Annotated in this window: 101 protein-coding genes, 1 tRNA gene, 3 pseudogenes and 1 riboswitch; of the genes and pseudogenes, 54 read left to right on the top strand and 51 right to left on the bottom strand. The window is 61.4% G+C overall.

The genetic code is table 11. The features are described 5' to 3' along the window. The first annotated feature begins 59 nt into the window (after nt 1-59). From IEX16_RS14085 to IEX16_RS14060, 6 genes are all read left to right on the top strand, one after another. Nucleotides 60-2030, top strand: a complete 1971-nt coding sequence (locus tag IEX16_RS14085; protein WP_188709117.1) for a DNA topoisomerase IV subunit B — start codon at nt 60-62, stop codon at nt 2028-2030. A gap of 42 nt (nt 2031-2072) precedes the next feature. Then, a complete protein-coding gene (locus IEX16_RS14080; RefSeq protein ID WP_373288351.1) occupies nt 2073-2951 on the top strand; it encodes a lytic transglycosylase domain-containing protein in 879 nt (292 codons plus the stop codon). A gap of 7 nt (nt 2952-2958) precedes the next feature. After that, nucleotides 2959-4155, top strand: a complete 1197-nt coding sequence (locus IEX16_RS14075; RefSeq protein ID WP_188709116.1) for a diguanylate cyclase domain-containing protein — start codon at nt 2959-2961, stop codon at nt 4153-4155. 69 nt (nt 4156-4224) lie between these two features. Continuing rightward, complete coding sequence (gene parC, locus IEX16_RS14070) at nt 4225-6582, top strand: DNA topoisomerase IV subunit A (protein WP_188709115.1); 2358 nt, start codon at nt 4225-4227, stop codon at nt 6580-6582. 68 nt (nt 6583-6650) lie between these two features. Beyond that, nucleotides 6651-6845 carry a DUF2905 domain-containing protein gene (locus IEX16_RS14065; protein WP_188709114.1) on the top strand — a complete coding sequence of 65 codons (195 nt, stop codon included), beginning with the start codon at nt 6651-6653 and terminating at the stop codon, nt 6843-6845. Nucleotides 6846-6888: 43 nt separating this feature from the next. Beyond that, entirely contained in the window at nt 6889-7869 is a 981-nt protein-coding gene (locus IEX16_RS14060) for an ROK family protein (protein WP_188709113.1), read from the top strand. A gap of 100 nt (nt 7870-7969) precedes the next feature. Here IEX16_RS14060 and IEX16_RS14055 read toward each other — a convergent pair whose 3' ends face one another. The 6 genes from IEX16_RS14055 to egtD form a co-directional block, all read right to left on the bottom strand. Then, the gene (locus tag IEX16_RS14055; protein WP_188709112.1) at nt 7970-8287 is read right to left on the bottom strand and encodes a hypothetical protein; all 318 of its coding nucleotides are present in this window, start codon (nt 8285-8287) and stop codon (nt 7970-7972) included. A gap of 91 nt (nt 8288-8378) precedes the next feature. After that, on the bottom strand, nt 8379-9761 hold the full coding sequence (gene otsA / locus IEX16_RS14050) for an alpha,alpha-trehalose-phosphate synthase (UDP-forming) (RefSeq protein ID WP_188709111.1): 1383 nt from the start codon (nt 9759-9761) through the stop codon (nt 8379-8381). 139 nt (nt 9762-9900) lie between these two features. Then, a complete protein-coding gene (locus IEX16_RS14045) occupies nt 9901-11754 on the bottom strand; it encodes a glycoside hydrolase family 15 protein (protein ID WP_229676351.1) in 1854 nt (617 codons plus the stop codon). Continuing rightward, nucleotides 11751-12518: a trehalose-phosphatase gene (gene otsB / locus IEX16_RS14040; protein WP_188709110.1), complete on the bottom strand. Its 768-nt coding sequence runs from the start codon at nt 12516-12518 to the stop codon at nt 11751-11753. Before otsB ends, IEX16_RS14045 begins: the two co-directional genes overlap by 4 nt. 68 nt (nt 12519-12586) lie before the next feature. Beyond that, nucleotides 12587-13858: a multifunctional CCA addition/repair protein gene (locus IEX16_RS14035; protein WP_188709109.1), complete on the bottom strand. Its 1272-nt coding sequence runs from the start codon at nt 13856-13858 to the stop codon at nt 12587-12589. 45 nt (nt 13859-13903) lie between these two features. Further along, nucleotides 13904-14923, bottom strand: coding sequence for an L-histidine N(alpha)-methyltransferase (gene egtD, locus IEX16_RS14030; protein WP_188709108.1), 1020 nt, complete (start codon nt 14921-14923; stop codon nt 13904-13906). Between the two features lie 167 nt (nt 14924-15090). On the opposite strand from egtD, the gene IEX16_RS14025 reads away from it, so the two are divergent. Continuing rightward, nucleotides 15091-15642, top strand: coding sequence for a TlpA disulfide reductase family protein (locus tag IEX16_RS14025; RefSeq protein ID WP_188709107.1), 552 nt, complete (start codon nt 15091-15093; stop codon nt 15640-15642). On the opposite strand, the gene IEX16_RS14020 is transcribed toward IEX16_RS14025, so the two are convergent. Continuing rightward, nucleotides 15636-16793 carry a TGL-type protein-glutamine gamma-glutamyltransferase gene (locus tag IEX16_RS14020; RefSeq protein ID WP_188709106.1) on the bottom strand — a complete coding sequence of 386 codons (1158 nt, stop codon included), beginning with the start codon at nt 16791-16793 and terminating at the stop codon, nt 15636-15638. The two genes, IEX16_RS14025 and IEX16_RS14020, sit on opposite strands and share 7 nt — an antisense overlap. Nucleotides 16794-17039: 246 nt before the next feature. Between IEX16_RS14020 and IEX16_RS14015 the strand changes: the two genes are divergently transcribed. After that, nucleotides 17040-18155 (top strand): transglutaminase-like domain-containing protein, encoded by a 1116-nt coding sequence (locus tag IEX16_RS14015; protein WP_188709105.1) that lies wholly within the window; start codon nt 17040-17042, stop codon nt 18153-18155. Here IEX16_RS14015 and IEX16_RS14010 read toward each other — a convergent pair. From IEX16_RS14010 to IEX16_RS13990, 5 genes are all read right to left on the bottom strand, one after another. Further along, entirely contained in the window at nt 18152-19063 is a 912-nt protein-coding gene (locus IEX16_RS14010) for an RluA family pseudouridine synthase (RefSeq protein WP_188709104.1), read from the bottom strand. The two genes, IEX16_RS14015 and IEX16_RS14010, sit on opposite strands and share 4 nt — an antisense overlap. 214 nt (nt 19064-19277) lie before the next feature. Then, nucleotides 19278-20027: a tRNA (guanosine(46)-N7)-methyltransferase TrmB gene (gene trmB, locus IEX16_RS14005; RefSeq protein WP_188709103.1), complete on the bottom strand. Its 750-nt coding sequence runs from the start codon at nt 20025-20027 to the stop codon at nt 19278-19280. Nucleotides 20028-20037: 10 nt separating this feature from the next. After that, a complete protein-coding gene (gluQRS, locus tag IEX16_RS14000; RefSeq protein WP_188709102.1) occupies nt 20038-21000 on the bottom strand; it encodes a tRNA glutamyl-Q(34) synthetase GluQRS in 963 nt (320 codons plus the stop codon). A 130-nt stretch (nt 21001-21130) separates the two neighbouring features. Next, complete coding sequence (locus IEX16_RS13995; RefSeq protein ID WP_188709101.1) at nt 21131-22225, bottom strand: NAD(P)/FAD-dependent oxidoreductase; 1095 nt, start codon at nt 22223-22225, stop codon at nt 21131-21133. A 9-nt stretch (nt 22226-22234) separates the two neighbouring features. Further along, nucleotides 22235-23236, bottom strand: a complete 1002-nt coding sequence (locus IEX16_RS13990) for a LysR family transcriptional regulator (protein WP_188709100.1) — start codon at nt 23234-23236, stop codon at nt 22235-22237. A 139-nt stretch (nt 23237-23375) separates the two neighbouring features. Here IEX16_RS13990 and IEX16_RS13985 point away from each other — a divergent pair, with 139 nt between their 5' ends. The 4 genes from IEX16_RS13985 (at nt 23376) to IEX16_RS13970 (ending at nt 25687) form a co-directional block, all read left to right on the top strand. Continuing rightward, on the top strand, nt 23376-24077 hold the full coding sequence (locus IEX16_RS13985; RefSeq protein ID WP_188709099.1) for a pirin family protein: 702 nt from the start codon (nt 23376-23378) through the stop codon (nt 24075-24077). Nucleotides 24078-24188: 111 nt separating this feature from the next. Beyond that, the gene (locus IEX16_RS13980; RefSeq protein ID WP_188709098.1) at nt 24189-24599 is read left to right on the top strand and encodes a DoxX family protein; all 411 of its coding nucleotides are present in this window, start codon (nt 24189-24191) and stop codon (nt 24597-24599) included. A gap of 78 nt (nt 24600-24677) precedes the next feature. Then, on the top strand, nt 24678-25232 hold the full coding sequence (locus tag IEX16_RS13975) for a flavodoxin family protein (RefSeq protein ID WP_188709097.1): 555 nt from the start codon (nt 24678-24680) through the stop codon (nt 25230-25232). A gap of 47 nt (nt 25233-25279) precedes the next feature. Next, nucleotides 25280-25687: an OsmC family protein gene (locus IEX16_RS13970; RefSeq protein ID WP_188709096.1), complete on the top strand. Its 408-nt coding sequence runs from the start codon at nt 25280-25282 to the stop codon at nt 25685-25687. Nucleotides 25688-25834: 147 nt separating this feature from the next. Here IEX16_RS13970 and egtB read toward each other — a convergent pair whose 3' ends face one another. Both egtB and IEX16_RS13960 read right to left on the bottom strand, forming a co-directional pair. After that, complete coding sequence (gene egtB / locus IEX16_RS13965) at nt 25835-27154, bottom strand: ergothioneine biosynthesis protein EgtB (RefSeq protein ID WP_188709095.1); 1320 nt, start codon at nt 27152-27154, stop codon at nt 25835-25837. Nucleotides 27155-27172: 18 nt separating this feature from the next. Then, nucleotides 27173-27964 (bottom strand): sulfurtransferase, encoded by a 792-nt coding sequence (locus IEX16_RS13960; RefSeq protein WP_373288349.1) that lies wholly within the window; start codon nt 27962-27964, stop codon nt 27173-27175. Between the two features lie 85 nt (nt 27965-28049). On the opposite strand from IEX16_RS13960, the gene dnaE reads away from it, so the two are divergent. Then, a complete protein-coding gene (gene dnaE / locus IEX16_RS13955) occupies nt 28050-31556 on the top strand; it encodes a DNA polymerase III subunit alpha (protein WP_188709094.1) in 3507 nt (1168 codons plus the stop codon). Between the two features lie 199 nt (nt 31557-31755). On the opposite strand, the gene tolA is transcribed toward dnaE, so the two are convergent. From tolA to ribD, 10 genes are all read right to left on the bottom strand, one after another. Beyond that, nucleotides 31756-32661, bottom strand: a complete 906-nt coding sequence (tolA, locus tag IEX16_RS13950) for a cell envelope integrity protein TolA (protein ID WP_188709093.1) — start codon at nt 32659-32661, stop codon at nt 31756-31758. Between the two features lie 18 nt (nt 32662-32679). Next, complete coding sequence (locus IEX16_RS13945; protein WP_188709092.1) at nt 32680-33111, bottom strand: ExbD/TolR family protein; 432 nt, start codon at nt 33109-33111, stop codon at nt 32680-32682. A 104-nt stretch (nt 33112-33215) separates the two neighbouring features. After that, the gene (gene tolQ, locus IEX16_RS13940; protein WP_188709091.1) at nt 33216-33908 is read right to left on the bottom strand and encodes a protein TolQ; all 693 of its coding nucleotides are present in this window, start codon (nt 33906-33908) and stop codon (nt 33216-33218) included. Then, nucleotides 33905-34324 carry a tol-pal system-associated acyl-CoA thioesterase gene (ybgC, locus tag IEX16_RS13935; protein WP_188709090.1) on the bottom strand — a complete coding sequence of 140 codons (420 nt, stop codon included), beginning with the start codon at nt 34322-34324 and terminating at the stop codon, nt 33905-33907. The genes tolQ and ybgC overlap by 4 nt, the downstream gene beginning before the upstream one ends. 118 nt (nt 34325-34442) lie before the next feature. After that, entirely contained in the window at nt 34443-35648 is a 1206-nt protein-coding gene (locus IEX16_RS13930; protein ID WP_373288348.1) for a pyridoxal phosphate-dependent aminotransferase, read from the bottom strand. Nucleotides 35649-35656: 8 nt separating this feature from the next. Next, the gene (gene nusB / locus IEX16_RS13925; RefSeq protein ID WP_188709089.1) at nt 35657-36175 is read right to left on the bottom strand and encodes a transcription antitermination factor NusB; all 519 of its coding nucleotides are present in this window, start codon (nt 36173-36175) and stop codon (nt 35657-35659) included. Between the two features lie 29 nt (nt 36176-36204). Then, nucleotides 36205-36669, bottom strand: a complete 465-nt coding sequence (gene ribH, locus IEX16_RS13920; protein ID WP_188709088.1) for a 6,7-dimethyl-8-ribityllumazine synthase — start codon at nt 36667-36669, stop codon at nt 36205-36207. 3 nt (nt 36670-36672) lie between these two features. Next, nucleotides 36673-37785 carry a bifunctional 3,4-dihydroxy-2-butanone-4-phosphate synthase/GTP cyclohydrolase II gene (ribBA, locus tag IEX16_RS13915; RefSeq protein ID WP_188709087.1) on the bottom strand — a complete coding sequence of 371 codons (1113 nt, stop codon included), beginning with the start codon at nt 37783-37785 and terminating at the stop codon, nt 36673-36675. Nucleotides 37786-37789: 4 nt separating this feature from the next. Then, nucleotides 37790-38425: a riboflavin synthase gene (locus IEX16_RS13910; RefSeq protein ID WP_188709086.1), complete on the bottom strand. Its 636-nt coding sequence runs from the start codon at nt 38423-38425 to the stop codon at nt 37790-37792. A 220-nt stretch (nt 38426-38645) separates the two neighbouring features. After that, complete coding sequence (gene ribD, locus IEX16_RS13905) at nt 38646-39776, bottom strand: bifunctional diaminohydroxyphosphoribosylaminopyrimidine deaminase/5-amino-6-(5-phosphoribosylamino)uracil reductase RibD (RefSeq protein WP_188709085.1); 1131 nt, start codon at nt 39774-39776, stop codon at nt 38646-38648. A gap of 192 nt (nt 39777-39968) precedes the next feature. Here ribD and IEX16_RS13900 point away from each other — a divergent pair, with 192 nt between their 5' ends. The 7 genes from IEX16_RS13900 (at nt 39969) to IEX16_RS13870 (ending at nt 48079) form a co-directional block, all read left to right on the top strand. Further along, on the top strand, nt 39969-40436 hold the full coding sequence (locus IEX16_RS13900) for a hypothetical protein (protein WP_188709084.1): 468 nt from the start codon (nt 39969-39971) through the stop codon (nt 40434-40436). Nucleotides 40437-40578: 142 nt separating this feature from the next. After that, on the top strand, nt 40579-41136 hold the full coding sequence (locus IEX16_RS13895; RefSeq protein WP_188709147.1) for a GspH/FimT family pseudopilin: 558 nt from the start codon (nt 40579-40581) through the stop codon (nt 41134-41136). 53 nt (nt 41137-41189) lie between these two features. After that, a complete protein-coding gene (gene pilV / locus IEX16_RS13890) occupies nt 41190-41726 on the top strand; it encodes a type IV pilus modification protein PilV (protein ID WP_188709083.1) in 537 nt (178 codons plus the stop codon). Between the two features lie 14 nt (nt 41727-41740). After that, the gene (locus IEX16_RS13885) at nt 41741-42652 is read left to right on the top strand and encodes a PilW family protein (RefSeq protein ID WP_188709082.1); all 912 of its coding nucleotides are present in this window, start codon (nt 41741-41743) and stop codon (nt 42650-42652) included. A 40-nt stretch (nt 42653-42692) separates the two neighbouring features. Next, the gene (locus tag IEX16_RS13880) at nt 42693-43229 is read left to right on the top strand and encodes a pilus assembly PilX family protein (protein ID WP_188709081.1); all 537 of its coding nucleotides are present in this window, start codon (nt 42693-42695) and stop codon (nt 43227-43229) included. Nucleotides 43230-43241: 12 nt separating this feature from the next. Next, nucleotides 43242-47597, top strand: a complete 4356-nt coding sequence (locus IEX16_RS13875; protein WP_188709080.1) for a pilus assembly protein — start codon at nt 43242-43244, stop codon at nt 47595-47597. 20 nt (nt 47598-47617) lie between these two features. Then, nucleotides 47618-48079: a type IV pilin protein gene (locus IEX16_RS13870; protein WP_308421352.1), complete on the top strand. Its 462-nt coding sequence runs from the start codon at nt 47618-47620 to the stop codon at nt 48077-48079. Nucleotides 48080-48103: 24 nt separating this feature from the next. Here IEX16_RS13870 and nrdR read toward each other — a convergent pair whose 3' ends face one another. From nrdR to IEX16_RS13850, 4 genes are all read right to left on the bottom strand, one after another. After that, nucleotides 48104-48553 carry a transcriptional regulator NrdR gene (nrdR, locus tag IEX16_RS13865; RefSeq protein ID WP_188709079.1) on the bottom strand — a complete coding sequence of 150 codons (450 nt, stop codon included), beginning with the start codon at nt 48551-48553 and terminating at the stop codon, nt 48104-48106. Nucleotides 48554-48650: 97 nt separating this feature from the next. Beyond that, nucleotides 48651-49895: a serine hydroxymethyltransferase gene (gene glyA, locus IEX16_RS13860; protein WP_188709078.1), complete on the bottom strand. Its 1245-nt coding sequence runs from the start codon at nt 49893-49895 to the stop codon at nt 48651-48653. Between the two features lie 49 nt (nt 49896-49944). Beyond that, nucleotides 49945-50074: riboswitch (ZMP/ZTP riboswitch) on the bottom strand. Between the two features lie 50 nt (nt 50075-50124). After that, the gene (locus IEX16_RS13855) at nt 50125-51000 is read right to left on the bottom strand and encodes a lytic transglycosylase domain-containing protein (RefSeq protein ID WP_188709077.1); all 876 of its coding nucleotides are present in this window, start codon (nt 50998-51000) and stop codon (nt 50125-50127) included. A gap of 220 nt (nt 51001-51220) precedes the next feature. Next, complete coding sequence (locus tag IEX16_RS13850) at nt 51221-51421, bottom strand: hypothetical protein (protein WP_188709076.1); 201 nt, start codon at nt 51419-51421, stop codon at nt 51221-51223. Nucleotides 51422-51904: 483 nt separating this feature from the next. On the opposite strand from IEX16_RS13850, the pseudogene IEX16_RS20305 reads away from it, so the two are divergent. From IEX16_RS20305 to IEX16_RS13840, 4 genes and pseudogenes are all read left to right on the top strand, one after another. Then, nucleotides 51905-54490, top strand: a pseudogene (locus IEX16_RS20305) (DUF748 domain-containing protein); the annotation flags it as partial. 22 nt (nt 54491-54512) lie between these two features. Further along, a pseudogene (locus IEX16_RS20300) lies at nt 54513-54917 on the top strand (DUF748 domain-containing protein); the annotation flags it as partial. Between the two features lie 13 nt (nt 54918-54930). After that, entirely contained in the window at nt 54931-55776 is an 846-nt protein-coding gene (locus tag IEX16_RS20295) for a DUF748 domain-containing protein (RefSeq protein ID WP_308421351.1), read from the top strand. A gap of 172 nt (nt 55777-55948) precedes the next feature. Further along, nucleotides 55949-58834 carry a DUF349 domain-containing protein gene (locus IEX16_RS13840; RefSeq protein WP_188709075.1) on the top strand — a complete coding sequence of 962 codons (2886 nt, stop codon included), beginning with the start codon at nt 55949-55951 and terminating at the stop codon, nt 58832-58834. Nucleotides 58835-58964: 130 nt separating this feature from the next. On the opposite strand, the gene mog is transcribed toward IEX16_RS13840, so the two are convergent. Together mog and yjgA are read right to left on the bottom strand one after the other, a co-directional pair. After that, nucleotides 58965-59561: a molybdopterin adenylyltransferase gene (gene mog / locus IEX16_RS13835; protein WP_188709074.1), complete on the bottom strand. Its 597-nt coding sequence runs from the start codon at nt 59559-59561 to the stop codon at nt 58965-58967. Continuing rightward, complete coding sequence (yjgA, locus tag IEX16_RS13830; RefSeq protein WP_229676349.1) at nt 59558-60145, bottom strand: ribosome biogenesis factor YjgA; 588 nt, start codon at nt 60143-60145, stop codon at nt 59558-59560. Before yjgA ends, mog begins: the two co-directional genes overlap by 4 nt. Before the next feature lie 25 nt (nt 60146-60170). On the opposite strand from yjgA, the gene pmbA reads away from it, so the two are divergent. Then, nucleotides 60171-61562 (top strand): metalloprotease PmbA, encoded by a 1392-nt coding sequence (gene pmbA / locus IEX16_RS13825; protein ID WP_188709072.1) that lies wholly within the window; start codon nt 60171-60173, stop codon nt 61560-61562. A 215-nt stretch (nt 61563-61777) separates the two neighbouring features. Here pmbA and IEX16_RS13820 read toward each other — a convergent pair whose 3' ends face one another. From IEX16_RS13820 to nirB, 11 genes are all read right to left on the bottom strand, one after another. Then, nucleotides 61778-62200 (bottom strand): type II toxin-antitoxin system VapC family toxin, encoded by a 423-nt coding sequence (locus tag IEX16_RS13820; RefSeq protein WP_188709071.1) that lies wholly within the window; start codon nt 62198-62200, stop codon nt 61778-61780. Between the two features lie 20 nt (nt 62201-62220). Next, complete coding sequence (locus IEX16_RS13815) at nt 62221-62448, bottom strand: FitA-like ribbon-helix-helix domain-containing protein (protein ID WP_373288353.1); 228 nt, start codon at nt 62446-62448, stop codon at nt 62221-62223. A 74-nt stretch (nt 62449-62522) separates the two neighbouring features. Next, nucleotides 62523-62969 (bottom strand): GatB/YqeY domain-containing protein, encoded by a 447-nt coding sequence (locus IEX16_RS13810; RefSeq protein ID WP_188709069.1) that lies wholly within the window; start codon nt 62967-62969, stop codon nt 62523-62525. Nucleotides 62970-63074: 105 nt separating this feature from the next. Further along, nucleotides 63075-63287: a 30S ribosomal protein S21 gene (rpsU, locus tag IEX16_RS13805; protein WP_007872347.1), complete on the bottom strand. Its 213-nt coding sequence runs from the start codon at nt 63285-63287 to the stop codon at nt 63075-63077. Between the two features lie 299 nt (nt 63288-63586). Then, the gene (locus IEX16_RS13800; protein ID WP_188709068.1) at nt 63587-64858 is read right to left on the bottom strand and encodes a BaiN/RdsA family NAD(P)/FAD-dependent oxidoreductase; all 1272 of its coding nucleotides are present in this window, start codon (nt 64856-64858) and stop codon (nt 63587-63589) included. A 132-nt stretch (nt 64859-64990) separates the two neighbouring features. Continuing rightward, nucleotides 64991-66808: an SEL1-like repeat protein gene (locus tag IEX16_RS13795; protein ID WP_188709067.1), complete on the bottom strand. Its 1818-nt coding sequence runs from the start codon at nt 66806-66808 to the stop codon at nt 64991-64993. A 118-nt stretch (nt 66809-66926) separates the two neighbouring features. Beyond that, entirely contained in the window at nt 66927-67718 is a 792-nt protein-coding gene (cobA, locus tag IEX16_RS13790; protein ID WP_188709066.1) for a uroporphyrinogen-III C-methyltransferase, read from the bottom strand. Then, nucleotides 67715-68620 carry a DNA-binding protein YbiB gene (ybiB, locus tag IEX16_RS13785; protein ID WP_188709065.1) on the bottom strand — a complete coding sequence of 302 codons (906 nt, stop codon included), beginning with the start codon at nt 68618-68620 and terminating at the stop codon, nt 67715-67717. The genes cobA and ybiB overlap by 4 nt, the downstream gene beginning before the upstream one ends. A gap of 55 nt (nt 68621-68675) precedes the next feature. Then, complete coding sequence (locus IEX16_RS13780) at nt 68676-71594, bottom strand: nitrate reductase (protein WP_188709064.1); 2919 nt, start codon at nt 71592-71594, stop codon at nt 68676-68678. Beyond that, the gene (gene nirD, locus IEX16_RS13775) at nt 71594-72022 is read right to left on the bottom strand and encodes a nitrite reductase small subunit NirD (protein WP_188709063.1); all 429 of its coding nucleotides are present in this window, start codon (nt 72020-72022) and stop codon (nt 71594-71596) included. Before nirD ends, IEX16_RS13780 begins: the two co-directional genes overlap by 1 nt. Then, entirely contained in the window at nt 72019-74493 is a 2475-nt protein-coding gene (gene nirB / locus IEX16_RS13770) for a nitrite reductase large subunit NirB (protein ID WP_188709062.1), read from the bottom strand. Before nirB ends, nirD begins: the two co-directional genes overlap by 4 nt. 419 nt (nt 74494-74912) lie before the next feature. Here nirB and IEX16_RS13765 point away from each other — a divergent pair, with 419 nt between their 5' ends. Beyond that, nucleotides 74913-76196: an ANTAR domain-containing protein gene (locus IEX16_RS13765; protein WP_188709061.1), complete on the top strand. Its 1284-nt coding sequence runs from the start codon at nt 74913-74915 to the stop codon at nt 76194-76196. A 64-nt stretch (nt 76197-76260) separates the two neighbouring features. Beyond that, nucleotides 76261-78070: pseudogene (locus tag IEX16_RS13760) on the top strand (bifunctional protein-serine/threonine kinase/phosphatase). A 93-nt stretch (nt 78071-78163) separates the two neighbouring features. Here the strand turns inward: IEX16_RS13760 and IEX16_RS13755 are convergent. The 6 genes from IEX16_RS13755 to IEX16_RS13730 all read right to left on the bottom strand — a co-directional run bounded on the left by IEX16_RS13755 (nt 78164) and on the right by IEX16_RS13730 (nt 85258). Beyond that, complete coding sequence (locus tag IEX16_RS13755) at nt 78164-79273, bottom strand: response regulator (RefSeq protein WP_188709060.1); 1110 nt, start codon at nt 79271-79273, stop codon at nt 78164-78166. A 448-nt stretch (nt 79274-79721) separates the two neighbouring features. Further along, entirely contained in the window at nt 79722-80939 is a 1218-nt protein-coding gene (locus tag IEX16_RS13750; RefSeq protein WP_188709059.1) for an MFS transporter, read from the bottom strand. A gap of 286 nt (nt 80940-81225) precedes the next feature. Continuing rightward, on the bottom strand, nt 81226-82041 hold the full coding sequence (locus IEX16_RS13745) for an ABC transporter ATP-binding protein (protein ID WP_188709058.1): 816 nt from the start codon (nt 82039-82041) through the stop codon (nt 81226-81228). A gap of 24 nt (nt 82042-82065) precedes the next feature. Further along, complete coding sequence (gene ntrB / locus IEX16_RS13740) at nt 82066-83007, bottom strand: nitrate ABC transporter permease (RefSeq protein ID WP_188709057.1); 942 nt, start codon at nt 83005-83007, stop codon at nt 82066-82068. 25 nt (nt 83008-83032) lie between these two features. Beyond that, nucleotides 83033-84277, bottom strand: coding sequence for a CmpA/NrtA family ABC transporter substrate-binding protein (locus tag IEX16_RS13735; protein WP_188709056.1), 1245 nt, complete (start codon nt 84275-84277; stop codon nt 83033-83035). Nucleotides 84278-84625: 348 nt separating this feature from the next. Further along, nucleotides 84626-85258 carry an ANTAR domain-containing response regulator gene (locus tag IEX16_RS13730; RefSeq protein ID WP_188709055.1) on the bottom strand — a complete coding sequence of 211 codons (633 nt, stop codon included), beginning with the start codon at nt 85256-85258 and terminating at the stop codon, nt 84626-84628. Nucleotides 85259-85302: 44 nt separating this feature from the next. Between IEX16_RS13730 and tsaD the strand changes: the two genes are divergently transcribed. Beyond that, complete coding sequence (gene tsaD, locus IEX16_RS13725) at nt 85303-86397, top strand: tRNA (adenosine(37)-N6)-threonylcarbamoyltransferase complex transferase subunit TsaD (protein ID WP_188709054.1); 1095 nt, start codon at nt 85303-85305, stop codon at nt 86395-86397. Here tsaD and IEX16_RS13720 read toward each other — a convergent pair. Together IEX16_RS13720 and IEX16_RS13715 are read right to left on the bottom strand one after the other, a co-directional pair. Beyond that, on the bottom strand, nt 86354-87892 hold the full coding sequence (locus tag IEX16_RS13720; protein WP_188709053.1) for a carboxylesterase/lipase family protein: 1539 nt from the start codon (nt 87890-87892) through the stop codon (nt 86354-86356). The genes tsaD and IEX16_RS13720 overlap by 44 nt on opposite strands. Then, nucleotides 87889-88665 (bottom strand): YbaY family lipoprotein, encoded by a 777-nt coding sequence (locus IEX16_RS13715; RefSeq protein WP_188709052.1) that lies wholly within the window; start codon nt 88663-88665, stop codon nt 87889-87891. The genes IEX16_RS13720 and IEX16_RS13715 overlap by 4 nt, the downstream gene beginning before the upstream one ends. A 306-nt stretch (nt 88666-88971) precedes the next feature. On the opposite strand from IEX16_RS13715, the gene IEX16_RS13710 reads away from it, so the two are divergent. Then, nucleotides 88972-89328: a hypothetical protein gene (locus tag IEX16_RS13710; protein ID WP_188709051.1), complete on the top strand. Its 357-nt coding sequence runs from the start codon at nt 88972-88974 to the stop codon at nt 89326-89328. A 119-nt stretch (nt 89329-89447) separates the two neighbouring features. On the opposite strand, the gene IEX16_RS13705 is transcribed toward IEX16_RS13710, so the two are convergent. Further along, nucleotides 89448-89693 carry a hypothetical protein gene (locus tag IEX16_RS13705; protein WP_188709050.1) on the bottom strand — a complete coding sequence of 82 codons (246 nt, stop codon included), beginning with the start codon at nt 89691-89693 and terminating at the stop codon, nt 89448-89450. A gap of 124 nt (nt 89694-89817) precedes the next feature. After that, nucleotides 89818-90219 carry an Hsp20/alpha crystallin family protein gene (locus IEX16_RS13700; protein ID WP_188709049.1) on the bottom strand — a complete coding sequence of 134 codons (402 nt, stop codon included), beginning with the start codon at nt 90217-90219 and terminating at the stop codon, nt 89818-89820. Nucleotides 90220-90334: 115 nt separating this feature from the next. Here IEX16_RS13700 and IEX16_RS13695 point away from each other — a divergent pair, with 115 nt between their 5' ends. The 25 genes from IEX16_RS13695 (at nt 90335) to IEX16_RS13575 (ending at nt 114736) form a co-directional block, all read left to right on the top strand. Then, complete coding sequence (locus tag IEX16_RS13695) at nt 90335-91627, top strand: branched-chain amino acid ABC transporter substrate-binding protein (RefSeq protein WP_188709048.1); 1293 nt, start codon at nt 90335-90337, stop codon at nt 91625-91627. A gap of 9 nt (nt 91628-91636) precedes the next feature. Beyond that, nucleotides 91637-92818 carry a pyridoxal phosphate-dependent aminotransferase gene (locus IEX16_RS13690; protein WP_188709047.1) on the top strand — a complete coding sequence of 394 codons (1182 nt, stop codon included), beginning with the start codon at nt 91637-91639 and terminating at the stop codon, nt 92816-92818. 149 nt (nt 92819-92967) lie between these two features. After that, nucleotides 92968-93234 carry a 30S ribosomal protein S15 gene (gene rpsO / locus IEX16_RS13685; RefSeq protein ID WP_188709046.1) on the top strand — a complete coding sequence of 89 codons (267 nt, stop codon included), beginning with the start codon at nt 92968-92970 and terminating at the stop codon, nt 93232-93234. A 209-nt stretch (nt 93235-93443) separates the two neighbouring features. Then, nucleotides 93444-95561: a polyribonucleotide nucleotidyltransferase gene (pnp, locus tag IEX16_RS13680; RefSeq protein ID WP_188709045.1), complete on the top strand. Its 2118-nt coding sequence runs from the start codon at nt 93444-93446 to the stop codon at nt 95559-95561. A gap of 70 nt (nt 95562-95631) precedes the next feature. Next, entirely contained in the window at nt 95632-96618 is a 987-nt protein-coding gene (locus IEX16_RS13675; RefSeq protein WP_188709044.1) for an NAD(P)H-quinone oxidoreductase, read from the top strand. 13 nt (nt 96619-96631) lie between these two features. Then, entirely contained in the window at nt 96632-97390 is a 759-nt protein-coding gene (tpiA, locus tag IEX16_RS13670; protein WP_188709043.1) for a triose-phosphate isomerase, read from the top strand. 33 nt (nt 97391-97423) lie between these two features. After that, the gene (secG, locus tag IEX16_RS13665; RefSeq protein WP_188709042.1) at nt 97424-97840 is read left to right on the top strand and encodes a preprotein translocase subunit SecG; all 417 of its coding nucleotides are present in this window, start codon (nt 97424-97426) and stop codon (nt 97838-97840) included. Nucleotides 97841-97954: 114 nt separating this feature from the next. Further along, nucleotides 97955-98039: transfer RNA gene (locus IEX16_RS13660), tRNA-Leu, on the top strand. Nucleotides 98040-98134: 95 nt separating this feature from the next. After that, on the top strand, nt 98135-98494 hold the full coding sequence (locus IEX16_RS13655) for an NADH-quinone oxidoreductase subunit A (protein ID WP_188709041.1): 360 nt from the start codon (nt 98135-98137) through the stop codon (nt 98492-98494). A gap of 59 nt (nt 98495-98553) precedes the next feature. After that, complete coding sequence (locus IEX16_RS13650; RefSeq protein ID WP_092126779.1) at nt 98554-99033, top strand: NuoB/complex I 20 kDa subunit family protein; 480 nt, start codon at nt 98554-98556, stop codon at nt 99031-99033. Continuing rightward, on the top strand, nt 99033-99644 hold the full coding sequence (locus IEX16_RS13645; protein WP_188709040.1) for an NADH-quinone oxidoreductase subunit C: 612 nt from the start codon (nt 99033-99035) through the stop codon (nt 99642-99644). Before IEX16_RS13650 ends, IEX16_RS13645 begins: the two co-directional genes overlap by 1 nt. Before the next feature lie 101 nt (nt 99645-99745). After that, entirely contained in the window at nt 99746-100999 is a 1254-nt protein-coding gene (locus IEX16_RS13640; RefSeq protein ID WP_229676347.1) for an NADH-quinone oxidoreductase subunit D, read from the top strand. A gap of 18 nt (nt 101000-101017) precedes the next feature. Beyond that, the gene (gene nuoE, locus IEX16_RS13635; RefSeq protein ID WP_188709038.1) at nt 101018-101539 is read left to right on the top strand and encodes an NADH-quinone oxidoreductase subunit NuoE; all 522 of its coding nucleotides are present in this window, start codon (nt 101018-101020) and stop codon (nt 101537-101539) included. Nucleotides 101540-101541: 2 nt separating this feature from the next. Beyond that, nucleotides 101542-102942 carry an NADH-quinone oxidoreductase subunit NuoF gene (gene nuoF / locus IEX16_RS13630; RefSeq protein WP_188709037.1) on the top strand — a complete coding sequence of 467 codons (1401 nt, stop codon included), beginning with the start codon at nt 101542-101544 and terminating at the stop codon, nt 102940-102942. A gap of 18 nt (nt 102943-102960) precedes the next feature. Then, nucleotides 102961-105099, top strand: coding sequence for an NADH-quinone oxidoreductase subunit NuoG (gene nuoG, locus IEX16_RS13625; protein WP_188709036.1), 2139 nt, complete (start codon nt 102961-102963; stop codon nt 105097-105099). Further along, nucleotides 105096-106169, top strand: a complete 1074-nt coding sequence (nuoH, locus tag IEX16_RS13620) for an NADH-quinone oxidoreductase subunit NuoH (protein ID WP_188709035.1) — start codon at nt 105096-105098, stop codon at nt 106167-106169. The genes nuoG and nuoH overlap by 4 nt, the downstream gene beginning before the upstream one ends. Nucleotides 106170-106313: 144 nt before the next feature. After that, on the top strand, nt 106314-106811 hold the full coding sequence (nuoI, locus tag IEX16_RS13615; RefSeq protein WP_188709034.1) for an NADH-quinone oxidoreductase subunit NuoI: 498 nt from the start codon (nt 106314-106316) through the stop codon (nt 106809-106811). Between the two features lie 41 nt (nt 106812-106852). Then, nucleotides 106853-107500 (top strand): NADH-quinone oxidoreductase subunit J, encoded by a 648-nt coding sequence (locus tag IEX16_RS13610; RefSeq protein WP_188709033.1) that lies wholly within the window; start codon nt 106853-106855, stop codon nt 107498-107500. Beyond that, nucleotides 107497-107805, top strand: coding sequence for an NADH-quinone oxidoreductase subunit NuoK (gene nuoK / locus IEX16_RS13605; RefSeq protein ID WP_188709032.1), 309 nt, complete (start codon nt 107497-107499; stop codon nt 107803-107805). Before IEX16_RS13610 ends, nuoK begins: the two co-directional genes overlap by 4 nt. 92 nt (nt 107806-107897) lie before the next feature. Further along, nucleotides 107898-109940 carry an NADH-quinone oxidoreductase subunit L gene (nuoL, locus tag IEX16_RS13600; RefSeq protein WP_188709031.1) on the top strand — a complete coding sequence of 681 codons (2043 nt, stop codon included), beginning with the start codon at nt 107898-107900 and terminating at the stop codon, nt 109938-109940. 19 nt (nt 109941-109959) lie between these two features. Beyond that, nucleotides 109960-111435, top strand: a complete 1476-nt coding sequence (locus tag IEX16_RS13595) for an NADH-quinone oxidoreductase subunit M (protein WP_188709030.1) — start codon at nt 109960-109962, stop codon at nt 111433-111435. Nucleotides 111436-111458: 23 nt separating this feature from the next. Next, entirely contained in the window at nt 111459-112961 is a 1503-nt protein-coding gene (nuoN, locus tag IEX16_RS13590; RefSeq protein WP_188709029.1) for an NADH-quinone oxidoreductase subunit NuoN, read from the top strand. Beyond that, a complete protein-coding gene (locus IEX16_RS13585) occupies nt 112958-113257 on the top strand; it encodes a DUF2818 family protein (protein ID WP_188709028.1) in 300 nt (99 codons plus the stop codon). The genes nuoN and IEX16_RS13585 overlap by 4 nt, the downstream gene beginning before the upstream one ends. A gap of 338 nt (nt 113258-113595) precedes the next feature. Continuing rightward, on the top strand, nt 113596-114228 hold the full coding sequence (locus IEX16_RS13580; RefSeq protein WP_188709027.1) for an NUDIX domain-containing protein: 633 nt from the start codon (nt 113596-113598) through the stop codon (nt 114226-114228). Between the two features lie 7 nt (nt 114229-114235). Then, nucleotides 114236-114736: a DUF1178 family protein gene (locus tag IEX16_RS13575; RefSeq protein ID WP_188709026.1), complete on the top strand. Its 501-nt coding sequence runs from the start codon at nt 114236-114238 to the stop codon at nt 114734-114736. The last annotated feature ends 253 nt before the right edge of the window (nt 114737-114989 follow it).

Genomic DNA, 114989 nt, shown 5'->3' with positions numbered 1-114989 from the left:
CGAAAGGGCTGTGTATTTATCCAGTCGTAAAATCCTGCCGGTCTACAATCAGCGCTTCCATGGCGACCAAACTACCCAACGACTATTCTGAAGGCTCGATCCGCGTGCTCAAGGGCCTTGAGCCCGTCAAGCAGCGGCCGGGCATGTACACGCGCACCGACAACCCGCTGCACATCATCCAGGAAGTGCTGGACAACTCGGCCGACGAAGCGCTTGCCGGCCACGGCAAGAAGATCAAAGTCTCGCTGCACACCGACGGCTCGGTCAGCATCGAAGACGATGGCCGCGGCATTCCCTATGGCCTGCACCCCGAGGAAAAAGCGCCCGTGATCGAGCTGGTATTCACGCGCCTGCATGCCGGCGGCAAGTTCGACAAGGGCAAGGGCGGCGCCTACAGCTTTTCCGGTGGCCTGCACGGCGTCGGTGTCAGCGTGACCAATGCCCTGTCCAAACGGCTGGAGGCGACCTCTTACCGCGACGGTATGGTGGCCAAGCTGGTGTTCGAGGCCGGCGACGTGACCGAGAAGCTGCACCTGCGCAAGGCCGGCGAGGGCGACCGCAAGTCCGGCACCACGGTGCGGGCCTGGCCCGATGCCAAATATTTTGAGGTTGCGGCGTTGCCGATGGCCGAACTCACGCATTTGTTGCGCAGCAAGGCCGTGCTGATGCCCGGCGTCACTGTGACCCTGCTGGTTGAGAAGACTAAAGAGACGCAAACCTGGCTGTACAAGGGCGGCCTGCGCGACTACCTGATGCAAACCTTGCCGGCCGACCCGGTGATTCCGCTGTTTGAAAATGAAGGTTTTGCGGATGCGGCGCACGACAGTTATGCTGAAGGCGAGGGCGCTCAGTGGTGCCTGGCCTTCACCGAAGACGGCCAGCCGGTGCGTGAGAGTTATGTCAACCTGATCCCGACCAGTGCCGGCGGCACGCATGAAAGCGGCCTGCGTGACGGCGTGTTCCAGGCGGTCAAGAGTTTTGTGGACCTGCATTCGCTGCTGCCCAAGGGGGTCAAGCTGCTGCCCGAAGACGTGTTTGCGCGCGCCAGCTACGTGCTCAGCGCCAAAGTGCTGGACCCGCAGTTCCAGGGCCAGATCAAAGAGCGCCTCAATTCGCGCGACGCGGTGCGGCTGGTGTCCAGCTTTGTGCGCCCAACGCTCGAACTCTGGCTGAACCAGCATGTCGATTACGGCAAAAAATTGGCCGAACTCGCCATCAAGGCCGCCCAAAGCCGGCAGAAAGCCGGGCAGAAGGTCGAAAAGCGCAAGGGCTCCGGCGTCGCCGTGTTGCCCGGCAAGCTGACCGATTGTGAAAGCAAGGACCTGGCGCACAACGAGGTCTTCCTGGTCGAGGGCGATTCGGCCGGCGGCAGTGCCAAGATGGGCCGCGACAAGGAAAGCCAGGCCATCCTGCCGCTGCGCGGCAAGGTGCTCAACACCTGGGAAGTCGAGCGCGACCGGCTGTTTGCCAACGCCGAGATCCATGACATCGCGGTGGCCATCGGCGTTGATCCGCACGGGCCCAACGACACGCCCGACCTCAGCGGCTTGCGTTACGGCAAGGTCTGCATACTGTCGGACGCCGATGTGGATGGCTCGCACATCCAGGTGTTGCTGCTGACCTTGTTCTTTCGGCACTTCCCCAAATTGATAGAAACCGGCCATGTGTTTGTGGCGCGGCCGCCGCTGTTCCGGGTCGATGCGCCAGCACGCGGCAAAAAACCTGCGTCCAAGGCCTATGCGCTTGATGCGGGGGAATTGACTGCGATTCTCGACAAATTGCGCAAGGAAGGCGTGCGCGAAGGCGCCTGGGCAATCAGCCGCTTCAAGGGCCTGGGCGAAATGAATGCGGAACAATTGTGGGAAACCACACTCAATCCTGACACTCGTCGCCTGTTGCCGGTGCAACTGGGTAATATGGATTTCGCACAGACCGAGTCTCTGGTCACCAAACTGATGGGTAAGGGCGAGGCCGCTGCGCGGCGCGAACTGATGGAACTCCACGGCGATGCCGTGGAAATCGACATTTAAGGTAGCGACATATGAAAGCGATGCAACTGCACCGGCATGGCCATGTTCATGCATAAAAAGTGGATTCAGCCCATATCAGACGGGCGCAAGCTGCTATCTTTTTTGATGATTGCGGCGGCATTGCTGGTCACCGTGCCGGCTCGCGCTGACGTCTGGGGTTATGTTGACAAGGCGGGGGTGGCGCATTTCTCGACCGAGCGCCTGGACGAGCGTTACCAGCTGTTTTTCCGCGGCGGCGAAAGTTTCGACACCAGCCGAGGGGCGCGCGGCGTGCCTGACTACAGTTCCGGTGCGCCTGGTGCACCGCCCAAGCTGCTGGCTTTTTTCGATGTGTCGCCGAATTACAAGGCGGTCAAACATTTGCTGCGTGAAGCCTCGGTGACTCACGACATCGACTATGAGTTGCTGCAGGCCCTGATTGCCACCGAGTCGGGCTTCAACACCCATGCGGTGTCGCCCAAAGGGGCGGTTGGCCTGATGCAGCTGATGCCGCCGACGGCTCAGCGCTACGGCGTTCGATCCGACAATAAATCGCCTATCGAGAAAAAATTGACCGATCCCAAAACCAATATCCGGGCCGGCTCGCGTTATTTGCGGGATTTGATCGACATGTTCCCGGGCCAGCTCGAACTGGCGGTGGCCGCTTACAACGCTGGCGAGGGCGCGGTCCAGCGCGCTGGCAACAAGATCCCCAATTACACGGAGACGAAAAATTACGTCAAAACCGTGATGCAACTGTATGCCCACCTGAAACCGCCCAGCGTGGTCGGTGATGCGCGCCGATCCGGCCGTGTCAGATTGGAGATGATGGGCGGCAACAGTGGTCGGCTAGCGGGCGGGGCGGCCGGGCGCAGCAATCAGCTTCCCCCGTTGCAGGGGCAAACGCCAGTCGCGCCAGAATTCAAGATCGAACGGGAGTAGGCCTTAAGTGAACCCTGCTTTCACCCCTGATATTTTTGCCCTGGGCGTGGCCACCGGTGTGCTTGGCCTGGTGATGCTGTTCAGTCTGATCATTGCCTATGCCTACGACGAGCCCACCCTGTTCGCCTTGGGCGGGTATGTGCTGGTCGTTACCCTGGCCTTGCTTGCAGGTCGCCAGACAGGATTGCCGCTTCCCGAACTCGAATCTGTTGTGTTGATCCTGGGCCCGACGATGGTCGCCGGCCTGCATGCCTGGCTGCTGCGCAAGCGCCAGGTCAGCGCGGGTGACAAGCTTGTGATAGCCGCCACCGTGCTGTTGGCGCTGGCAGTGGCCGGGCTTCGGATGGTGGACAACTCACCGCTGAGCATCCTGGCCGGCAGCTACGGCCTGGGGCTACTGCTGGTGTTTTCGTGGCTGTATTTGTGCCTGCCTGCCTGGCGTATTTCTGGCCCCTGGAAATGGTGGCTGGTATTGGGCCACCTGGGGGGGCTGGTTGTCGCCATGCTTTTTCTGCTGGGTACCGTGGATTCCAAGGCCAGCTACTGGCCGGTGGCCCTGATGCTGCTGCTGCAACTGCCCTGCACCTATCTGGCGCTGGTCTGGCGCAGCCGCCTGCTCAATGAAGGCCGGCTGCGCGGGCTGGCCGCCAAGGTCACCGATCCGCTGACCGGCCTGTCCAGTCTGGCGGTGTTGATTGACCGGCTGCGGCCGGCCATCAGCCGTGCCCAGAATCTCAAACACGGGGGAGCGCTCTACCTGATTGAGGTCAATAACCTGTCTGGGCTGGTCAATGAACTGGGCGCGGACTCCAAAGAAAAAATTATTCTCGAAGCGGCCAACCGCATCCGGCGTGCCATCAGCGACAGCGACACGGCGGCCCGGATCACGGAACAATTGTTTGCCGTGGTTGCCCAGGATTTGCAGGACGACGGACAAGTCGATTCCCTGGCGACCCGTTTGCTGGTCAGCGGCTTGCGAATCGAGAGTGAGTTCCTGCCCGGTGTATCTTTGCAGTTTCGCGTCATCGCCACAGATCTGAAAGTGCGGGTCCTGCCCGACACAGCCGCCGCGCAGGCTTGGCTGCGCGGTTTGGTCAATCATTTCCTGACCTGGCCCGATACCCATCGCTCGCGCAACATTTTGCTGTTTTCCAATGGGCAGATGCGCCGGCCGCAAAGCGCCGCGACTAACAGCAGTTTCTGAGCGGCACGGCCGCTGTTGCCCGGCATTCTTCCCCCACCTGTTTCCTGACCTGCGCAACTTCCGACCCCCATGGACGATCTTTTCACACCTCCCCCGCCCGCAGCCCCCGAACTGCCCGACCAGGAGTCGTTGGCTGCCTATGCCCAGCGCGCCTACCTTGAATATGCACTGAGCGTCGTCAAAGGGCGTGCCTTGCCCGATGTCTGCGACGGCCAGAAACCGGTGCAGCGCCGCATCATGTTCGCCATGGCGCGCATGGGCCTGGGTTTTTCCGGCAACAGCGGCGCCAAGCCAGTCAAAAGCGCGCGTGTGGTGGGCGATGTGCTGGGCAAATACCACCCGCACGGTGACCAGGCGGCGTATGACGCGATGGTGCGCATGGCGCAGGACTTCAGCCAGCGTTACCCGCTGATTGACGGCCAGGGCAACTTCGGATCCAGAGACGGCGACGGCGCGGCTGCCATGCGTTATACCGAGGCACGGCTGGCAAAAATCACGACCCTGTTGCTCGACGAACTTGACGAAGGCACGGTCGACTTTGTACCGAACTACGATGGTTCTTTTGAGGAGCCGCGCCAACTCCCGGCGCGTCTGCCCTTCACGCTGCTCAATGGCGCCAGCGGCATCGCCGTCGGACTGGCCACCGAGATCCCCAGTCACAACCTGCGTGAGGTGGCCGATGCCTGCATCGCACTGATCAAGACGCCCAAACTTTCTGATGACGAGCTGTACACGCTGATCGCCGGACCGGATTACCCAGGCGGCGGCCAGATCATTTCGACGGCCGCCGACATCGCAGCGGCCTACAGCAGCGGACGCGGTTCGCTCAAGGTTCGCGCGCGCTGGAAGATCGAAGACCTGGCGCGCGGCCAGTGGCAACTGGTGATGCAGGAGTTGCCGCCCGGCGTCAGCACGCAGCGCGTGCTGGAAGAAATTGAAGAGATCACCAATCCGAAAATCAAGGCTGGCAAAAAGGCGCTGAGCCTGGACCAGGTGCAGCTCAAGCAAACCATGCTGGCCGTGCTTGATGTGGTGCGCGACGAGTCCAGCAAGGACGCCGCCGTGCGCTTGGTGTTCGAGCCCAAGACCGGCCGTATCAGCCAGATCGAACTGATAACCACCTTGCTGGCCCACACCAGCCTCGAAAGCTCGTCCAGCATTAACCTGACCATGATCGGGCTGGACGGCCGGCCGACGCAGAAGAACCTGCGGCAGATGCTGGGTGAGTGGATCAGCTTCCGCCAGACCACCATCCAGCGGCGTTCGCAGCACCGTCTGGACAAGGTGCTGGACCGCATCCATATCCTCGAGGGCCGGCAGCTTGTGCTGCTCAACATCGACGAGGTGATCGCCATCATCCGCCAGGCCGAGGAGCCCAAGGTGGCGCTGATTGCGCGCTTCAATCTGAGCGACCGGCAAGCTGAAGACATCCTCGAAATCCGTCTGCGCCAGCTCGCGCGACTCGAAGCCATCAAGATCGAGCAGGAGCTCAAAAATCTGCGTGAAGAGCAAGGCAGACTCGAAGAAATCCTCGGCAGCCCGCCCGCTTTGCGCCGCCTGATGATCAAGGAAATCGAGCTGGATGCCAAACAGTTTGCCGACCCGCGCCGCACCCTGATCCAGGCCGAGAAAAAAGCCGTGCTTGAAGTCAAGGTGCTGGACGAACCGGTGACCGTTGTGGTCAGCGCCAAGGGCTGGGTGCGCGCGCGCAGCGGCCACGGCCATGACCCAGCCACGTTTGCCTTCAAGTCCGGCGATGGCCTGTACAGCACCTTTGAATGCCGTACCGTGGACAGCCTGCTGGTGTTCGGCACGGTGGCCAAAGGCACGGGCCGCGTTTATTCGATTCCCGTCGCCATGTTGCCTGGCGCGCGCGGTGACGGGCAGCCAGTCACCACACTGATAGAACTGGAAACCGGCACGCATCCCGCGCATTATTTCGCCGGCCCATCCAGCGCCACGCTGCTGCTCAGCAGCAGTGGCGGCTACGGTTTTCTGGCGACGGTCGAGAACATGGCCACGCGCCTCAAGGCCGGCAAGGCATTCATCAGTTGCGCCGAGGGTGAAGCGGTCTGCAAACCATCCCACGTCTCCGGCAGCAGCGGCGCGGCGCCCCTTCATCCCGCCACCCACGTCGCCTGCGCATCGACAGCTGGCCGCATCCTGACCTTTGAAATCAGCGAACTCAAGACTCAACCTGGCGGCGGCCGGGGTTTGATGTTGATCGACCTGGATACCAAGGACACCCTCGCCGGTGCGGCGGCCTACACCCGCAGCGTGAAGATTGAAGGCATTGGCCGGGGCGGCAAGGTTCGCGAAGAAACGCTGGAGATTCGCAGCCTGAACAATGCACGGGCGGCGCGTGCGCGCAAGGGCAAGGCGGCTGATTTGGGTTTCAAGCCATCTTCGATTTCGCGCCTGGAGTAGTGCCGTGTTTTGGCGCTGCTTTAATCACTTTCGCATTTGCACGTTCAGTGCGCACAAACTCTAGGCCCATGATTCGTTGGATGCTGGTGATTTTCCTGGCACTGATCCTGATCAGCTGGTTCACGCCTTTGCTGCAAAAATTGGGCTTCGGAAAACTTCCGGGCGACTTCCGCTTCAAGTTGTTTGGCCGCGAATGGTTTATTCCGCTGACCACCACCATCCTCCTGAGCGTGCTGGCGAGCCTGATCAGCAAACTGATTTGAACCCGGAGACCGGATGCCGACCGACCCAGCCAAAGCACAAGCCATGAGCGCACACGACGAGGCGCCGGATGTGCGCCTGCCCGCCGGTGCAGCGCCGGTGGCCTGCGTGGACATCGGTGGCACCAAGGTCGCTGTCAGCGTGCTTGACCCGCAGGGTATTCGGGGTCGGCTGGTCGAGCCCACGGCCAAGCAAGGTGCCTCTGACGCGCTGGCGCAGCAGGTGCTTCGCATGCTGGACACCAGTTGCGCAACAGCTCAGGTCCGCCGGGGCGACCTTGCCGCCGTCGGCGTTGCATCTTGCGGACCGTTTGTCCTGAAGCAGGGATTGATCGAGCTGGCGGCACCCAACATCTGCGGTGGTCTGGCCGGCGAGGCGCGGGGTTTGCCCAACACCTGGACGACGGCTGTGCTGGAGGCACCGCTGCGTGCTGTCTTCCGCCGGCTACGGATTGAAAATGACGGTATTGCCGCCCTGGAAGCCGAGCGTCGCTGGGGCGCGCTGCAGGGCCTGGACCATTGCGCTTATGTGACCTGGAGCACCGGCATCGGCGTTGGCCTGTGCGTCGATGGTCGCCCGCTGCACGGTAAAAACGGCAACGCCGGCCATGCAGGCCATATGTTTGTCAGCGACAACCAGGACGCCTTGTGCGGTTGCGGCAACATCGGCGACCTCGAAGCGCTGGTAGCCGGCAACGCCATTCCGCGGCGTTTTGCGGTGCTTGGTTACCCGGATGCCGCTGGCTTGCTGGCCGACGCGCGCGCGGGCGAGATGCAGGCTGTGACGCTGGTGGACGATCTCTGCCAGGTGATGGGGCGCGCGCTCTACAACCTAGTGGTGACACTGGACCTGCAGCGCATCAGCATAGGCGGGAGCGTGTTCTGGCACCACCGAGATTACCTGCTGCCGAGGCTGCAGGCGCAGCTCACTGGCAGGCTGCCCGCCTTGACCGATGGCGTTGAACTGGTACCCGCCGGGCTAAAGGACAGGGTGGGTGACTACGCGGCGCTGGCATTGGTGGCCTGACGCCTGTCCAGCCCGGCTCAGGGCATCGCCTTCCCCTCATGGCTGCATTTGCGGCACTTCACCAGCACCTGGCAGTTGTGGCGGTCTTCTTCCACCACGCTCAGGCGGCCGTCTCGGTGCACTGCGGGCAATTGGCCTGGTCAGCCACAGTTTCTGCGTGTGAAAGCAGGTAAAGGTAGCGGCGCAATGCCCAGAGCGCGATCACACCGCTGAGGATGAACAAGCCGGCGTTGACCAGTTTGTTACCCACGGAGCCGCCATGAAACAACTCCAGGGTGGCCATCAGCGCAATCGTACTGAGCAGTGCCAGCAACATGTGGGCATCGCTGGACAGCAGCTCACGCTCATACCACTTGCGAAAACCAATGGTACGTGTGCCCTCGGCAAGCGGATGGTTGAGGTAGTTGCGTCGGGTCATGGCCGTTCAGAATAGATACGGAACAGTTACACACTTCCTGTTTTTCTGCCGGCGCCTGGCAAAGGCTTTCAGTCGCTGCTCAGAATCAGCTTCAGCCAGGCGCCATGTCGGTGAGCGTCTGCAAAAAGGTCTTTCGCCACCAATGTACGTCCTGCTGCCGAATGCGTTCCAACAGCTTCTGGTGGCGCTTCTGACGTTCGGCCAGCGGCATCTGCAGTGCGACCTGGATGCTTTCGGCCGTGCCGTGGGTGTCGTAGGGGTTGACCAGCAGGGCTTCCTTGAGTTGCTCGGCCGCGCCGGCAAAACGTGAGAGCACCAGCACACCGGGGTCGGCCGGGTCCTGCGCCGCAATAAACTCCTTGGCCACCAGGTTCATGCCGTCGCGCAGCGGCGTGACCAGGGCCACGCTGGCCACGCGGTAAAGCCCCGGCAGGCGTTTGCGCGCGACGTTGCGGTGGATGTAGCGCACCGGCATCCAGTCAAGCTCGCCGTAGTCGCCATTGATCGATCCGCACAGGCTTTCGAGCTCCTGGCGCAAGCCGGAGTAGGTGTCGAGTGCCTCGCGGCTCGGCGAGGCGATCTGGATCAGCGTGGCGCTGCCCAGGTTTTCCGGGTATTGCTGTAGCAAATGGCGAAACGCGCGCAGGCGTTGCGGCAGGCCTTTGGAATAGTCGAGCCGCTCCACACCCAGCAACAGGCGGCGCCGTGAATACTCGTCCTTCATGCTGTCGAACATCTCGCGTGCATCCTTTCCGTGGGTCAGCGCGGCAAATTCATCGACGTCGATGCCGATCGGAAAGGCCTGGGCATGGACGGTGCGCCCGAAGGCGCGGAACTGGTGTTTGTCCAGCGTTTCGGCGCCGGCTTCCTGGCCGACATACCGCGAGAAGTGGTCCACGTCGGCCTGGCTCTGCAAGCCGACCAGGTCATACGCGAACAGGGAGCGGATCAGCCACTCGTGCTGCGGGATCGCCGCCAGGATCAGCGGCGGCGGCAATGGAATGTGCAAAAAGAAACCGATCCGGTTTCGGCAGCCCATGGCCCGCAATTCGGCGGCCATCGGGATCAGGTGATAGTCATGCACCCAGATGATGTCGTCGGGCCGGAGCAGTGGCATCAGCTTGCGCGCCATCATCTGGTTGACGCGCCGGTAACCGCCGATGAAGCCGGCGTCGAAGTCGGCCAGGTCCAGCCGGTAGTGAAACACCGGCCACAACACACCGTTGCTGTAACCCAGGTAATAACTGTCGTAGTCCTCCCTGCACAGGTCCACCGTGCTCAGGGTGACGTTGCCGGCCTGTTGGGTCTGCATATCGCCTTCACCGGGCGTGCCCCCTTCGACAATCGTGCCGCTCCAGCCGAACCACAGGCCGCCATTGGTCGACAGCGCATCACCGAGCGCCACGGCCAGCCCGCCGGCCGCGGTCTTGCGCGGATCGGCCACCCGGTTGGAGACAACAACGAGGCGACTCATGCCAGGCCATCTTCAAAAAACAGGCAGAGAAAGTTGCCAACACAAGCGGGGGCCGCGGAACCGGCTTCGCCGGGCCGCAGGCGCCTGCCCCCTGCAAGGGGGGAAGGGGCTACACGCAGTGAGCCTCCGACGGGGGTGTTCATACAGCGCTGTCCCAGGGCGCCGACAGGCGCACCGCCGCATTGATGATGCCGACCATCGAATAGGTCTGCGGGAAGTTGCCCCACATCTCACCGGTGACCGGGTGTGTGTCTTCCGACAACAGGCCGACGTGGTTGCGCGCGGCCAGCATGGTTTCGAAAATTTCGCGCGCCTGATCCTTGCGGCCGATGCGGGCCAGCGCATCGATGCGCCAGAAGGTGCAGATATTGAAAGCAGTTTCGGGTTTTCCGAAGTCGTCGGGCGCTTCGTAACGCCGCATGTAGGGGCCGTCGCACAGGTGTTTTTCCAGCGCATCGACGGTGGCAACGAAGCGCGGGTCTTTCGGGTCGATGAAGCCGACCTCGATCATCAGCAGCACGCTGGCGTCGAGATCGCGGCCGCCGAAACTTTCGGCGAAGGCCTGGCGCTCGTCGCTCCAGGATTCGCGCAGGATGCGCTCGCGCATGGTGTGGGCATGACCGTGCCAGTAAATGGCGCGGTCCGGCTGCTGCAGGGTGACCGCGATCTTGCCGAGGCGGTCGCAGGCTGCCCAGCACATCAGCGCCGACGAGGTGTGTACGCGGGCCCGCGTGCGCAACTCCCACATGCCGGCATCGGGCTGGTCGTATTTGCGCACCGCCTGCTCGCCGACCGCTTCCAGCCGCAAAAATTCGGCCTCGCCGGCGCGGTGCAGCAGGCGGTGGTCGTGAAAGGCCTGGGCTGCACCCAGCACCACATTGCCGTAAACGTCGTGCTGGAAATGTTCCTGTGCCTGGTTGCCGACGCGCACCGGTCCCATGTTGCGGTAGCCGCCCAGGTGGTCGTAGGTGGCTTCGGGCAGTTCGCGCTCCAGGCCGATGCCGTACAGCGGCTGGATGTGGCCGCCGCCGGCCTGCACCACCACGTTGCTGAGCCAGCGCAAGTAGTCTTCCATGGTGCCGACTTCGGACAGGCTGTTGAGTGCGCGCACCACAAAAAATGCGTCGCGCAACCAGCAGAAACGGTAGTCCCAGGTTCGCCCGCTGTTGGGCGCTTCCGGGATGCTGGTGGTCATGGCCGCGACAATGGCGCCGGTGTCTTCGAATAGTGAGAGCTTGAGTGTGATGGCCGCGCGTATCACCGCTTCCTGCCACTCCAGCGGCAGGTGCAGGCGCTGGCTCCACTTGCGCCAGTAACTCAGGGTTTCTTCCTCGAACAGGCGCGCGGTGTCGGCAATGCCGTCGGCCAGCGACTCGTCAGCGCCCAGCAGGAAGTTGTGCTCGCGCGTCAGCACAAAAGGCTGGCGCGACAGCAGATGGGCAATCGGTGCGTCGGTGTTCAGGCGCAGGGTCAGCGCGTCGCCGACGAAGCGCAGGTGGTTGCTGCCCTGGGTCACCGCGGGCCGGGTGCGGCCCCAGTCGTACCGGATGTCCAGCGCCACACGGATGCGCGGCGCGCCGTGGATGGGCCGCACACGCCGCACCAGCGTCATCGGCCGGAAGAAGCGCGAACGCCGGTAAAAACGCGGCGCAAAGTCGGTGATCTCAATCGCCTGGCCACTGGTGTCGAACAACTGGGTGCGCAGCACCGCGGTGTTGTGGTCGTACCATTGTTTGCTGTGCGAAAAGTTTTCGATCTCGATGGCAAAGGCGCCGCCGTTGTCGCTCGGGTCCAGCAGGGCGTTGAAGACCGGATCGCCGTCGAAACGCGGCAGGCAGCACCAGACAATGCGCGCGCGTGCATCGACCAGCGCGCTGAAGGCGCAGTTGCCGATCACACCCAATGACAGGGAGGGCGGCGCCGGCGCTGCAAAGGTGCTGGCACCATCGAATGCGGTGGATGTGGAGGGGGACGAAAAGCTGGAAACACTCATGAGGGCAGACTTTCGGCGCGTGAAGCCAGGGACGGAACCAGCGCCGCCTGCAGCCAGTCGGCCATCGCAGGCACCCCGGCACAGCGGTACAGCGCGCTGGTGGCGCCGGCACCGACCTTGACGGCGTGCCCGCCCATGCGCTGGACTTCCTCGAAGCCGTCTTCATCGGTCACGTCGTCGCCGGCAAACACCGGGACTCGCCCGACAAAAGGTGCCTCGGCCATGAAAGCGGCTATCGCTGTGCCTTTGCTGACGCCCGTGGGCTTGAGATCGATCACGCATTTGCCCTGCATCAACTGCAGGCCGCTGCTGTTGGCCACCGCTGTCTGCATCACCTGCAGGCACAGCGCCTCAAGTTCGGGCGCATGACGGTAATGCAGACTGAGCGCCAGATTTTTGTGTTCGAGCTGCAGGTCGGGATACTGCTGGATCAGGCCCTCGGCAGCGGCGAGCACGTGGCGTAAATCCGTGGCTGGTGCGCTGATCATCTGGCCCTGGACGTTGCGGCGCTGGGCGCCGTGCTCGACGGCGGCTGGCAGTTGCAGCGGCGCGAGAAAACCATCCAGATCGAGCAGACGACGACCCGAAACCAGCGCCAGTGCGCCACCGAGCTGGCCATACAGGGCGGCCAGATTGCTGGTCAGTGTAGGCGGAATAATCACCGCGTCAGGCCGGGAGGCAATCTCCACCAGGGTTCCGTCGAAGTCGAGAAAAAGCGCCGTGCGGGCGGTGATGCGGGGAAGCATTTCGTGAGGCTTGTGCATTGAAAGCTACCTTAGCAGAAAGCCTGCCCGCGACGTGTAGGTCGGCACCGTGTCTGGGCCGTCAGCGCTCAGTCCGCGCCGGGTTCCAGCCCCTGCTGGACCGCGCGCACACGGGCAGTGTGAATCATCTCGCCGATTTTTGTGCCCGCCAAGCCGGCTGCCTGTGCAGCCTGGGCTACCGGCTCGGTGGCGACCGACTGCGCCGCCTGCAGGACCCGGCCCAGGCGCTCGCGCTGTGGGTAGGCCGACTCCTCCAGCCCGAGCCGGCCGCGCGCGTCGCATTCGCAAGCCAGCAGGACTTCTGCGAAACGCTGTGGCTTGCGGAAGGCGTCGCAGCGTTCGAGCAGCCGCACCAGTGCAGCCGCACTGAACCCGGCACTGCGGTGGATGTTGCCGTGTTCGCGTGCCACCACCTCGGCCAGTTCGCGGCAGTCGGTGGGCACACGCAGCCGCTCGCACACACCCTTGAGCAGGCGCACACCGCGTTCTTCATGGCCGATGTGACGCGGCAACATTTCGGCCGGCGTTGTGCCCTTGCCAAGGTCGTGGCCCAGACAGGCAAAACGCACGGCCAGCCCGGTATGCAGACGGGCCGCCATGTCCAGCACCATCATCAGGTGGATGCCGGTATCAACTTCGGGGTGGTACTCGGCACCTTGCGGCACGCCCCACAGCCGGTCAACTTCGGGCAGCAGCTTCTTCAGTGCACCGCAGGCGCGCAGCACCTCGAACATGCGGGACGGCGTGTCCTCCATCAGGCCACGCGCCAGCTCCTGCCAGACCCGTTCGGCCACCAGCGCATCGGCCTCGCCGTCCTTGACCATTTCGCGCATCAGCGCCAGGGTTTCCGGCGCCACCGTGAAGTCTGCAAAACGCGCAGCAAAACGTGCGATTCGCAGGACGCGCACCGGGTCCTCGCGGAAGGCCCCGGTGACATGGCGCAACACTTTTTCCTGCAAATCGCCGTGCCCGCCCCAGGGATCAATCAGGACCTCATTTTTTATATCAAATTGGCCCTCAGCCCATACCGGACGTGCGTGAATAGCTATTGAATTGATAGTAAGGTCACGCCGTGCCAGGTCTTCTTCGAGCGTCACACCGGGGGCCGCGTGAATCTCAAAACCGCGGTAGCCGCGTGCGGTTTTGCGCTCGGTGCGTGCCAGCGCGTATTCCTCCCTTGTTTGGGGATGAAGAAAGACCGGAAAGTCCTTGCCGACCGGCAGAAAACCTTGGGCCACCAGTTCTTCAGGCGTTGCACCGACCACCACCCAATCACGGTCCTGCACTGGCAAGCCAAGCAAGGCATCCCGTACCGCACCGCCGACCATGTAGATGTCCATGGCGCAAGTGTAGGCGCAGCGCTTGCTCGGAAGCCTGACGGGCTCCTAGACCGCAGCCCAAAAAACCGCAAACCAGTCCTTCGGATCGGTCCAGTAGTTGATCTGCGTGAAACCGGCTCGCCGCAGCAGGGCGGACATGGACGCCAGCGTGTATTTGTAGGAGTTTTCGGTGTGGATACGCTCGCCACCGCGAAAAAATCGCTCTCCGCCAGGCCAGCGCACGCTCAGGTTTTTCTGTGCCTGCAGGTGCATCTCGATACGTGATTCGGCTTCGTTGAAGAGCGCCAGATGGCGCCACTGGCGCATATCAAAATCGGAACCAAGCAGGCGGTTGATGCGGCGAAGCAGGTTCTTATTGAAGGCGGCCGTCACGCCAAGCGCATCGTCATAAGCGGCTTCCAGCGTGGCCTGGTCCTTGACCAGGTCAATGCCAAGCAGCAGCCCGCGTGCGGCGCCCTGGGCCGGGTCCACAATGCGCTGCAAAAATGCCAGAGCCTGATCCGGCGAGAAATTGCCCAGGCTGGAGCCGGGATAAAAAAACACCCGATCGTTTTGTTGCACCTCGGCCGGAAGCACCATTCCCGCTGAAAAATCCATGCCGACACCGACGATGTCCAGGGCTGGAAACGTACTTTGTACCTGCTCGGCCGCATCGCGTAAAAAATCGACTGAAATGTCTACCGGGGCATATTGCTGCGGCTGCAGGTGCGGGATCAGCCGGCTGGCCTTGGCGCAGTTGCCCGCGCCCAGGTCAATCAGGCAGCAGTGGCCGATGCCGGCATCGGTAAGGGCACTGGCCATGGACCTGTGTGCGGCGTCGAAGATGCTGGCCTCGGTGCGCGTCGGGTAGTACTCGTCAAGTTCGGTGATGGCCTCAAACAGTTTGGAGCCCAGTGCGTCGTAAAAGTACTTGGGCGAGACACTGGCCGCCGCGGCGTTCAGGCCCGCGGTCAGTTCGCCGACCAGGTTGGACGGCTGGCCGCCGGAAGTCTCGTTGTAACGGTTGATGAACTGCGGAGAGGCTGCTGGCAAAGCCAGGGAGGGGAGCTTGAGCGGTAAGTTCAAAATGGATTTTTTAAATAGAGTGAAAGGACTTTAAAAGAAGTCGGACGACTGCCTTTGTAGGACTGTTTCGCTTTGCATGCAAGCGGGGGATTGCGGGTTGATTGTTCGCGGCATGAGGCCCTGCAGCCTGCTCTGATACCCCGACCCTGATACGCTTGGTCGTCAACATGACCCCAGACTTACCTTTCATTGAATCCCGGCGACGGATATTACAGGCCGCACTGCTGGCAGGCGGCGCCTGTATGCTGTGGCGCGACGCGATGGCGGCGGGCGAGGCCAGTTACACCGTTTCGCCGTGGCAAGGGGCAACGCCGGTTTTTGAAACGCTTGATACCACCGGTAAAACCTGGCGTCTGGCTGATTTGAAGGGCCGCGCGGTGCTGATTAACTTCTGGGCCAGTTGGTGTGAGCCCTGTCGTGCTGAAATGCCGACCTTGCAGCAAATCGCCGACCTGTATGGTCCCGACAAGCTGCTGGTGCTGGCGCTAAACTACAAGGAGCATCCGAGACGCGCCATCCAGTTTGCGGCGACAACCGGTTTGAGCTTGCCCGTGCTGCTGGACTCGCAGGGCCAGACCGCCGGCGCCTGGGGTGTCAAGGTGTTTCCGACCACGGTGCTGATCGACCGCCAGGGCCGGCCGCGCCAGCGTGTGCAGGGCGAGGTGGACTGGACCGGTGCTCCGGCCGCGCAGCTGATAGCCGCGCTGCTCGCCTACTGAATGTGGCCTGAAGTCGGGGGAAGCACGATGTCCGTGGTTGCGGGGTGTACCCAGCGCGCAAACTCGCGCGTGGTGTCCAGACAACCGCCGTCCACGTAGATGCCGCGCGGCTCGCGGTAGCGCTGCATCAGGGCCAGGATGCGTTCGACCTCGGCGGGGTCTTGCTGTGCGGTGGCCACCAGTTTGTCCACCTTTGTTTCGTCGACGCGCTCATGCCCGTCGGCGTCGATGTAAAGTGCATGGCGCCAGTGGTAAATTTCCAGGCACTTGTCGGCCAGCGTGTAGGGCTGATGCCACTTCCAGAAATTGCTGAACAGGCCCGCGCCCAGGTAGATGACCCAGGAGCCTTCGTAGCCCGAGGCTTCCGAGGACGCTTCGTCAGGATTGCGAAACCACACCCGGTCTCCCGGCACGTAATAACGTGGCGGCAGTGGCGCCTCCATGGTGCCCTGTTCCCGCAAAAAAACCTCGTGGAACTCACCCGACATGACGGGTCGCACCGCCCAAAAGCTTTGCAAGCGCCGGAAAAGATCCGGATGGCAATGCGCCAGTTCCTGCGCGATACCCAGCAAAATCACGTACTCGGTGGCGCGATAGCAGGAAAACGAATACAGCCTGCCCGACACCTCCGGCTGCGTGGCCTTGGCCAGCGCAACTGTGAGCGAAACACCGGGCAAGATGACAAAGCCGCAGTCTTCCTTGTAGGTCCAGCAGTCCTCGGGTCGCTCGGCCTGGCTGGTATGAAAAGCCAGCGTGGTTTTGCGGGCGGCCTGCACGATGTTGCGCCGGATATGCACGGCGGATACCAGTTCGTCCGCGCTCGGAAACTCCACCGCAACAGGCGCCATGAGCAGAGACAGCACGATTTCGCGCGTGAGGTCTGCCAACTCCTCTTGCGGGTCGAGTTGCAGGCTGGCGGACAAGGCCAAGGTGTCGTGACCGGTCGCCCAGGCGGCGTGGCCTGCGTCCAGGCTGAGCCGTATAAAACTGCTGCGGGCGTCGGCGCCTGCGTCGGCCAGAACGAGGTGCGCAAGATCCAGCGCCTCAAGCCGTGTCAGCACGGTCTGCCGCACCCATGCAGCGCCATCAGTGCCCACCTGCCTGATCAGCACCCCTCCCGGCGGCTTTGTTGGCTTGCCCGATTCGTTCATGCTCTCGGCCTCCTCTGGCCGGTTGTCCCGTTGTTGTTGCAGGCAGCCAGGGCCCTGATTTTTTTGTTTGCCGAATAAATATAACCCAGGCTTTTTTTCTAGGGACTAACCCGCGTCATGAAGGGCGTGTATGGCCAGACGCGCTAGCCACGAGGTACGCTGACTCCGGCCATAATTGCGCTGACATTCCGGCGCATCTTCACTTGCCCGGTCACGTCGCACAACCACCATCCCGGAGATCCTTTCATGACCACCGTTCGCCGTACCTTCCTCAAAAATACGGCTGCAGCCGCGATGGCTGCCGCATTGCCCGCCGTCAACTTCGCGCAGGCGCCAGCACCTGCCCGCAGCAACTTTGCGCCACAAAGCGGCGCCTGGCGCACCTTCGAGGTCACGACGCGCGTGGACATCCTCAAGCCCCAGGGCGTGAGCAAGGTCTGGTTGCCGATTCCTTCGGTCAACAGCGACTACCAGCGCTCGCAGGGCAGCAGTTTTTCCAGCAACGGCAAAACCGACTTGACCGACGACGGGGTGGACGGCGCCAAGATGCTGTATGCCGAATTTCCTGCCGGCCAGCCTCAGCCCTTTGTCGAGTTGACCAGCCGCGTGCAGACCCAGGGCCGCGCCGTCGACTGGTCGAAAAAAACCGCCGTGCGTGAAGACGCCGACACGCTGCGTTTTTTCACCCGACCGACAAAATTTTTACCCACTGACGGCATCGTGCGAACAACAGCACAGCAAGCCATCGGCAATGCCAGAACCGATGTTGAAAAAACGCAAAAAATTTATGACTGGATTGTCGCCAATACCTATCGCGACCCCAAGGTGCGCGGCTGCGGCGAAGGCGACATCAAGACCATGCTGGAGACCGGCAACCTTGGCGGAAAATGCGCCGACCTGAACGCGCTGTTTGTTGGTCTGTGCCGCTCAGTCGGCATCCCGGCGCGCGATGTTTATGGCATTCGCCTGGTGCCCTCTGCTTTCGGCTACAAGGAACTCAGCGGCAACCCGGCCAGCCTCAAGGGCGCGCAGCATTGCCGCTCGGAAGTGTTCCTCAAGGGCTATGGCTGGGTGGCGATGGACCCGGCCGACGTGGCCAAGGTGATGCGCCTGGAAACCGCCGACTGGATCAAGAACACCACCAACCCGGTGGTCGCACCGGTCAACAAGGCGCTGTTCGGTGGCTGGGAAGGCAACTGGATGGCCTACAACACGGCGCACGATCTAGCGCTTCCGAATTCGAAACTCGAAAAACTGGGCTTCTTCATGTACCCCGTGGCCGAAGACGCGGGCGGTCGCTTTGACTCTTACGCGCCTGACGATTTCAAATACCAGATCACAGCTAAGGAAGTCCGGATTTAAGGTTCCGGAAAATCCAGTTTTCGCCGGCTGCTGAACTGCCGGCGCTCGCTAGTGAACGGGTCGTCAAAGCTGATGGCCTGCGCGAGCAATTGCAGCGGGAAGCGATAGTCGTCCTCGGGCGTCGGGTCCAGCGGCGGGTAGACGCGGTCGTTGACAATGGGCAGGCCCAGCGCATACATGTGCACGCGCAACTGGTGTTTTTTGCCGGTGACCGGGCTCAGGCTGTAACGCGCCAGCGTGCCGCGCGTCTCCAGCAGCTCGATCAGGGTTTCGCTGTTGGGCGGCCCGTCCACCTCGGCCTGGCGGAAAAACGGCTGACCTTCGACGATGCGGCTGCGGCTCACGCGCGGAAAGCTGATGTCGGTGCGCCAGGGCGCAATCGCTTCATACAACTTGTCGACGGTGCGCTGGCGGAACAGATCCTGGTAGGCGGCGCGCTCCTGCGGCTTCACTGAAAACAGCACGATGCCTGCGGTTTCCCGGTCGATGCGGTGAATCGGGCTCAGGCCGTTCAGGCCCAGCCGGTTTTTCAGGCGCACCAGCAAGGTCTCCTGCAGGTAGTGGCCTGAAGGCGTGACTGGCAAAAAATGCGGCTTGTCGACCACCACCAGATGCTCGTCCTGAAACAGCAGATTTTCGTCGAAGGGGATACGGGTTTCTGGCGGCAAGGCGCGGTAGTAATACAGCCGCATGTGGCCACGATAGGCGCGCTGCGGCGTGACGGCTTGCCCGAACTCATCGACAACTTCAGCAGCCGCCATGCGCTGCAGCCAAACTTCGCGCGAAATTTCGGGGAAACGCTGGACCAGAAAATCAGTAAAGGTGGACCAGTCGCCACTGGGCAGGCTGACACAGCTCGGGCTCACCCCATCGCGTGTTGGCAAGCCGCCGAATTTATGAGCCTCCACGCTTGTCGCGTCGCGAACTGCGCGAGGCCTTGCAGGCCGCCGCTCGCCAGAGGCTTCGCTTCTGCCGCCTGTCCAAACCTGCGCAGGCAGGTTTGGAGCCGCAGGCTCCAGCCCCTCGGGGGCGCTGCGCCTGCGCACTGGCAAAGCCAGATCCGCGGCCCCTGCTGGTGGAGAAAGAGCCCCCGCGGCCGTACGGTCCTGGGCTTCTACAGTTTTAAGGGGCTTGGACACGCGTAAACACCAGGTCCCAGACGCCGTGCCCGAGCTTGATGCCGCGGTTTTCAAACTTGGTGAGCGGACGGTAATGCGGTTTGGACGCGTAGCCGTCGCCGGATGTGCCGGCGGTATTTTTGAGCAGCGGCTCGGCACTGAGTACTTCCAGAATCTGCTCGGCATAGGGTTGCCAGTCGGTCGCGCAGTGAAGGTAGCCGCCGGGTTTGAGCCGGGTCACCAGTTGCGCAATCAGCGGCGGCTGGATCAGGCGGCGTTTGTTGTGTTTTTTCTTGTGCCAGGGATCGGGGAAAAAGATGTGCACACCATCCAGACTCAGCGGCGCCAGCATGTGCTGCAACACTTCCACGGCGTCGTGCTGGACGATGCGGATGTTGCTCAGGCCCTGCTCGCTGATGCGTTTGAGCAGCGCGCCCACGCCCGGTGTGTGGACCTCGCAGCACAGAAAGTTTGTCGAAGGCATCAGCGCGGCGATGTGGGCCGTGGCCTCGCCCATGCCAAAGCCGATTTCGAGGATGGTGGGCGCCGTGCGTCCATACACTGCCGTAAAGTGCATGGCCTCGGGCGCGTAGGGCAACAGGTAGGCTGGTCCCACGTCCTCAAAGGCTTTGGCCTGTCCGATGGTGGTGCGCCCGGTGCGGCGTACAAAGCTGCGGATGCTGCGGTGGTGGGCGACATCCGTTGCATCTGTCGCTGGAGGGGATGTGTCGCCGGGGCGTGTTGTTTCAGTCACAGGTGTGATTTTAAGGGCGCGTGCTGACCGACGGCGGGTACAGGGCCGCCCATTGCAGCACCGCCTGAGCCAGCCAGTCCGCCAGCTCGCCTTCAGCGGCCACCTGCAGGCCCAGTACCTGCGCTGCAGCAACCAGGCTGGCCAGCGGTTTGCTGGTGTCCAGCGGCTGTGCGCCATTTTGCTTGGAGAGTTTTTCGCCGTCGACCGCCATCACCAGCGGTACATGCAGGTAGCGCGGTGTCGGCAATCCCAGCGCGCGTTGCAGCAGGATCTGGCGCGCGGTGTTATCAAGCAGGTCCTGGCCGCGCACCACGTCGCTGATGCCTTGCGCGCCATCGTCCACCACAACGGCGAGCTGGTAGGCCCACAGACGGTCGGCGCGCTGCAGCACGAAATCGCCAACCGCGCGGGCCACGTCCTGCTGCTGCGACCCGAGACGCCGGTCTTGCCAACCCATGCCGTCATTTGCTACAAAATCGATAGCTTTTTCCCCATGTCTGATATGGGCTGAGGACTTATTTGATACGTTATTTCCTGTAAAAAATCGCCAGGCACGTGTCGGGCGGCCCCGCAATCCCTGCCGGCAGGTGCCGGGGTAAACCAGTTCGCCATGGCGGGATTTGGGCTGTCCGGCGTCGGCCAGCGCCTGCGCAATGTCCTGCCGCGTGCAGCCGCAGGGATAGGCGCGTTGCCTGGCAATCAGTCCATCGATTGCGGCTTGGTAGACCGCGCCGCGCCGCGACTGGTACAGCGGCGGGGCATCGGACAACAGCCCGCAGGCGGCCAGTTGTTTCAGGATCAGGGCATCCGCACCGGCTACGCAGCGCGGTGTGTCGATGTCCTCGATGCGTACCAGCCACTGACCGCCGTGGGCGCGCGCGTCCAGCCAGCTCGCGAGTGCCGCGACCAGCGAGCCGGCATGCAGCGGCCCGGTGGGGGAGGGGGCAAACCGACCGACGTATTGAGCTCCCACGCTCCCCACTTCGTGTGGTTCACTGCCCCCCGAGGGGGCGCTGCGCCTGCGGCCCGGCGAAGCCGGTTCCGCGGCCCCGACTGGTGAAGAGGGAGCCTCCACGCTCGTCAATTCCTTCCCCTCAGCTTGGCTAGCAGATGTTCAAGGCCATTTCCAGTCCCGAGACAAAACCGTCTTCAACCCGGTGGCCAGTACACCAGTCGCCGCAGGCACCGATGCGGGATTTGGCGTCCCACAAAAAGGGCTTGCCCAGCACCTCGGTGGTCTGGGCGTAACGCCAGCGGTGCACGGCGGCATGCGGCGGTTGTGCGCGTATGCCGGTGACTTCGGTGAAGGCCTTGAGCAGTTTGGCCTTGACGCGTTCGTCGTCATCCTCGAGGTGGCGTTCGGACCACTCGGGGCTGGCCTGAACGGTCCAGCGTTCGATCGCACTGCGGCCGGGCTTGGACGACTCCCGTGCCAGCCAGGCAATGCGGTGATGCGTGCTGCGCGCGGCGTTCCACTGCGGGCCCAGGTGCGGCAGCGTCGGCTGCAGAGCTTGCGGAAAAGCCAGCATCAGGGTCCAGCAGGGGGCGATGCTGACGTCCGCGAGCGCCGGCATCAGGGCCTTGCCCTGTTGCGAGCTCAACAGCAGTGCATGCGCCTGCGGCGAGGGTAGAGCCAGGATCACCGCATCGAAACCCGAATACACCAGGGGGCGCGCGCCGGGGCCTTCGGTCTGCAGTTGCCAGCGCTCCGGATGCAGCTTGTCTACTTCCATGCGGATCACATGGGTTTCCAGAACCAGCGCGTCGGCGGCCGCCAGCGGCTGGGCCCATTGTTTGACCAGCGCGTTCATGCCAGGCGTTGGCACCCAGTGCGCCTCCTTGGGCGGCAGCGAGGACGCCACCACGCGGCCGGCCTCATCGAGAATGCGCACGGTGTTGGCGCTCCAGGGCCGTACCAGACCGGCACTGGTGGCCAGGGCTTTTTCGAAACGCGCATCGCGCACTGTGAAGTACTGCGTGCCATGGTCGAAGTCGCCGAACTCGGTGTGGCGGGTCGCCATGCGCCCGCCGGGGCTGCGACTTTTTTCAAACACCGTGACGCGGTGACCGGCCTGCATCAGCGTGCGTGCGCAACTGATGCCGGCGATGCCGGCGCCCACCACGGCATAGTGCCGGGGGGCGGACGAGGCCGCGGGAGGTTTGGAGGGTTTTTTGCCGGGTTTTGTTTTGACTGTCATGGCTGAACTCTACACGCTGTGGTGGCGCTCCAGCAATGCCAGTTGCGTCGTCGGCCTGGCCAGCTGCTCCAGCCACCAGTTCAAGGCGCGGCCATTGGCCGCCGCCGGTGCGGGCTGGGTGCCAATTTTTGCGCCTTTTTTTGCAGGCATGGTTGCGGCTGTAGCGCTGTGGCCGCGCCAGGCGTAACTCATGGCCATAGCGCGGCGCGGCCGGTCTACCGTCTTGGCCACCAGGCGACCGGTACTCAGGTAAGGCCGGGCCAGGCATTCCGGCAAAAAGCCACAACCGATGCCGCGCAGCTGAGCTTCGAGCTTGTATTGCATGGTGGGCACGGTCAGCACGTCCTGGCCACCCAGCAGGCCGACGCTGATGCCGGCGCCGCGCAAGGTGGTGTCAGCCACAGCCACTGCGCGGTGCTGCTGAAGCTGGGCATCGCTGATGCTGCCGCTTTCGCCGGCCAGCGGGTGATGCGGTGCCACGGCAAACACAAAGGGCAGCTCGCCCATGGGCCGGTTCAGGATACCGCGCGACTGCGTGACTTCCACGATGCAGCCAATGGCGAGATCGGCCTGGCCCGCCACCAGCGTTTCCCAGGTGCCTGACAGCGTTTCAGAACGGATGCGCAGCCGGGTCGGTGGGTTCAAGGCGTAAAAAGCCTCGCAGAGTTCAAACAGCGTGGTGCTTGAAATGACGCCGTCGGCGGTGATCGTCAGTTGCGGCTCCCAGCCGGTCGCCACCCGTTTCACCCGGTGCGCCACGGCGTCAAGCTCGATCAGCAAGCGGTTGCCTTCGCGCAGCAACTCGTGGCCGGCTTCGGTCAGCCGGGCCTGCCGCGAGGAGCGATCAAACAGCAACACATCGAGTGCGTCTTCCATTTGCCGCACGCGGTAGGTGAGCGCGCTGGGCACCACGCCGAGCTCGCGCGCGGCGGCGGCCAGACTACCCGTTCGGTGCACGGCCTCGATCAAGCCGAGGGCTTCAGGGGTCAGGACATCGCGGACGCTGTGCATGATTTGGACGGACCGACTGCCGAAGGTCGATAATTCAAATAATTTGAATGATGCCATCAAACATCGACAATTATCAAGGGGGCAAGCCCACCTACATTGGAGTCAAGGAATCCACCACCCCTCCCGAAAGGACTGCCACATGCTTACCTTGCGAAAATCTGCCGAACGCGGTTATGCCGACCACGGCTGGCTCAAGTCGTACCACTCGTTTTCCTTTGCCGGTTATTACGATCCGGCCCATATGGGCTTCGGCAACCTGCGCGTGATCAACGAAGACCGCATCGCACCGGGATTCGGTTTCGGCACGCATGGGCACCAGAACATGGAAATCATCAGTTATGTCATGAGCGGCGCCATCGGACACAAGGACAGCATCGGCAACGGCGCCTCCATCCCGCCCGGCGACGTACAGCGCATGAGTGCTGGGCGCGGCATCCAGCACAGCGAGTTCAACCATGCCCAGGACGCCACCACGCATTTTCTGCAGATCTGGATTGAGCCCAATGTCACCGGCATTGCGCCCGGTTACGAGCAAAAGACCTTTGCTGCCAATGAAAAACGCGGCGCACTGAGGCTGGTGGCGTCGAACAACGGTGCTGAAGGCTCGGTGACGGTACACGCCGATGCCAAGCTGTACGCCGGCCTGTTCGACGGTGATGAGCGCACGGAATTGGCGCTTGATCCCCGGCGTAAGGCCTATGTGCAACTGGTGCGCGGCGAGTTGCAGGTCAACGGCCAGAAGCTGGCGGCTGGCGATGCCGCGAAGCTGGAGGGCGAAGGCCTTCTGCAGCTCTCCGGCGGTAAAGACGCGGAGGTGCTGGTGTTCGATTTGGCGCCGTAGGGCTCCCTGGTCGCGCAGAACGTTTTTTGACGTGGCGCACACTGACTTGCGCGCCGAGGCGCTTAGGTTCATTATTTTTGTTTCTTCATAACTTTTTTAAAAGGGCTCGCCATGCTTAACTCACTGCAAAATCCGTTTTCCCTGCTCGGTCGCGCACTTATTGCACTGCTGTTCATTCCGGCAGGCTTCGGAAAAATCGCGGGTTTTGCCGGTACCGCTGGCTACATCGCCTCCAAGGGCGTGCCCATGCCCGAAGTCGCAGCGGCGATTGCGATTGCGGTTGAACTCGGTCTTGGTCTGCTGCTGCTGGTGGGCTTTCAGACCCGATGGGCAGCGCTCGGCATTGCCATCTTTACCGCCGTCATCACCTTTATCTTCCATGCCTACTGGAGTGTTCCGGTTGAGCAGGTCATGATGCAAAAGCAGGCCTTTTTCAAGAACATCGCCGTGGTCGGCGGTTTGCTGACCATCGTTGCCTGGGGTGCTGGCGCCTGGAGCGTGGACGCCAAGTTCAAGGGTTGATACCGACGTTCGTCCGTTTTTTCGCGCAGGCCAGCCTACCCGGTTGACCTGTCTTTTTTGCCTGCCTAGGACAAGACAATGACAACAGTTGTGGTGCTTTACCACTCCGGCTACGGCCATACCCAGCGCATGGCGCAGGCGGTGGCGGATGGCGCCGGCGCCGACCTGCTGGCCATCGATGCAGACGGCAATTTGCCGGAAGGCGGCTGGGACACGCTGACTGCTGCAGGCGCCATCATCATGGGCTCACCCACCTACATGGGCAGCGTGAGCTGGCAGTTCAAGAAGTTTGCCGATGCGTCATCAAAGATTTGGTACACCCAGGCCTGGAAGGACAAGCTGTTTGCGGGCTTTACTCACAGTGCGGCCATAAACGGCGACAAGTCCTCGACCCTGAACTATCTGTTCACGCTGGCCATGCAACATGGCGGCCTGTGGGTCAGCCAGGGCGTGATGCCTAGCAACAGCAAAGCGGCGCAGCGCAACGATCCGAACTACCTGGGCTCCTACAGCGGCGCCATCGGCCAGGCCCCGTCAGACGCTGGTGCCGGCGACATGCCGCCCGGTGACCTGGCGTCGGCACGCGCTTTCGGCGAGCGTGTAGCTGCGGTCAGTGCACGTTTCAAATCCTGAGAGGTGCTACGCCTGTCCAGATCTGCTTTCTCGTTCAAGGAGTCCCCATGTCTGTAGAACTCAAACGCGATAAAACCCATGCACTCGCACAAACTGTCGCGATCAACCGGCATTCGCTGAGCGCCGATGTGAGTCCGAAGGAGGGCGGCGACGACGCTGGCCCCAGCCCGCATGACCTGTACGACGCCGCGCTGGGCGCCTGCAAGGCCATCACAGTCATGTGGTACGCCCGCAAGAAGGGCCTCCCGGTGGAAGATGTGAACACGGTGGTCACGCGGGACGATTCCGGGGAGCGCGCCGGCATTTACAAGCTGACCGCGACCTTGCAAATCCGTGGCGAGCTCAGCGACGCCCAACTTCTGGAGCTTGAAGCCGTCGCCAAAAAATGCCCGGTGCATAAGCTCATGGCCACCGTCACCACCGAGATCGACACGCATGTGCAGAGGTTGCAATGAGTATGCTGATGGCGCTGGGAGGGCCGCGGCATGGTGCATTCGGAGCGCGGGCCGCAGAGGCCCAGGCCATGGGGCCAGGTGCCCGGCGACGCCGAGCTGATTCTGATGTCTGAGCGCCGCTGCTTTATCGCGGATTGAGTTTCGGGCTCAGGCGATATCGCGCGCCAGGCGCAAACCACTGAACTGCCACTGCGCGTCGGGCGGGAAGAAGTTGCGGTAACTCGCGCGGATGTGGCTGTGCGGCGTGGCACACGAACCGCCGCGCAGCACAAACTGGTTGCACATGAACTTGCCGTTGTACTCACCGACCAGACCTTCCCAGGGCTTGTAGCCGGGGTAGGGGTTGTAGTTGGACTGTGTCCACTCCCAGACATCACCGAACATCTGCGCCGGGCTGCCGGGACTTTGCTGCTGCAGCGGGATCGGGTGGTAGGCGGCACCCTCGACAAAATTGCCTTGTGTGGCTTGCTGGGCCGGTACGCTGCGTGCTGCCAGTTCCCATTCAAATTCGGTCGGCAGACGCGCACCTGCCCAACGCGCGTAGGCATCCGCTTCAAAATAACTGAGGTGGCACACCGGTGTATGGGCGTCCACCTCCACCAGACCCTGCAAGGTGAAGTTCTGGTAGCCGCAACCGTGGTCACTGGCCTGCCAGTACAGCGGCATCGCCGCATGGTTTGTTTGCGCCCAGTCCCAGCCCATGGACAGCCACAACTCGGGCCGGCGGTAGCCGCCGTCTTCGATGAAGGCCATCATTTCACCGTTGGTGACCAGCCTGCTGCCGATGTCAAAGGGTGCGATGTAGACCTTGTGGCGCGGCGTTTCATTGTCGAAGGCAAAGTCGCCGTCACTGCGGGGATCGAAGCCAAGTTCCAGCAAACCGCCCTCAAAACCGATCCAGCGCAGCGGCTGCGGGCTGATACCGGCCAGCGGCCACTGGCGCGCATAGGCTGGCCGGGCCGGGTTGAAGGACAAGGCGTGTTTGATGTCGGTCAGCAGCAACTCCTGGTGTTGCTGCTCGTGGTGCAGGCCCAGCGTGACCAGCTTGGCCAGTTCTGCATCGTCCGGATGCTGTGTCAGCACAGCCAGGATTCGCTCATCAACCTCCGACCGATAGTCCAGCACCTGCTCCAAGGTCGGACGGCTGATCATTCCGCGCTGCGGGCGCGGGTACTTGTCGCCGACGCCGTTGTAATAGCTGTTGAACAGCACCCTGAAGCTGGCGTCAAAAGGTTTGAAATTTGTCTCGAAACGCTCGAGGATGAAGGTTTCAAAAAACCAGGTCAGGTGCGCCAGGTGCCACTTGGCGGGGCTCGCATCGGGCATGGACTGCAATTGACAGTCCTCGGCGCTGAGAGGTCGGATCAGTGCCACCGACTGCGCGCGAACCTGCTGGAAGCGCCGGACCATGCTGGAGGCCGCAGCTTCTGCCGGCAGGCCAAGTTGAACAGGTTGGGGAGAAAGCATGGCGTCCACCAGTCGGAGTCAAACGAGCTGACAGCTTTTCACGGTTTGTACCGGGCGGATGTCAGACAAGGCGCCGACATCGACCTTTGGGGTCAGCGCCGCATTCACTGCCCGGCGCGCGTCGAATACGAAACACTCGCCATCGAAGTGTGCAAGGCCCACGTCTCCGAAATATTTCAAGATTCCGCCATCGAGCTGAACCACATTCTCGACACCGGCTTCGTGCATAAAAATCGCTGCCTTTTCACAGCGTATGCCGCCGGTGCAAAAACTCACCACGGTCTTGCCCCGTAGTTCATCGCGGTGCTTCAGCAAGGCTTGCGGAAACTCGGTGAATTTGGTGATGCGCCAGTCGATCGCTCCCCGGAAGGTGCCCACATCGACTTCAAAATCATTGCGCGTATCCAGAGTCACCACCGGCCGGCCGCTGTCATCGAGCCCGGTGTCCAGCCAGCGCTTCAGGGTCGTGGCATCCACCGAGGGTGCGCGGCCGGCCGCGGGACGGATGGCCGGATGGTCCATGCGTATGATTTCGGGTTTGATCTTGACCAGCAGTTTGCGAAAAGGCTGGGCCGTGGACCAGCTTTCTTTGACCTCCAGGTCCTGAAAGCGGGCATCCAGGCGCAGCCATGCCAGAAAATCATGAATGTCGCTGCTACCGCCCGCCAGGAACAGGTTGATGCCTTCTTCGGCCAGCAGCACCGTGCCGCGCAGGGCGCGGCTTTGAGCGGTATCACGCAACGCGGCCTGCAGCGCCGGCCGGTCGTCCAGGGCGATGAATTTGTAGGCTGCGATGTTCAGAATCTGCATGATGCAGGTCATTGTAGGCAGGGCCTGGGCAGCAAGCAGCACACTGATACAAAAGCCCCGGCGGGCTCACCTCTAAAATGAGGCCATGTTTGTTCATTTACGCCTTCATACCGAGTTTTCCGTCGTTGACGGCACCAACCGCATCGATGAAATCGTGCAGGCCGCAGCTTCCGACGGCCAGCCGGCGTTGGCGATCACCGACCTGGGCAACCTGTTCGGCACGGTGAAGTTTTACAAGGAAAGCCGTGGCGCCGGCGTCAAGCCGCTGATAGGCGCGGACGTGTGGGTGCAGGTACCCGGCAAGGACGCCACAGCGCCACCCGCGCGCTTGTTGTTGCTGGTGCAGAGCCGCCAGGGCTACCTCAATCTGTCGGAGCTGCTGACACGCGCCTGGACCCGTGGCGTGGTGCGCGACCAGGCCGTCATCAGTCTGGAGTGGCTGCAGGAGCTTGGCGAAGGCCTGATTGCACTGTCGGGCGCACAGGGCGGCGCTGTGGGACAGGCGCTGGTGCAGGGCGACGGCCCGCGCGCGCTCGAATGTGCGCTGTATTTTGCGGGGCTTTTCCCGCACCGTTTTTACATTGAGTTGCAGCGCGCGCAACGCGCGGACGACGAGCAGCATGTGTCGGCGGCCGTACAGCTTGCGGCCCGGCTCAAGCTGCCGGTGGTGGCCACCCATCCGGTGCAGTTCCTGGGTTATGACGATTACGAAGCCCACGAAGCACGGGTCTGTATCGCCGGTGGAGAGATTCTGGGCAATGCACGGCGCCTGCGCAAGTTCACGCGCGAGCAGTATTTCAAGTCCTCGGCGCAGATGACTGAGCTGTTTGCCGATCTGCCGTCGGCGCTGGCTAACACGCTGGAGATTGCCAAGCGCTGCAACCTCAAGCTGGAACTCGGCAAGGCCATGCTGCCCGAGTACCCAACGCCCGAGGTCAATGGCGTGCGCATGCCGCCGGACGAATATTTTCGTCATGCCTCGTTTGAAGGGCTGGAGCAGCGGCTGGCGCACCTGTACCCGAATGAGGCGGTCCGCAATGACAAGCGGCCGGAGTACGTCGAGCGGCTGGAGTTCGAGATCAACACCATCCTGAAGATGGGTTTTCCCGGTTATTTCCTGATCGTCGGGGACTTTATCAACTGGGCCAAGAACAACGGTTGTCCGGTGGGGCCGGGACGCGGTTCCGGCGCCGGCTCGCTGGTGGCCTACTCGCTGAAGATCACCGACCTGGACCCGCTGCAGTACAACCTGCTGTTCGAGCGTTTCCTCAATCCGGAGCGGGTGTCCATGCCCGACTTCGACATCGACTTCTGCCAGACCAACCGCGACCGCGTCATCGACTATGTGAAAGACAAGTACGGCCACGCCGCGGTCAGCCAGATCGTGACTTTCGGAACCATGGCGGCGCGCGCAGCGATTCGCGACGTCGGCCGCGTGCTCGATTTTTCCTATGGTTTTTGCGACGGTATCTCCAAGCTGATCCCGAACAAGCCCGGCCAGGCCGTCACCCTGCAACTGGTGCCTGCCGACCGCAAGAAAAACGACAAGATGGTCTACGCGCTGGAGGCCGAACCGGTGCTGGCTGAACGCGAAGCCAAGGAAGAGGATGTGCGCACCTTGCTTGAGCTTGCGCGCAAGCTCGAAGGCCTGACGCGCAATGTCGGCATGCATGCCGGCGGCGTGCTGATCGCGCCGGGCAAACTCACCGACTTCTGTCCGCTCTACCTGCAGCCCGGCAGCACCTCGGCTGTCAGCCAGTTCGACAAGAACGACGTCGAGGCCATCGGCCTGGTCAAGTTTGACTTTTTGGGTCTGGCCACGCTGACCATTCTGGAGCTGGCACGCGAGTTCATCGTCCAGCGGCATCCGGCGCAAAAGGACTTCAAGTTTGAAAACCTGCCGCTCGATGACGCACGGGTCTACGCGCTGTTTGCCGAGGGCAAGACCGAAGCCGTGTTCCAGTTTGAAAGTATCGGCATGCAGCGCATGTTGCGCGACGCCAGGCCCAACCGCCTGGAAGACCTGATCGCGATGAACGCGCTGTACCGTCCGGGCCCGATGGACCTGATCCCGACCTACATCGCGCGCAAGCAGGGCAAGGAAACACCCGAATACCCGGACCCGCGCGTCAAGCCCATCCTCGAAGAGACCTACGGCATCATGGTCTACCAGGAGCAGGTGATGCAGACGGCGCAGATCCTTGGCGGCTATTCGCTGGGCGGCGCCGACATGCTGCGCCGTGCCATGGGCAAGAAGGACGAGAAGGAGATGGCCTCGCAGCGGGAAGTCTTCCGCAAGGGCGCCGGTGTCAATGGCCTGTCGCAGGAGAAGGCTGACGAGGTTTTTGATTTGATGGAGAAGTTCGCCGGCTACGGCTTCAACAAGTCGCACTCGGCGGCCTACGCGCTGCTGGCCTATCACACCGCCTGGCTCAAACGTCACTACACGGCCGAGTTCTTCTGCGCCAACATGACCGTGGAGATGGGTGACACCGACAAGTTGCGGATTCTTTTTGGCGACGCGCAGAAGATGGGCATCAGCTTCGAGTCGCCCGACGTGAACCGCGGCCATTACCGTTTCGAGCCGATCAGCAACACCAGCATCCGCTACGGTCTGGGCGCGGTCAAGGGCACCGGCCAGCAGGCGATTGCCGCCATCGTCACCGCGCGCGAGGCCGGCGGTGCGTTCACCTCACTGTTCGACTTCTGCCTGCGCGTCGACAAGACCAAAATGAACAAACGCACGGTCGAGGCATTGATCAAGGCTGGTGCCTTCGACAACCTGCAGTTGAACCGCGCATCCCTGCTCGCCTCGGTGGACCGGGCGTTTGAATTCGCCGCGCAGGCCGAAGCCAACGTCAACCAGGGCGGGTTGTTCGACATGGACTCTCATGCGGCGAGTACGCAGGAGCCACCCCTGGTCGAAGCCGTTCCTTTCGGCATCAAGGCGCGGCTGGTGCAGGAGAAAACCGCGATCGGCTTTTACCTGTCCGGCCACCTGTTCGACGAGGTCGAGACCGAGGTGAGGCAGTTCGTCAAACGCAAGATCGACGACCTGATCGACTCGCGGGATCAGACCCTGCTGGCGGCCATCGTCAGTGACCTGCGCGTGATTAACGGCAACCGCGGCAAGCTGATCATTTTCAAACTCGACGACAAAACCGACACGCTGGAAGCCTCGGTGGACGAGGCCACCTTCAATGCCAACCGCAACCTGCTGAAGGACGATGAACTCGTGATTGTGCAAGGCACCCTGCAGCCAGCGTCCGAGCGTTTTGGCCGCCGCTTCAAGGTGACGCAGGTCTGGAGCCTGGAGTCGGCGCGTTGCCGCTTCGGCAAGTACCTGCGTGTGGCGGTCAACGGCTCAGCGCCGGACGTGCAGCGCATCGTGCGCGATTTCCCACCGCGCAAGGAAATGTCGGAACAGGGCGAAGTCAGCCGCGGCCTGCCGGTGCGCCTGAGCCTCAAACGCAGCAGTGTTGTTGCTGAATTGCAGCTCGGTGAAGCCGCGAAGTTCTTCCCCACCGATGCCGCACTGGCGAGCTGGATGGCCCAGGCCGACCAGGGTCTGGCAAAAATAGTTTATGAGTGAAATCGGACTCTAGCCCATACAAGATGGGCGAGAGCAGCTATTAAATGTATAGCGAATTGGTTGCCATTTTGGGCTTGGAATAAACCTGCTTTCACGGGCGTCATTGCGGGCTTGACCCGCAATCCATGCTGAATCATCCGGGCCGCTGGTTCATGCTGCGTGGATCCCGGATCGAGTCCGGGATGACAGTCAGGGACGCTCAGTCCTTGGGCCGAAACTCCAGAATCATGGGCGTCGGCACTCGGCCATCCACGTCTTTCGGCATGGTCTCTGTGCGAATGATGGCCTTGATCACGGCATCGTCCCAGGCTTTGTTGCCACTGGGTTTGATCAGGCGCTGGCTGAGGATGGTGCCGTCCGGCCCGGTGCGCACCTCGACTTCGGAAGTCGGGTTGCCGGCAATGTCTTCGGTGAAGACAATGTTGGGCTTGACTTTGGCGCGCACCTTGCCGCCGTAGCTGGCTGAAGGCCCGCTGGCTTTTTGCGCCGTGCCTTTGGCGTCGGCTCCACCGGTAGCGCCGGCCAGACCCATGGCGCGTTTGATGTTGTCCTGGCGCAGCTTTTCCGCCGCAGCGTCCGCCAGCTTTTTCTTCTCCGCATCTTTCGCGTCAGTTTTTTTGTCTTCGGCCTTTTTGGCTTCCAGCTTCTTGGCTTCCTCGGCCTTGCGTTTGGCGAGGTCTTCCTTGGCCTTCTGCTCTTTGTCCTTTTTGGCCTGAAGCTCTTTCAGTTTGTCCTGCTCGGCTTTGGCCTTTACCAGCTCAGCCTCTTTTTTCTTCAGTTCCAGCTTGCGTTTTTTCTCGCGCTCAAGCGCAATGTCCGCGTCAGGCGCGGGTGGCGGTGGCAGCGCTTTGACCACGGGCTCGGGTGGCGCAGGGGGAGGAGGAGGCGCTGGCGGAGGCTCCACCAGCTTGGGCGCCGCTTCCTGCGGCAGGCTGGACCACAGTTCGGCTTCAAACGACAGATCCGGGTCGCTGTGTTTCCAGTTGATGCCCCAGGTCAGCGCAGCTATCAGCAGCGCATGCACCAGCAGCGCCAGGCCCAAGGACCGCAGCGCACCGGGATCGGGTTGCGGTGCAAGGTCGAGGCGGTCAGCGGCGCTGGGCATTGATGGAGGGCACCTCGGTCAGTTGCCGGTTTGCACCGACAGGCCGACGCGCGCGACACCGGCCTTTTGCAGCGCGTCCATGACCTTGACCACGGTTTCATACTTGATGGATTTGTCGGCGCTGATCACCACCGGTGTCACCTGATCGCCAGCCGGTACCGATGGCTGCAAACGCTTGACGGCCGCGCCGATCTCCGTCAGCCGTGCCGGAACCGACTTGCCTTCCGACTTGATCTGGATGACTTCGTCCTTGCTGATCTCGATCTGGATAGGTTTCGGCGGCTGGCCCGGCGCCTTGCCGACCTTGGGCAGCGCAATCATGCTGGGCGTGATCAGCGGCGCCGTCACCATGAAGATGATGAGCAGCACCAGCATCACGTCGATGAAGGGCACCATGTTGATTTCGCTGATGGTGCGGCGGCCGCGACCGCGGGATGAAACTGTTGGCATGTGTTTTTCCTAGGCCGGCCGCCGCGCCGGGCCGCCCCAAGCAAGGCCAGCCCCCTCGGGGGGCAGCGTATTACACGAAGTGATAAGCGTGGGGGTCCACATGTCTAGTGACCGGAAGGCGAGGTGGCGCCCAGGTTGCGCTGCAGGATGTTGGAGAACTCCTCGATGAAGGTCTCCAGCTTGTTGGCGACGCGGTCGATGTCGTGCGCAAAACGGTTGTAGGCGACCACGGCCGGGATGGCGGCGAACAGGCCGATGGCGGTAGCCACCAGCGCTTCGGCGATGCCGGGTGCCACCGAGGATAGCGTCACTTGCTCAAGTGCTGCCAGGCCTGTGAAGGCGTGCATGATGCCCCAGACCGTGCCGAACAGGCCGACGTAGGGCGAGACAGAACCCACAGTGGCCAGAAAAGACAGGTTGGCCTCGACCGCATCAACCTCGCGCTGGTAACTGGCGCGCATGGCGCGGCGGGCGCCGTCCAGCAGGGTGCTGGGGTCGGCCATGCGCCGCTCGCGCAACTTCTGGAACTCGCGCATGCCGCTGGCAAAAATACGCTCCATGGGGCCGCTGGTTTTGGCGTTTTGCGTGGCCGCAGCGTACAGGTCATTCAGGCTGGTGCCGGACCAGAACTCGCGGTCAAACTCGTCGTTGAGCGACTGCACGCGTTTGAGCGAGATGATTTTGCGGAAAATCGCCGCCCAGCTCGCAATCGACACGCCGACCAGCAATGCCACCACGCCCTGGACCACCCAGCTGGCGTTGAGGAGGAGGTTGACGATGGATAGATCCTGATTCATGTTGTGGTTTCCAGACGGTCAAGGAGGTCAGCGGGAATTCGTGCAGGTTTCAGGCCAGCGGCATCGACCCAGCCAATGCGTATCGTGCCTTCACACAGCAGAACGGGCCCATGCTCTGATTTTAATAGCGCCTGTTGCCCGATTATCAAGGACGCGCGGCCTTTTTCAATCAGGCCCGCGGTAACAATCAGTTCATCATCGAGTCGCGCTGGCCGGTGGTAACGCACGCTGGTCTCAATCACGACAAACATCCCGCCTGTGCTCTCGCGCAGCGCGTGTTGTTCAATCCCCAGTGATCTGAGCCATTCGGTGCGTGAGCGCTCAAAAAATTTCAGGTAGTTGGCATAAAACACAATGCCGCCGGCATCGGTGTCTTCCCAGTACACGCGCAGCGGCCATTGAAACGTGACCCCCACGCTTTTTACTTCGTGTGCCTGCGGCGGTGCGCTGCCCCTTGCACGAAGAAGAGGGGCCGCTGCGCCTGCGCTCTGGCGAAGCCAGTCCCGCGGCCCCTGCTTGAAAGGATTGCCAGGGCTAGCCAATGACTTTCTCCAGCCGCGCGACGGCTTCCTGCAATTGCGCCATCGAGTTGGCCGTGGAAAAGCGGATGTAGCGTTCGGGCGCCATGGTTCCGAAATCGCGACCTGGTGTCACCGCCAGATGGGCACGCTGCATGAGTTCAAAAGCGAAGTCCCAACTGCCTGACACCCCCAGCCGTTTCGCAGCATCCGTGCAGTCGGCATAGGCGTAAAAAGCTCCGTCCGGCATCACCGGCACCTTCAGGCCGAGACGGTTGAGTTCGGGAATGAAGTAGTCGCGCCTGGCTTTGAACTCGGCACGGCGGCGTTCGTATTCGGCCAGGCTCTCAGGCTCAAAGCAGGCCAGCGCCGCGTGCTGCGCCACGGTGCTGGGGCAGATGAACAGGTTTTGCGCGATGCGCTCGATCACCGGCGCAAGTTCCTCGGGGACCACCAGCCAGCCCAGGCGCCAGCCGGTCATGTTGAAGTATTTGCTGAAGCTGTTGATGCTGATGATGTTTTGGCCCAGGCCATCGGCCATGGCCAGCGCCGTGTGCCCGAAGTTTTCTTCGTAGCTCAGGCCCAGGTAGATCTCGTCGATCAGCGTGATGCCGCCACGGCTGTGCACAAACGCGTGGATGCGGCGCAGTTCGTCCGGTGCGATCGAGGTGCCGGTCGGATTCGACGGGGAGGCCAGCAGCACGCCACGGGTACGCTCGGTCCAGGCAGCCTGCACCTTGGCGCTGCTGAGCTGGAAGCGTTCTGCAGCGCTGGTCGGCACCAGCACCGCGTTGCCTTCGGCGGCGCTGACAAAATGCCGGTTGCAGGGATAACTCGGGTCCGGCATCAGGATGTCGTCGCCGGCTTCTATCAGCGCCAGGCAGGCCAGTTGCAGCGCCGCCGATGCGCCTGCGGTGATGATGATGCGGGCCGGTGCCACATCGGCCTGAAAGCGCGAGGCATACCAGCCGCTGATGCGTTCACGCAGGCTTTGCAGACCGGTAGCCTGGGTGTATTGGGTGTTGCCGTCGTGGATGGCGCGGGCCGCGGCTTGCTGAACCAGCGGCGGCGCGGTGAAGTCCGGCTCGCCAATGTTGAGGAAGATCATGGGCCGGGACGTGTGCGCTACCTCCCTGGCAAGGGTGGCCGCCGCCTTGGCAACTTCCATCACGTAGAAAGGCTCAATGCGCTGGGCGCGCCGGGCGATTCGCAGGGGCGTCATGCTGCGTATCAGGTTTTTTTGTCGGCAGCGACTTCGGCTGCCCGGAAGTTGGGAGCCAGCTTGTGCAACACACCGTTGACGTATTTGTGGCCATCGGTGCCGCCAAAGGCCTTGGCCAGCTCGATACATTCGTTGATGACCACGCGGTAGGGCACATCCAGGCAGTGCTTGAACTCATAGGCGCCTATCCAAAGCACCGCGTGCTCGACCGGCGAGATTTCCACCATCTTGCGGTCCAGCAAGGGTGTGAAGCTCTCGTCCAGCGCGGCGGCCTCGCTGATGCAGCCGTGCAGCAGGGCGTCGTAGTGTGCGGAGTCCGCCTTGTGAAAGCCGACCAGGTCCCGCGTGAAGGCATCGATGGACTCCGCTTGGTTGCGTCCCACCAGATGCTGGTACAGCGCCTGAAGGGCAAACTCGCGCGCGCGCGTGCGCGCCGATTTGTCCGCGGCTTTTTTGACGCCGGTGTCGGTCAGGCCGGTGCGGGTCTGCGGCGGGCGTTTGGGTTTGGTGGGGGGGGTGTCGGACATGCGCGCCTGGTGAATGTGTTGCGGTGTGTTCAGGAAAGTTCGTTCAGCAGATTGGCCATTTCCACGGCAACCCGCGCCGCATCGCGGCCCTTGTCTACCTGTCGGGCTTCGGCCTGGGCGACGTTTTCCACGGTCAGGATGGCGTTGGCGATAGGCAACTGGTAGTCCAGCGCCAGCCGACTGACCGAGGCGCCGCTTTCATTGGCAACGAGTTCAAAGTGGTAGGTTTCGCCGCGGATGATGCAGCCCAGTGCAATCAGCGCGTCGTACTGGTCACGCTCGGCCAGCGCTTGCAGCGCCGACGGAATTTCTAGCGCACCCGGTACCTTGACGTGGTGGATGTTTTTTTCTTCAACGCCAAGCGCCAGCAACTCCTGCCAGCAAGCCTGAGCCAGGGCATTCGTGATACTTTCGTTGAAACGCGCCTGAACGATGCCTACCGAGAGTTTTTTGCCGTTCAGATGATCGGCTGAGCCTTTTTCTGCACCAAACACGTTTTATTCCTTTTTGTTGGCGATATAGCCGGTGATCTCAAGGCCGTAACCCGTCATGCTGGGCATTCGGCGCGGGTTGCCCATCAGTTCCATCTTGTGCACGCCGCACTCGCGCAGGATCTGCGCACCCACGCCGTAGGTACGCAAGTCCATGCGGCCGCGCTCTGGCGCCTGGCTGGCGCGCGCCGTGCCCTCGAACTGCGCAAGCAACTGGGCTGCGCTTTCGCCGCAATTGAGCAGCACCGCGACACCTTTGCCTGCCTTGGCCAGATGCGTCAGGCTCTGGTCCAGGCTCCAGGAATGCATGGACCGACCGGTTTCCAGGGCGTCCAGCACCGACAGCGGCTCGTGCACGCGCGCGGCCACGGCTTCGTCTGCGCCCCATTGGCCCTTGACAAGCGCGAGGTGCAGGCCTTGGCTGGGCTGGTCCTTGAAAGCATGCACGGTGAATTCACCGAAGGCTGTCTGAATGATGCGCTCGCCGATTTTTTCAATCAGCGAATCATGGCGGCTGCGGTGCGCAATCAGGTCGGCAATCGTGCCGATTTTCAACCCATGTTCGGCAGCAAAGACCTGCAGGTCTGGCAGGCGTGCCATGGTGCCGTCGTCCTTCATGATCTCGCAGATCACGGCCGACGGGGAGCAGCCGGCCATACCGGCCAGGTCGCAGCCGGCTTCTGTATGGCCTGCACGCATCAGCACGCCGCCGTCAACGGCCTGCAGCGGAAAGATATGGCCGGGCTGGACCAGGTCGCTGACTTTTGCGTCCCTTGCCACTGCAGCCTGCACCGTCCGGGCCCGGTCTGCCGCAGAAATACCCGTGGTCACACCTTCGGCAGCCTCGATGGACACGGTAAACGCCGTGCCCATTTTGGTTCCATTGCGCGCCACCATGGGTGGCAACTGCAGCCTTTCACAGCGTTCACGCGTGAGTGTCAGGCAGATCAGGCCGCGGCCGTAACGCGCCATGAAGTTGATGGCCTCAGCGCTGACGTGGTCGGCGGCCAGCACCAGATCGCCTTCGTTTTCGCGGTCTTCTTCGTCGACCAAAATCACCATGCGACCGGCGCGCATGTCGGCCACGATGTCTTCAACAGGGGAGATGGCGATTGTCATGGGTTCAGGTGTTCTTTCCGCTTTGGAGCATGCGTTCGACATAACGTGCGATGAGGTCGATTTCGAGGTTGACCTGTGATTGGGGTCGCAGGTGGCCCAGTGCCGTGTTTTGCACCGTGTGGTCGATCAGGTTGATGCTGATCTCACAGCCGGGCGCTGCGCCGTTCAGGTCGACCACCCGGTTGACCGTCAGACTCACGCCATTGACGGTGATCGAGCCCTTGTAAGCCAGATATTTGGCCAGTTCACGGGGCGCCAGAACTCGTAATTCCCAACTTTCCCCGACCTGCGCAAAATGCGTGACCGTGCCGACGCCGTCGACATGGCCGGCGACGATGTGGCCGCCGAGGCGGTCATGGGCGCGCAAGGCTTTTTCAAGATTGATAGGGCCGGGTTCGCTCAAGCCGCGGGTTTTGTCGAGTGATTCAGCGGAAATTTCGATGGAAAACTGCTTGTTTTCGGGTGCCAGCGTCGTGACCGTCATGCAGGCACCGTTCAGGGCGATGCTGTCACCCAGGCCCACGTCGTCAAGGTAACCCGCAGGCGCCTCGATCTCGAGGCGCTTGCCGTGGTCCAAAGAGCTGCCCAGGCGATGGACAGCGACGATGCGCCCCACGCCGGTAATGATTCCGGTAAACATGGACGTATTTTCGCAGAGATTGCCGTGGCGTATGGCGCGGCCCCGGAATTAGGGCTTGAGGAAGCGCCGAACAAGCCCCCTGCGGCGCGCGATCATCCGGGCTCAGGCGGCCTGCTGCGTTGAATTTCTTGCCAATAGCCAGCTATTGACTGCGAAATCCGCCTTGCATCCCATCCCGATCCGTCTGCCGCACATCCGCAAGGACTTATTCAACGCTTCCTTAAAAGGTGTCGCGCCCGCGAACCCTGGCCACAATACGCAGGTCAGGGCCGAGTTGTTCGGCGGACCGGAATTCGAGCTCTACTGCCTGTGACAGCGCGGTGATGGGGCCGAAATTGGCCATGCCGCTGCCTTGGCCTATCAATTTGGGGGCGAGGTAAACCAGAAACTCATCGACCAGACCCTCGCGAATCAGCGACCCATTGAGTTTGTGCCCGGCTTCCACATGCAGCTCATTGACCTCGCGATGCGCCAGGTCGTGCAACATGGCGGGCAGATCAACCTTGCCGCAGATACCGGGCAGATAAATGACGGTGGCGCCGCGCGCTTCCAGTGACGCCTTCTTTTCGGCGTTTTGCTCGGCTGTATAGATGTAAAGGGTACGGCCGGGGATAAAAAGATTCGCGTCCAGTGGTGTGTCCAGGCGGCTGTCCACCACCACCAGGTGCGGCTGGCGCGGCGTGTCCACCAGCCGCACGTCCAGCCGCGGGTTGTCCTGCAGCACAGTGCCTATGCCGGTAAGGACGGCAGAGGCGCGCGCGCGCCAGGCATGGCCGTCCGCGCGGGCGGTGTCCGAGGTGATCCACTGGCTGGCGCCGTTGTCAAGCGCAGTCTTGCCGTCCAGCGAGGCAGCGACTTTCATGCGCACCCAGGGTGTCTTACGGACCATGCGGCTGAAAAAACCGATGTTGAGTTCGCGCGACTCGGCAGCGCCGGGGCCGACCTCCACCTCCACGCCCGCAGCCCGCAGCCGCGCAAAGCCCTGTCCTGCGACCAGCGGGTTGGGGTCTGCGATGGACGCCACCACCTTCTTGATGCCAGCGGCGATCAGCGCGTCGCAGCAGGGGCCGGTGCGGCCGTGGTGCGAGCAGGGCTCGAGCGTGACGTACGCGGTCGCGCCAGCCACCGAATGGCCCTGCGCGGCCGCGTCGCGCAAGGCCATAATTTCTGCGTGCGGGCCACCGGCGTGTTGGGTGTGACCTTCTCCCAGCACGGTTACTGATGGAGAGATAATCGAGCAGCCCACAGTGGGATTGGGTGGTGGCAAACTCTTGTTTTCCGATGCCAGCCGCAACGCATTCATCATGGGCGCTGCGAGATGATTTGCAGGGATGCTCTTGTTGTTTGTCATGGTTTCACCGTCCGTCCAGTGGGTACATCCCCGTTGTCATTTTAGGTGGACGCCCAAGGGACGTTTATATTTGTGCATGTTGGTCTCCCCGTGTTTCGTTTTTGCCGTGCATGGGCAAAGCTTCGTATGTTTCCTGTTGGAGGAGGCGTGAGCGCAGGGGAAGGAATAGAAACTGCTGGGCAAGAGCCGGCTATGCAGGAGCCGAAGATACCGAACCTGCTGCTTGCGCTGGGCTTGGCCTCGCTCGCCCATATCCTGCTTTTATTTGCATTGACGGCAAACCCGGATGTCAGGCGCGGTGTCGAAGCGACGGTCGAACAGGCGCCTGGGTGGCCAGGAATCCGGGCGCAGATCATGGCCGAGCGAGCCCCTGCTGTCGCGGCGCAGATCAGTCCTGTTCCGTTGGAAGACACGGCTTCTGACGCAGCCCTGTCCATCGAACAAAAAATGCCTGTGCAAAAAAAAGTCGTGGAGCTGGAGCGCCAGGTGCTTGAACAGCCGCAGCAGCGTGAACAGGCGCAAGAGGAGCAGCGTGAGCAAAATCAAGGCTGTCTCGGACCTGAAGAAATGGCGAGGCTCGCACAGCCGCCGGGCGGAGAGTCGGGCGCGCTTGGCAATGGTCAGGCCATTGGGGTTGGCATCCCATGCGTGGAGGGATAGTCCCGGGGAAAATATTGGAATGCCGCAGCGAATCCGCGCTCGACGACCCCCCTGCGTGTTTCGCGTACCGTCCGGCGGGCTCCCCTGACCACACATCGGGGAGCGCTGTCGTGCCAAAAGCGCTCCAAGTAAGCTTCAGCCCATGAAACCTCGCCAATCGGGCTTTACCTTGATTGAACTGCTGGTCACGCTCACTGTGGTCGCGGTTCTGGCCGCGCTGGCGGTGCCAAGCTTCAGGGCCCTGTTCGTCAAACGCTCGGTTTCTGCCGCTGCGGATGCTTTCGTAGTGGACATGCGGTATGCGCGCTCTGAGGCCATCAAGCGTTCGGCGGGCGTCACCATCTGCAGTTCCTCCACCGGAACGACTTGTGCAGGGACCGCAGGTGCGTGGAAGGATGGTTGGATAGTGTTTGTTGATATTCTGGCCAATGGGACTCTGGATGTGGCGGACGGAGACGAGATAGTGCGCGTGCAGCAGGCCTTGCCGACGATTTCTTTGATGCAGGGGACTGCGGGCACTAGCCCAGCTAACGACTTGCGCAAATTTACTTTTCAACCGGCGGGATGGGCAAGGGCTTCTTCCCAGACTTTTGTTCTGACCCCGACCGGAAGCGATGGTGCGTCGTTTACGCGTCTGATCTGCGTCTCCAATCAGGGCAGGGCCGCCCTGAGGCCGGAAGGAGTTACATCATGCAGCTAGACGGGACTCAGTCTGCTCAGCCCGGGGAACGATGTGCACGGCGTGCCCGGCAAATGGGCGGCTCACTCATTGAGGTGTTGATCTCGATAGTGATTGCGTCAGTGGCTTTGCTGGCTCTCGCAGGCGTCAATGCCTCCTCGATTCGCTACACCAAGATGTCCCAATACAGGGCGACCGCTGCGCAACTTGCTGCCGACATCGGTGAGCGCATGCGTGCCAGCAAAGGCACGGCAACCACCGGATTTTTGGCTGGCAATTACGACTACACGGCAACTTTCGCCGGTCAGGCCACCAAGGCAACCTTACCGGCAGCCTTGTGCAATTTGCCCACCGATACCTGCACCCCTGCCCAGATTGCTGCACTTGATTTGGCTCAGTGGCGTATTTTTGTCCGCGACCAACTGCCCGAAGGCTCGGTTTTTATCCTTCGGCAGTCGGGCCAGGTGGCTGCAGATGTCTGGGTTGCCTGGCGCGACCCGGCGGTTGCAAATACCGATGAGGCACCCGCACTGACGCTGGAATGCCCCGACGCGATGAGCACCGAAAGCGATTTGAGCATCCGCTGCAGCTTTTTCCGGATCAACTTATGAGGCAGTCTGCGTCCATGATTTCAAGATCACGCGTTCGTGGGGTATCCCTGATTGAAGTGATGATCTCAATGGTGATTGGCATCGTGGTCGTTGGCGCCGTGCTGATCAGTTATATCGGGTCAGGGCAGACCAACAAGCGCCAGGCCGCGTATGGGGAGATGAATGAGAACGCGCAAATTGCCCTGTCAATCCTGCGCTCCGATCTGCTGCTTGCTGGGTATGCCCAAAGCACCTCGGTGGTCAATACAGGCGGCGTGAAAACCTTGGGCAAAACATTCTCGACCAAGCCTATTTTGGGTTGTGGGCTGGGTTTTGTCTCAGCCAATACGACGGGCGTCGCTGCGTGTAAAACCACTGGAACAGAGACGCCGGCGATTGAAATAAGCTACGAAGCGGACCTGACCAACAGCATTCCCACCAGCAGCAACTTTCCTTCCGATTGCATTGGTAACTCCCTTCAATACGTCGCCCAGACAGTGGCTGTTGGCGGGCAAAATATCACGTTCTACGAGACTCACAATCGATACTACCTTGCCACCACGGGGACTGGGGTTGGGGCCCGCACGGAGCTGCATTGCGCCAGTGCGGCAAAGACATCAGGCGGCGCCGCGATCGGCGGTCAGCCACTTGTGGATAACGTCGACGTCATGCAGATCTGGTACGGCGAAGCCGGGGCTGCCGGTTCACGCCAGATCGTGCGGTACGTCGCAGCCGGTCCGGCCGTTGTCATCGACTGGCAGAACATCATCAGCGTTCGGGTGTGCCTGCTGATGCGCAGTTCAGATCGGGTGCTCTCCGGCGAAGACACAGCGTTGGGCTTGGCCGGTTATCTCGATTGCAATTCCGCGGCCCAGACGTCGGCTGACGGCTATCTGCGCCGCGCGTATTTTCTGACCACAACCCTACGCAACAAAATGACCTTCTAAGGGCATCATGCGCACTCCTCGACACCCTTCTGGACGCCTGGTGCGTCATCACCGCCAGTCCGGCATTTCGCTGATCGTGGTGATGATCATGGTGGTGATCATCGGATTGACGTCGGCGGCAGCCATTCGTAACGCCACCTCTGGTGAACGTGCAACCAACAACATCCGGCTTCAAAGCCAGGCCCAGCAGTACGCTGAGGCGGCGTTGCGCTATTGCGAGAGTGAAGTCACGAAGGCGAATGACACCCGCGTAGCGACTTTGCGCAACGCCAACATTGTTCAGACGGCTTTTGGCGCACCCCAAGCGGGATGGGAGGACCCGGCTACCTGGACCGGGGCTGGCCTCGCGTCGGCGTCCAGAACAACGCTGCCGATTGCCCAGATCAAGTCGGACGACAGTTCTGTGACGCCCGCGACTCGCCCGCAGTGCGTGGCCGAGCGCCAGATTCTGGCCGACGGCGGACTCGTGATGGTGATTACTGCCCGGGGCTTCAGCCCCGGCTACACGGCCAATGCCAACGGAATCACGACGGGCGGATCGGTCGTCTGGCTGCAATCAATTTCGTATCTGGAATAAAGGGATTCAACTATGTCCATCCTCAACAACCATGGTATTGCGGATGCTCGCAAGCCATTGGCGGCAACCTCACTTCTGCTGATGGCGGCCATGCTGCTGGTTGCCGGCATGGCATGGTCCCAGCCATCCCAGTCGCCTTTGCTCAGCCGCAGCGGCGGGGGCGTGGCACCCAACGTGATGCTGGATCTGGACGATTCGGGTTCCATGCTTTACCAGTTCATGCCGGAAGGCGACTTTGTCGTTGGCGGCAAGACCGTCAAAATTGGCGGGGACCGGGGGATCGTGACACATCCGTCCGATCCTCGTCAATTCACCAACAACAGGGGCATATTTTCTGCCGATACAGCGGCTACCGGCGAGGAGTTGAGCTATCAGCAACGGGCGAGGTCCTCTGACGTCAATACACTCCACTACAACCCCGAAACCACATACAGGCCCTGGATTCGGAGCGATGGGACACGTTTTCCCGCAGCTGTGTTGACCGCAGCCCAGTTTAATCCACAGGTCGCCTCTGCGTCGATCACGTTCATGGGCGCCGGCAACGCTGCCACCGCCGGCAGTGGCAACGTGACCCCCGCCCTTCCTGGGAGCAGGGTGGCCAATGATTTGTTGATTTGCCTGGCACAATCGTTCGATCTGGTCAGCCACACCACCGCATCGGCGGGCTGGACCATGATCTACAACCTTAAAGGTAGCGACACCAGTGCGTCGGCTTTTTACAAAATAGCAGGCGCGTCCGACGCTAACCCGGTGATCACCCACACCGGTGGCGCGGCGATTGTGGCGAGGTGTTTTGCCTATCGCGGCGTTGACACCGCCCAGCCCTTTGACGTTGCATATGCTGCGCCAGCCGGCGCAACTTCCAGCAGCACCTCCGATTCGACCATCGGAACCGGTTCGGTGACGACCGTCACGGCCGACACCCTGATCTTGATGGCCTCCCACCAGGCCAACAATTTCAACAATCTTGGTGTTACCACCGCAGGCGGCTTGACCTGGTCTCAAGCGGGTCTGGCTGACTTCAATGGATCAGGCAGCGGTAACACCAATGACGTTGGCATCGGCTTGCATCACGCGACGAAGTCGGCCGTAGGCGCGGTCGGTCCCCTCGTTGCCACGAGCAACACCTCCGAACGCAACACCGGCGTTTTGCTGGTTCTCCGCAAGGGCCCCTCGGCCCCGGTCATCGCCGGCACTAGCGTCGACCTGATGGCGGCAGCGAGCAACATAAGTGCGCGTTGGTGTGTCAAATCGTTGCATGTTGACGCTAACGGCGCCGAGTTGGCGTGCCCGCCAGCGACCCGGAGTTACACGCCGATGCTTTTTTACAGATTGAAAAAATCAGGCGGTGTCTACATGGACCCCACGGTGACTGCCAATTTTGACAGTTATAACCTGACCAATAACACCAAAAACGGTGCCGCGGGTGCAGCGCCGCAGACTTACGCCACACGCACCGACTGCACAAACAACGTCTGTAGTCTGGCCCAGGAAAGGCAAAACTATGCCAACTGGTATGTCTACCACCGCTCCCGCCTGCTGGTGGCGCAGGGCGCCATCGCGGAGTCCTTCTGGAACATGGATGAAAACAAGTTGCGTGTGGGTTGGGGTTCGATTCACAAGGACTACTCCACCATTGATGGCGACAGCGTGGCCACGGTCGTCGCCGGTGTGAGGAAGTTCACCCCCGCTCGCAAGGACGCCATGTTTGATTTTGTGCGCAACATTGCCGTGGAGTCGGGTACGCCTCTGCGTAGCGCGCTCTGGGGAGTGGGGGAGTACTACACCAAGGAAAGTCCGTGGGCCGATGACCCGGGCAATCTATCCTTTAAAGACCCGGTTGGCAGTTTCCCTAAAAACTGCCGCCGGGCGTACCACTTGTTGATTACCGACGGTTTGTGGAACACGGCCGGAGCGCCTTTCAACAAGACAGTCGGAAACTTCGATGGCGGCGCCCCTTCGGGTGATGCCAATGCGTTTGCAACGGGCTATCCGAAAATAACGACATCGGGCAACGAATACCAGTACGCGCCCACTGCGCCTTTCAAGGATTCCAATAGCGACACACTGGCTGATTTTGCGAGTTATTTCTTTAACCAAGATTTGCGACCGACGCTGGATAACAATGCGCAACCGACGCCGCCCAACAAGCAGTTCTGGCAAGGCATGGTCAACTACACCGTGGGTATCGGCCTGAAAGGTACGCTGGACCCCGCCACCGACTTGCCAGCCCTGACGAAGGGCGATAAAACTTGGGGCACGGACAAGGTGGATGACCTGTGGCATGCAGCAGTCAACAGCGAGGGCCAATACTTCAGCGCAAAGAATTCCTCGGAGCTGGCGGAGGCTTTGACGTCTGCGCTGACCACCACCACCCAAAGCGAGTTGCGCGAAGCCGGCGTTGCGACCGCTTCCAGTGTGTTGGAAGACGGCAATCGCAAATACATTCCGTTTTACAAGTCAGGCGCGTGGACCGGCGATGTCCGGGCCTTCGAGCTGGATGCCAAGGGTCTGACGAAAGTAGGCTCGGGCCCGAATGGCGAACTGTGGTCTGCTGGCAGCAAGCTGCCAGCATGGAGTTTGCGCAATATCCTCACCTGGAATTCGTCCACCGGCGCGCCGAGCGCCTTTACCTGGGCGGACATGGGTGCGATCAACCAGGCCGCGATCGGTCCCATCGCCGGCAGCAGTGCACTGGTGGACTATTTGCGCGGAGACGCAAGCAATGAAGAGACATCCGCCGTGCCGACCAATCCCTACCGAGCACGTGGGACACGCCTTGGGGATTTCATCAACTCCAACCCGGTACTCGTCAAAGGGGGCATTGATCTGGGCTACCAAACCTTGACGGACGGCGGCTCAGCTTACAGCACCTACCGTACCACTGTGAAGGCAGTGCGGCCGGGCGTGCTGTTTGTGGGGGCGAACGACGGTATGGTGCATGCCTTCAAAGACACTCAGGGCGCAGTGGCTGCCGATGATGGCAAGGAAATTTTTGCTTATGTGCCGCGAGAGGTGTATCCCAACCTGTCAAAACTGAGTGACAAGGATTACGGCTTGACGACGCTTTACCACCAGTTTTTTGTGGATGGTGCCTTCAGCGAAACCGATGCCTATGTCAAGGCGACGTCTGCTGCTGCGACGGCATCCTGGCGCAACTACCTGGTCGGATCCTTGGGCTCAGGCGGCCGTGCGGTGATGGCCTTTGATGTCACCGACATGAGCTCACCGGGGGCCGCCAACATCAAATGGGAGTTTTCGCAGGCCAACGACGGTGATCTTGGGTATGTATCGGCGCCAGTCGAGGTCGGTGTGTTGCCCAACGGCACCTGGGTGGCGGTTTTTGGCAACGGACCTTTCAGCACCGATGGCAAGGCCGTGCTGTTTGTCCTCAACCTGGAAACCGGCGCGGCGACCAAGCTGGTTGTGGATGCCCTTACTCCCGCCAACGGCCTGGGCGGCGTGGGTGTGCAACGCGACGCCAGTGGCTACATTACCAACCTGTTCGCTGGTGACTTGAACGGTAGTCTGTGGAAGTTTAATTACGACGCTGGTGCGGCTTCCAAGTTTGTCGTGTCCGGCACGCAGCCCCTTTTCCGTGCCACATCACCCCTGGTTGCAGTGCAACCGATTACCCAGGCGCCGCTTGTGTACGACCACAGCCTGGGGGGCAAGCTGGTTGTCTTTGCAACTGGCAAGCTGCTGGTGGAGGCTGACCGCGACACCACAGGGGTTCAGTCAATGTACGCCGTGTGGGACAAGCCGGCCGATACCGTGACGCGCCCCATGAGCCGCGCCTCCCTGGCGGCCCGTGCGCTTTCCAAGGTGACCGGTGCCAGCGGATCCGTCTTCTACTCCTTGTCGGGTACGTCGGTGAACTACAGCAGCCTGGAGCGCGGCTGGGTCATAGATCTTTCCGTGATCGAGGGCGCAAAGAACCTGTTGTCGGGTCAGCGCGTCATATATCCACCCCAGAAGGTCAGCCTGAAGTTGGCGCTGCTCAGTACCATTGCGCCGGCTGAACAAGCCGCCGTATGCACCGCGGCAACCGGCTTGGGCGCCAACTACCTGATTCCCGTGCAGGACGGCTTGAACCCGTCTTACAAATTGTTTGACACCAACGGTGATGGCTTTTTTAATTCGTCTGATACGGCGGTGACAGGTTATGCCACAAACGTCGACGGCATTGATTCGGTGGTCAAAGGGCTTGCGCCACCCGCTGCGCCCGGTGAGTGCCAGAAAATAAGCTTGCAAAATACCACTGGGCAGGTCACGGCCTGCGAGGAAGTCGAGTTGCCGCCGGTAGGCAGCACCACAACAATCAGGGACCGCACTTGGCGTCGTATCATCAACCCGCCAATCCGCTGAACACAATGACAAGGACAGCCATGATGCAGCGTGATCAACTTCGCCGCTTTGGACCGAGAAAAAATTCGGGTTTCACCCTCATCGAGCTGATGATTGTTGTCGCGATCATCGGCATTCTGGCGGCCGTTGCGTTGCCGAGCTACACCGAATATGTGCGGCGTGGCGACAGGGCAGCGGCCCGCGCCGCGCTTCTGGAGGCGCAGCAATTCATGGAGCGCTACTATGCGGCCAACAGTCGCTACACCACCACCGATGCGGGCACGATCAGCCCGACATTGCCTGCAACACTGCAAGCAGTGCCGGTCAATTCACCAAAGTACGATCTGGTTCTGGGTGCGCCCGCAGTGAACTCGTATACCTTGACCGCCACACCTCGGATTGCAGATACCAAGTGCGGAAACCTGACCCTCACCAACACGGGCGTCAAGGGGAAAAGCACCACGGGACAGACCGCTCAGGATATCCAGGCGTGCTGGCGATAAACCGGGCGGGCGGGGTTCACCGGCTCAGCGCCGCACCTCGTCAACCAAGGTCTTGAACTCGTCAATATCTTCAAAACTCCGGTAAACACTGGCAAAACGCACGTAGGCTACCTTGTCGAGCTTTTTCAGCTCGCGCATGACAAGCTCCCCGAGCCGGGAGGAGGGCACTTCGCGCAGGCCAAGGTTCAGCAACTTTTCCTCGATCCGCTCAATCGCCGAGTCCACCTGTTCAGTGCTGACCGGGCGTTTGCGCAGGGCGAGGTTCATCGATCCCAGAATCTTGCTGCGTTTGTACTCGATGCGGCGGCCGTCTTTTTTGACAATCGCCGGGAAGTTGACGTCGGGACGCTCGTAGGTGGTGAAGCGTTTTTCACAGGCGCCGCACTGGCGGCGGCGACGTATGAAGTCTGCGTCTTCCGAGACGCGGGTTTCGACCACCTGGGTTTCCAGGTTGCCGCAAAACGGGCACTTCACGGCGTGCTGCCAGGAATTAAAGACAAAATTGGCCTCCAGCCCATACCGGGCGGACGCAAGCAGCTATAAAAAAGATAGCTACTGCGCCGTACATGGTTTAGCGGTAAACCGGGAACCGGCTGGTCAGCGCATTGACCTTGGCGCGCACCGCCTCAATGTTCGCCGCGTCGCGCGGCTTGTCGAGCACGTCGGCGATCAGGTTGGCGGTCAGGCGCGCTTCTTCGTCCTTGAAGCCGCGCGTCGTCATCGCCGGGGTGCCAATGCGCACGCCGCTGGTGACCATCGGTTTTTCCGGGTCGTTGGGAATCGCGTTCTTGTTGATCGTCATGTGGGCGCTTCCCAGCACCGCTTCGGCTTCCTTGCCGGTGATGCCCTTGGCGCGCAGATCCACCAGCATCAAATGGCTTTCAGTGCGGCCGCTGACGATGCGCAGGCCGCGTTGCATGAGGGTCTCCGCCACGATCTGCGCGTTTTTCAGCACCTGTTGCTGATAGCACTTGAACTCGGGGGCCAGTGCTTCCTTGAAAGCCACGGCTTTTGCCGCGATCACGTGCATCAGCGGGCCGCCTTGCAGGCCGGGAAAAATCGCGCTGTTGATGGCTTTTTCATGCTCGGCCTTCATCAGGATGATGCCGCCGCGCGGGCCACGCAGGCTTTTGTGTGTGGTCGATGTCACCACGTCGGCATGCGGCACCGGATTGGGGTAGACGCCCGCGGCCACCAGGCCGGCGTAGTGGGCGATGTCCACCATGAAGATGGCGCCGACGGCCTTGGCCACTTTGGCAAAGCGTTCGAAGTCGATGCGCAGGCTGTAGGCCGAGGCACCGGCGATGATCAGCTTGGGTTTTGATTCGTGGGCCTTGCGCTCCATCGCGTCGTAATCGATTTCTTCCTTGTCGTTCAGGCCGTAGCTGACGACGTTGAACCACTTGCCGCTCATGTTGAGCGCCATGCCGTGGGTCAGGTGCCCGCCTTCGGCCAGGCTCATGCCCATGATGGTGTCTCCTGGCTTGAGGAAGGCCAGAAATACTGCTTCATTGGCCGAGGCGCCGCAATGCGGCTGCACGTTGGCGGCCTCGGCGCCGAAGATCTGCTTGATGCGATCAATGGCGAGTTGTTCGGCCACGTCCACATGTTCACAGCCACCGTAGTAGCGACGGCCGGGGTAGCCTTCGGCGTATTTGTTGGTGAGCTGCGAGCCCTGTGCGGCCATCACGGCCGGCGAGGCGTAGTTTTCGCTGGCGATCAGCTCGATGTGGTGCTCCTGGCGCGCATTTTCAGCGACGATGGCAGCCCACAGTTCGGGGTCGGTTTGTTCGACGAGAATATTTCGGTTGTACACGGCAGTCCTTCAAGACGTGGTCCCTGTCCTGGCACGAGGTCCATGAAACAAGGGCTGCCCAGGCGAACGGCTAAACGCCGCTGTCACCGATGACAGCCGGCGGTGCGCTTCCCAGTGGTATCCCACGTCGGCCTTGCCCCTTGATAGGGGCCAGCCTATCGCCAGTCGCGCACGCCCTAGTGTAACGGAGTCAATGCCTGCCTCTGTGCAAGCCCGCTGCCCAGGATCATCAGGATACGGACAGGCTGGCGACTTTTTCGCTGGCTTTGGGGCCTGACAATTCCGGACTGTCGGAATTGATTGGCATAGAGGCCGGGATGGCCAGTGGCGGTCGCACCGGGGAATAGGCCGGTGCGCGGCCATTGGCCACTGCCTGCAGGCGGCCATGTTCGGCCATGACCTTGGCGGCATAACCGCCGTCGGTTTCATGATTGGCCGCACCGACGTAATACTTCAAACCGGCTTCGATCGAGCCGGCGCGGGCGATGCACTCCTGCAGCACCTTGACGCCAACGCGCAGATTGGTCACCGGGTCAAAGGCGGCCAGCTTGCCACCGAAATTTTCATATTTGTCATGGTGAATCTTGGTCATGACCTGCATCAGGCCCTGCGCGCCCACCGGGCTTTGGGCGAACGGGTTGAAGCCCGATTCGATGGCCATGATGGCCAGGATCAGTGTGGGGTCGAGTTTGGCTTTCTGGCCAATCTCGAAGGCTTCGGCCACCAGCACGCTCAGCGGTTCGGGCGCGATGCCGTATTTGCGGCTCAGCCAGAAGGCCACTGCGGCTTGCTGCTTGGGCAGGTCCTTGGGGTTGGCCGCCGTGGCGCGATCAATCGCGTCAGGCTCGGTAAAGCCGATGGCTGCTTCCTGGCGCTCCTGCAGCAAGGTCATCAGACGCGATTCACCGGCCTGACGCAGATCCGGGCGGGCGGTGAGAGTGATCACGGCAAACACCACGGCCAGGCCGACCAGGGCAAAGCTGTTGTGCGTGATTTCGAAAAACCCCTGGGCAATGTCGTCTGCGATGCTGGCAAGACTGTTACCCACATTTTTCTGGATGGCCCGCAAGGTGGCTGCGGGGCTTGATTGTCCTAGCGCTGTCATAGCACTCCTTTCTATGCGCGGCGGCTTTTAGAGCTCTCACGCTTTGATTGGGTCGCCATCAAACCAAGGCCGTGCCTCGGGGTGTTGACCCTTGTCTGACTTTGCCGGATTCGGCAGCGGGTTCGGGTTGTCCCTTGGTTTCTCCGGGACGGCGAATTCTATGGGCCGTCTAAATAACTTGTCAATGATATCAATCATGATTGATATATAAAATTAAGGATTAAATAAGGAAATCCAAAGCAAAGACCTTCTGTATCGGCCGTTTTGGCGGTTTTTGGAGCAATTGCTCTAGTGGGGTCGGTTTTTGCAAATTCTGGAAGTTAGCTGTACGTGTTTCCAGTAAATCCAAGTAGCTCAAGGCCTTGCGGCGTGTTTGCAGAAACTGCTGGAGCATGCAATCAAGTCGAAAAAAGCTGAACACGGTGGCTCCTCCTGTCTGCCTGTAGGACAAATTCCCGAGATGTAAAGCTGCCAAGAAAATCCCAATCGCCCGGCATTTTTTGATTACAAATATTGACTTGCCCGGAGCGCGGGTGAGGTTTAACCTGCAATTGCTTGAGTACCTCAAGCATTCGCTGGGTAACCAATCCCGGTAAACCTGAGAGCAATCACTTGCTTTCATCGCACTGAAGACGAACTTCTCTTCTTTGCGAAGCCCGACGGCATGAGCATCATGTTCGCCGTCAACCCCGGTCGGCCTAGCTGCCCGGGGTTTTTCATTTGTGGCGCCTGCATGGGGTCGCCGAAAAATCATTGACCTTTGAGCACCGGCACGAAAGACTCGTCGCCTATGACAAGCAATGTTTTGAAAAGCCGGGCCACAGATTTATGGCTCGTCGTGTCGGCGCGCGTGCTTGGCGTTGCCCGGTCGCCGCGTTGGCACCGTCGCGCCGCTTGGGCCTAGGTGGGCTTGTTGCTGTTGTGGGCCCTGGCCTGGGCGGCCGTGCCTGCTGTCCTGAAGTCCCAGCTTGAGAGAGGCGCGTCTGAAAAGCTCGGGCGGCAGGTCACGGTGGGGGCGATTGACTTCAAGCCCTGGTCGCTTGAACTCACATTGAGCGACCTCGCCGTCGCCAAAGCGGGCGCTGCGGCAGTATCCTCTTCGCAATCACCTTCAGAGCCATCTACGCAGTCGCCTGCACCGCCGCTGCTTCAGGCGTCTCCCCAGCAAATCCCTCAGCTAACCATCAAGCGCCTCTATATAGATGGCGAGCTGCAGTCCCTGCTAAGGCTGGCGCCCGTGGTTGACGCCATCGAGGTCGGTGAACCGCTGCTGTCGCTGACGCACCTGGGGCAAGGGCGCTACGACATCGACGACATCCTGGAGCGCCTCAAACCCGCCACCGATGAGCCGGCCGGCAAGCCGCAGCGTTTTGCGCTATACAACCTGGTGCTCAGCGACGGCAGGGCGGACTTCAAGGACCTGGCCGTGGGCAAGCGCCACGAGCTGCGGGACCTGAAGCTGCCCGTGCCTTTTTTGAGCAATCTGCGCTCCCAGCGCGATATCAAGACCGCGCCGCACCTGACCTTCACGCTCAACGGCAGCCGCTTTGACACCGCCGCCGAGGGCACGCCTTTTGCCCAGACCCGAAAAACCGACGCCACTTTCCAGCTCAGCGCGCTGGACCTGCGGCCTTACCTCGGCTACCTGCCGGCCAGCCTGCCGCTGCGGCTGCAAAGCGGGGTACTCCATGCCGACCTCAAAGTGGCTTTTGAGCAGACGCCCGAACCCGTGGTCAAGCTTTCCGGCACCGTGACGGCCGATCAGGTTCGGCTGCTCAGCGCTGCCGACGGGCCCGCGCCCGTCCCGGAATTGCTGGCGTTTGAGCGCCTGCAGGTGGTGATGGACGATGTGCGGCCGCTGGCGCAAGTCATCAAGCTGTCGTCAATCGTGCTCACGTCGCCCGTGCTCAGCATCACGCGCGACCGCGCCGGGCAATTGAACCTGCTGCCGGCCAGTGCACAATTTGCTACGAAAAGCATAGCTGTCGGAAACCGTCCGGAAAGGGCTGGAGGCCAAAACGATGCCCCTTCTCCGGCGCCCGCTGCGCCTGCAAGCGCGGCCCGCCCCGCGCCCGCCTTGGCATCAGCCAAGCCCTGGAAAGTTCAGGTGGTCAGCCTCGCGGTGCGCGGCGGCTCCGTCAACTGGTTGGATCAACGCCTGGCCTCGCCCGCACAGATCCGGTTGAACGGCTTGGTGCTCGACGCCTCCGCGATTGCTTTTCCATTTGCGGCCGGCGCACCGCTGCAGTTCAAGGGGTCCATCGGTCTGGACGCCGCTGCCGTGGCTGCCACCGCACCGCAAGCCGCGGGCTGGAAGAAGGCTGTCCACGCTGGACTGGTCCCATCGGCGCCGGCAGCCAAGCCCGCATTGCTGAGCTTCAGCGGGAGCGCGACCGACCAGATGGCCCGGGTCAATGCCACCTTGACGGCCTGGCCGCTGAACATGGCCGCCAAATACATCGGCCAGTTTCTGCTGCCGGCCCTGAACGGCCAGCTCGACGCCGGGTTGGGCATCAACTGGCAGGCGGCCCGTGGCGACAAGGCGCAGGTCTTGCAACTCACCGCGCCCAAACTGTCCGTGCGCGAGATCCTGCTGGCCGAAGGCAAAACCTCGCTGGTGTCGGTGCAGCGGGTGGATGTCACCGGCATGGACATCGACGTGGCTGCCCAATCCTTCAAGGCCGCCAAGATGCAGCTGAACCAGCCCAAGGCACGGGTGTACCGCGATGCCGACAAGCGCTGGATGTATGAGCGCCGGATGGCCAGCCATGGCCTGGGGCCACAGTCAGGCGCAGCGCCTGACAACAAAACCACCACTCCCACAGCCCCCACCACTTCGGCCTGGCGTGTCGCCATCAGCGATGTGTCGCTGGACGGCGGCGCCCTGTCGTTTTCGGACAAGGCTGGCGCCAAACCGGTGGACTTCGAAGTCATGGGCGTCAAGGCGCAACTGCAGGGGCTGCTGCTCGACGACAGGCCGTCGGCCCGAGCCCATGCCGCCAAACCCATGCCGTTGAGTGCGTCGCTGCAGTTGGCAAGCGGGCGCTTGGCACCCGGCAAGCTGGAGTTGAAGGGCAGCCTGGGGCTGGCCCCCATGCAGGCGCAGGGCCAGCTCGTGTTGCAGCGCCTGCCGCTGCAGGCCTTCAAGCCTTATTTCGGCGACCAACTCAATGTGGATTTGCTGCGTGCCGACGCGAGCTTTCGTGGCCGCATCGCATGGCGCCAGACGCCGGCCGGCCCGCAGGCGCAACTGGCCGGTGATGTGGCGCTCGAAGAGTTCCAAGCCAACACGCTGGCGCCCAGCGAGGGGCTGCTGGCGTGGAAGGCGCTGAACCTGCGCGGACTGGCGGTGGCGCTGGACCCGGCCCAGGCCGCGCGCGTGGATGTGCGCGAGACCGTGCTAAGCGACTTTTTTGCACGCGTGATCATCACGCCAGAGGGCCGCATCAACCTGCAGGACCTGCTAAAGCCGCAGCTCGGCGCCGTAGGTGCTATTAAAACAAGAGCTATCGATGACCGTCCAGCAAGGGCTGAAGGCCCAAACAATGCCCAGACCGAGGGCCGGACGGGGGGGCGCACCGGTCATCAACGTCGGCCCGATTACGCTGGTCAACGGCCAGGTGCTGTTTTTCGACCGTTTTGTGAAACCCAACTACTCGGCCAACCTCAGCGAACTCAGCGGCAAGCTCAGCGCGTTTTCTTCGGTGGCCGTGGCCGGCGCCCCCGCCATGGCCGACCTGGAATTGCGCAGCCGGGCGGAGGGTACAGCCTCGCTGGAAATCGTTGGCAAACTCAACCCCCTGGCGCAGCCGTTGGCGCTCGACATCCAGGGCAAGGTGCGCGACCTGGAGTTGCCGCCACTGTCGCCCGATGCCATCAAGTATTCGGGTTACGGTATAAACCGCTGCAAGCTCAGCGTGGACGTCAACTATGTGGTGCGGCCCGACGGCCAGCTCACTGCCCGCAACAAGGTGGTATCTGAGTCAGCTCAGCATCGGCGACAAGGTCGAGGGCGCCACCGCCAGCCTGCCGGTGAAGCTGGCGGTGGCCCTGCTGGCTGACCGCAACGGCGTGATCGATATCGATTTGCCGATCAGCGGCTCGCTCAACGATCCGCAGTTCAGCCTCGGGCCGATCATCGTAAAGGTGATTCTCAATGTCATCGTCAAGGCCATCACCGCGCCCTTCAGCCTGCTGGCCGGCGCTTTTGGGGGTGGCGGGGAAGAGATGGCCAGTGTCAGTTTTGCGGTCGGCAGTGCCCGTCTTGCGCCCGAAGCCAGGGCTGGGCTCGACAAGGTGGCGAAAGCGCTGACGGACCGTCCTGCGCTGCAACTGACCGTTGTCGGCACCAGCGGCCTGGAAGCCGAGCGAGAGGGTTTCAAGCGCGAGCGGCTAGACCAGTTGCTGCGTGCCGAGAAACGCCGCAGCTTGTTGACGCAGGGCGACACGGTCGCAGCCGTGGTCACGGTCAGCCCCACTGAAGTGCCGGTGCTGCTCAAGGAAGTTTACAAACGCGCCGACATGCCCAAGCCGCGCAACCTGGTCGGGCTGGCCAAAGACCTGCCTGCGTCTGAGTTGGAAAAGCTGCTGCTGGCCGACATGGCGGTCAGCGAGGACGCGATGCGTGAGCTGGCGGTCAGGCGTGGCGTGGCTGTCAAAGACTACCTGGTGAGCCGGGATCTGGCGCCGGCGCGGCTCTTCCTCGGGGCCACCAAAACGCTGCCACACGACCCCCAACGGACCCCGCGCGCGGAGCTTAATTTGGCGATGCCGTAAAAACAGCGAAAATACCCGCAGTGCTTTAGTTTTTAAAGCGTGGGCGTGTTCAGGCCTTGCGAGCCGTGATCCGTATTTTTTCCGCTGACCGTTCACTCTCTCTATCCCTTCCTGGCCGCGTGTGGTGGCCTTCCGCCCGCACGGTTGACCCGACCGGCTGTTATTAATTTTTATGCTGCGTTTCCCCATGTCCAAACCTTCCAAACCCGAAACCTCCGCCGTGAAAACGCCTTCCTCCAAGAGTGCTGACAGCCATCCGCTGGACGGCCTGACCGGCGGCGCCTTCTCGGCACCGACCTCCGGCGAGCGCACGACCCGTATCCGCGAGTGGCTGGCCACCGAACCCAGCGCTGAGCAGATGGCCGAGGTCTACAAAGACCTGGCCAATCGCGACAAGGGCGCCGCGAAGCCACTCAAGGAAAAGCTCGACGAAGCCAAACGCGCAAAAAACCAGGAAGCGGTTGCGGCCGAGTGGGCTGAAAAAGGCCAGGCCCTGCTGGCCCTGAAAAAACTTAATCTCGCCGACGCGCTGGCCTGGCAGCGCGATGCCGCCAAAGCCGGTGCGCCGCTGTCGCGCGAACCGCTGGCCGGCCTGAAAGGCCAACTTGCTGACCGCGTCAAGACGATTGAAGACCTGCAGCACCGCACCCAGGTGCAGAGGGAAGCCGCTGTGCTGATTGCGCAGCGCATTGAAGTGTTGTCGACCAAATCATGGCGCGATGCCCAGTCCGCCTGGGACGCGCTGCGTGCCGACGTGACGCACTGGCAGACCCAGGCCGACGAGATCGCGAAGGACGCCAACTGGGCCAGCGTGGACCCCAAATTCCCGCCGCTGCTCGAAGCCTCGCGCGGCCAGTTGCTTGCCGTGTGGGAAGCCTTCCAGGGCGCTCTCTCGCTGGCCGTGGCCGCCGCCGAGGACACGGCCGCGCCGCTGCCGGCCGTGCCGGTCTGGGCCGACGAATTGCGCGGTGCCCGCGGCCTGCCGCGGGCAGCCGTTGGTGCTGCGGGTGAGCAGCCAGCGCGCGCCCCCAAGGCAAAAATCGACCCCGCTGTGCTCAAGGACATGCGTGAAAAATCGGCTGCCACCGTGCAGGCCGCGCTGACCAGGCTGGAGCACGAAGTGACCGAAGGCCACGGAAAGGCAACGCCCAAGGTGGCGGCTGAGCTGCGCCAGGCGCTCAAGGACAACATCCGCAACATCGACAGCGCGCTGGAAACCGCGGCGCATGCAGCGCTGACCTCCGCCGGCGAGCTGGAAGGCTGGCAGCGCTGGCGTGCCGATCAGATTCGTGAAGAGCTGGTCGCCAAGGCCGAAGCCTTGGTGGCCAAACCCCTGGGCGGTCGCAAGCAGCAGGAAGCCTTGCGCGCGATGCGCGAACTCTGGAAAACCAGTGACCAGGGCGGCACGCCCAACCACGCCATGTGGAAGCGTTTTGACGATGCCTGCAACGAAGCCCACAAGATTGTCGAAGCCTGGCTTGACAAGGTCAAGGAGCAAAGCGAAGCCGTCAAGGCAGAGCGCCGCATGCTGATCGACGAGGTGCTGGCCTGGGCCGAAGCCAACAAGGGCAACACCGACTGGAAGCACCAGATCCGCAGCCTCAACGGTTTTGTCGAGAAGTGGACGGCAGCCGGGCACCTGAGCGAAAAAGCCTTCGCCGAGATCCAGCCGCAATGGAAAGCCGCGATGGACCAGGCCGATACCGCGCTGAAAGCCGCACGTGCCGACAGCTTGGCGCGCCGCAAGGCCATGATCGAGGAAGCCCAGGTGCTGGGCGCTGAGCCGCAATTGCACATCGACGCCGTCAAACACCTGCAGCAGCGCTGGCAGCACGAGGCGCAAGGCGTGCCGATCGAGCGCAAGCAGGAGCAAAAACTCTGGGACGCCTTCCGCAAGCCGATCGACGACGCCTTCCAGCGCAAGACGGTCGAGCGCGAAAAAGCTGCGTCCACGCTGGGCGAACACGACCGCATGGTGGTGGTGCTGTCCAAGGCGCTGGATGCCGCCAATGCCAGCGGCGATGTGCAGAAAATCCGCACCGCGATGGCCGACCTGGAAGCCGGGCTGCGCGGTCAGTACGTGCCTCCCGCGGCTGTGGCTGCCGCTGCGCCGGCGGTGGGCGATGAAACACCTGCTGCTTCAGTTGAAGGCGCTGATGCTGCCTCCACTTCAGAAGAAAATCAGGCGACAGCCCTTGACGAGCCTGCACAAGAAGCTCCTGAAACGATAGCAGATGCAGAGCCCGCAACGGCGCCCGCTGCAGATGAATCTGCTGAAGTTGCCGAAGCGTCCGCAGAAGCACCTGCAGAAGAAACTGCTGAAGAAACTGAAGAAGAAACTGCACCGGCGCCTGCTGCACCCCCGCCCAAACCCGCTAAACCGGTGGTGGCAATGCGCGGCGACGACCGCCCCGGCATGCGCAAGGCCGAGGCTGTGCCCGCAGGCCGTGGCGGCAAGTTTGGCGACCGCAAGGATGCACGTCCCGGTGGCGGCAAGCCCGATGGGCGCGGTGGCCGGCCGGCCGACAACAAGTTCGAGCCTTACCGCCCGGAGCGCGAAAGCCGTTTCAGCGACAGGCCAGCTTACGAAGAGCGCGGCCCCCGTCTGGGCGACGCGGCTTTCCGCGCGCAGCGTGAAGCGTTCGAGCATGCCCAGCAGGCGCTGCGCAAGCTGTCCGAGCAAGCGCATGGCGAGGTGCTGACCCACCTGCTGACTGCCTGGGAAAAGCGCGACCCGGCGCTGGTGCCCGATGCCTCGGCCCTTGGCAAGCTGGTTACGCCGGCCACGCGAAGCGGCTGGACGCAGGCGCTGTCGTCCTCACCCAAAGGGGATGCTGCCGACACGCTGCTGCGCCTGGAAATTGCCGCCGAGCTGCCAACCCCAGCTGAACATCTGAGTGCTCGACGCATGCTGCAACTGGTGCTGCTGACCAAACGCAACGACCCGACACCCGCGCAGACCTGGGGCGAAGACACGGCCAAGGTGCTGGCTGCGCCGCATGACGCGGCGCATGTTCGGCGCTTGCAGAATGTGCTGAAGGCGCTGCTCAAGCGCTGAGCCTTTTGCTCCTCCGTCCTGGGCGCCTGAGCGGCGTCTGGACGGCGTGCGGTGGTGATGAAAGCGCTATGAAATCAATAGCTTCGCACGCTCGTCAATCAAGGGCTGGAGCTTGATTTGGTGCAAAAAATCAGGCGGAAGGCGCCCGAATCGCCGATTTCGGCCTGAAGGCCTTGCAGACGGCTTCGTCGGTTTCCAGATAGGGCCCGCCTATCAGGTCGATGCAGTAGGGCACGGCGGAAAAAATGCCGGCCACCGCCTGCGAACCATCGGCGTTTTTCAGGCCCTCCAGCGTCTCGGCAATCGACTTGGGCTGGCCCGGCAGGTTCATGATCAGGGCCTGGTCGCGGATCACAGCGCACTGGCGTGACAGGATGGCCGTCGGCACGAATTTCAGGCTGATCTGGCGCATCTGCTCACCAAAACCCGGCATCTCCTTGTGGCCCACGGCCAGCGTCGCTTCGGGCGTCACGTCGCGCAGGGCCGGGCCGGTGCCGCCGGTGGTCAGCACCAGCGAGCAGCCGGCGTCCACCAGTTCGATCAGTGTGGCGCTGATGCGCTCTTTTTCATCGGGAATCAGGCGTTCTTCAAAACGGATAGTGTTGCGCAGCGCGCGGCCCAGCCATTCCTTGAGCGCCGGCAGGCCCTTGTCTTCGTAGACGCCACTGGAGGCACGGTCGCTGACCGAGACGATGCCTATCGTCACTGCGTCTTGGTTGGCGCTCACGTGTCCTCCCGCGCCAGCGTTTCACGCACCAGCTGGAAAATTTCGCGGTAAGACTTGGCGTGGCGTGGCGCCTCGCCCGGTTTTTCGGGTTTGGCGTCCTTGCGGGCCTGGCGGATCAGCGCGCGCAATTGCTGGGAATCGGTGTCGGGATGTTCGGTCAGCCAGTCGCTGAGTGCGTCGTCGGAGGTAATCAGCTTGTCGCGCCACTGCTCGGCCAGGTGCAGCGCGAGTGTCAGTTGCGCCGAACCATTTTTCTGTTCGTCGATGGCGGCGCTTATCGGTTCGGTGTCCAGGGGGCGCATGAGTTTGCCGATGAACTGCATCTGGCGGCGCCGGCCCTCGAAATTGGTGATTTTTTTGGCCTGGGCAATCGCGTCCAGCAGTTTTTCGGGCAGGTCGAGTTTGGCCATCAGGTCGGCGCGCAGCGTCAGCAGCGCTTCGCCGAGGGCCTGTTTTTCATCGGCCTCGGCCTTGAGCTGGGTCTTGCTCGGTGGGCCGACTTCTTCCAGCGCAATTTCCTCGGGTTTCACGAAGCGTCCGTTGGACCAGTAGCCCTTGATGGCCTTGGGAGTCTTGTTGTTCATAGCAGTCAGTATCATAGCTACCCATATGACCCCAAAGACCCCCAAGACAACATCCGCCGCTTCCCGCCCCGAATCGGGCTTCAGTTATCACCGCGATTTCTTCGAAGGCCTGGTGGACAGCGCGCTGGCCCACGCCAAAAAAATCGGCGCCACCGATGCCGCTGCGGAGGCCTCCGAAGGCTGCGGCCTGAGTGTCAGCGTGCGCAAGGGCGAGCTTGAAAACGTCGAGCGGAACCGCGACAAATCGCTCGGCATCACGGTTTACGTTGGCCAGAAACGCGGCAACGCCGCCACCAGCGATTTTTCAAAAACTGCGATAGAGCAAACCGTCAAGGCGGCCTACGACATTGCGCGTTTCACTGCCGAGGACAAGACCTCCGGCCTGCCGGCCGACCGCGACATCGCGCGGGTGCACCGCGAACTCGATCTGTTCCATCCCTGGGCGATTGATTCCGCCGGCGCCGCTGCCCTGGCGCTTGAGTGCGAAGCCGCAGTCTTCGACACCAGCAAGCTGATCACCAACAGCGAAGGCGCGGGCGTGTCGGCCCAGCAAAGCCATTTTTTCAGCGCCCACACGCGCGGCTTTCGCGGTGGGTATGCGAGTTCGCGCCACAGCATCTCGGCCGCGGCGATTGCCGGCAAGGGCAGCCAAATGCAGCGTGATGCATGGTACAGCTCCATGCGCGACGCCAGCGAGCTGGCCAGCGCGCAGGCCGTGGGCCGCTACGCCGCCGAACGCACACTGGCGCGCTTGAAAAGCCGCAAGATCAAGACAACGCAATGCCCGGTGCTGTTTGAGTCGCCGCTGGCCGCCGGCCTTCTGGGCGGCTTTGTGCAGGCTATCAGCGGCGGCGCGCTCTACCGCAAAAGCACGTTTTTGCTGAACAGCCTGGGCAAGCCGGCGTTTCCGGCGCACATCGACATCACGGAAGACCCGTTTGTCAAAAAAGGCAAGGGCAGTTCGCCGTTTGATGAAGAAGGTGTCAAGGCCCGCGCACGCACGGTGGTGGACGCCGGCATTGTGCGTGGCTACTTCCTGAGCACTTACTCGGCACGCAAGTTGGGCATGCGCACCACCGGCAACGCTGGCGGTTCACACAACCTCGTCATGAGCAGCCGTCGGACCAAAGCCGGCGACGACCTTGATGCCATGCTCAAAAAGCTGGGCACCGGCCTGTTTGTGACCGAGCTGATGGGGCAGGGCGTGAACTACGTGACCGGCGATTATTCGCGCGGCGCCTCAGGCTTCTGGGTCGAGAAAGGGCAGATTGCCTTCCCGGTCGAAGAGATCACGATTGCCGGCAACCTCAAGGACATGCTGATGGGCATTCAGGCCGTGGGCGCCGATGTCTACAACTACGGCGCCAAAAGCGTCGGATCCATCCTGATCAACAGGATGAAAGTGGCTGGGTCTTAGAGCCCCCACGTTCGCTCGCTTCGCGTAGCTCTCTGCCCCCCGAGGGGGCGCTGCGCCTGCGGCCCGGCAGAGCCGGTTCCGCGGCCCCTGTTTGATGAAAGAGTCCTACTCAAGGGTGCCGCTGGATTTAGCCCGCCAGCGCCGCCTTCACCGCTGCCGAGGACTTGGCCCACCGCCGGGCAGCCGCTTGCCAGCGATTTCACTGAATCAGCCTACTAGGCGAGCCAGGGGTTGGTCAGCGGCAAGCCGGTGATTTTTAAAAAATCCGAGGTATTTCGTGTTGCCAGATTCTTCTGATTCGCCAGGCTGATCGCCGCTATTTGCGCGTCTTCAACAGAAATGGGCAAACCTTGGCGGGTGCGTGACGCAACAAGGTCTGCATAAAGGGGAGCGCAGCGCCCGTCAAATGGCAGGCATCGGCCTGCAAAATCTTCATCAAACATGGCCTGGGCCTGAACTGCCAGAGAGGTGCGGCGTTTGCCTTGGGGCAAGAGTGTTATGCCGAGCTCAATCTCGGCACGGGTAATGGCGCAGATAAACAATTCCTGGCCAGCTTGCGCATCCATCCATGCAAGCAAGGCGGGCGAGGGCGCGGCGCGCATCAACTCCGACAACACGTTGGTATCGAGCAAGTACATAGGGCCTCGCGCTTGTCTGGCTAAAAGGTCGGGGCTGGTCTTGTTTTTTGGCGAGCAGGCAAGTCCAGCCCGCCGATCGATTTGAAGCGCTCATGAATGCGGCTGCCAAGTTTGAGTTCAGGCAGTTGGCCCTGCGTGGCCTGCGTCAGGATGCGTCTGACTTCTTCTTCCATGGCCCAACCGTGTTGTGCGGCCTGAACGCGAAGCATGGTTTTGACAGATTCGTCGAGATTGCGAATGGTCAGCATGGCCACATCGTTTTCCTTCTAAGTTGCAACGACTTCATTGTATGCAATGCATGCAATGAAGTCAATTGAGGCGTTCAACCCGCCAAAGCCGCTTTCACCGCAGCCGAGACCTGGCCCATGTCGGCCTTGCCGGCGAGTTTGGCTTTAACTGCGCCCATGACCTTGCCCATGTCGCCGGGACCTGTGGCGCCAAGTTCGGTGACGATGGCCTTGACCTCGGCGGCGACTTCTTCGGCACTCAGGCGGGCCGGCAGGTAGGCCTGCAGCACCACCAGTTCGGCGGCTTCCTTGTCGGCCAAATCCTTACGTTCGGCTTTCTGGAAGGCTTCGATCGAATCCTTGCGCTGCTTGATCAGCTTGTCGACGATGGCGACCACGGCAGCATCATCGAGCACCACGCGTTCATCGACCTCTTTTTGCTTGAGCGCGGCCAGCAGCAGGCGGATGGTGCCCAGGCGCTCGCTGTCCTTGGCGCGCATGGCAGTTTTCATGTCTTCGGTGATCTGGTCTTTGAGGGACATGGCGGTCTCCAGGAAAGGGGATGGAAGGTCAAAAGGGAGTCAGAAACACAAAAGCCCGCAGAGCGTCCTCGTGCGGGCTTTTGGTTTGCCGTGAGGCGTGTACTTTTAGTACAGCTTTTTAGGCAGCTGCATGGAGCGGATGCGCTTGTAGTTGCGCTTGACGGCGGCAGCCTTCTTGCGCTTGCGCTCGGCGGTGGGCTTTTCGTAAAACTCTCTAGCGCGCAGGTCGGTCAGCAGGCCGAGTTTTTCGATGGTGCGCTTGAAACGGCGCAGAGCCACGTCGAAGGGCTCGTTATCTTTTACACGAATGGTCGTCATTGATGAAGGGGTCCAAAAATATGCATCTTGTTTAGCCGTCAGATTTGATCAGAATCAGGCCAGATGCGGGTTTGCTAGCAAAGCCTTGGATTATATACCAGTGCCCATGGCCCCCACGCTTGTCACTGCGTGTACTGCGCTGACCCACGAGGGGGCCGCTGCGCTTGCGGACTGGCGAAGCCAGATCCGCGGCCGTGGCTGGCCGGCCCCCACGTTCGCTCACTTCGTGTAGCTCTCTGCCCCCGGCAGGGGGCGCTGCGCCTGCGGCCCAGCAAAGCCGGATCCGCGGCCCCGGCTGGTCAAAGCGGTACCAGGGACGGATCAGCTGTGGCTTTTGCTGTCAGGGCCTCGGCACAGGCATGGCCGCTGGCCCAGGCCCACTGGAAGTTGTAACCGCCCAGCCAGCCGGTCACGTCCACCACCTCGCCGATGAAATACAGGCCGGGCTGTTTGGATTCCATGGTCTGGGACGACAGGTCGCGGGCGTCCACGCCACCCAGCGTGACCTCGGCTTTTTTGTAGCCCTCGGTGCCGTTGGGGGTCAGTTGCCAGTCGGCCAGCCGGTCCGCCAGTGTGTTCAGGGCCTTGTCGGTGGCCTCGCTGACGGGTTTTTGCCAGGCCGGGTCACTGCTGGCCCATGCGTCGGCGAGACGGCTTGGCACCAGCGCCGCCAGTTCGTTGGCGATCAGCTTTCTGGAGCTGGCCTTGGCGCGCATTAAAAGGGTGGACAGGTCCACGCCGGGTGCGAGATTGATGCGTACCGGCTGGCCATCGCGCCAGAAGCTGGAAATCTGCAACACCGCCGGCCCGCTCAGGCCGCGATGGGTGAACAACAGGTCTTCAGCGAAGACCACGGCTTTTTTGCGTTGTTTGGGGCTTGCGTCAGGTGAGCCGGTTTCGATTAGCACCGGCAGCGCCAGACCGGAAAGCTGGGCGTAGGGCGCCCAGGCCTCGCCGTCGAAGGTAAGCGGCACCAGACCAGCACGCGGCTCGACCAGGCGCAGGCCGAACTGCTTGGCGATGCGGTAACCAAAATCGGTCGCACCGATCTTGGGGATCGACAGGCCGCCGGTGGCGATGACCAGTTGCGGCGTTTCGATCAAACCCCGGTCGCTCTCGATTTGATAGCTGCCTGCGCTTGTTCCGTATAGGCTGGCGGCATGCTTGATGCCCGAGACATGGCAGGGCTGCCAGCGCGTGACGCCGCCGGCATCACATTCGGCCAGCAGCATGTTGATCACGTCTTCGGCCGAGCGGTCGCAAAACAGCTGGCCCTTGTGTTTTTCGTGGAAAGCGATGTTGTAGCGCTGCAGCAGCGCGATAAAGTCCTGCGGCGTGTAGCGTGACAGGGCAGAGCGGCAGAAATGCGGGTTCTCGCCGACGAAGTTGGCCGGCGTGGTGTCACGGTTGGTGAAGTTGCAGCGGCCGCCGCCGGAGATGCGGATCTTCTCGGCCACTTTCTCGCTGTGGTCCAGCAGCAGCACCTTGAGGCCGCGCTGGCCGGCCAGGCCGGCGCAGAACAGGCCGGCGGCGCCAGCCCCCACCACCACCACATCAAATTTTTCAGTCAAATCGGCCTCCAGCCCATAATTGGCGGGCGTGAGAAGCTATCAAAAGCAGAGCAAATCAGCACGTCGGGACGAGGAAGTGTAGCTGGTGTACTACGGAGGTAACGTGGGTGCAACTGGTGCAGCATATGCTCACTAGAAGTCTTCCGATGGGATTTTTTTGGTTGTCATGTTTCCATCACGAACCTTGTAAAGGGTAACGGTGACGTTTGAGAAGCGACGTCCACTTTCTGTTGCGGTTTCGCTCAACAGAAATGGCTTATCCGCTTCAAATGTGTCGTCGCTCCCGACGAAGCGGTAGCGCATTGCATAAGTTCCAGGCGTTAAAGATTTTGCGGTGAATTTTTCCCCGAATTTGACGTAGAAATTTCTGGCAGCGGGTTTTTTACCACTGAGATAAAGCCGAACTATCGCATCGCGTTCACCGCTGGCGTTGTCAACTGTGAACGTTGATAGCCCACCTGAGGCGGCATTTTTCGTCCCGACAAGATAGCCGGTTTTTGCTTGCTGTTCTGAATCGCGCTGTACTGGCGGATCGAGCTTGTCACTAAATGGAACCAGTTTCCCCGATGGCTGCGCTTGGGCGACTTCAACAAACGGCTTGTTCGAGCGAATTGCCTCAGCAACGAGGGCGGCAGTTCGATGGATTTTTGACGAACTGACTAAAGGCTTCAAGTGTTCCGTTCCTAAATTCACTTGCATAGCTTTAATGGCTTCCGGCATCGAGCCTTCCAGCTCCCCGTGCGCCAAAAGCGCTATTGCGAAATTTTTTCGGGAATGATTTTGTGCTTTTACTAATACCTTTTGCATTCGACTAATGAGAAGGAGCACCTCGTCGAAGGAGGTGAAAGCGCTTGGATAGTCAGACTTTTGTTCTTCTTTGAGTGCGGCCCGCATGATCTTGACGCCGGACGCGACTGCATCAAGATCAGCTCCGGAAAGAGCTTTGAGTACGCCGTATTGGTAGTTGTCGGCGTTTGAGCGTTCTGTGCCTGCTGCCTCAAACCACTGAGTTGCGATTTCAACGTTTCCTTGCTCAGAGAGTAACGTGTTGGCGTAGTCGGCCATGGCGGGTTTATGTCCGGCTACGGCCGCGTCTTTGATCCAAGGCGTTCGACAAGCATTGCGGCGCTTTATGGCCTCATCAAGCCCGAGATCCGCCTTCTGGGGATCAAGGACTATTTCGTGTAGTCGATCACAGCTTGCCACGCCAATCCTGAATGCCGAAGGGTCCCCAGCAGCAACCAATCGTTTCGCCATTCGCCCCGCCCATTCAGGATCTTTTCCGTTTTTGAAGACGCCTGATCCCCAAAGTGCCTGGTTGGCAATCTCTTTAAGTAGTGATCCAGCAATACCTTCACCCGCACGTCTCGCTGCTGCTGCTGCTGCCTCAAGGTCCAGACTGACCCCAAGACCCTCCGAAAGCATGAGTGCGTGCAGGTAAAGGGAGTGCGGATCTCCTGCTCTTACGCCAGGGGCGCTGCTGTCGCGGACGCGATCAAACTCGCGAAGAGCCGCCACACTGTCTTTTGGTCCAAAGCTGCCATCGCGAAGTGCTTTACCGAGCATAAGCCTTGCCTGATCGCTACCTTCGGTAACTGCCATATCCAGTGCCGCGCGTGCGCCATTGATTCGCAATGTCTCGTCTAAGTCTTTGCTTGGAGCGCTCAAAGAGTCGAAAGCGGCTAAAAACATCTGCTCACGGGGCAAAGCCATGGTTCTGCTGACTTCTTTGTGCAAATCTTCACCGGCGGCAGCAAGGGCCTGGAGAGCTACATTCACCCGATGCTCGTCCAATCGGGGTTTGCCGTACCAAAGATAGGCGGTCCATATGCACGCCGATGTGATGGTCACTACTGCCAAGGCGAAGGTGAGCTTTCTCCTTCTTTGACGTGAGCTCACGCCGGATACATCGATGATGTCTTCAGCATGTGCACCATCCTTGATTCCCATTTTTGTCTCCCTTGTTCCCTTCCCAGCATATCAATGAACTGAGAATAGAGGAATACGCATATAGGAGCATCGACCGCTTCGGGGTGTGATTTCAGGGCTGCCAGCGCCCCCCTCGGGTTCAGGCCGCGCGAAACAGTGCCGGGTTTTCGGCTGCCGCGGCGATGCCGCTGACCACGTCGCCGACCACGATCACCGAGGGGCTGGCCAGCCCGGACTCGACGATGGCTGTGGCCAATTGGCTCAGCGTGGTGGTGATGTGGCGCTGCGTTTGCAGCGTGGCGTTCTGGATCACCGCCACCGGCGTGGTGGCGGGCAGGCCTGTCAGCAGTTCGTCCTGGATGCGGCCGGCGCCACTGACACCCATGTAGATCACCAGCGTGAGTTTGGCCTTGCAGGCGGTGTCGGCCAGTACGCGCCAGTCCGTGCCCGCGTCACCCGGTTTGGCGTGGCCGGTGACAAACACCACGCCGTGCGCGTGCTGGCGGTGCGTCAGCGGCACACCCAGCGAGGTCACTGCGGCCAGGCCGGCGGTGATGCCGTTGATGACCGTCACCGCGATACCGGCGGCGCGCAGGTGTTCGACCTCTTCGCCACCGCGGCCGAAGATGAAAGGATCGCCGCCCTTGAGGCGCACCACGCTTTCGCCTTCTCGCACCGCCATGATCATCAGTTTTTCGATGAACTCCTGTGGCGTGGATTTGCAGCCGCCGCGTTTGCCGACGTGCACGATGCGTGCATCGGGCTGCGCATAGGCCACGATCTCGTCACTGACCAGATCGTCAACCAGCAGCACGGTGGCGGCCTGGATGGCCTTGAGTGCCTTGAGCGTGAGCAGTTCAGGGTCGCCGGGACCCGCGCCCACCAGCGTGCAGTGGCCGTTTGAAGAAGTTGTGTGTTTGCCGCTGGTCATAGTTGGGAAGTCAACTGCAAGATATGTTCCACCTGCCGCGATATCGACGCTGGCACGGCGTGGGAGCCCGACATCACGGCGCGGATATAGGTGGCGGTGCTGTCGCCGTCGATGGCAGTGGGCAGGTCCGGCACACTGGCCAGCGTGCCGGGCTGGAAGGCCTGCAACAGCGTGCGTTTTCCGCCAATGAATGCTTCCATCTGCGGTGTGCGGCGCGCGTCGGCCACCACCTCGCCTTCGGTGCCGCGCAGCAGCAAGGCGTTGGCCTGGATCAGCTCAAAAGTCTGGCCCATGGACAGGGCGTATTCGGGATGTGTGTAGCTGCTGACCACCAGCGCCTTGCCCAAGCAGGGGTTCATGATCTTGACCAGGCTGTGCGCCGGGTTGCGCAGTCCGACCGCGCGCCGCACGTCCAGCAGGCGTTTGAGGCCCGGGCACAGCAATTCTGTAGGGGCAAACACCACCTCGCCATTTGCTATCTTTCCAATAGCTACCTGCGCAGGTATACCAAGGGCTGCAAGCACATTTGACGTGAAAATCCGGCTGGATTCCGTGGCCGTGCCATGCACTAGCACCGGCAGACCTTCACGTGCCAGCAGCAGCGCCAGCAGAGGCGTGAGTACCGGCAGCTTGCGGGCGCCGTTGTAGCTGGGCAGCACCACGGTGGGCTTGTCGCTGGCCGGAAAACGTTGCATGCGCTCGTAGGTGGCGTCCAGAAAGCCCGCCATCTCCACCGGGGTTTCGCCCTTGATACGCATGGCCAGGCAGAAGCCGCCAATTTCGAGGTCGGTCACGCTACCGTCCAGCACCTGGCCGAACAGGTCGGCCGCCTGTTCACGCGTGAGCGGCCGCGCGCCGTCTTTACCGCGGCCGATGACCTTGATGTACTGGGCGATGGACATGCCTCGATTGTCCGCGAAGGTGGATAACTTCCGGTTATGAGCTTATGGCGCTCATTCAGGCGACGACCCTGATCGGGATCACCGTGCGACCGGCAGCGGACGAATCGGACGAATCGGGCGTGGCGAGTCGGGTGTCGGTGGCGGTCCGGATGAAACGTTTGATCTCCGGCACGCAAGAGCCGCAGTTGGTGCCGCACTTGAGCTTGTCCTGCAGCAACAGGAGGCGGTCGGCGTCGCTGGCCAGGTAACCGGCGCCGCCCACCGCGCTGGTGATCTCGTTCAGGCAGTCGCCGATGTCGGTATCGCTGACACTAAAGCAACTGCACACAGGTTTGCCGCGCGATTGCAGCGCCACAGGTGCCTTGGCCCCGGGCAGCAGCAGCAAGCGGCCATAAGCTTGCGCCGGCAGCTCGTCCTGCAACAGGGTCTTGATCCAGGCTTGGGCGCTGACATCACCGGCCAGCATAAATCCGGCCAGTTCGGCCTCATCGTGTTGTTGGCCCTTGCGCACCAGCCGTGCCGTGCGGTGCTGGCCCTTCTTTTTGTCCACGTAGCGCAGTGCGTTCGTGCCATCCAGACCAAGGATGGTTTCGATTTTTCCCAGCAGACCGGCTTCCGGTGCCTCGAAACCGGCTGCACGAAAGAGCACTCCCGTGCGCTGGCGGTTTGTATCGCCAAGCGGAACTTCGTTGGAAAACGGCACACAACTGCTGAAGGCAAAGCTGGCCATTAGGGGTTTGAGCTGCTCGCGCGCTGCCAGCACTTTGTCATCGGGCACCCAGGCCATGGCCAGTAGCGACCAGGGCATTTCCGCTTTGAGGATTTTTACGGCAGCATGTTTAAGCTCGGGCTGTTTGGAGCTGGGGCAGTAGGCCGATGTGGTCAATGCGTTGACACCTGCCAGCCGCTCACCCTGGCTGGACAGGCCGCTCAAATAGTCGTCGCCCCAGTGCATGGCCATGAAGGCCTGGCTCACCGCGACCTCGGGTGAGGCCTGCAGCGGCACCACGATGGAGCCGCGTTTGGAGGTGACGTGCACCAGGTCGCCATCTTTGAGCAGGCGGCGCGCCATGTCCTGGGCATTCATCTGGATAGACGGTTCCGCCACATGGCCAAAAAGACGGCCCAGGGTGCCGGTGCGGCTCATGCCGTGCCACTGGTCGCGCAGGCGGCCGGTGGTCAGCGAGAAGGGGTATCGTGATTCCCGCGGCTCGGCCACCGGTTTGTAGACGGTGTTAACGAAGCGTGCCCTGCCGTCTTCGGTTGGGAAGATGCCGTCCTCGTAAAGCCGCACTTTGCCGGTGGTTTCACCCTCTTTGAGGGGCCACTGCTGCGGCGCTGCGTCCAGCATGGCGTAACTCATGCCGGTGATGTCGAGGTCGCGCCCGCGCGTCGATTCGCGGTGTTCATTCCAGATGCTTTCCACCGCGGCTGTCTCGCCGCCCGTGGACCACGGAAACAGGGTGCTGATTTTCTGCACTGGCAGCAATTTTTCCAGCCGCTGGGCAAAGGCCATGGCAATCGCCCAGTCGTGGCGGGCCTCACTAGGCGCTGGCACCGCTGGCCGCACGCGGCTGATGCGCCGCTCGCTGTTGGTCACTGTTCCGGTTTTTTCGCCCCAGGTGGTGGCCGGCAGCAGCAGGTCGGCGTAGTCGCAGGTCGATGGTGTGGCAAAAGCCTCCTGCACCACCACCAGCTCGGCGCGCTCGAGTGCCCGTCTGACAGTGGCCTGGTCCGGCATGGATTGGGCCGGATTCGTGCAGGCTATCCACAAGGCTTTGATCTCGCCATCGGCCGTAGCCTGGAACATCTCGACCGCGGTCTTGCCCGGCTTTTCCGGTACCGAAAGCACGCCCCACAACGCTGCGACTTCGGCGCGGTGCTGCGGGTTGGCCAGATCGCGGTGCGCGCTCAGTAGGTTTGCCAGGCCGCCGACCTCGCGGCCACCCATGGCATTGGGCTGGCCGGTCAGCGAAAACGGTCCGGCGCCCGGTTTGCCGATTTGTGCGGTGGCCAGGTGCAGGTTGATCAGCGCCGCGTTTTTGGCGGTGCCGCTGCTTGACTGGTTCAGGCCCTGGCAATACAGGCTCAACGTCGCCGCGGAGGTGGCAAACAGTCTGGCGGCTGTGAACAGGTCTTCCTTCTTGATGTCGCAGGTGTCAGCCACCAGGTCGGGCGTGTAGTCGCGCACCGTGGCTTTCAGGGTCTCGAAGCCACTGGTATGTTCAGCGATGTAAGCCGGCTGGGTCCAGCCTTCCCACAGCATGATGTGCAGCAGGCCGTTGAACAGCGATACATCGGTGCCAGGCTGGATCGGCAGGTACAAATCGGCAATGCCTGCGGTGTCGGTACGGCGCGGGTCGCAGAAGATGATTTTCAGCGCCGGGTTGGCGGCTTTGGCGTCCTCAATCCGCCGGAAAAGAATCGGGTGTGCATAAGAGGTGTTGCTGCCGACGATAAAGATGCATTGCGCATGGTTCACATCGTCGTAGCAGCAAGGCGGCGCATCGGCGCCCAGGGTCTGCTTGTAACCCGCGACAGCGCTGCTCATGCACAGACGCGAGTTGGTGTCCACGTTGTTGGTGCCGATCAGGCCCTTGGCAAGTTTGTTGAAGACGTAGTAGTCCTCGGTCAGCAACTGGCCCGATATGTAAAAGCCAACGGCATCCGGGCCGTGGTCCCGGATGACTTGCGCGAACTTGTCACTGGCGAAGTCCAGCGCGCTGTCCCAACTGATGCGCTGCGGCGTTGCGCCTCGTTGCGCGCGTTGCATGGGATGCAGCAGCCGGGTCTGGCGCGTGACGGCATGGGAGGCAGTCAGGTGCAGGGTCGAGCCCTTGGTGCAGAGCCGGCCGAAGTTGGCTGGATGATCCGGATCGCCGCGTACACCCGTGATCTCGTCGCCGGTTGACTCGATGATCACCCCACAGCCCACCCCACAGTAGGGGCAGGTTGACCTGGTTTCCTTGGGCATCACGCGGTGTGCGGTGCCTGCACGTCAAAGGTCTGGTCGCCCAGCGCGCCTGTCGATGCGCAGGGGCCAGCACGCGGTGCCGCCAGGTCCAGAGCCAGCGTGGCCAGCTCAGCCGGATCCAGCAGCACTTGCCCAGCATCCACCTTGCACGCAAACTTCGGTGTGCAGCCTTCGTCCGCGCCCTGGGCGCAACCGTCGGCCAGGCTTATGGTCCAGTTGTGCAGCGGGCAGGCCACGCTGCTCCCAAACACAATACCCTGCGACAGTGGCCCCCCCTTGTGCGGGCATCGGTCCAGCAGGGCAAACACGTGGTCTTCAGAGTTACGGAAGACGGCGATGTCCAGACCTTTTGGCCTGCCCACGCGGCGCGAGCCGAGCACGGGAATGTCTTCCACCCGGCAAATCACGGTCCATTTATTCGCCTTCATGCCGCCTGCCCCGCGCTTTCCAGTTTGGTGAACTGCCGGGTATCAACCGACGCCTCTTTCAGTTCAAACCAGGGGTCGGGCTCGCCGTCGAGCGCAAACTGCAGCTGCTCCCAGAGCTTCTTGCGGCCTTCGTGGTCTTCGAGGATTTTTTTCTTCACATAGTCGAGACCGACACGGTTCACGTAGTGCACCGTGCGCTCCAGATACCAGCCTTCCTGGCGGTAGAGCTCGCAGAAGGCGCCGGTGTACTCAAGCACCTCTGCGGCGGTCTTGAGCTTGGTGAAAAAGTGCGCGACTTCGGTCTTGATGCCGCCGTTGCCGGCGATGTACATCTCCCAGCCGGAGTCAACGCCGATGATGCCGACGTCCTTGATGCCGGATTCGGCGCAGTTGCGCGGGCAACCGCTGACCGCAAACTTGACCTTGTGCGGCGCATACATGCGCCACATTGCGCGCTCCAGGTCCTTGCCCATCTGTGTGCTGTCCTGCGTGCCCATGCGGCACCACTCGCTGCCGACGCAGGTTTTCACCGTGCGCAGGGCCTTGGCATAGGCGTGGCCGGAAGGCATGCCGATGTCTTTCCAGACGTTTTGCAAATCTTCCTTCTTCACGCCCAGCAAATCGATGCGCTGGCCTCCGGTGACCTTGACTGTCGGGATCTTGTACTTGTCCACCGCGTCGGCAATGCGGCGCAACTCGCTGGCCGTGGTCTCGCCGCCCCACATGCGCGGGATCACGCTGTAGGTACCGTCTTTCTGGATGTTGGCATGGCTGCGTTCGTTGATGTAACGGCTTTGCGGGTCGTCCTTTGCCTCTTTGGGCCAGGTGCTGATCAGGTAGTAGTTGACGGCCGGGCGGCAGCTCGCGCAACCATTCGGCGTCTTCCAGTCCATGAATTTGAAAGTATCAGCAATCGTCATCAGCTTGTTGTTGCGAATCGCATCGCGCACCGCCTGATGCCCATGGTCGGTGCAGCTGCACATGGCTTTGAGCTTGGGTGTGGCCGAGTAGTCGCCGCCGGCGGTGAACATCAGGATCTGCTCGACCAGGCCGGTGCAGGAGCCGCAGGATGCGCTGGCCTTGGTGTGTTTGCGCACCTCGTCGAGCGTGAACAGGCCTTTTTCCTTGATGGCCTTGCAAATTGTGCCTTTGGTCACGCCATTGCAGCCGCAAACCTCGGCCTCGTCGGGCATGGCCGCGGCCTTGCTGTGGCCTTCGTGGCCAGCGTCACCAATGTTCGATTCGCCGAACATGAGGCGGTCCCGGATGTCGCCTACGCTGCGGCCGTCGCGCAGCAGCTTGAAGTAGTAGGAACCGTCGACGGTGTCGCCGTACAGGCAGGCACCGATCAGCTTGTCATCCTTGATGACCAGCTTCTTGTAAACGCCGCCGAAAGGATCGCTCATGACAATTTCTTCGGTGCCTTCGCCGCCCATGAACTCGCCGGCAGAAAACAGGTCGATGCCGGTGACCTTGAGTTTGGTCGAGGTCAGCGAGCCGGTGTAGCGGCCAATGCCGAACTGCGCGAGGTGGTTGGCTGCGACCTTGGCCTGCTCGAACAGCGGCGCCACCAGGCCGTAGGCGATGCCGCGGTGCGCCGCGCATTCACCGACGGAGTAGATGCGGGCGTCGGTGACGGTCTGCATGGTGTCGTTGACGACAATTCCCTTGTTGCAATACAGGCGCATTTTTTCGGCGAGTTCGGTGTTCGGACGTATGCCCACCGCCATCACCACCAGGTCGGTGGCCAGCTCGGTGCCGTCCTTGAACTTGATGGCCGTCACGCGGCCCGGCTCGCCATCAATACCAGTGCCGCCTACCAGCTCCTGCGTCTGCGCGCCCATCAGAAATTTCAGCCCGCGGTCTTCCAGTGACTTCTGCAGCAGCTTGCCGGCCACGCTGTCGAGTTGGCGTTCCATCAAGGTCGGCATGACGTGCACCACGCTGACATCCATGCCGCGCAGCATCAGGCCGTTGGCGGCCTCCAGGCCCAGCAGGCCACCGCCGATGACCACGGCTTTTTTGTACTTCACCGAAGCGTCAATCATGGCGTTGGTGTCGGCAATGTCGCGGTAAGCAATCACACCTTGCAGGTCCTTGCCGGGAATCGGCAGGATGAAGGGGTTGGAGCCGGTGCACATCAGCAGGCGGTCGTATTCTTCTTCTGTGACGCCGCCGTCTGCAGCGACCGCACGCACGATGCGTTTGACGCGGTCCACCTCAACCACCTTCTTGCCTGCGTGCAGCGTGATGTGGTTGTCGGTGTACCAGTCCCAGCTGTTGAGCACGATCTCGTCCAGCGTCTGTTCGCCGGCCAGCACCGGGCTCAGCAGGATGCGGTTGTAGTTGGGGTGCGGTTCGGCGCCGAAGACGGTGATGTCGTACAGCTCGGGCGCGACCTTGAGCAATTCCTCGATGGTGCGGACGCCGGCCATGCCGTTGCCGACCATCACCAATTTTGACTTTTTCATGCGCTCACTCCAGTTTGATTCAGGGGGTTGATCGCAAGCGCCATGCCACGGCGGCAGGCTGCAGCGTGAGCCGGTACACGTACGGCAGGGCAAGCACTGGCGCTATGGCGCACCAGCGAATTTGCCTGCGGCTTGAACCGCAGGAGCGTGGAAATTGAGGTAAAAATCATGATGCTCTCTCCCGTTGAACAGGGACCCGGTCGTCTGACCGGTGTGAGGCACACCATTACGCACGTCGTTATGCGCAGAACCCGCAGTGCTTTCGCTAAGGTTGGCCGCTCCGTTACGCCCGAACAGGACTACGCAAAACTTGTGCCATATCATGGTGCAAGCCTGTGGGGTGTTATCGTCCCGGCCTCAGACATGGCGCGCGACTTGCGTCCCTGCAGGCACGTTTCCCCTCTCAAAACCTGATTTTTATGACGTCCGCGCTGGTAATTCTGAATGGCCCCGACGGCCCGCATCCGCTGGCGGCTGACCTGGAAGCGGTGGGCATCCAGGTGCTGGCAACCGTGCGCGGATGCAGCAAACTGGTGCAGGAGGTGCTGCGCCAGCAGCCCGATCTGGTGATCTGCGACAGCCCGGTTCCCGACCAGGAGTTTTTCAAGGCGCTGAAGATTGTCGGTGATACCTCGCCCCGGCCGCTGATTGTGTTCACCACCGATGCCGATGCCGGCAGGATAACCCGCGCCACCGAGGCCGGCATTCACGCCTATGTGGTCAATGGTTACGGCCAGCAGCGCTTGCGGCCACTGGTTCACCTGGCGCAGGCGCGCTTCACACGGGAGCAGGCGCTGCGCGAGGAACTGCGCGATGTCGCCAGCCGGCTGGAGGAGCGCAAGGTGGTAGACCGCGCCAAGGGTATCCTGATGCGGGCCAGAGAGGTGTCCGACGACGATGCTTTCAAGATGCTGCGCACGGCGTCCATGCACAGCAACCAGCGACTTGGCCAGGTGTCGGAGCACATTATTCATTCGGCGCGTTTTGCGGAAGATGTGAACCGCTCCGGCCAGTTGCGCATGTTGTCCCGGCGGCTGGTCAAGCTGGTGTTGCTGCAACTGGCGGGCGTGTATTCCGCGCAGGTGCAGCCGTGGCTCAAAGACTCGGTCATGCGCATCGACGTCAATCTGGCAGCGCTGGGGAAGAGCCTCTCCCAGCCGACCTTTGGTGACCTGCTGGCACAGATTCAGCGCACCTGGCTTGAGCTCAAGCCAATGCTGCAGAACACACCCGCAGCCGGCCAGATGCCGCAACTGGACGCACTGGCCGAGCAGTTGCTGCAGGAGGCCGAGCGCCTGACGGGCAGCCTGGAAAGCGCAGGTGCCATGCCGCCACTGCAGGTGCTCAACCTGGCTGGGCGCCAGCGCATGCTGAGCCAGCGCTTTGCGAAGTATGCGCTGGTCGGCATGCTAGGCGCGCAAGCCGGCATGGCGCCGGCCGCGCGGGGCCTGGCGCAGGCCCATGCCGCCTTTGAGGAGGCGCTGGCTTACCTGAACACCATCCCGCTGAGCAGCAAGGAAATTCGCGCTTTGCTCGAAGCCGCCGCCGTGAGCTGGACGCAGATGCTCGCCGGCAGTGCGCCCGCAGGCCGGGCAGAGGCGCCTGACCTGGAGCGTGTGGCCACAGCCAGTGAAGAGCTGCTCGACATCTTCGACAAGTTGTCGGCGCACTACGGACGCAGCATGCAAATGCTGGTGGGCTAATGAAGTCCCTCACGATTTGCTGCAGCGCACCAAATTTGGGTGCGAAACTTGCCTGCTTTGGTGCATGGCCTTTGACATAGACATTGGGTTCGCAACACTCGCCGGCCGCAAGGACGTCAATGAGGACTTCTGCGCCGCCATGCTGCCGAAGCCGGGCCAGCAGGGCATGGGCTCCATCGTGGCGATTGCCGACGGCGTCAGTACCGGCGGCATGGGCCAGGAAGCCGCACAAACCACCGTGACCAGCCTGGTACGCGACTATTACGGCACGCCCGAAACCTGGGACACCACCGTCGCGCTGGACCGCATCATTGGCGCGCAGAACGCCTGGCTGGCCGGATTGAACCGGCGCCGCCACCCGGCCCTTGGGCTGACCACGCTGACAGCGCTGGTGTTGCGCGGCCAGTCGTACGCGTTGGCGCATGTGGGCGACACCCGCGCCTACCTGTTGCGTGAAGGCCGCATGACGCAACTGACCACCGACCACGTGATGGACCATCCGGACCTGCGGCACCAGTTGCTGCGTTGCGTGGGGGCGGAAGACCGCCTGGTGATGGACTACACGCAGGGTGACTTGCAGCTTGGCGATGTATTTGTGCTGTTGTCGGACGGCGTGCACAACGTCATGTCGGACAAAAAACTCCAGGCCCTGGCCAGCGCGGACGCGCCGCCGAACGTGGAAGGCCAGGCGCAGCGCATCAGCCGCCAGATGGTAGATGCCGCAATTGCAGCGGGTACGCCGGACAACGCCACCGCGCTGGTGGTCCGCGTGCTGGGCTTGCTCGATGCCACGCTGGACGATGAAAACCGGCGCGCGCTGACCTTGCCGGTGCCGGGCAAGCTCAGGGTTGGTGACAGCCTGGACGGCTTGACCGTGACCGCGCCGGTGGCCGACAACGGCGTTAACGTGCTTTTATCAAGTCAGGTGGAATGCCCCCGGCCCGAACGCCGCTGAGGCTGCGCCGGCCACCAGCGGCAAGCTGTATGCCCTGAAAACCCTGCACCCTGCGCGCGCACATGACCCGCAGGAGCGCGCCATGCTGGCGCACGAAGCCTGGCTGGCCAGGCGCATGGGTTCATCCAGCGTGGCAGACCACCTGGTGCACCTGCATGACCGGCTGCCCGGTGGCGGTGAGCCGGGCGCGTTTTACCTGCTGTATGACTGGCATGCCGGTGAAACCCTGCAGCAGATGCTGGACCGCAAACACCGCTTCAGCCTGCCCCAAGTGCTGGCGCTGGCCACCCAGGCGGTCACGGCGCTGGGCCTGCTTCATCGCCAGCATGTCATTCACCGCGACATCAAGCCCGCCAACCTGCACCAGGGTGAAGACGGCGTGTTGCGGGTGCTGGACCTGGGCGTGGCGCTGACCGGGCGCGAGCCCGAGGCCATGCGCAAGCTGCACGCCGGCACGCCGAGCTACATCAACCCGGAGCAGTGGGGTTTCAGCAGCCGGGCCGCGGCGGCGGGCAAAGACGGCCCGGAAGAAATGCCCGACGCGCAGAGTGACCTGTTTGCGCTGGGCGTGAGTCTCTACCAGTTGTTGACCGGCAAGTTGCCCTACGGTGAGGTGCTGCCATACCAGGCGGGCCGTTATTACCGCGACCCCACTGCGCCCAGCCGGCACAACCCGGAAGTGCCGATCTGGCTCGACCATGTGGTGCTCAAGGCCGTGGCGCGCGACAAGCGTCAGCGTTTTGAAACGGCCGAGGAACTGCTGCTTGCGATTGAGCGCGGCGCCTCGCGCTCTCTGACGGCACTTGCTGCAACGCCGCTGATCCAGCGCGATCCGGTGGCCCTGTGGAAGATCGGCCTGGCCCTGTCGGTGCTGCTCAACCTGCTGCTGGTGGTTTGGCTGCTGTTTTTGCCCACCTAGGCGAAGCAGTCGGGCTGGCGACGATTGAGGGCATTTTTGGCCTCCAGCCCATACGGAGTGGGCGCATGCAGCTATTTATTTTGTAGCAAATTGCTAGCTCGCCAGGCCCAGCAGCTCGATGCCGTCGAGCGCACTGCTGCGCTCCGGCAGGGAAAAACGCTTGCGCCGGCCAATCTTCACTGCGCCAGCCACCTCGCGCAGCAAGGTGGCGCTGGCGGCGATCTTCCAGCCCGCCTTGTTGGCCTCCTTTTGCAGCAGCATGCTGGCGCTGACGGTGTCGCCCACGGGCAGGATCTGGGACTTGCCGCGCAGCGCGTCCTGCAGTTTGGCCAGCGTCACGGCCCCGCTGTTCAGGCCCACGCTGACCTCGAAACGCGGCAGCGAGCGACCGGGGAAATGGCTGGCCAGAAAGCCCTGCACGCGCTGGGCCGATGTGATCAGGCCCAAAGCCGCTTTGGTGGCGCGCAGGCCGTTGTTGACGGTGTCAGTGTCCGTGCTGTCAACAAACACCGCCAGCAGGCCCTCGCCGACAAACTGCATGTGGTAGGCGCCAAACAGGTAAACCGTGTCGCCGGCGTTGTTGTAGAACTCGCGCACCACCTCGCTGAGTTCGGTGCTCGACAGCTTCTCCGCCAGCGCCGGGAAGTTGACGACGTCGACGAACAACACCGTGGCGTTGGCAAATTTCTGGTCTTCCACCAGCGAATCGGCGGAAGGCCATTTTTCGCTCAGTTCGGCCAGCAGTTTTTCTTCGTACAGCCGGCTCAGCCGCTTTTTTTGTTCTTGCAGGGCGGCGTCAATCGCGGTGCCGACGGCCTGTGCCTGGGCGGTCTGGCGCATCAGGTGTTTGTTGAGCTGGGTAGCGACGGCATCGCGCAGCTCATCAAAAACCAGCGGCTTGGTCAGGTAGTCGTCGGCCCCGCTGGACATGCCGCTGCGCATGTGTTCACGCTCTTGCAGCGAGGTCAGTAAAATGACAGGTGTCGCCTGAATGGAGGGATCCGCGCGCAGGGTCTGCAGCATGGAAAAGCCGTCCATCACCGGCATGTTGACATCGCTGACGACCAGGTCCGGCCGGTAGTCCCGCACCAGCGCCAGTCCAGCGGCGCCGTCTTCCGCCTCCATCACTTCATAGCCCTCGAAGCGCAGTGCCGCAGCAATCAGCGCGCGGATCGTTTCGTCGTCGTCAATTGCCACAATCATGGCCATCTTTTTATTCCATTGAACAGTGGATGCAGGTTTTGAGCTTACCAGTGCTTTGTGCCTGTTCCTGGATCAGCCCTGGCCTTGCACCGCTTGATCCGCTCAAATTCGAAAGCAGGGGCCTATTTGCTATCAAGTTAATAGCTGCTTGCGCCCGCTGGATAGGGGCGACATGCCTAAAACATACTGAATCCTGCCGATCATGGACTGCGTGCGGGGTTGCCCTTTTTGTTTCGGCTCGCTGCGCCTAACTTTTCTTCGAAAAGTTAGCCTGCACTGAAAAGTTGGCCAAGCGCCGCCAGCGCTTATTAACTGCGCTGATCACGCACTGCGTGCGCGGCACGGGGACCCTTTTAGCTTCGGCCCCGCTGCGCTTAACTTTTCTTCGAAAAGTTAGCCTGCGCTGAAAGGGTGGGCAAAAGCGCGATGCGCTTTTCCTTGGCTACGCTCAGTGATCGCTACGCGCCCGCCCACCCTTTTCAGCCCAGGTGCGGGTCCAGCGGATTTGCATCACCCGGAGCATCACCAGCATGCCCACGGACAGTGCAGCAAAGAAGAAAAATCCCCACATGTAGCTGCCGGCATATTGTTTGGACAGGCCCATGGCGTTGGGCACCAGGCCGCCGCCGAGGGCGCCTATCTCGCCAATCATGGAGCCGGCCACCGCCGTGGCCAGCGGCCAGCGCAGCGGAACCAACTGAAACAAGGCGCCGTTGCCGGCGCCCAGCGCCGCAAAACACAGCATCACCAGCAGCGTCGTGCCCACCAGCGAACTGCCTGCCAGGCCGCACAGCACCAGCGTGACGGCGATGGTCAGCAGCACCACGCTCAGTGTGTTCACGCCGCCCCAGCGGTCCGAGATCCAGCCGCCAAAAATCCGCAACGCGGCGCCCATGAAAGCTGCCAGCATGGACAACTGCCCGGCCTGCACCTTGCTCACGCCAAACTGGTCGTAGTAGTAGGAGGGTAGAAAGGTCGCCAGGCCGATGAAACCACAAAAAGTCACGGCGTAAATCAGGCTGAAAGCCCAGCCGTCTTTTTCGAACAGGCAAGCGACGTGTTCGCGCAGCGTGGCGTGGCTGTCCACGTCGTCGGGTTCTTTCGCGAAGAGGATCATGGCGATCAGCGGCAGCAGCATCGCCACGGCCGCGATGCCGTAGACCGACTGCCAGCCGAAACGCTGCGCCAGCGCAGGCGCGATCAGGACCGAAACGGCGGTGCCGACGTTGCCGGCACCGACCAGGCCCATGGCCAGCCCTTTGTAGCGGGCCGGGAAAGAGCCCGAGCCCAGACTGAGCGCCACGCCAAAGCTGGCGCCGGCAATGCCCAGCAGCACACCCATCGCCAGCAGGCTGTTGTAGGAGTCAACAAAGAAATAACCGAACAGCAAGGCCACCATGATCAGGCCCATTTCGACCAGGGTGGCGTTTTTTCGCCCTATGTACTGGGCCAGTACCCCGAGCGGAAAACGCATCAGAGCGCCGGCAAAAATCGGCACTGACAGCATCACGCCCTTTTGGGTCGGTGAGAGGTTGTAGATTTCTGAAATAAAAGGCGCCATCGCCCCATTCATGACCCAGATGCAGCAGGAAAATGCGAAGTAAAAGAACGCCGCACCCAGTGTGGGCGCGTGGCCAGCTTTCAGGAAATGACGGAACCCGGACATGGTGCAAACTCTTTCTGTGAAAATCGTTATTCACAGAATCAGTGCGAGAAACGTGCCACCTTGGGGCGCCGGAAAATTCACTTTTGCGGCGCAATCGAGCGCTGGAGGCTGTTCATTTTGATGCGTCGCCCGATTTGCGGGCGTTTTGCGGTCATCTGTGCCTGCAGATGTGCCGGGTCGGAGCGCCGGATTGTGTTGGTCGCCGTCCTGCCCTGTTTTTTCCGGACGTGGGCGCTGGCATGCGCCGGTGGCTCACCGGCGCGTAGTCCGCACGGGGCGCGACCGTTCAGGCCGTCAGTTTTTCCACGTGGGCCTGGCGGGTGTAGAGGAAGTCGATCACAGCTTTGCGGTAACCGACATAACGGATGTCCTCGGCCAGCGCCACACGCGAACGAGGCCGCGGGAGATCGACCTGCAGGATCTCGCCGATAGTGGCTGAGGGACCATTGGTCATCATCACAATCCGGTCGGACAGCAGCACCGCCTCGTCCACGTCGTGCGTCACCATGACCACCGTGCTCTGCGTGGTAGCCACGATCTGCAGCAGTTCGTCCTGCAGCTTGGCGCGGGTCAGCGCGTCAAGTGCGCCGAAAGGTTCATCGAGCAGCAACACTTTGGGTTCCATGCACAGCGCGCGTGCAATGCCAACCCGCTGCTTCATACCGCCTGAAATTTCGCCGGGGCGTTTTTGCGCGGCCGGGCTCAAACCGACCATCGCGAGTGCGGCGTCGGTGCGCGCCTTGAGCTGGGCTCTGCTCTCGGTCGCTGCAAAAACCCGCTCGACGGCGAGGTAGACATTTTCGAAACAGGTGAGCCAGGGCAGCAAGGAATGGTTCTGGAACACCACTGCGCGCTCCGGTCCCGGGCCGGCGATTTCACGGTTGGCGCAAAGCAGGCTGCCTTCGGTTGGCGTGGTCAGGCCGGCAATCAGGTTGAGCAAGGTCGACTTGCCGCATCCAGAGTGGCCAATCAGCGCAACGAACTCGCCCTTGGCCACCGCCAGGTTGATGTCCTGCAGGGCGCAGAACGGTCCCTTCTTGGTTTTGAAGGTTTGCGCAACGCCCTGGACTTCGATGTATTTGGTGGTGAAAGATTCGCTCATGTGCTACTCCTTGCGTGGTAAGACCTAATTTTTGACGTCTTCAAAGGTAAACGCAGTGGCCAGCTTGATCAGTGCGAACTCGAGCAGCAGGCCCACGATGCCGATGACAAAAATCGCGATGATGATGTTTTTGACGTTGAGGTTGTTCCACTCGTCCCAGACCCAGAAGCCGATGCCGACGCCACCGGTCAGCATCTCGGCCGCCACAATCACCAGCCAGGCGGTGCCGACGGCCAGACGCACGCCAGTGAGCATGTAGGGCAGCACGGCGGGGAAGAGAATTTTGGTGAGGATTTTCCACTCGCTGAGATTGAGCACCCGCGCCACGTTCATGTAGTCCTGCGGTACGCGCTGCACACCGACCGCGGTGTTGATGATCATGGGCCAGATTGAGCAGATAAAAATGGTCCAGATCGCGGCCGGATTTGCGCCCTTGAATACCAGCAGGCCGATGGGCAGCCAGGCCAGTGGCGACACCGGCCGCAGCAGGCTGATAAGCGGGTTGAACATGGTGCTTAGAAATTTGAAGCGCCCAATCATGAAGCCTACCGGGATGCCCACGACGGCGGCCAGGCCAAAACCCAGGGCCACGCGCTTGAGCGATGACAACACGTTCCAGCCTATGCCCTGGTCGTTGGGCCCTTTGCTGTAGAAAGGGTCGCTGAAAAGACTGAGCGCCTGGGTAAACGTATCCGCTGGCGTTGGAATGCTCCCCTTGGTGGTGATGGATATTGCCATCCACAGCAGCACCAGGAGGCCAAAGCCCAAGACGGGCGGCATGATGACCAACCATAAAAATGAGATATCACGGGATGGCTTGACTGCAAGCGGAGTTCCCCGAACGGTTTCAATTGCCATGGCTTGCGGGGCGGGTGCCCCCGATTTGTGGGCTGAGGTTGCTACTGAATGTGTAGCGGACGAAGCCTTCTCAGCGACGTCGATTTCATGAAAAACAGCGGCGACCATGGCGTTCTCCTTGGGCTGTGTTGAATCAGGCTTTGATTTTGAAGCTGTCGGCGTACTTGGTCGGGTCTTTGCCGTCCCAGACCACGCCATCCATCAACTTGCTGGACCGCATGGCGTCCTTGGGCAGGCTCACCTTGGCTGCTGTGGCGGCTTGTTTGTAGATGTCGATCTGGCTGATCTGTTTGGCGACAGCCAGGTAGTCCGGGTGGTCCTTGATCAGTCCCCAGCGCTTGTGCTGCGTCAGGAACCACATGCCGTCAGACAGGTAGGGAAAATTCACGAAACCATCGCCTGAAAACTTCATGAAGTTCGGGTCATCCCAGGTTTTTCCCAAGCCGTTCTGGTAACGACCCAGAATGCGCTGGTTGATGGCATCGACGCTGGTGTTCACATAGCTTTTGTCGGCAATGGTTTCAGCCATTTTTGTCTTGTTGCTCAGGCTGGCATCTATCCACTTGCCGGCTTCGAGGATCGCTGCGGTGACAGCGCGGCAGGTGTTGGGGTTCTTTTTGGCGAAGTCGCCCGTGGTGGCGAGCACCTTTTCCGGGTGGTCTTTCCAGATGTCCTGCGTGGTTTGCGCTGTGATGCCAATGCCGTCAATGATGGCGCGGTGATTCCAGGGCTCGCCGACGCAGTAACCGTCCATGTTGCCGACCCGCATGTTGGCCACCATCTGGGGTGGCGGCACGGTGATGACTTTTGCATCTTTCATGGGGTTGATGCCGTTGGCCGCCAGCCAGTAGTAAAGCCACATGGCGTGTGTGCCGGTGGGGAAGGTTTGCGCAAAGGTGTAGTCACGTTTGTCCGTGGTCATGAGCTTGGCAAGAGAAGGGCCATCCACTGCGCCTTTATCGGCCAGTTTTTTGCTCAGGGTGATGGCCTGGCCGTTGTGGTTCAGTGTCATCAGCACGGCCATGTCTTTTTTCGCGCCGCCTGCACCCAGATGGACGCCGTAGGCCTGACCCAGCAGCATGTGGGTGAAGTCGTTTTCACCGGCGATGACCTTGTCACGGATGCTGGCCCAGCTGGCTTCCTTGCTCGGAACAATGGTGACGCCGTATTTTTTGTCAATGCCCAGGACCGAGGCCATCACAATGCTGGCGCAGTCGGTCAGCGGGATGAATCCGATCTTGACCTCTTTCTTTTCCGGGGCGTCGGAACCCTGGGCATACACCACGGCACGCAGCGCCGGGCTGATTCCTGTGGCGCCGATAGCGGCGGCCTGCAAAACAGTGCGGCGCGTCAGCGAAGATTTCAGCAGTTCGGTCATGGTCAGCACTCCAGAAGTGAAAACAAAAAACAAAAAAGGCGCTCGACCCGGGCAAACACAAGAGATGTGAATGCAGGGTGCGAACGCCTTTGTTCATGGAGGCAAACCGCTTCGCCGTTGAAGTGGAATACCTGATGCCTAAGCACTAAGCAAAACCTGTGCCAGTGTGTTCTTTTAACAATCCCCTTTCGATGACATGAATGGAATCGGTCTGTAGCCCATATTCTGAGGGCGTAAGCAGCTATTGAATTAATAGCAACTCAGGGTGCGACCCGGACGGATGGACGAACACTGCTGGCTTGCACTGTAATTGTGCGCTGCACCATTTCGGAGTAATGCGTGTGACTTCTAGCCGAGTAGGTCGGCGGCGTCCAGCATGCGCTGCGCGACCTCGCCCAGGCGCAAGCCCTTGTCCATGGCGGCCTTCCGCAGCTTGTCGTAAGCCGCCTTTTCCGTGAGATCTTGACGTTGCATCAACATGCTTTTGGCGCGGTCGATGATTTTCCGGTCCTGCAGCTCGATCCTCACGTCGGCGAGCTCGCGCCGCAAGCCCTGCTCGTGCTCGAAACGAGCCATCGCCACGTCCAGAATCGGGCGTATGCGTTCGGGCGACAAGCCGGCCACGATGTAAGCAGATACTCCGGCTGCGACAGCATCCTTCACATGGCTGGTGTCGTTGTCGTTGGTAAACAGCACAATCGGACGCCGCGCGTCGCGGGTTGCCATCACCACATGTTCGAGCGAATCGCGCGCCTCGCTTTCAGCGTCCACGATGATCATGTCCGGTTGTAGCTGGGCCAGGCGCTCATAGAGAAAGGTGTCTGCGGGCAGCACGGCCACGATGTTGTAGCCGTTTTCCAGCAGGCCGATGCGTAACTGCCGGGAGCGCTCGGCCTGGGCTCTGGCATGGCTGTCCGTGGCTATGCCTTCCAACAAATCCGGAGCAATGATGACCAAGCGCAGGGACTGTGATGGCGTCATACCTGACTTGCTGCAAGATTTGAGCCAAACCGTACACTCGGAACATGATTGTTTTGGGATTTGAGTCCAGTTGTGATGAAACCGGCGTTGCGCTGGTGGACAGCTCTGGCGCGGGTGTGCCGCGCTTGCTCTCGCACGCTTTGCACAGCCAGATTGCCATGCACCAGGCTTATGGCGGCGTGGTCCCGGAACTGGCCAGCCGTGACCATATTCGCCGCGTGTTGCCATTGACCGAGCAGGTGTTGGCTGATGCAGGACGCACATTGAAGGATGTTGATGTGGTGGCCTTCACGCGCGGGCCGGGTCTTGCCGGCGCGCTGCTGGTGGGCGCGGGTGTGGCGTGTTCGCTGGCTGCGGCACTCGGAAAGCCGGTGATGGGTGTGCACCATCTGGAGGGACATCTGCTGTCACCATTCCTCAGTCAGGATCCGCCCGAATTTGCGTTTGTCGCCTTGCTGGTCTCGGGCGGCCATACCCAGTTGATGCAGGTGGACCGTGTCGGCAGCTATGAAGTGCTGGGAGAGACGATTGACGATGCGGCCGGCGAAGCCTTTGACAAATCCGCGAAATTGCTGGGCCTGCCTTATCCTGGAGGCCCGGCCCTGGCTAAACTGGCTGCGCAGGGCAACCCGCTGGCCTTCAAGCTGCCGCGGCCGCTGCTGCACAGCGGCGATCTCGATTTTTCCTTCTCGGGCCTGAAAACCGCCGTGCTGACGCAGTCCAAAAAGCTAGGCGCGGTCATCAGCGAGAAGGACAAGGCTGATCTGGCCGCCTCAACGCAGGCGGCGATTGTCGAAGTACTGCTCAAAAAATCGCTGAAGGCGCTGGAGCAAACTGGCCTCAAGCGTCTGGTCGTTGCCGGCGGCGTGGGGGCCAACACCCTGCTGCGCGAACAGCTCAATGCGGCATGCAGCAAACGCGGGATCCGGGTGCACTACCCCGAGTTGCATCTGTGCACTGACAATGGCGCCATGATTGCCATGGCCGCTGCCATGCGCTTGCAGGCAGGTGTCGAGATGGTCAACACCGCTTACTCCTTTGACGTGATGCCACGCTGGTCGCTCGGCAAGTCTGCCGTGGGAGTGGCGGCCAAGGTCACTGCCGTGCGGCGCGACTTCCTGCCCACTTCAGGCCCGTGATGATGGTGTTCAGGCGGGCGCTCATGAAGGCAGGGCGGACCGTGTCCTGATTGCCGATATCCAGCACGACGCCACGACCCCGGTTGTCCTGCGGCCACGCGACCTTCCCCTCAGGTTTCCCAGTGGACGCAAACGCGACCCAGCGGTCCCCCATCCTGTCTTCCACAGCCAGATCAAACGGCGTTGGCGGCTGCCCGAGGCACTGGCATTGACTGGTGGTTCCCATCACATACGGAACCTCTGCGCCATGGCCCGCGCCGGTCGATCCCGCGCCCACGCCGGTATGACTGAAGTAATAGCGCCAGGTGGGTGCTTTCTGGCTGTGCAGGTAGGCGATGCGACGCGCAAAGGCGGTAAAGCCGACGTCACGCCCCATGGCCAGGCCCAGCTGCCTTTCGTCTTTGACCTCGGGGTAAAAGGCTTTGACCAGGACGCGGGCCTTGCCCAGTTTTTGCACCGCCTGCGCCGGGTCAATGCCGAAGGCCAGCACCACGCTGGCATCGTCGCTGTTACTGCCGATAACCAGCGGCACCGCAGCCTCCCGGCCTTGTTGAAACACTTCAAGAAGCGGCAGGGGGACGGCGGCGTCGCCGGTGATGAAAGAGGAGGTGAGTGACACTTCATTGCCGTCAAGTGCCGACAAACGTTCGGCTGGAATCCGCCGCAACGCATCCATGCTCGCACGCGCACCGGGCAGGCCGACCGCATCGGCAATCGCGGCACCCGTTGCGGCAGCCTTGGCACGTGTATGGCCGGGAAAGGCATACGGACTCTCGGCGATTGCGCCATGGAAGAGGCCGGCGGCGAGGGGGGAAGCCATCAGCGCCAATACGCTTTGCGCGCCCGCCGACTGCCCAAACACCGTCACTTTGGACGCATCCCCACCGAATGCCCCGATGTTTTGCTGCACCCATTGCAAGGCTGCAATCTGGTCAAACAGCCCAAAATTAACCGGGCCGCCCGGGCGCTCCTGCTCCAGCGCCGGATGGGTGAAAAACCCCATCCGCCCGAGTCGGTAGTTCAAAGTGACCACCACCGCACCGCGCCGCGCCAGCGCACTGCCGTCGTAAAGCGGCAACCCCCCGCCGCCAAAGATCAGGGCCCCGCCATGAATCCACACCATCACCGGCAACTTTGCGCCGGGTTCTGCGCGCGGCGTGAAGACGTTCAGGTAAAGGCAGTCCTCATTGAGCGTGCCGGGGTCACCGCCGCCCTCCAGCGACAGGCCGCGCTTTTGCGGACACGACGCACCCACAGTACTTGCCTGCCGCACGGACGACCAGGGCTGCACCGGCTGCGGTTCGCGCCAGCGCTGCTCACCCACCGGCGGTGCGGCGAACGGCAGCCCGCGGAATACGGCGATGTCGTTTTCGATAGCGCCTTGTACCGGGCCCGATGCGGTGCCGATAACCGGCGATTGCGCCCAGACCGCCAGCGGCCATGCTGCGAGGCAGCACAACCAGAAAATGCTGGAGCGGCAGAAACGATAAATCATGGTGCACCTTTAGAAGTGCTGTGGGGGGAACAGGCGATATCGCCTTCCGGACATGACGCGAGACGCGCCAGCGCCGCAGTTCGCTCCCTTGTCATTCGGGCCGCACATTGCCACTGCACCATGGGCCTTGCGCTGCCTCCTTCAACGGCGTTGCTTTCGAACTGGCAGCTCTGCGTCCTGAACGTCAGCCAAGCTTTTTGCACATCGCGCCACGCGGTCCGCTTGGGCGGTGTCAAGGTCGATTCGATTTGTCGCAGCCGTGGGCTCATCGCTGCCGACGCCGCGAGAAAGCTCTCATAAGCGCATTCGTTCAAAGCTGCCTGCGTGCTGGCGCTGGCGCAGGGGTCTGCTGTCGCCGCGACGCTGCGCAGCTGTAATACGGGTGCTGGTGTGAACGCCGGCAGTACCGTGTCGGTGGTCATCCATAAGCCCGCCAGCGTTTCAATCCTGGCACGCAACACCGGTCGAGCTGGCGCGGCAGTCATGCGCTCGTCGTATTCGAGCCGCCAGCGATAGGGCGGCCCGGCGGCAAGGCGTATCCGGACCGACCCCAGCTCGGTAGCCGGGGCATCGGCGCGCGCCGTATCCTGAAGACTGACGACCAGAACCGCATTGGGGGGCGGCATGATGCGTTCGCGGTAGACGGCCTCACCTTCCAGAAAAGCTGCGGACGCGGGGAGCGCCTGCATGACGCAGGCAAGTGCGAGATAGCCGCTCCAGCGGCTGATCGTCCGATGATGCGTCCGTACATTTGTCAGGAGTGGATTGATCAATTGATGTGCCATTCGATGAAGTTGCTTAGCTAGCGATTGCCCGACAGAGGATACCGCTTTGTGATGGCGGATCGACCTCAACACGCAACAGGTATACAAAGATTACTAAGACGGGACCACACAGTGAGCAGTACGAAGTAGCCAGCTAGAGTAAAGGGCTCCCGGGGCGTGGTGAATACCCGCTCCGGCGCAAGGCGGTCGCCTACCTTTCCTGGAGTTTTCCCGGGCCTCATCGTTTTGATTTGTCATCTGGCCTACTTCCTGCATGGGTATAACGGTATCCACTAGCAAAGAAAAGGTATTCATATGAGGACACAGTTACCGCAACTCAATGCAATGCTCGGCAAGCCTGTCGTTGGCGAGTCACTAAATTACTTTTCGAGCGGATTTATGGAGTGGTCGAAGCCGCAGGTGCTGGATGTGCGGGACATATGGGTGGCCTACCAGCGCCGCTCCCTGACGGACAGGGAAATGTTGTTGGCATTGACAAAGCGTATTGAGAATCTCAACTCGGTAACCGTAGCCAGAAAATCGACTTTGGTTGTAACCACCATGCTTGCGAAATGCGAGTGTCTAACCCGGCTTGAGACAGCTGACGCGATTGACGCATTTTTAAACTGGGCTGACGATCACGCGATCACGATTATCGACAGGGACAACTGATAGCTCGTGACACAGCAACCAGATTTCCTCGTAACCGGCAGTGCGCGCGGGCGCAAACACGTCGACATCCAACCGGCCCACGACGCTGAAATTGTCGCAGTAGCCCATGTGCGCATCCATCAGCAACACATCGGCTGCGATGCGCCGTTCGCGTACCTGCCGGGCAGAAAAATCAGCAATGTTTTGGCTGGGGCGCTACGGGTGGCGCGATCAAGCTGCGTGGCCATCGACACGGTGGCGGTGAGAACTACACTGCAGCCGCCAAGTAGCAGAGTTGCGAAGACCAGGGCCACGGTTGACAGGGGAATTTTTTTGGCTGCCATGCCGATATTGTTCGCTGCGGACAACGGGAACGAGGCCGCCATCCGCCTGCTCCGGGGTCAGGGATATTCCCGAGAGCTTGGGCGGTGCTTGGCCGGCAGCGCACTGTCCATGCGTTGCCGGCTCGAAGGTCTTGGACTACCGCTACGACAAAAGCTGACGGCCCGATCAGTTGATTGCAAGTGAGGCGACATTGCTGACCGGCACTTTTTTCCCCAGTGTGAGGGTCAGCACGCCGTTCTCAAGTTTGGCTAAGCTGTTCGCGGTGTCGATCTCCACCGGGAAACGGTAGGCGGCCTTGACGGTTCGCGCGGCGTCGGCCTTGCTTGTGATGCGGACCACATCGCCTTCGATACCGATGTCCAGCTGCTCCTTGCCCAGGCCGGGAACATCAAGCTGCAGCGAGTAGGCTTTTTCGCCGTCTTCCACCGTGGCGGCTGGGGTGCCATACGTGCCGGACAGGGAGCCCAGCGTGTCGTCCAGGAATCTGTCGAGGGCGCCGTTGTTGGTCAACGCCGGGTTGCGGCGCTGGAAGCGGGAAGCGGGACGGGAAGCGAGTGAGTAGAACATGAGAACTCCAAAGGTTGGATGGGGTAAATTTCCCCTACACTTCGCGGCTCTCAACCGTGATTGCCGCATGCACAGCAAGTAGGCGTGGCCGGGTGTATTTCAAGGAAATTGTTGAATGTATTTTTTTGTGCCTCCCCTCTTGAAACGTATCGTGCTGACCCTATCAGCCTGCGCCTGTTTGTCATCGCCGGCTTTGTGGGCCCAGTCTGCGCCGACGGCTCAGCCGCCTGTGCGCGTGGCTTTGATTGAAAGCCTGTCCGGGCCTTTCGCCAACACCGGCGAGGCGGTGTTTCGCAACCTGACATGGGCGGCTGAGCGGGTCAATGCGCGCGGTGGCATCAAGCTGTCCGGCGGCAACCGTGCGCTGGTTTTCGAGCGCTACGACAGCAAGGGACAAAACGAGGAAGCCCTGTCGGCACTGCGTTCGGCCATGGACGATGGCATCACCCTGGTGACCCAGGGCAATTCATCGTCAACCGCTGCGGCGCTGATTGATGCGATCAACAAGCACAATGAACGCGAGCCGGGCAAGCGCCTGCTGTTCATGAACTATTCAGCGGTGGACCCGGTGCTCACCAACGACAAATGCAGCTACTGGCATTTCCGTTTCGATGCCCATGCCGACATGCGCATGGCGGCCTTGATGGATGTTCTCAAGGACGACAAGGCGCTCAAGAGCGTCTACCTGATCGGTCAGGACTACAGTTTTGGCCAGGCGGTGGGGCGGGAAGCGCGCAAACAGTTGGGCATTCAGCGTCCGGACATTCAAATCGTCGGTGACGAACTGCACCCCATCGGCCGGGTCAAGGACTTTCTGCCCTATGTGGCCAAGATCAAGGCCAGTGGCGCGCAGGCTGTAATGACCGGCAACTGGGGCAATGACCTGACCTTGCTGGTCAAGGCCGCCAGGGAAGTGGGCTTTGAAGGAAAGTTTTACACCTTTTACGGCAATGCCCTCGGTGTGCCGGCAGCCCTCGGCGATGCCGGTGTTGGCAAGGTGATCGCGGTGGCGGACTGGTTTCCCAACGCGACCAGCGCCCAATCCGAAGTTTTCTACCAATCGTTTCGCCAGCGTTTTCCCAAGCCGCAGGACGACTATGTCCACATGCGCATGCAACTGATGGTGGAAGCGCTGGTACAGAGCATCGAGAAAGCCGGTAGCGTCGAATCGGCCGCAGTTGCTGCACAACTTGAAAAGGCGACGGTGCTGGTTGCGGGCCACCAGGGTGTGATGCGCAGTGCTGACCATCAGTTTCAACAGCCTTTGCTGGTGGCTGTGATGGACAAGCAGGGCGCGCCAGGCGTCAAGTTTGATGTTGAAGGCTCGGGTTATGGTTTTCGCGTGATCAAGACCATTGCGGCGGCGCGAGCCGAGCAAGCGCACAGCTGCAAGATGGTTCGTCCCTGAGAGGTCTCCATGCGACAAGTTGTTCTTGATCTTGAAGAGTCGCTGATTCGCCAGGTCGCCAATGCCGGCATGGGTCGCAGCGATGTGCTCAAGTTCTGGTTTGGCGAGAGTGATGAAGTCACCCCGGCCTTTATCCGGGAGGCCGCTGCGCGTTCGCTCAGCGAAGGCGAGACCTTCTATGCGCACAACCTCGGGCTGGCCGAATTGCGTGAAGCCATCGCTGCCTATTGCAGCAACTTGCGCTGCGCTGGGGCGACGCCTGTAGGTGCCGACAGAATTGCCATCACGTCGGGTGGTGTCAATGCGCTGATGCTCGCGGTGCAGGCGGTGGTGGACGCCGGCGATGAGGTAGTGGCAGTCACACCGGTCTGGCCCAATCTGACCGCGCAGCCGGTCATCATGGGTGCCCAGGTGCGCTGCGTGAGTCTCAAACCGGTTGCGGGCCGATGGCAACTCGACATGAACGAGTTGCTGGCGGCCGTGACCGTCCGCACCAAACTGCTGATCGTCAATTCGCCCAACAACCCGACCGGCTGGACTTTAAGCCGCGGCGAACAGGAGTTGCTGCTGGCGCATTGCCGCAAGACGGGCACCTGGATTCTGGCCGACGAAGTCTACGAGCGCCTGTATTACGAAAGCAGCCCCAATGGTTGCGCGCCCAGTTTCCTGGACATCGCCTTGCCAGACGACCGGCTGATGGTGGCCCACAGTTTTTCAAAAAGCTTTCTGATGACCGGCTGGCGCCTGGGCTGGCTGGTATTGCCGGCGTCAGCCACGACGCACATGGGCAAGCTGATCGAGTTCAACACCTCCTGCGCACCGGTCTTCATCCAACGCGCCGGCGTGGTCGCCCTGCAGCGCACGGACGAGGTCACGCCCCAGGTGGTGGCGCACCTCAAAAACTGCCGCGACACGCTGGTGCCCCTGCTCCAGGCCGTGCCGGGGGTCGAGCTGTCTCCCGCACCGGGCGGCATGTATGCCTTTTTCCGGTTGGCCGGGCAGGGCGATGCGTTTGAGACGGCCAAACGGCTGGTGGTCGAGGCCGGTCTGGGGCTGGCGCCGGGCGATGCCTTCAGTGCCGACCGTTCGCCTGCGATGCAGGGCTGGCTGCGCTGGTGTTTTGCCAGCCAGGACCTGGCGCGGCTGGAGGAGGGCGTAAACCGCCTGAGCAGCTGGCTGGCTCGGGCCTGACGGGAATATCGCGTTTCCTGGGCTATAATCCGAGGCTCTGCATAAAAAGCGGGCGTCTCGCATGAGGCACACGCTGCAGAACACGACGGCCCCGGTCAACTCCCACTTCGGGAACACTGTGCCGCTCGCAAGTTACACAAGGAAAACCCATGATTGCAAAATCTGTGAAGGCTGAGATCGTTCAGTCCAACGCACGCGCTGCCAACGACACCGGTAGCCCGGAAGTTCAGGTCGGTCTGTTGACTGGCCGCATCAATGAGCTGATGCCCCATTTTAAAACCCATGCCAAGGATCACCACGGTCGCCGTGGCCTGCTGCGCATGGTGAGCCGCCGCCGCAAGCTGCTGGACTACCTGAAGTCCAAGGACGCGGCCCGTTACGTTGCGCTGATCGCCAAACTTGGCCTGCGTAAATAATCGTTAAAACGACTGCAAGACGCCTGAGTTAGTTCACTAGCTCAGGCGTTTTTTACTTCGGAGCAAGGCAAAACGATCACGCGCTGTGTCATTCCACAAGAAAAGTCCTGAAACTGCAGGCATTTTGTGGAATGGCATCGTGTTCTGCCAGCCGCCACTCCGGGCCTCCGGCGCTGCCTCAAGCGCCTGAATCTAGTGGAGAAAAAGACATGAGCATTTTCAACAAAGTCACCAAATCCTTCCAGTGGGGCCAGCACAAGGTCACGATGGAAACCGGCGAGATCGCGCGCCAGTCCGGCGGCGCTGTTTTGGTCGATATGGACGGCACCGTGGTGCTGGCCACCGTGGTTGCCAAGGCCGATGCCAAGCCCGGCCAGGACTTTTTCCCGCTGACGGTTGATTACCTCGAAAAGACCTACGCCGCCGGCCGCATTCCCGGCAGCTTCTTCAAGCGTGAAGGCCGTCCCAGCGAATTCGAAACGCTGACATCGCGCCTGATAGACCGCCCGATCCGTCCACTGTTCCCGGAAGGCTTCTTCAACGAAGTGCAGGTCGTGATCCACGTGTTGTCGCTGAACCCCGAAGTCGAAGGCGACATTCCCGCGCTGATCGCTTCCAGCGCAGCGCTGGCGATTTCCGGCATCCCGTTCAACGGCCCCATTGGCGCTGCGCGCGTGGCCTACATCGACGGCCAGTATGTTCTGAACCCTGGCAAGACCCAGCTCAAGGACTCCGTCATGGACCTGGTCGTGGCCGGCACCGAAGCCGCCGTGTTGATGGTCGAGTCCGAAGCCAAGCAACTGTCCGAAGAAATCATGCTCGGCGCCATCGTGTTTGGCCATGAGCAGGGCAACATCGCCATCAATGCAATCCACGAACTGGTTCGTGACGCCGGCAAACCGGTCTGGGCCTGGCAGGCGCCTGCCAAGGACGAGCCGCTGATCGCCAAGGTCAACGCGCTGGCCGCCGCCAAGCTGGAGGCCGCTTACCAGATTCGTGCCAAACAAGCCCGTACCCAGGCTTGCCGCGTTGTGACTTCCGAAGTCATGGCTGCGCTCAAGGCCGACGGCACGGCATTCGACGGCGTGGCCGTTGAAGGCATGTTGTTCGACATCGAAGCCAAAATTGTCCGCAGCCAGATCCTGGCCGGTGAGCCGCGTATCGACGGCCGCGACACGCGTACCGTGCGCGCGATTGAAATCCGCAACAGCGTGCTGCCGCGCACCCACGGTTCGGCCCTGTTCACGCGTGGCGAAACCCAGGCGCTGGTGGTGACCACGCTGGGTACCGAGCGCGACGCGCAGCGTATCGACGCACTGTCGGGCGACTACGAAGACCGCTTCATGCTGCACTACAACATGCCTCCGTTCGCCACCGGCGAAACCGGCCGTGTCGGCAGCCCGAAACGCCGCGAAATCGGTCACGGCCGTCTGGCCAAGCGCGCGCTGATCGCCGTGCTGCCGTCGAAGGAAGAGTTCCCGTACACCATGCGTGTGGTCAGCGAGATCACCGAGTCCAACGGCTCTTCGTCGATGGCTTCGGTCTGCGGCGGCTGCCTCTCGCTGATGGACGCCGGCGTGCCGATGAAAGCCCATGTGGCCGGCATCGCCATGGGCCTGATCAAGGAAGACAACCGCTTTGCCGTGCTGACCGACATTCTGGGTGACGAAGATCATCTGGGCGACATGGACTTCAAGGTCGCGGGTACCACCGCCGGCATCACCGCGCTGCAGATGGACATCAAGATCCAGGGCATCACCAAAGAAATCATGCAGGTCGCATTGGCCCAGGCCAAGGAAGCCCGCATGCACATCCTGGGCAAGATGCAGGAAGCCATGGGCGAGGCCAAGACCGAAGTCTCCGACTTCGCACCGCGCCTGTATGTCATGAAGATCAACCCCGAGAAAATTCGTGACGTGATCGGCAAGGGCGGCGCTGTCATTCGCGCGCTGACCGAGGAAACCGGCACGCAGATCAATATCGAGGAAGACGGCACCATCACCATTGCGTCGAACGACAGCGCCAAGGCCGATGAAGCCAAGCGCCGCATCGCCGAGATCACCGCCGAAGTCGAAATCGGCAAGGTGTACGAAGGCGCGATCACCAAGATCCTGGATTTCGGTGCGTTGGTCAACCTGATGCCCGGCAAGGACGGCCTGCTGCACATCAGCCAGATCGCCCACGAACGTGTCGAACGCGTCACCGACTATCTGAGCGAAGGCCAGATCGTCAAGGTCAAGGTGCTTGAGACCGATGAAAAGGGCCGCGTCAAGCTCTCCATGAAGGTGCTGCTGGACCGCCCTGCGCAAGGGCAGGACCAAAGCTAATTTGCTATTGATTTTGTAGCTGCTAGCGCCCGTCAGACGGGGGCTGCAGCCATAAAACACTAAAATTCCCATGAAAGCTGTTGAAATTACCTCCTATGGAGCGCCTGACGTTCTGCGCCTGGGTGAGCGGCCCGACCCGGTGGCGGGTGCAGGGGAGTTGCTGATTCGCGTGGCCGCCTCCGGTGTGAACCGGCCTGATGTGCTGCAGCGCACCGGCAACTACCCGGTTCCGCCGGGCGCTTCTGATATTCCAGGGCTTGAAGTTGCCGGCGTCATCGTCTCTGGCGACGCCGCAGCGATGGCGCAGGCAAATCTGAAGGTCGGTGATCGCATCTGCGCGCTGGTGGCCGGCGGCGGTTATGCCGAGCTATGCGTTGCGCCGGTTGGCCAGTGCCTGCCGGTGCCGGAGGGGTTCAGCGACATCGAGGCTGCTTCCCTGCCGGAAACTTTCTTCACGGTCTGGAGCAATGTTTTTGACCGGGCCCGGCTGCAGAAGGGTGAAACGCTGCTGATTCAGGGCGGCTCCAGCGGCATCGGCGTCACTGCGATCCAGATTGCCAAGGCCATGGGCGCGACCGTGATCGTGACAGCCGGCAGCGACGAGAAATGCGCTGCCTGCCTGAAGCTCGGTGCCGACCACGCCATCAACTACAAGACCGCTGATTTTGCGGAAGAGGTCAAGACGATAACCGCAGGCAAAGGCGTGAACGTGATTCTGGACATGGTCGCCGGCAGTTACGTGGCGCGTGAAATCGGCTGCCTGGCCGAGGACGGCCGCCTGGTGTTTATTGCGGTGCAGGGCGGCACCAAGGCCGAATTCAATGCTGGCCTGGTGCTGCGCAAACGCCTGACAATCACCGGCTCCACCTTGCGTCCGCGGTCTGTCGAATTCAAGACGGCGATTGCGCAGGCGCTCAGGGACAAGGTCTGGCCCTTGCTGGCCAAAGGCAGAATCAAGCCGGTGATCCACAGCACCTTCGCGGCGGCTGAAGCGGCTCAGGCGCATGCGCTGATGGAGTCCAACCAGCACATCGGCAAAATCGTGTTGACCTGGTAAGGCACAGTAAGTCATGAAAAAACTGATTGCAGGAAACTGGAAAATGAATGGCAGCCTGGCTGCCAACGAGGCTTTGCTGCGCGAGATCGCGGCTGGCCTGTCCGGGCAGCCAGCATGCGCGATCGCGGTTTGTGTGCCTGCGCCTTATTTGGCACAGGTCCACGCTCTGATTATGGCCACGCCGGCCCTGTCGGCGATTGATCTGGGTGCGCAGGATGTATCCAGCCAGGCATCCGGTGCATTCACTGCCGAAGTCAGTGCATCCATGCTTAAGGAGTTCGCTTGTCGTTACGTGATTGTGGGTCACTCCGAGCGCCGCCAGTTCCACGGTGAAAGCGATGCGCTGGTGGCTGAAAAGGCCAAAGCCGCGTTGGCTGCCGGTGTCACGCCGATTGTGTGTGTGGGTGAAACGCTGGCTGAACGCGAAGCAGGGCAGACAGAACAAGTGGTCAAGCGCCAGCTGGCAGCCGTGATCCACACCAATGGCCATTGCATCAGCGAAATTGTTGTCGCTTACGAGCCGGTTTGGGCCATTGGCACTGGCAAGACTGCGACGCCAGAGGAGGCGCAGGCCGTCCATGCCGTGCTGCGCACACAGCTCAAGGCGGCGACCGACCACGCGGACCGCGTGAAAATTTTGTACGGCGGCAGCATGAATGCCGCCAATGCCGCGTCCTTGCTGGGCCAGACTGACATCGATGGCGGCCTGATTGGCGGAGCGTCGCTCAAGGCCCCGGATTTTTTGAAAATTATTGCTGCAGTCCCCGTTTGACGGGAAGCGTGCGCTATTAAATTAGGAGTTGATATGAATGTTTTGCTGACTGTTGTTCTGGTGGCCCAAATGCTTTCTGCGCTGGGCATGATTGGCCTGATTCTGGTCCAGCATGGCAAGGGCGCCGACATGGGCGCCGCGTTCGGCAGTGGCGGCTCCGGCAGCCTGTTCGGTGCCAGCGGCAGCGCCAACTTCCTGTCGCGTACAACGGCAGTGCTGGCTGCGGTGTTTTTTGTCTGTACCCTGGCGCTGGCCTATTTCGGCAATGCCCGTCCGCAGACCGGCTCCAGCGTGCTTGAAGGCTCCACGCTGACGGCCCCCGCACCCGCAACACCGGCTTCGGGCGCCGCGCAAATTCCGGGCACTGCAGTGCCTGTGCCAGCGCCAGCCAGGACTTCCGTGCCAGCCGCGCCGGGTGTTCCTGACTCAGGTCAAATTCCGACGAAATAGAGTGACGAACGCGTCGCTTTCCAAAGGGAGCGGCGCAATTTCAGGGTAAACTCTGAGACTGCTCGGAAAGCCAAAACCGCAAGGTTCCTCATGCCATCCGGGCGCTTAAAAACCGCGGACGTGGTGAAATTGGTAGACACGCTATCTTGAGGGGGTAGTGGCGAAAGCTGTGCGAGTTCGAGTCTCGCCGTCCGCACCACTTACAGGCAATGATCAGCACTGCGCCGGCCAGGCTGACCACCTTGAACAGCATACTGGCACAAGGCAAAGCAGCTTCCAGAAGTTGAATTGACGATGAACCTCGACCAATACCTTCCCGTCCTGTTGTTTGTTCTGGTCGGCGTTGCTGTCGGCGTGGTGCCCCAGGTGCTGGGTCGGCTGCTCGGCCCGAACAAGCCTGACAGCGAAAAAAATTCCCCTTATGAGTGTGGCTTCGAGGCATTCGAAGATGCCCGCATGAAATTCGATGTGCGCTACTACCTGGTCGCCATCCTGTTCATTCTTTTCGACCTTGAAATTGCCTTCCTGTTCCCGTGGGCCGTGGCGCTCAAGGAAATTGGTGCGGTGGGTTTCTGGTCGATGATGATTTTTCTGGGCATTCTGGTCGTGGGCTTTGCCTACGAGTGGAAAAAGGGCGCCCTGGACTGGGAATAAAAAAGATTCCGAGGATCTGTCGCGACGGGTTCGCAGCGCTCCACGAATAAGGCACGGCTATGTCACTTGAAGGTGTTTTCAACGAAGGCTTCATGACCACGAGTTACGACTCGGTGGTCAACTGGGCCAAAACCGGCTCGCTTTGGCCCATGACCTTTGGTCTGGCCTGCTGCGCAGTCGAGATGATGCATGCGGGTGCCGCGCGTTACGACATCGACCGTTTCGGCATGTTGTTCCGTCCCAGCCCGCGCCAGTCCGACCTGATGATCGTCGCCGGCACCCTGTGCAACAAGATGGGCCCGGCCCTGCGCAAGGTGTACGACCAGATGTCCGAGCCGCGCTGGGTGCTGTCCATGGGATCATGCGCCAACGGCGGTGGCTACTACCACTACAGTTACTCGGTCGTGCGCGGCTGCGACCGCATTGTGCCGGTGGATGTGTATGTGCCAGGCTGCCCGCCGACAGCCGAAGCCTTGATGTACGGCATCATCCAGCTGCAGCAGAAAATCCGCCGCACCAACACCATAGCGAGGGCTTGATGGGTCCCTTGCATCCCGCTACTGCCGAGCAGCTCGCAGACACTGTCACTGCTGCCCTGGCTGAAAAAGCCAAACGCGTCACTGTCGCCTTTGGCGAAGTCACAGTTGTTGTGGCTGCCTCCGACTACCCCGCTGCCGCCCTGATCCTGCGCGATGCCAAAGGTTGCCAGTTTGAGCAGCTGATCGATCTGTGCGGTCTCGATTATTCCGAATACGCGGACGGCCGTTACGATGGCCGGCGCTTTTGCGTCGCCACCCATTTGTTGTCCATCAGCCTGAACCAGCGCGTGCGCCTCAAGGTGTTTTGCGATGATGACGATTTTCCGGTTGTGGCCTCACTCAACGATGTGTGGAATGCGGCCAACTGGTTCGAGCGCGAAGCCTTTGACCTGTTTGGCATCATTTTTGAAGGCCACAACGATCTGCGCCGCATCCTGACCGACTATGGTTTCATCGGCCATCCTTTCCGTAAGGATTTCCCGACCACGGGTTACGTCGAGATGCGTTACGACCCCGAGCAGAAACGTGTGATCTACCAGCCGGTCACCATCGAGCCGCGTGAAATCACGCCGCGTGTTATTCGTGAAGATAACTATGGGGGGTTGCAGTAGTCATTTGTCATTGAGGGCTTGACCCGCAATCCACGGTGGCGTGTCCACCAGCATGGATGCCGAATCGAGTCCGGCATGACAAAGCAAAGGCAAAACCAAACATGGCTGAAATAAAAAACTACACGCTCAATTTCGGGCCCCAGCACCCGGCTGCCCACGGTGTGCTGCGCCTGGTGCTCGAGCTCGACGGCGAGGTCATCCAGCGCGCCGATCCGCACATCGGGCTGCTGCACCGCGCCACCGAAAAGCTGGCCGAAAGCAAGACCTATATCCAGTCTCTGCCCTACATGGACCGGCTCGACTATGTGTCGATGATGTCCAACGAGCACGCCTACTGCCTTGCCATCGAAAAGCTGATCGGCGTGGATGTGCCGGTGCGTGCCCAGTACATCCGCGTGATGTTTTCGGAGATCACGCGCCTGCTCAACCACCTGCTGTGGCTGGGTGCGCACGGTTTCGACTGCGGCGCGATGAACATCCTGATTTACTGCTTCCGCGAGCGTGAGGCGTTGTTCGACATGTACGAAGCCGTCTCTGGCGCGCGCATGCATGCGGCCTACTTTCGTCCGGGCGGCGTCTACCGCGACCTGCCTGAAACCATGTCGCAGTACAAGGTCAGCAAGATCAAGAACGCCAAGGCCATCGAAGCCCTCAATGAAAATCGCCAGGGTTCGCTGCTGGACTTCATCGAGGACTTCACCGCCAAGTTCCCGAAGCTGGTCGATGAATACGAAACCCTGCTGACCGATAACCGCATCTGGAAGCAGCGAACCGTGGGTGTTGGCGTGGTGTCGCCGGAACGCGCGCTCAACCTTGGCTTCACTGGCCCCATGCTGCGCGGCTCGGGCTTTGCCTGGGACTTGCGCAAACAGCAGCCCTATGACGTCTACAGCCAGATGGACTTCGATGTGCCCATTGGCAAAACCGGCGACTGCTACGACCGCTACCTGGTGCGTATCGAGGAGATGCGCCAATCCAACCGCATCATCAAACAGTGTATTGACTGGCTGCGCGTGAATCCCGGCCCGGTGATCACCAGCAACCACAAGGTCGCCGCGCCTGACCGCGAGTCCATGAAGTCCAACATGGAAGAGCTGATCCATCACTTCAAGCTGTTCACCGAAGGCTTCCATGTGCCCGAGGGTGAAGCGTATGCCGCAGTGGAGCATCCCAAAGGCGAGTTTGGCATCTACATCGTCAGTGATGGCGCCAACAAGCCCTACCGCCTGAAGATCCGCCCGCCGGGCTTTCCACACCTGGCCGCCATGGATGAAATGTCGCGCGGGCACATGATTGCCGATGCGGTTGCCGTGATCGGCACCATGGACATTGTGTTCGGCGAGATTGACCGCTAAAACCGCATGAGTTCCACCATGATTCCAGTACACACACCGGCGCCCGCGGCTTCGTTGTCCGAGCAGGCTTTCGTGCGCTTTGCACGTGAAGTTGCCAAATTCCCGGCAGACGGCAAACAGTCGGCGGTGATGGCCTGCCTGACCATCGTTCAGGAAGAACTCGGTTTTGTCAGCGCCGAGAGCGAAAAAATCGTGGCTGATTACCTGGGCATGGCGCCGATTGCCGTGCATGAGGTCACCACCTTCTACAACATGTACAACCAGCGACCGGTGGGCAAGTACAAGCTCAATGTCTGCACCAACCTGCCATGCCAGTTGCGCGATGGCGCCAAGGCGCTCAAACACCTCGAACACAAGCTCGGCATTTCCATGGGTGAGAGCACGGCCGACGGCCTGTTCACGCTGCAGCAGTCCGAGTGCCTGGGCGCCTGCGCGGACTCCCCGGTGATGCTGGTCAACGACCTGACCATGTGCAGCTTCATGAGCAATGACAAGCTCGACCAGTTGATCGACGGTCTCACATCTGCCGAGGCGAAATGACCATGACGCTTTCCGCCCATTCAAACAATCCTGCCGCGCAAAACGTGCTGTCGCAGTTCGCCGCCACCGGTGTCCAGACCTGTTTTCACGGCCGCCACATCAATCCCCAAATCCTGGCCGATCTCGACGGCAACAACTGGCGCCTGAAAGACTACGAAGCGCGGGGCGGCTACCAGGCCTTGCGCAAGATTCTGGCGCAGGGTGATGGTCAGGGCATGACGCCTGACCAGGTGATTGCCGAAGTCAAGGCCGGCAGCCTGCGCGGACGCGGCGGCGCCGGTTTCCCGACTGGCCTGAAGTGGAGCTTCATGCCGCGCCAGTTTCCCGGCCAGAAGTACCTGGTCTGTAATTCGGACGAAGGCGAGCCTGGCACCTGCAAAGACCGCGACATCATGCAGTACAACCCCCACAGCGTGATCGAAGGCATGGCGATTGCCGCCTACGCCATGGGCATCAGCGTTGGCTACAACTACATTCACGGCGAAATCTTCGCGACCTACCAGCGTTTTGAAGAAGCGCTGGATGAAGCCCGCGCCGCCGGCCTGCTCGGCGACAAAATTCTCGGAAGCGCCTTCACCTTCCAGTTGCATGCCTCGCATGGATTCGGCGCCTACATCTGCGGCGAAGAGACCGCCTTGCTGGAGTCGCTGGAGGGTAAAAAAGGCCAGCCCCGCTTCAAGCCGCCTTTCCCGGCGAGTTTTGGCCTGTACGGCAAGCCGACCACCATCAATAACACTGAAACTTTTGCGGCCGTGCCCTGGATCATTCGCAACGGCGGCCAGGCCTACCTCGAATGCGGCAAGCCCAACAACGGCGGCACCAAGATCTATTCGGTGTCCGGCGATGTCGAGCTGCCCGGCAACTACGAAGTGCCCATGGGTACACCCTTCAGCACGCTGCTCGAGCTTGCGGGCGGCGTGCGCAAGGGCCGCACGCTCAAGGCGGTGATTCCTGGCGGTTCGTCCGCGCCGGTCCTGCCAGCTTCCATCATGATGGAGTGCACCATGGACTACGACTCGATCGCCAAGGCCGGCTCCATGCTGGGCTCGGGCGCCGTGATTGTCATGGACGACAGCCGCTGCATGGTCGAGTCGCTCAAGCGCCTGTCCTACTTCTACATGCACGAATCCTGCGGCCAGTGCACGCCGTGCCGCGAGGGCACCGGATGGCTGTGGCGCATGGTGGACCGCATTCACAAAGGGCAAGGCCGTCAGACCGACCTGGACCTGCTCAATTCGGTGGCTGACAACATTCAGGGCCGCACCATTTGTGCGCTCGGTGATGCCGCAGCCATGCCAGTGCGCGCCATGATCAAGCATTTTCGCCACGAGTTTGAGGCCATGATCAAGCCAAAAACGCTTTCAGCTTCCCCCGCCCCGGTTCAGGCTTCCCTGCAAGCTTGATTGCGGAAAGAAATACATATGGTTGAAATAGAACTCGACGGCCGGAAAGTGGAAGTGCTCGAAGGCAGCACGGTGATGCATGCCGCCGAAAAGGCCGGCACCTACATTCCGCATTTCTGTTATCACAAGAAACTCAGCATCGCCGCCAACTGCCGCATGTGCCTGGTCGATGTGGAGAAGGCGCCCAAGCCCATGCCGGCCTGCGCCACGCCTGTGACGCAGGGCATGATCGTGCACACCAAGAGCGACAAAGCCATCAAGGCCCAGAAGGGCGTGATGGAGTTTCTGCTGATCAACCATCCGCTCGATTGCCCGATCTGCGATCAGGGCGGCGAATGCCAGCTGCAGGATCTGGCTGTCGGTTACGGCGGCAGCGGCTCGCGCTACGAAGAAGAAAAGCGCGTGGTGTTCCACAAGAATGTCGGTCCGCTGATCTCCATGCAGGAGATGAGCCGATGCATCCACTGCACGCGCTGCGTGCGTTTTGGCCAGGAAGTGGCCGGTGTGATGGAGCTCGGCATGTCGCATCGCGGCGAACACGCCGAGATCGAGACTTTTGTCGGCATGTCAGTCGACTCCGAGCTGTCGGGCAACATGATCGACATCTGCCCGGTCGGTGCGCTGACCAGCAAACCTTTCCGCTACAGCGCCCGTACTTGGGAGCTGTCGCGCCGCAAATCGGTGAGCCCGCACGACTCCACCGGCGCCAACCTGATCGTTCAGGTCAAGAACAACCAGGTCATGCGTGTTGTGCCGCTGGAAAACGAAGACATCAACGAGTGCTGGATTGCTGACCGGGACCGCTTCTCTTACGAAGCGCTGGGCAGCGACGAGCGCCTGAAAACGCCCATGATCAAGCAGGGCGGCGAGTGGAAAGCCGTCGACTGGCAGACCGCGCTCGAATATGTGGCCAACGGCCTGAAGCAGATCAAGGCAGACCACGGCGCCGCCAGCATTGGCACGCTGGCCAGCCCGCACAGCACGCTCGAAGAGCTGTATCTGGCGGCATCGCTGATGCGCGGTCTGGGCAGCGACAACATTGATTTCCGCCTGCGCAACGCCGAATTTGCCCCACAGGCCGGCGTGCGCTGGCTCGGCACCTCGATCGCTTCCCTGTCGCAACTGCAGCGGGTACTGGTAGTGGGCGCCAATCTGCGCAAGGATCATCCGCTGTTTGCACAGCGAATTCGCCAATCCGTCCGCAAGGGCTGTGGCTTGAACGTGATCAATTCCTCAGCCGAACTGGCCTCTGCTGGTGCCTGGGCCATGCCCATCACCAACAGCGTGCTGACCGAACCTGCAGCCTGGGCGCAGGCCCTGGCCGATGTGGCCGCCGCGATTGCCACAGTCAAGGGTGTGGCCGCTCCCATTGCCGGCCAGGCGACAGACGCCGCCAAAGCCATCGCCAAGTCCTTGATGGGGGGTGAACGCAAGGCCATTCTGCTGGGCAATGCCGCCGCACATCACGCCAATGCAAGCAGCCTCTTGGGCCTGGCCAACTGGATTGCCGCGCAAACCGGCGCCAGCATCGGTTACCTGACCGAAGCGGCCAACACCGTAGGCGCGCAACTCGCGGGTGCCTTGCCATCCGGCGATGGCATGGACGCCGGTCGCATGCTGGCGGGCAAGCTCAAGGCGGTGCTGCTGCTCAATACTGAGCCAGAATTCGATTCGGCGGCCGGTGCCACGGCCAAGGCGTCGCTCAATGCCGCGCAAATGGTGGTGACCCTGAGCCCGTTCAAGGCCAACTTGGACTTCAGCGACGTGTTGCTGCCGATCTCGCCGTTCACCGAAACACCGGGCACTTTCGTGAATGCCGAAGGCCGGATCCAAAGTTTCCACGCCGTGGTCAAGCCCTTGGGCGAGACACGTCCGGCCTGGAAGGTGCTGCGCGTGCTGGCCAACTTGCTTGAACTGCCCGGTTTTGATTTCGAGTCTTCGCAGGATGTGCTCAAGCAGGTCCCCGGCGCGCAAGCAGCGCAGGTTCCTGCGGGTAACCTGGACAACAGCACCACGTCGGCCATTCAAATGGCCGCAGGCCAGGGCGCTCCGGTCGTCGCCAGCATCTACCAGCTTGACAGCCTGGTGCGGCGTGCAACGTCGCTGCAGTTGACTGCCGACGCACGGAGCGTCGCTGCTGAAGGAGTCGCCGCATGATTGACACCCTCTTCAACGCTGGACAGGGATTGATGGGCGGCATCTGGCCCGGCACGGTCTGGCCAGTCATCTGGACCCTGATCAAGATCGTCTGTGTGGTGGCGCCCCTCATGGGTTGCGTGGCCTACCTGACCCTGTGGGAGCGCAAAGCGATTGGTTTTACCCAAATTCGGTTGGGCCCCAACCGCGTCGGGCCCTTTGGCCTGTTGCAGCCGATTGCCGATGCGCTCAAGCTGTTGACCAAGGAAATCATCATCCCGACAGCGGCCAGCAAGGGCCTGTTTGTGCTGGGCCCCATCATGACCATCATGCCCGCGCTGGTGGCATGGGTGGTGATTCCCTTCGGTCCGGATGTGGCGCTTGCGAACATCAATGCCGGCCTGCTGTTCCTGATGGCGGTCACCTCGCTGGAGGTCTATGGCGTGATCATCGCGGGCTGGGCCTCGAATTCCAAGTACGCCTTCCTGGGCGCGATGCGTGCGTCGGCCCAGATGGTCAGCTACGAGATCGCCATGGGTTTCTGCCTGGTCGTTGTCCTGATGGTCTCCGCCAGCCTGAACATGACCGACATCGTGATGAGCCAGGCCAAGGGCATGGGCGTGGGTTACGGCATGAATTTCCTGTCCTGGAACTGGTTGCCGCTGCTGCCGATTTTTGTCGTGTATTTCATCTCCGGCCTGGCTGAGACCAACCGCCACCCGTTCGACGTGGTGGAGGGCGAGTCGGAAATCGTCGCGGGCCACATGGTCGAGTACTCAGGCATGTCGTTTGCCATGTTTTTCCTGGCCGAATACGCCAACATGTGGCTGGTCGCCATCCTGGCGGTCATTCTGTTCCTCGGCGGTTGGTTGCCTCCGTTCGAGTTCCTGTCCTTCATTCCGGGCTGGATCTGGCTGGGTGCCAAGACCTTTGTTGTCGTGACGATGTTTCTCTGGGTGCGCGCTACCTTCCCGCGTTTCCGTTACGACCAGATCATGCGTTTGGGCTGGAAGATTTTCATTCCCGTAACGCTTGTCTGGCTGGTCGTCGTCGGCGCCTGGATGCAGACCTCGTACAACATCTGGAACTAGTTATGAGCCCCCACGTTCGCGCACTTCGTGTCGCTCTCTGCCCCCCGAGGGGGCCGCTGCGCCTGCGGCCCGGCAAAGCCGGTTCCGCGGCCCCTGCTTGCATGAATGCATCGCCGGCAAGCGCCACTCCCGCAGGAAATTGATATGTCTACCGTCGCCTCCGTCAAAGACTTCGTCTCCAGCTTCATGTTGACCGAGCTGTTCAAGGGCATGGCCCTGACCGGCAAATACATGTTCAAGCGCAAGATCACGATCCAGTTCCCTGAAGAGAAAACACCGCTGAGCCCGCGCTTTCGCGGTCTGCATGCACTGCGTCGTTATGACAACGGCGAGGAGCGCTGCATCGCCTGCAAACTCTGCGAAGCCGTGTGTCCGGCCATGGCCATCACCATTGAGTCCGATGTGCGTGAAGACGGCAGCCGCCGCACCTCGCGTTATGACATCGATCTGACCAAGTGCATTTTTTGCGGCTTCTGCGAAGAGAGCTGCCCGGTGGACTCCATCGTTGAAACACATATTTTTGAATACCACGGCGAAAAGCGCGGTGACCTGTACTTCACCAAGGACATGCTGCTGGCTGTCGGTGACCGTTACGAAAAAGAAATTGCAGCCAACCGCGCTGTGGATGCCAAGTACCGCTGAAAAACCCAGACTGATGCTGGCTCAAGAAAGATTTGCAGAACATGGACGCTAGAACAGGTCTCTTTTATGTCTTCGCTTTGGTGCTGCTGTTCGCCGCATTCAAGGTGATTACTGCGCGCAACCCGGTGCATGCCGCCTTGTACCTGGTGCTGGCTTTTTTCCAGGCCGCAGCCGTCTGGATTTTGCTGAAGGCCGAGTTCCTGGCGATCACGCTGGTGCTGGTGTATGTTGGCGCAGTGATGGTGCTTTTCCTGTTCGTCGTGATGATGCTCGATGTCAACATGGACGGTATCCGGAAGAATTTCTGGAAGCACTTTCCGCTGGCCGCTACCGTCGGGACGCTGATCGCGCTTGAAATGGCGGCTGTCCTGATCGGCGGCTTTCGCCCGAGCCAGGAGCCCAAAGCGGTGCTTGCCGTGGCCGGCCAGGCGGTGGAGCAGTTCTCCAACACCAAAGAGCTTGGCAAGGTGCTGTATTCCGAATATCTCTACCCGCTTGAAATCGCGGCGGTGATCCTGCTGGTGGCCATCATTGCGGCGATTGCGCTGACCCTGCGCGAGCGCAAGGACTCCAAGTACATCAATCCGGCAGACCAGATTCGCGTCAAGCGCGCTGACCGCGTCAGCCTTGTGAAAATCCAGCCAACGGTGGCTGCACCGGTGGTCACAGCCACAGAGGACAAACCATGATGGTCACGCTGGGACACTTCCTGACCCTGGGCGCTATCCTGTTCGCCCTGTCGGTGATCGGCATTTTCCTGAATCGGAAAAACCTGATTGTGTTGTTGATGGCCATTGAGCTGATGCTGCTGGCCGTCAACATGAACTTCGTGGCCTTCTCCTATTACCTCAACGACATGGCCGGCCAGATTTTCGTGTTTTTCATCCTGACCGTGGCGGCTGCCGAATCCGCGATTGGCCTGGCCATCCTCGTGCTGCTGTTCCGAAACAAGTCCAGCATCAACGTCGACGAACTCAACACGCTCAAAGGGTAAGACATGAGCCCCCACGCTTCTCACTTTGTGTATACGCTTCCCCCCGCGGGGGCGCAACCCGCCCTTGGGGCGGCCCTGCGGGCGGTTAAGCCATGAGCCAAACCCTTTCGGCGGCCACGCTGCTGGCCGTTCCCCTGGCGCCCCTGGCGGGCGCCTTGCTGGCCGGCATTTTCGGCACCACCTTCGGCGGCAACTGGATAGGACGCCGCCTCTCGCACACCCTGACCATTCTCGGCGTGTTGGTGGCTTTTGTGATCTCCGCGATGACGCTCAAAAGCGTGGCGATCGACGGCGCTCGTTTCAACGAGACGCTTTACACCTGGATGGTGGTCGGCGGCCTGAAGATGGAGATCGGCTTCCTGGTTGATGGCCTGACCGCGATGATGATGTGTGTCGTGACTTTTGTGTCACTGATGGTGCACATCTACACCATTGGCTACATGGAGGAAGACGAAGGTTACAACCGCTTCTTTGCCTACATCTCGCTGTTCACCTTCTCGATGCTGATGCTGGTGATGAGCAACAACATGCTGCAGCTGTTTTTCGGCTGGGAAGCGGTGGGTCTGGTGTCATATCTGCTGATCGGCTTCTGGTTCAACAAGCCGACCGCCATCTTTGCCAACATGAAGGCCTTCCTGGTCAACCGCGTTGGCGACTTTGGCTTCATTCTCGGCATCGGTTTGCTCGCCGCTTACGCCGGCACGCTCAACTACACCGAAGTGTTTGCCAAGTCGGGCGAAATTGCAGCGCTCAATCTTCCCGGCACCGACTGGATGCTGATCACCGTGATCTGCATCTGCCTGTTCATCGGCGCCATGGGCAAGTCGGCGCAGTTTCCGCTGCACGTCTGGTTGCCGGATTCAATGGAAGGCCCGACGCCGATTTCCGCGCTGATCCACGCCGCCACCATGGTGACTGCCGGCATCTTCATGGTGGCGCGCATGTCACCGCTGTTCGAGCTGAGCGATACCGCCCTGAGTTTCATCATGGTGATAGGCGCGATCACCGCGCTGTTCATGGGATTCCTCGGCATCATCCAGAACGACATTAAACGGGTCGTCGCCTACTCGACGCTGTCGCAGCTCGGCTACATGACGGTCGCACTGGGCGCTTCCGCCTACTCGGTCGCCGTCTTCCACCTGATGACGCACGCGTTCTTCAAGGCGCTGCTGTTTCTGGCGGCGGGCTCGGTCATCATGGGCGTGCACCATAACCAGGACATCCGCTGGATGGGCGGGTTGCGCAAGTACATGCCGATTACCTGGATCACCGCCTTGCTCGGATCGCTGGCGTTGATTGGCACGCCCCTGTTCGCAGGCTTTTATTCCAAGGACAGCATCATCGAGGCCGTGCATTTCAGCAACCTGCCGGGCGCTGGTTTTGCCTACTTCGCGGTGCTTGCCGGCGTCTTCGTTACGGCCTTTTATTCCTTCCGCATGTACTTCCTGGTGTTTCATGGCAAGGAGCGGTTTGATCAAAATCCCGATGCCCACCACGATGACCACGGACACGGCCACCATGACGAGCACCATGCGCCGCATGAGTCACCCTGGGTGGTAACCGCTCCGCTGGTCTTGCTGGCGATTCCTTCGGTGGTGATTGGCTTCATGAGCATCGATGCCATGCTGTTTGGTGACTTCCTGAAAGACGCGATCATCGTCAACGCTGACAAACACCCGGCCATGGCCGAGCTGGCCAAAATATTCCATGGTCCGGCGCAAATGGCGCTGCACGGCCTGATGACGGCGCCGTTCTGGTTGGCACTCGCCGGCGTAGCCTCGGCGTATTACATGTACATGGTCAACCCGGCCCTGCCGGCCGCCATCAAGCGCCGGGTCGAACCGCTCTACACATTGCTCGAGAACAAGTACTACATGGACTGGTTCAATGAAAACGTGCTGGCCCGCGGTGCACGCGGGCTCGGCATCGGCCTCTGGAAGGGCGGCGACGAGAAGATGATCGACGGCGCGCTGGTCAATGGCTCGTGGAAGCTGGTGGGCTGGGTCTCCAGCGTGGTGCGCAAGGTCCAGACCGGTTACATCTACCACTACGCACTGGCCATGATCATGGGCATCTTTATCCTGATCAGCTATTTCGCGACCTGGCCGATGATCAAAGAACTGCTCAACAAATAAGCCAATAGGAATAACAAAAATGGGATTGTTGAGTCTTGCCATCTGGACACCGATTTTTTTCGGTGTCGTGCTGCTGGCGCTCGGACGTGACGAACAGGCACAAAGCGTGCGCTGGATTGCGCTGATCGGTGCCCTTGTCAGTTTTCTGGTGACCCTGCCGCTGTACAGCGGGTTTGAATTGGGCACGGCCGCGATGCAATTTGTAGAAAAGGCCGCGTGGATTGACCGTTTCGACATGAACTACCACCTCGGCGTGGATGGCATTTCCCTGTGGTTTGTGCTGCTGACAGCATTTATCAACGTGGTTGTCATCATCGCGAGTTGGGAGTCCATCACCAACCGCGTGAATCAGTACATGGCGGCTTTCCTGATCCTCAGCGGGCTGATGATCGGCGTGTTCGTCGCACTCGACGGCATGTTGTTCTATGTATTTTTCGAGGCGACGCTGATCCCGATGTATCTGATTATCGGTATCTGGGGCGGACCGAAGAAGATTTACGCCGCCTTCAAGTTTTTCCTCTATACGCTGTTGGGTTCCTTGCTGATGCTGATCGCGCTGATCTTCCTGTACGTCAAGTCCGGCGGCAGTTTTGACCTGGCGACCTGGTACACCTTGTCGCTAAGCGGTACGGCGCAGACTTTCCTGTTCTTTGCCTTTTTTGCCGCTTTTGCAGTCAAGGTGCCGATGTGGCCGGTGCACACCTGGTTGCCCGACGTCCACGTGGAAGCGCCCACCGGTGGCTCCGCCGTGCTGGCAGCCATCATGCTCAAGCTGGGCGCCTATGGCTTCCTGCGCTTTTCGATGCCGATTGCACCCGATGCCGCGCGCGAATGGGCTTGGCTGATGATTGCGCTGTCACTGATCGCCGTGATTTATGTGGGTCTGGTCGCCATGGTCCAGCAGGACATGAAAAAACTGGTGGCCTATTCGTCGGTGGCCCATATGGGGTTTGTCACGCTCGGCTTTTTCATCTTCAACGACCTCGGCGTGTCCGGCGGCATCGTGCAGATGATTGCGCATGGCTTTGTCTCCGGCGCCATGTTTCTGTGTATCGGCGTGTTGTACGACCGTGTGCACTCGCGCGAAATCGCGAGTTACGGCGGCGTCGTCAACACCATGCCCAAGTTCACCGCCTTTGCGCTGCTGTTTGCCATGGCCAACTGCGGCCTGCCGGCCACGGCCGGTTTTGTCGGCGAGTGGATGGTCATCCTGGGTGCCATCAAGTTCAATTTCTGGATCGGGCTGGCGGCATCGACCGCCCTGATTTTCGGCGCCGCCTACACCCTGTGGATGTTCAAGCGGGTGTACCTCGGGCCTGTCACCAATGACGATGTCAAGGGCCTGACCGACATCAACAGCCGCGAGTTCCTGATGCTGTCCCTGCTGGCGATAGCCGTGATGGTCATGGGCATTTATCCCAAGCCCTTCACCGATGTGATGGACAGCTCGGTGGCCGGCCTGCTCAAGCATGTCGCTGTCTCCAAGCTCCCCTAAGCAACCCTTGCAAAAGAATTCAGATGATTGACAAACTCAGTTGGATCGCGGTTTACCCGGAGATCGTTTTATTGACGATGGCATGTGTCATCTTGCTGGTGGACCTGGGCGTCAAAAGCCCGCAGCGCACGCTGACCTATGTGTTGACGCTGCTTACACTGGCCGTGGTGGCTGCGCTGACGGCGGCGTACGCCATCGGCGGCAACACGGTGTACGGCTTCGGCAACATGGTCGTGAGCGACCCCATGGCCAACTGGCTCAAGTGTTTCGCATCGATTGCCATGATGGTCACCCTGGTCTATGCGCGACCCTATGCCGCAGACCGGCAGATGCTGCGCGGCGGCGAGATGTTCACGCTGGCCATGTTTGCGCTGCTGGGTATTTTCGTGATGATTTCGGGCCACAACTTCCTGGTGATCTACATGGGCCTGGAGTTGATGACGCTGTGCAGTTACGCGCTGGTGGCGCTGCGCCGCGACAACGCGACCGCCACTGAGGCGGCGATGAAGTATTTTGTGCTTGGTGCGCTGGCATCGGGCTTCCTGCTGTATGGCCTGTCGATGATGTATGGCGCCACCGGGTCCCTCGACGTGGGTGAGGTTTACAAGGCCATTGCCAGCCGCCAGGTGAAACACTCGGTGCTGGTGTTCGGTCTGGTCTTCATCGTGGCCGGCCTGGCCTTCAAGCTGGGTGCCGTGCCTTTCCACATGTGGCTGCCCGACGTCTATCAGGGTGCGCCCACTGCCATCACCTTGCTGATTGGCGCAGCGCCCCAGCTCGCGGCCTTCGCCATCTGTATCCGTCTGCTGGTGCAGGGCATGCTTCCGCTGGCCATCGACTGGCAGCAGATGCTTGCCATCCTTGCGATAGGCTCACTGTTCGTGGGCAACCTGGCGGCCATTGCGCAGTCCAACCTCAAGCGCATGCTGGCGTTTTCGACCATCTCGCAAATGGGATTCCTGCTGCTGGCGCTGCTGGCGGGCGTCGTTAACGGCAACAAGCTCAATGCCGAATTCGCCTATGGCGCGGCCATGTTTTACGTCATCACCTATGTGCTGACCACCCTCGGAGTCTTCGGCATTATTTTGCTGCTTGCGCGCGCCGGCCATGAGTCCGAAGAAATCACCGATCTGGCTGGCCTGAATCAGCGCAGTCCGCTGTTTGCCGGTGTCATGGCCGTCTGTATGTTCTCGCTGGCCGGTGTGCCGCCGGTGGTTGGCTTCTATGCCAAGCTCGGTGTCCTGCAGGCGCTGGTGTCCTCGCAGCAAACCCTGTACGTTGTGCTCGCCGTTTTTGCCGTGATGATGTCGCTGGTCGGCGCCTTCTATTACCTGCGTGTGGTCAAGGTGATGTATTTCGATGCCCCCAACCCCGGCATGCCGACCGCCATCGATGCACCGACAGACGCCCGCGTCGTGTTGTCCATCAATGGTGCGCTGGTGCTGCTGCTCGGTCTGATGCCCGGCGGACTCATGACCTTGTGCACCCAGGCGATTGCCAGCGTTGTGAAGTCCCTGGGGACATGACCCAGACGACCTCGGTGTGGCTGGTGGTGGCGCTGGCCCTGCTGGCTGCCAATCTTCCTTTTATCAGCAACCGACTGCTTGCGGTATTTCCCCTGGCCGGCCCCAAGATGCTCGCGGTGCGGCTCGGGGAGATGGTGTTTTGGTATTTCGTGGTCGGCGGCATCGGCCTGTTTCTGGAACAACGGGCAGGGCAGATCGCGCCGCAGGGCTGGGAGTTTTATGCGATCACTGCCACGCTCTTCATCACCTTTGCCTTTCCGGGCTTTGTGTACCGCTACCTGTTCAAGCACCGCTAGGGACCCTCTGCATAACTCCCGCCATGCGCGTTCGGATCCACAACGGGATGATTTGCTCGCCAACACCACGCAGCGTGTGCTGAAGCACACGCAAGGGGTTTGGAGGGCAAAGCGCCCGTTTTGGTCCGAACCCGAAGGGGCGTGGTTTTGCGGGCACGCACGGCTAAGGCCGTGCCTGCCAATGAGGGCTCAAAGGGCTGCAACCGCGACCGCGGTTGCCAGCGCTTCGTTACAAAACCAAGTAAGGCAGAAAGCCTTGCCTTGGGTTTTGCGCCTCACGGCTCATCCCGCAAAAGCCTCGCCGCGCGCGGCGCGAGTTATGCAGAGGGCCCCTAGCCATGGCGCTAGCTGACCCGCCCTCAGCGCCTTTCGGCAAAGCGGACGATGCTCACCTAAAGGAGCACACGCTCACCAGCCACGAACTGCTCAAGGGACATTTTCTGCATGCCTTTCGCGACATCGTGCGTTTGCCGGACGGCAGCGAAGCTTCCCGCGAGTATGTGCGCCATCCGGGTGCCGTGATGATCATCGCCCAGCTCGATGACGGCCGACTGGTGCTCGAGCGCCAGTACCGCTACCCGGTGCATGCCGTGATGGTCGAATTCCCCGCCGGCAAGCTCGATGCCGGCGAAGGTTCGCTCGTGTGCGCGCAACGTGAGTTGCTGGAAGAAACCGGCTACACCGCACGCCGCTGGGCTCGCGCCGGTGTGATGCACCCGGTGATTTCCTACTCCACCGAGTTCATCGACATCTGGTTTGCCAAAGACCTGACTTCTGGCGAGCGCCAGCTCGATGCCGGCGAATTTCTCGATGTCTTCACCGCCAGCCCGGCCGAGCTGCTGCAGTGGTGCAGCGATGGCCGTGTCACCGACGGCAAGACCCTGACGGGCGCGCTCTGGCTGCAAAACGTCTTGTCCGGCGCATGGGTTCTCGACTGGCAGGACAGCGCAGGCCCGGACACAGACCGATAATCAGGGCATGAAAGTCCTCAACCTCCAGTGTTCGCACCAGCACGCCTTTGAAGGCTGGTTTGCATCGGAAGACGATTTTCAGAGCCAACACGCACGAGGGCTGGTGACCTGCCCCCTGTGCGAAGACCCGGTTATCCAGAAAATGCCGAGCGCGCCCCGCCTCAATTTTGGTGCAGCGGCTGATGCATCGCCAGTAACCTCCGCCTCGCGTGAGATGTCGCTACCCCCGGCAAATGCTGCCGTCAGTTCTGCGCAGAACGTCACTCCGGTCGCCGACGGCCAGGTCCGGCAGGCGGAATTTCTGCACGCCTTGCGCCGGGTCATGGCCAACACCGAAGACGTGGGCGAACGCTTTGCCGACGAGGCGCGTGCCATGCATTACGGCGATGTCGAGCAGCGCAGCATACGTGGCCAGGCCAGCCGGGCTGAGGCGATGGACCTGATCGAAGAGGGCATTGAGGTGATGCCCTTGCCGCTGCCAGCGGCGGTCAAGGAAACGCTTCAGTAGCCGTGGCCCTGACAGCACGGTGGCTGTCTGTCATCCCGGACTTGTTCCGGGATCCATGTGGGCACACCAACACCGTTTGGGCTGAGCTTGCGAAGCCTTCTTCGCTTCGACCGTTCGTTGCGTGCACCCATCCGTTGGCCGGGGGTTGCCCGGCGGCAACTCACTTTTCTTTGTCTCGCCAAAGAAAAGTAAGGGCGGTCTCAAACCCCAAGTGCAACACTGTCAGGGAATCGTGCATTGTGGTCCAGGCAAT

The sequence above is a fragment of the Polaromonas eurypsychrophila genome, from assembly GCF_014641715.1.
Lineage (GTDB): Bacteria > Pseudomonadota > Gammaproteobacteria > Burkholderiales > Burkholderiaceae_C > Polaromonas > Polaromonas eurypsychrophila.
The sequence above is the reverse complement of the archived record's forward strand: the minus strand, read 5'-3'. Positions and strand labels throughout refer to the sequence as shown.

Bases quoted from the DNA above. Each gene is read 5' to 3' on its own strand.
- IEX16_RS14085 (WP_188709117.1), top strand. From the start codon at position 60: ATGGCGACCAAACTACCCAACGACTATTCTGAAGGCTCGATCCGCGTG.
- IEX16_RS14080 (WP_373288351.1), top strand. From the start codon at position 2,073: ATGTTCATGCATAAAAAGTGGATTCAGCCCATATCAGACGGGCGCAAG.
- parC (WP_188709115.1), top strand. From the start codon at position 4,225: ATGGACGATCTTTTCACACCTCCCCCGCCCGCAGCCCCCGAACTGCCC.
- IEX16_RS14065 (WP_188709114.1), top strand. From the start codon at position 6,651: ATGATTCGTTGGATGCTGGTGATTTTCCTGGCACTGATCCTGATCAGC.
- IEX16_RS14060 (WP_188709113.1), top strand. From the start codon at position 6,889: ATGAGCGCACACGACGAGGCGCCGGATGTGCGCCTGCCCGCCGGTGCA.
- IEX16_RS14055 (WP_188709112.1), bottom strand. From the start codon at position 8,287: ATGACCCGACGCAACTACCTCAACCATCCGCTTGCCGAGGGCACACGT.
- otsA (WP_188709111.1), bottom strand. From the start codon at position 9,761: ATGAGTCGCCTCGTTGTTGTCTCCAACCGGGTGGCCGATCCGCGCAAG.
- IEX16_RS14045 (WP_229676351.1), bottom strand. From the start codon at position 11,754: ATGAGTGTTTCCAGCTTTTCGTCCCCCTCCACATCCACCGCATTCGAT.
- otsB (WP_188709110.1), bottom strand. From the start codon at position 12,518: ATGCACAAGCCTCACGAAATGCTTCCCCGCATCACCGCCCGCACGGCG.
- IEX16_RS14035 (WP_188709109.1), bottom strand. From the start codon at position 13,858: ATGGACATCTACATGGTCGGCGGTGCGGTACGGGATGCCTTGCTTGGC.
- IEX16_RS14025 (WP_188709107.1), top strand. From the start codon at position 15,091: ATGACCCCAGACTTACCTTTCATTGAATCCCGGCGACGGATATTACAG.
- IEX16_RS14020 (WP_188709106.1), bottom strand. From the start codon at position 16,793: ATGAACGAATCGGGCAAGCCAACAAAGCCGCCGGGAGGGGTGCTGATC.
- IEX16_RS14015 (WP_188709105.1), top strand. From the start codon at position 17,040: ATGACCACCGTTCGCCGTACCTTCCTCAAAAATACGGCTGCAGCCGCG.
- IEX16_RS13995 (WP_188709101.1), bottom strand. From the start codon at position 22,225: ATGACAGTCAAAACAAAACCCGGCAAAAAACCCTCCAAACCTCCCGCG.
- IEX16_RS13990 (WP_188709100.1), bottom strand. From the start codon at position 23,236: ATGCACAGCGTCCGCGATGTCCTGACCCCTGAAGCCCTCGGCTTGATC.
- IEX16_RS13985 (WP_188709099.1), top strand. From the start codon at position 23,376: ATGCTTACCTTGCGAAAATCTGCCGAACGCGGTTATGCCGACCACGGC.
- IEX16_RS13980 (WP_188709098.1), top strand. From the start codon at position 24,189: ATGCTTAACTCACTGCAAAATCCGTTTTCCCTGCTCGGTCGCGCACTT.
- IEX16_RS13975 (WP_188709097.1), top strand. From the start codon at position 24,678: ATGACAACAGTTGTGGTGCTTTACCACTCCGGCTACGGCCATACCCAG.
- IEX16_RS13970 (WP_188709096.1), top strand. From the start codon at position 25,280: ATGTCTGTAGAACTCAAACGCGATAAAACCCATGCACTCGCACAAACT.
- egtB (WP_188709095.1), bottom strand. From the start codon at position 27,154: ATGCTTTCTCCCCAACCTGTTCAACTTGGCCTGCCGGCAGAAGCTGCG.
- IEX16_RS13960 (WP_373288349.1), bottom strand. From the start codon at position 27,964: ATGCAGATTCTGAACATCGCAGCCTACAAATTCATCGCCCTGGACGAC.
- dnaE (WP_188709094.1), top strand. From the start codon at position 28,050: ATGTTTGTTCATTTACGCCTTCATACCGAGTTTTCCGTCGTTGACGGC.
- tolA (WP_188709093.1), bottom strand. From the start codon at position 32,661: ATGCCCAGCGCCGCTGACCGCCTCGACCTTGCACCGCAACCCGATCCC.
- IEX16_RS13945 (WP_188709092.1), bottom strand. From the start codon at position 33,111: ATGCCAACAGTTTCATCCCGCGGTCGCGGCCGCCGCACCATCAGCGAA.
- tolQ (WP_188709091.1), bottom strand. From the start codon at position 33,908: ATGAATCAGGATCTATCCATCGTCAACCTCCTCCTCAACGCCAGCTGG.
- IEX16_RS13930 (WP_373288348.1), bottom strand. From the start codon at position 35,648: ATGACGCCCCTGCGAATCGCCCGGCGCGCCCAGCGCATTGAGCCTTTC.
- nusB (WP_188709089.1), bottom strand. From the start codon at position 36,175: ATGTCCGACACCCCCCCCACCAAACCCAAACGCCCGCCGCAGACCCGC.
- ribBA (WP_188709087.1), bottom strand. From the start codon at position 37,785: ATGACAATCGCCATCTCCCCTGTTGAAGACATCGTGGCCGACATGCGC.
- IEX16_RS13910 (WP_188709086.1), bottom strand. From the start codon at position 38,425: ATGTTTACCGGAATCATTACCGGCGTGGGGCGCATCGTCGCTGTCCAT.
- ribD (WP_188709085.1), bottom strand. From the start codon at position 39,776: ATGACAAACAACAAGAGCATCCCTGCAAATCATCTCGCAGCGCCCATG.
- IEX16_RS13900 (WP_188709084.1), top strand. From the start codon at position 39,969: ATGCAGGAGCCGAAGATACCGAACCTGCTGCTTGCGCTGGGCTTGGCC.
- IEX16_RS13895 (WP_188709147.1), top strand. From the start codon at position 40,579: ATGAAACCTCGCCAATCGGGCTTTACCTTGATTGAACTGCTGGTCACG.
- pilV (WP_188709083.1), top strand. From the start codon at position 41,190: ATGGGCGGCTCACTCATTGAGGTGTTGATCTCGATAGTGATTGCGTCA.
- IEX16_RS13885 (WP_188709082.1), top strand. From the start codon at position 41,741: ATGATTTCAAGATCACGCGTTCGTGGGGTATCCCTGATTGAAGTGATG.
- IEX16_RS13875 (WP_188709080.1), top strand. From the start codon at position 43,242: ATGTCCATCCTCAACAACCATGGTATTGCGGATGCTCGCAAGCCATTG.
- IEX16_RS13870 (WP_308421352.1), top strand. From the start codon at position 47,618: ATGATGCAGCGTGATCAACTTCGCCGCTTTGGACCGAGAAAAAATTCG.
- IEX16_RS13855 (WP_188709077.1), bottom strand. From the start codon at position 51,000: ATGACAGCGCTAGGACAATCAAGCCCCGCAGCCACCTTGCGGGCCATC.
- IEX16_RS20295 (WP_308421351.1), top strand. From the start codon at position 54,931: ATGTGGTGCGGCCCGACGGCCAGCTCACTGCCCGCAACAAGGTGGTAT.
- IEX16_RS13840 (WP_188709075.1), top strand. From the start codon at position 55,949: ATGCTGCGTTTCCCCATGTCCAAACCTTCCAAACCCGAAACCTCCGCC.
- yjgA (WP_229676349.1), bottom strand. From the start codon at position 60,145: ATGAACAACAAGACTCCCAAGGCCATCAAGGGCTACTGGTCCAACGGA.
- pmbA (WP_188709072.1), top strand. From the start codon at position 60,171: ATGACCCCAAAGACCCCCAAGACAACATCCGCCGCTTCCCGCCCCGAA.
- IEX16_RS13820 (WP_188709071.1), bottom strand. From the start codon at position 62,200: ATGTACTTGCTCGATACCAACGTGTTGTCGGAGTTGATGCGCGCCGCG.
- IEX16_RS13815 (WP_373288353.1), bottom strand. From the start codon at position 62,448: ATGCTGACCATTCGCAATCTCGACGAATCTGTCAAAACCATGCTTCGC.
- IEX16_RS13810 (WP_188709069.1), bottom strand. From the start codon at position 62,969: ATGTCCCTCAAAGACCAGATCACCGAAGACATGAAAACTGCCATGCGC.
- rpsU (WP_007872347.1), bottom strand. From the start codon at position 63,287: ATGACGACCATTCGTGTAAAAGATAACGAGCCCTTCGACGTGGCTCTG.
- IEX16_RS13795 (WP_188709067.1), bottom strand. From the start codon at position 66,808: ATGGGAATCAAGGATGGTGCACATGCTGAAGACATCATCGATGTATCC.
- cobA (WP_188709066.1), bottom strand. From the start codon at position 67,718: ATGACCAGCGGCAAACACACAACTTCTTCAAACGGCCACTGCACGCTG.
- ybiB (WP_188709065.1), bottom strand. From the start codon at position 68,620: ATGTCCATCGCCCAGTACATCAAGGTCATCGGCCGCGGTAAAGACGGC.
- IEX16_RS13780 (WP_188709064.1), bottom strand. From the start codon at position 71,594: ATGCCCAAGGAAACCAGGTCAACCTGCCCCTACTGTGGGGTGGGCTGT.
- nirD (WP_188709063.1), bottom strand. From the start codon at position 72,022: ATGAAGGCGAATAAATGGACCGTGATTTGCCGGGTGGAAGACATTCCC.
- nirB (WP_188709062.1), bottom strand. From the start codon at position 74,493: ATGAAAAAGTCAAAATTGGTGATGGTCGGCAACGGCATGGCCGGCGTC.
- IEX16_RS13765 (WP_188709061.1), top strand. From the start codon at position 74,913: ATGACGTCCGCGCTGGTAATTCTGAATGGCCCCGACGGCCCGCATCCG.
- IEX16_RS13755 (WP_188709060.1), bottom strand. From the start codon at position 79,273: ATGATTGTGGCAATTGACGACGACGAAACGATCCGCGCGCTGATTGCT.
- IEX16_RS13750 (WP_188709059.1), bottom strand. From the start codon at position 80,939: ATGTCCGGGTTCCGTCATTTCCTGAAAGCTGGCCACGCGCCCACACTG.
- IEX16_RS13745 (WP_188709058.1), bottom strand. From the start codon at position 82,041: ATGAGCGAATCTTTCACCACCAAATACATCGAAGTCCAGGGCGTTGCG.
- ntrB (WP_188709057.1), bottom strand. From the start codon at position 83,007: ATGGTCGCCGCTGTTTTTCATGAAATCGACGTCGCTGAGAAGGCTTCG.
- IEX16_RS13735 (WP_188709056.1), bottom strand. From the start codon at position 84,277: ATGACCGAACTGCTGAAATCTTCGCTGACGCGCCGCACTGTTTTGCAG.
- IEX16_RS13730 (WP_188709055.1), bottom strand. From the start codon at position 85,258: ATGACGCCATCACAGTCCCTGCGCTTGGTCATCATTGCTCCGGATTTG.
- tsaD (WP_188709054.1), top strand. From the start codon at position 85,303: ATGATTGTTTTGGGATTTGAGTCCAGTTGTGATGAAACCGGCGTTGCG.
- IEX16_RS13720 (WP_188709053.1), bottom strand. From the start codon at position 87,892: ATGATTTATCGTTTCTGCCGCTCCAGCATTTTCTGGTTGTGCTGCCTC.
- IEX16_RS13710 (WP_188709051.1), top strand. From the start codon at position 88,972: ATGAGGACACAGTTACCGCAACTCAATGCAATGCTCGGCAAGCCTGTC.
- IEX16_RS13705 (WP_188709050.1), bottom strand. From the start codon at position 89,693: ATGGCGGCCTCGTTCCCGTTGTCCGCAGCGAACAATATCGGCATGGCA.
- IEX16_RS13700 (WP_188709049.1), bottom strand. From the start codon at position 90,219: ATGTTCTACTCACTCGCTTCCCGTCCCGCTTCCCGCTTCCAGCGCCGC.
- IEX16_RS13695 (WP_188709048.1), top strand. From the start codon at position 90,335: ATGTATTTTTTTGTGCCTCCCCTCTTGAAACGTATCGTGCTGACCCTA.
- IEX16_RS13690 (WP_188709047.1), top strand. From the start codon at position 91,637: ATGCGACAAGTTGTTCTTGATCTTGAAGAGTCGCTGATTCGCCAGGTC.
- rpsO (WP_188709046.1), top strand. From the start codon at position 92,968: ATGATTGCAAAATCTGTGAAGGCTGAGATCGTTCAGTCCAACGCACGC.
- pnp (WP_188709045.1), top strand. From the start codon at position 93,444: ATGAGCATTTTCAACAAAGTCACCAAATCCTTCCAGTGGGGCCAGCAC.
- IEX16_RS13675 (WP_188709044.1), top strand. From the start codon at position 95,632: ATGAAAGCTGTTGAAATTACCTCCTATGGAGCGCCTGACGTTCTGCGC.
- tpiA (WP_188709043.1), top strand. From the start codon at position 96,632: ATGAAAAAACTGATTGCAGGAAACTGGAAAATGAATGGCAGCCTGGCT.
- secG (WP_188709042.1), top strand. From the start codon at position 97,424: ATGAATGTTTTGCTGACTGTTGTTCTGGTGGCCCAAATGCTTTCTGCG.
- IEX16_RS13655 (WP_188709041.1), top strand. From the start codon at position 98,135: ATGAACCTCGACCAATACCTTCCCGTCCTGTTGTTTGTTCTGGTCGGC.
- IEX16_RS13650 (WP_092126779.1), top strand. From the start codon at position 98,554: ATGTCACTTGAAGGTGTTTTCAACGAAGGCTTCATGACCACGAGTTAC.
- IEX16_RS13645 (WP_188709040.1), top strand. From the start codon at position 99,033: ATGGGTCCCTTGCATCCCGCTACTGCCGAGCAGCTCGCAGACACTGTC.
- IEX16_RS13640 (WP_229676347.1), top strand. From the start codon at position 99,746: ATGGCTGAAATAAAAAACTACACGCTCAATTTCGGGCCCCAGCACCCG.
- nuoE (WP_188709038.1), top strand. From the start codon at position 101,018: ATGATTCCAGTACACACACCGGCGCCCGCGGCTTCGTTGTCCGAGCAG.
- nuoF (WP_188709037.1), top strand. From the start codon at position 101,542: ATGACGCTTTCCGCCCATTCAAACAATCCTGCCGCGCAAAACGTGCTG.
- nuoG (WP_188709036.1), top strand. From the start codon at position 102,961: ATGGTTGAAATAGAACTCGACGGCCGGAAAGTGGAAGTGCTCGAAGGC.
- nuoH (WP_188709035.1), top strand. From the start codon at position 105,096: ATGATTGACACCCTCTTCAACGCTGGACAGGGATTGATGGGCGGCATC.
- nuoI (WP_188709034.1), top strand. From the start codon at position 106,314: ATGTCTACCGTCGCCTCCGTCAAAGACTTCGTCTCCAGCTTCATGTTG.
- IEX16_RS13610 (WP_188709033.1), top strand. From the start codon at position 106,853: ATGGACGCTAGAACAGGTCTCTTTTATGTCTTCGCTTTGGTGCTGCTG.
- nuoK (WP_188709032.1), top strand. From the start codon at position 107,497: ATGATGGTCACGCTGGGACACTTCCTGACCCTGGGCGCTATCCTGTTC.
- nuoL (WP_188709031.1), top strand. From the start codon at position 107,898: ATGAGCCAAACCCTTTCGGCGGCCACGCTGCTGGCCGTTCCCCTGGCG.
- IEX16_RS13595 (WP_188709030.1), top strand. From the start codon at position 109,960: ATGGGATTGTTGAGTCTTGCCATCTGGACACCGATTTTTTTCGGTGTC.
- nuoN (WP_188709029.1), top strand. From the start codon at position 111,459: ATGATTGACAAACTCAGTTGGATCGCGGTTTACCCGGAGATCGTTTTA.
- IEX16_RS13585 (WP_188709028.1), top strand. From the start codon at position 112,958: ATGACCCAGACGACCTCGGTGTGGCTGGTGGTGGCGCTGGCCCTGCTG.
- IEX16_RS13580 (WP_188709027.1), top strand. From the start codon at position 113,596: ATGGCGCTAGCTGACCCGCCCTCAGCGCCTTTCGGCAAAGCGGACGAT.
- IEX16_RS13575 (WP_188709026.1), top strand. From the start codon at position 114,236: ATGAAAGTCCTCAACCTCCAGTGTTCGCACCAGCACGCCTTTGAAGGC.